The organism is Ornithinibacillus caprae (genome assembly GCF_009728145.1).
GTDB lineage: Bacteria > Bacillota > Bacilli > Bacillales > Amphibacillaceae > Ornithinibacillus > Ornithinibacillus caprae.
The window spans coordinates 115,343-230,685 of record NZ_WOCA01000001.1 but is presented as its reverse complement, the minus strand read 5'-3'; the positions used below and the strand labels follow the sequence as shown (position 1 = coordinate 230,685).

The 115,343-nt window shown below is 35.3% G+C and carries 111 protein-coding genes, 2 tRNA genes, 1 pseudogene and 4 other annotated features (2 of these 118 running past the window's edge); of the genes and pseudogenes, 18 read left to right on the top strand and 96 right to left on the bottom strand.

Features of this window, described 5'->3' with window-relative positions:
• The 6 genes from GMD78_RS01140 to GMD78_RS01115 all read right to left on the bottom strand — a co-directional run.
• Positions 1-735, bottom strand: the start of a protein-coding gene (locus tag GMD78_RS01140) for a RelA/SpoT family protein (RefSeq protein WP_155666917.1). Its footprint begins 1,464 nt before the window's first position; the window shows 735 of its 2,199 coding nt (coding positions 1-735); its start codon is at positions 733-735; the stop codon falls past the left edge of the window.
• Between the two features lie 139 nt (positions 736-874).
• Positions 875-1,387: an adenine phosphoribosyltransferase gene (locus GMD78_RS01135; protein ID WP_155666308.1), complete on the bottom strand. Its 513-nt coding sequence runs from the start codon at positions 1,385-1,387 to the stop codon at positions 875-877.
• Complete coding sequence (gene recJ, locus GMD78_RS01130; RefSeq protein ID WP_155666306.1) at positions 1,377-3,716, bottom strand: single-stranded-DNA-specific exonuclease RecJ; 2,340 nt, start codon at positions 3,714-3,716, stop codon at positions 1,377-1,379. Before recJ ends, GMD78_RS01135 begins: the two co-directional genes overlap by 11 nt.
• Before the next feature lie 66 nt (positions 3,717-3,782).
• Positions 3,783-4,109 (bottom strand): LapA family protein, encoded by a 327-nt coding sequence (locus GMD78_RS01125; RefSeq protein ID WP_155666304.1) that lies wholly within the window; start codon positions 4,107-4,109, stop codon positions 3,783-3,785.
• Between the two features lie 262 nt (positions 4,110-4,371).
• Positions 4,372-6,651 (bottom strand): protein translocase subunit SecDF, encoded by a 2,280-nt coding sequence (gene secDF / locus GMD78_RS01120; RefSeq protein ID WP_155666303.1) that lies wholly within the window; start codon positions 6,649-6,651, stop codon positions 4,372-4,374.
• Positions 6,652-6,699: 48 nt separating this feature from the next.
• The gene (locus tag GMD78_RS01115) at positions 6,700-6,996 is read right to left on the bottom strand and encodes a post-transcriptional regulator (protein ID WP_155666301.1); all 297 of its coding nucleotides are present in this window, start codon (positions 6,994-6,996) and stop codon (positions 6,700-6,702) included.
• Positions 6,997-7,116: 120 nt separating this feature from the next.
• Here GMD78_RS01115 and spoVB point away from each other — a divergent pair, with 120 nt between their 5' ends.
• Positions 7,117-8,667, top strand: coding sequence for a stage V sporulation protein B (gene spoVB, locus GMD78_RS01110; protein ID WP_155666299.1), 1,551 nt, complete (start codon positions 7,117-7,119; stop codon positions 8,665-8,667).
• A gap of 368 nt (positions 8,668-9,035) precedes the next feature.
• Positions 9,036-9,419: a TIGR04086 family membrane protein gene (locus tag GMD78_RS01105; protein ID WP_155666297.1), complete on the top strand. Its 384-nt coding sequence runs from the start codon at positions 9,036-9,038 to the stop codon at positions 9,417-9,419.
• A gap of 43 nt (positions 9,420-9,462) precedes the next feature.
• On the opposite strand, the gene yajC is transcribed toward GMD78_RS01105, so the two are convergent.
• The 28 genes and pseudogenes from yajC to GMD78_RS00965 all read right to left on the bottom strand — a co-directional run bounded on the left by yajC (position 9,463) and on the right by GMD78_RS00965 (position 33,061).
• Positions 9,463-9,723, bottom strand: coding sequence for a preprotein translocase subunit YajC (yajC, locus tag GMD78_RS01100; RefSeq protein WP_155666295.1), 261 nt, complete (start codon positions 9,721-9,723; stop codon positions 9,463-9,465).
• Between the two features lie 18 nt (positions 9,724-9,741).
• Positions 9,742-10,884: a tRNA guanosine(34) transglycosylase Tgt gene (gene tgt, locus GMD78_RS01095; protein WP_155666293.1), complete on the bottom strand. Its 1,143-nt coding sequence runs from the start codon at positions 10,882-10,884 to the stop codon at positions 9,742-9,744.
• Positions 10,885-10,901: 17 nt separating this feature from the next.
• Positions 10,902-11,930, bottom strand: a complete 1,029-nt coding sequence (gene queA / locus GMD78_RS01090; RefSeq protein ID WP_155666291.1) for a tRNA preQ1(34) S-adenosylmethionine ribosyltransferase-isomerase QueA — start codon at positions 11,928-11,930, stop codon at positions 10,902-10,904.
• A gap of 19 nt (positions 11,931-11,949) precedes the next feature.
• Positions 11,950-12,147 carry a DUF2905 domain-containing protein gene (locus GMD78_RS01085; RefSeq protein WP_343042049.1) on the bottom strand — a complete coding sequence of 66 codons (198 nt, stop codon included), beginning with the start codon at positions 12,145-12,147 and terminating at the stop codon, positions 11,950-11,952.
• Positions 12,144-13,148: a Holliday junction branch migration DNA helicase RuvB gene (gene ruvB, locus GMD78_RS01080; protein ID WP_155666289.1), complete on the bottom strand. Its 1,005-nt coding sequence runs from the start codon at positions 13,146-13,148 to the stop codon at positions 12,144-12,146. Before ruvB ends, GMD78_RS01085 begins: the two co-directional genes overlap by 4 nt.
• A gap of 15 nt (positions 13,149-13,163) precedes the next feature.
• Complete coding sequence (ruvA, locus tag GMD78_RS01075) at positions 13,164-13,766, bottom strand: Holliday junction branch migration protein RuvA (protein ID WP_155666287.1); 603 nt, start codon at positions 13,764-13,766, stop codon at positions 13,164-13,166.
• Positions 13,767-13,925: 159 nt separating this feature from the next.
• Complete coding sequence (locus GMD78_RS01070) at positions 13,926-14,657, bottom strand: YebC/PmpR family DNA-binding transcriptional regulator (protein WP_155666285.1); 732 nt, start codon at positions 14,655-14,657, stop codon at positions 13,926-13,928.
• Between the two features lie 82 nt (positions 14,658-14,739).
• The gene (locus GMD78_RS01065; protein ID WP_155666283.1) at positions 14,740-15,306 is read right to left on the bottom strand and encodes a YhcN/YlaJ family sporulation lipoprotein; all 567 of its coding nucleotides are present in this window, start codon (positions 15,304-15,306) and stop codon (positions 14,740-14,742) included.
• Positions 15,307-15,366: 60 nt separating this feature from the next.
• Complete coding sequence (gene nadE / locus GMD78_RS01060; protein WP_155666281.1) at positions 15,367-16,104, bottom strand: NAD(+) synthase; 738 nt, start codon at positions 16,102-16,104, stop codon at positions 15,367-15,369.
• A gap of 44 nt (positions 16,105-16,148) precedes the next feature.
• Positions 16,149-17,108 carry a protein kinase family protein gene (locus GMD78_RS01055; RefSeq protein ID WP_155666279.1) on the bottom strand — a complete coding sequence of 320 codons (960 nt, stop codon included), beginning with the start codon at positions 17,106-17,108 and terminating at the stop codon, positions 16,149-16,151.
• Between the two features lie 768 nt (positions 17,109-17,876).
• A pseudogene (gene safA / locus GMD78_RS21900) lies at positions 17,877-18,021 on the bottom strand (SafA/ExsA family spore coat assembly protein); the annotation flags it as partial.
• Between the two features lie 214 nt (positions 18,022-18,235).
• Positions 18,236-18,682: an ACT domain-containing protein gene (locus GMD78_RS01045; protein WP_155666275.1), complete on the bottom strand. Its 447-nt coding sequence runs from the start codon at positions 18,680-18,682 to the stop codon at positions 18,236-18,238.
• A gap of 24 nt (positions 18,683-18,706) precedes the next feature.
• Positions 18,707-19,987 carry a GTPase ObgE gene (gene obgE / locus GMD78_RS01040; protein ID WP_155666273.1) on the bottom strand — a complete coding sequence of 427 codons (1,281 nt, stop codon included), beginning with the start codon at positions 19,985-19,987 and terminating at the stop codon, positions 18,707-18,709.
• Positions 19,988-20,002: 15 nt separating this feature from the next.
• The gene (locus GMD78_RS01035) at positions 20,003-20,542 is read right to left on the bottom strand and encodes a Spo0B domain-containing protein (RefSeq protein ID WP_155666271.1); all 540 of its coding nucleotides are present in this window, start codon (positions 20,540-20,542) and stop codon (positions 20,003-20,005) included.
• A 134-nt stretch (positions 20,543-20,676) separates the two neighbouring features.
• The gene (gene rpmA, locus GMD78_RS01030; RefSeq protein WP_155666269.1) at positions 20,677-20,967 is read right to left on the bottom strand and encodes a 50S ribosomal protein L27; all 291 of its coding nucleotides are present in this window, start codon (positions 20,965-20,967) and stop codon (positions 20,677-20,679) included.
• A gap of 14 nt (positions 20,968-20,981) precedes the next feature.
• The gene (locus tag GMD78_RS01025) at positions 20,982-21,311 is read right to left on the bottom strand and encodes a ribosomal-processing cysteine protease Prp (RefSeq protein ID WP_155666267.1); all 330 of its coding nucleotides are present in this window, start codon (positions 21,309-21,311) and stop codon (positions 20,982-20,984) included.
• A gap of 12 nt (positions 21,312-21,323) precedes the next feature.
• Positions 21,324-21,632 carry a 50S ribosomal protein L21 gene (gene rplU / locus GMD78_RS01020; RefSeq protein ID WP_155666265.1) on the bottom strand — a complete coding sequence of 103 codons (309 nt, stop codon included), beginning with the start codon at positions 21,630-21,632 and terminating at the stop codon, positions 21,324-21,326.
• Positions 21,633-21,647: 15 nt separating this feature from the next.
• Positions 21,648-21,721 (bottom strand) — a sequence feature (ribosomal protein L21 leader region).
• Between the two features lie 68 nt (positions 21,722-21,789).
• Entirely contained in the window at positions 21,790-22,656 is an 867-nt protein-coding gene (locus GMD78_RS01015) for a M50 family metallopeptidase (RefSeq protein WP_246187533.1), read from the bottom strand.
• Complete coding sequence (locus GMD78_RS01010; RefSeq protein ID WP_155666264.1) at positions 22,640-23,410, bottom strand: M23 family metallopeptidase; 771 nt, start codon at positions 23,408-23,410, stop codon at positions 22,640-22,642. Before GMD78_RS01010 ends, GMD78_RS01015 begins: the two co-directional genes overlap by 17 nt.
• 215 nt (positions 23,411-23,625) lie before the next feature.
• Entirely contained in the window at positions 23,626-24,426 is an 801-nt protein-coding gene (gene minD / locus GMD78_RS01005; RefSeq protein ID WP_155666262.1) for a septum site-determining protein MinD, read from the bottom strand.
• Positions 24,419-25,105 (bottom strand): septum site-determining protein MinC, encoded by a 687-nt coding sequence (gene minC / locus GMD78_RS01000; RefSeq protein ID WP_155666260.1) that lies wholly within the window; start codon positions 25,103-25,105, stop codon positions 24,419-24,421. Before minC ends, minD begins: the two co-directional genes overlap by 8 nt.
• Before the next feature lie 83 nt (positions 25,106-25,188).
• Positions 25,189-25,719: a rod shape-determining protein MreD gene (gene mreD / locus GMD78_RS00995; protein ID WP_155666258.1), complete on the bottom strand. Its 531-nt coding sequence runs from the start codon at positions 25,717-25,719 to the stop codon at positions 25,189-25,191.
• A complete protein-coding gene (mreC, locus tag GMD78_RS00990) occupies positions 25,716-26,585 on the bottom strand; it encodes a rod shape-determining protein MreC (RefSeq protein WP_155666256.1) in 870 nt (289 codons plus the stop codon). Before mreC ends, mreD begins: the two co-directional genes overlap by 4 nt.
• A 12-nt stretch (positions 26,586-26,597) precedes the next feature.
• Complete coding sequence (locus tag GMD78_RS00985) at positions 26,598-27,638, bottom strand: rod shape-determining protein (protein ID WP_155666254.1); 1,041 nt, start codon at positions 27,636-27,638, stop codon at positions 26,598-26,600.
• A 279-nt stretch (positions 27,639-27,917) separates the two neighbouring features.
• The gene (radC, locus tag GMD78_RS00980; RefSeq protein ID WP_155666252.1) at positions 27,918-28,607 is read right to left on the bottom strand and encodes a RadC family protein; all 690 of its coding nucleotides are present in this window, start codon (positions 28,605-28,607) and stop codon (positions 27,918-27,920) included.
• Between the two features lie 201 nt (positions 28,608-28,808).
• On the bottom strand, positions 28,809-29,753 hold the full coding sequence (locus GMD78_RS00975; protein ID WP_155666250.1) for a hypothetical protein: 945 nt from the start codon (positions 29,751-29,753) through the stop codon (positions 28,809-28,811).
• Between the two features lie 114 nt (positions 29,754-29,867).
• Positions 29,868-31,595 carry a sensor domain-containing diguanylate cyclase gene (locus GMD78_RS00970; RefSeq protein ID WP_155666248.1) on the bottom strand — a complete coding sequence of 576 codons (1,728 nt, stop codon included), beginning with the start codon at positions 31,593-31,595 and terminating at the stop codon, positions 29,868-29,870.
• A gap of 179 nt (positions 31,596-31,774) precedes the next feature.
• Entirely contained in the window at positions 31,775-33,061 is a 1,287-nt protein-coding gene (locus GMD78_RS00965) for a bifunctional folylpolyglutamate synthase/dihydrofolate synthase (protein ID WP_155666246.1), read from the bottom strand.
• Positions 33,062-33,127: 66 nt separating this feature from the next.
• Between GMD78_RS00965 and GMD78_RS00960 the strand changes: the two genes are divergently transcribed.
• Complete coding sequence (locus tag GMD78_RS00960) at positions 33,128-34,042, top strand: ATP-grasp domain-containing protein (RefSeq protein ID WP_155666244.1); 915 nt, start codon at positions 33,128-33,130, stop codon at positions 34,040-34,042.
• Positions 34,035-34,901 carry an ATP-grasp domain-containing protein gene (locus GMD78_RS00955; protein WP_155666242.1) on the top strand — a complete coding sequence of 289 codons (867 nt, stop codon included), beginning with the start codon at positions 34,035-34,037 and terminating at the stop codon, positions 34,899-34,901. The genes GMD78_RS00960 and GMD78_RS00955 overlap by 8 nt, the downstream gene beginning before the upstream one ends.
• Before the next feature lie 21 nt (positions 34,902-34,922).
• Here GMD78_RS00955 and GMD78_RS00950 read toward each other — a convergent pair whose 3' ends face one another.
• Complete coding sequence (locus GMD78_RS00950; RefSeq protein WP_155666240.1) at positions 34,923-37,565, bottom strand: valine--tRNA ligase; 2,643 nt, start codon at positions 37,563-37,565, stop codon at positions 34,923-34,925.
• A 131-nt stretch (positions 37,566-37,696) separates the two neighbouring features.
• Positions 37,697-37,922, bottom strand: a binding site (T-box leader).
• 151 nt (positions 37,923-38,073) lie between these two features.
• Between GMD78_RS00950 and GMD78_RS00945 the strand changes: the two genes are divergently transcribed.
• Positions 38,074-38,262, top strand: a complete 189-nt coding sequence (locus tag GMD78_RS00945; protein ID WP_155666238.1) for a hypothetical protein — start codon at positions 38,074-38,076, stop codon at positions 38,260-38,262.
• On the opposite strand, the gene GMD78_RS00940 is transcribed toward GMD78_RS00945, so the two are convergent.
• The 8 genes from GMD78_RS00940 to hemA all read right to left on the bottom strand — a co-directional run bounded on the left by GMD78_RS00940 (position 38,259) and on the right by hemA (position 46,766).
• Positions 38,259-39,263, bottom strand: a complete 1,005-nt coding sequence (locus GMD78_RS00940; protein ID WP_155666236.1) for a protein kinase family protein — start codon at positions 39,261-39,263, stop codon at positions 38,259-38,261. The two genes, GMD78_RS00945 and GMD78_RS00940, sit on opposite strands and share 4 nt — an antisense overlap.
• 75 nt (positions 39,264-39,338) lie before the next feature.
• Complete coding sequence (gene spoVID / locus GMD78_RS00935; RefSeq protein ID WP_246187532.1) at positions 39,339-40,409, bottom strand: stage VI sporulation protein D; 1,071 nt, start codon at positions 40,407-40,409, stop codon at positions 39,339-39,341.
• Between the two features lie 125 nt (positions 40,410-40,534).
• Positions 40,535-41,824: a glutamate-1-semialdehyde 2,1-aminomutase gene (hemL, locus tag GMD78_RS00930; protein ID WP_155666232.1), complete on the bottom strand. Its 1,290-nt coding sequence runs from the start codon at positions 41,822-41,824 to the stop codon at positions 40,535-40,537.
• A gap of 18 nt (positions 41,825-41,842) precedes the next feature.
• Entirely contained in the window at positions 41,843-42,823 is a 981-nt protein-coding gene (gene hemB / locus GMD78_RS00925; protein WP_155666913.1) for a porphobilinogen synthase, read from the bottom strand.
• Between the two features lie 5 nt (positions 42,824-42,828).
• Positions 42,829-43,608 (bottom strand): uroporphyrinogen-III synthase, encoded by a 780-nt coding sequence (locus tag GMD78_RS00920; protein WP_155666230.1) that lies wholly within the window; start codon positions 43,606-43,608, stop codon positions 42,829-42,831.
• On the bottom strand, positions 43,608-44,537 hold the full coding sequence (gene hemC / locus GMD78_RS00915) for a hydroxymethylbilane synthase (protein ID WP_155666228.1): 930 nt from the start codon (positions 44,535-44,537) through the stop codon (positions 43,608-43,610). Before hemC ends, GMD78_RS00920 begins: the two co-directional genes overlap by 1 nt.
• Positions 44,538-44,558: 21 nt before the next feature.
• Entirely contained in the window at positions 44,559-45,377 is an 819-nt protein-coding gene (locus GMD78_RS00910) for a cytochrome c biogenesis protein (RefSeq protein WP_155666226.1), read from the bottom strand.
• 15 nt (positions 45,378-45,392) lie between these two features.
• On the bottom strand, positions 45,393-46,766 hold the full coding sequence (gene hemA / locus GMD78_RS00905) for a glutamyl-tRNA reductase (RefSeq protein ID WP_343042047.1): 1,374 nt from the start codon (positions 46,764-46,766) through the stop codon (positions 45,393-45,395).
• A gap of 153 nt (positions 46,767-46,919) precedes the next feature.
• Between hemA and GMD78_RS00900 the strand changes: the two genes are divergently transcribed.
• Positions 46,920-47,486 carry a LiaI-LiaF-like domain-containing protein gene (locus GMD78_RS00900; RefSeq protein WP_343042046.1) on the top strand — a complete coding sequence of 189 codons (567 nt, stop codon included), beginning with the start codon at positions 46,920-46,922 and terminating at the stop codon, positions 47,484-47,486.
• Between the two features lie 472 nt (positions 47,487-47,958).
• On the opposite strand, the gene GMD78_RS00895 is transcribed toward GMD78_RS00900, so the two are convergent.
• The 16 genes from GMD78_RS00895 to GMD78_RS00820 all read right to left on the bottom strand — a co-directional run bounded on the left by GMD78_RS00895 (position 47,959) and on the right by GMD78_RS00820 (position 63,506).
• Positions 47,959-48,699, bottom strand: a complete 741-nt coding sequence (locus tag GMD78_RS00895; protein ID WP_155666224.1) for an amino acid ABC transporter ATP-binding protein — start codon at positions 48,697-48,699, stop codon at positions 47,959-47,961.
• A gap of 14 nt (positions 48,700-48,713) precedes the next feature.
• Positions 48,714-49,367 carry an amino acid ABC transporter permease gene (locus GMD78_RS00890; RefSeq protein WP_155666223.1) on the bottom strand — a complete coding sequence of 218 codons (654 nt, stop codon included), beginning with the start codon at positions 49,365-49,367 and terminating at the stop codon, positions 48,714-48,716.
• Positions 49,368-49,431: 64 nt separating this feature from the next.
• A complete protein-coding gene (locus GMD78_RS00885; protein WP_155666221.1) occupies positions 49,432-50,235 on the bottom strand; it encodes a transporter substrate-binding domain-containing protein in 804 nt (267 codons plus the stop codon).
• A 327-nt stretch (positions 50,236-50,562) separates the two neighbouring features.
• A complete protein-coding gene (yihA, locus tag GMD78_RS00880; protein ID WP_155666219.1) occupies positions 50,563-51,144 on the bottom strand; it encodes a ribosome biogenesis GTP-binding protein YihA/YsxC in 582 nt (193 codons plus the stop codon).
• A complete protein-coding gene (gene lon / locus GMD78_RS00875; RefSeq protein WP_155666217.1) occupies positions 51,131-53,461 on the bottom strand; it encodes an endopeptidase La in 2,331 nt (776 codons plus the stop codon). The genes yihA and lon overlap by 14 nt, the downstream gene beginning before the upstream one ends.
• Positions 53,462-53,781: 320 nt before the next feature.
• Positions 53,782-55,059 (bottom strand): ATP-dependent protease ATP-binding subunit ClpX, encoded by a 1,278-nt coding sequence (gene clpX, locus GMD78_RS00870; protein ID WP_155666215.1) that lies wholly within the window; start codon positions 55,057-55,059, stop codon positions 53,782-53,784.
• Between the two features lie 624 nt (positions 55,060-55,683).
• The gene (gene tig / locus GMD78_RS00865; protein WP_155666213.1) at positions 55,684-56,970 is read right to left on the bottom strand and encodes a trigger factor; all 1,287 of its coding nucleotides are present in this window, start codon (positions 56,968-56,970) and stop codon (positions 55,684-55,686) included.
• A gap of 185 nt (positions 56,971-57,155) precedes the next feature.
• Positions 57,156-58,136: a tetratricopeptide repeat protein gene (locus GMD78_RS00860; protein WP_155666211.1), complete on the bottom strand. Its 981-nt coding sequence runs from the start codon at positions 58,134-58,136 to the stop codon at positions 57,156-57,158.
• A 250-nt stretch (positions 58,137-58,386) separates the two neighbouring features.
• Positions 58,387-58,460, bottom strand: a tRNA-Arg gene (locus GMD78_RS00855).
• 7 nt (positions 58,461-58,467) lie between these two features.
• A tRNA-Gly gene (locus GMD78_RS00850) sits at positions 58,468-58,541 on the bottom strand.
• 438 nt (positions 58,542-58,979) lie between these two features.
• Positions 58,980-59,495 carry a metallophosphoesterase family protein gene (locus GMD78_RS00845; RefSeq protein WP_155666209.1) on the bottom strand — a complete coding sequence of 172 codons (516 nt, stop codon included), beginning with the start codon at positions 59,493-59,495 and terminating at the stop codon, positions 58,980-58,982.
• 25 nt (positions 59,496-59,520) lie between these two features.
• Complete coding sequence (locus GMD78_RS00840; RefSeq protein WP_155666909.1) at positions 59,521-60,114, bottom strand: XTP/dITP diphosphatase; 594 nt, start codon at positions 60,112-60,114, stop codon at positions 59,521-59,523.
• Positions 60,114-60,875, bottom strand: coding sequence for a ribonuclease PH (rph, locus tag GMD78_RS00835; protein WP_155666207.1), 762 nt, complete (start codon positions 60,873-60,875; stop codon positions 60,114-60,116). The genes GMD78_RS00840 and rph overlap by 1 nt, the downstream gene beginning before the upstream one ends.
• Positions 60,876-60,998: 123 nt before the next feature.
• Complete coding sequence (locus GMD78_RS00830) at positions 60,999-62,087, bottom strand: GerMN domain-containing protein (RefSeq protein ID WP_155666205.1); 1,089 nt, start codon at positions 62,085-62,087, stop codon at positions 60,999-61,001.
• A 113-nt stretch (positions 62,088-62,200) separates the two neighbouring features.
• Positions 62,201-63,025, bottom strand: coding sequence for a glutamate racemase (gene racE / locus GMD78_RS00825; RefSeq protein ID WP_155666204.1), 825 nt, complete (start codon positions 63,023-63,025; stop codon positions 62,201-62,203).
• A 25-nt stretch (positions 63,026-63,050) separates the two neighbouring features.
• Positions 63,051-63,506 carry a MarR family winged helix-turn-helix transcriptional regulator gene (locus GMD78_RS00820; RefSeq protein WP_343042077.1) on the bottom strand — a complete coding sequence of 152 codons (456 nt, stop codon included), beginning with the start codon at positions 63,504-63,506 and terminating at the stop codon, positions 63,051-63,053.
• Positions 63,507-63,739: 233 nt separating this feature from the next.
• Here GMD78_RS00820 and GMD78_RS00815 point away from each other — a divergent pair, with 233 nt between their 5' ends.
• Entirely contained in the window at positions 63,740-63,964 is a 225-nt protein-coding gene (locus GMD78_RS00815; RefSeq protein WP_072892025.1) for a helix-turn-helix domain-containing protein, read from the top strand.
• A 43-nt stretch (positions 63,965-64,007) separates the two neighbouring features.
• Here GMD78_RS00815 and GMD78_RS00810 read toward each other — a convergent pair whose 3' ends face one another.
• The 4 genes from GMD78_RS00810 to GMD78_RS00795 all read right to left on the bottom strand — a co-directional run bounded on the left by GMD78_RS00810 (position 64,008) and on the right by GMD78_RS00795 (position 67,718).
• A complete protein-coding gene (locus GMD78_RS00810) occupies positions 64,008-64,451 on the bottom strand; it encodes an acyl-CoA thioesterase (RefSeq protein WP_155666200.1) in 444 nt (147 codons plus the stop codon).
• A 92-nt stretch (positions 64,452-64,543) separates the two neighbouring features.
• Entirely contained in the window at positions 64,544-65,308 is a 765-nt protein-coding gene (gene sdhB, locus GMD78_RS00805) for a succinate dehydrogenase iron-sulfur subunit (RefSeq protein ID WP_155666198.1), read from the bottom strand.
• The gene (gene sdhA / locus GMD78_RS00800) at positions 65,308-67,074 is read right to left on the bottom strand and encodes a succinate dehydrogenase flavoprotein subunit (RefSeq protein ID WP_155666196.1); all 1,767 of its coding nucleotides are present in this window, start codon (positions 67,072-67,074) and stop codon (positions 65,308-65,310) included. The genes sdhB and sdhA overlap by 1 nt, the downstream gene beginning before the upstream one ends.
• A 23-nt stretch (positions 67,075-67,097) precedes the next feature.
• Positions 67,098-67,718, bottom strand: a complete 621-nt coding sequence (locus GMD78_RS00795; RefSeq protein WP_155666194.1) for a succinate dehydrogenase cytochrome b558 subunit — start codon at positions 67,716-67,718, stop codon at positions 67,098-67,100.
• Between the two features lie 274 nt (positions 67,719-67,992).
• On the opposite strand from GMD78_RS00795, the gene GMD78_RS00790 reads away from it, so the two are divergent.
• Positions 67,993-68,430, top strand: coding sequence for a YslB family protein (locus tag GMD78_RS00790; RefSeq protein ID WP_155666192.1), 438 nt, complete (start codon positions 67,993-67,995; stop codon positions 68,428-68,430).
• Between the two features lie 119 nt (positions 68,431-68,549).
• Here GMD78_RS00790 and uvrC read toward each other — a convergent pair whose 3' ends face one another.
• The 12 genes from uvrC to zapA all read right to left on the bottom strand — a co-directional run bounded on the left by uvrC (position 68,550) and on the right by zapA (position 81,829).
• On the bottom strand, positions 68,550-70,334 hold the full coding sequence (uvrC, locus tag GMD78_RS00785) for an excinuclease ABC subunit UvrC (RefSeq protein WP_155666190.1): 1,785 nt from the start codon (positions 70,332-70,334) through the stop codon (positions 68,550-68,552).
• Positions 70,335-70,441: 107 nt separating this feature from the next.
• Complete coding sequence (gene trxA / locus GMD78_RS00780) at positions 70,442-70,756, bottom strand: thioredoxin (RefSeq protein ID WP_155666188.1); 315 nt, start codon at positions 70,754-70,756, stop codon at positions 70,442-70,444.
• A gap of 137 nt (positions 70,757-70,893) precedes the next feature.
• Positions 70,894-71,868 carry an electron transfer flavoprotein subunit alpha/FixB family protein gene (locus tag GMD78_RS00775; RefSeq protein WP_155666186.1) on the bottom strand — a complete coding sequence of 325 codons (975 nt, stop codon included), beginning with the start codon at positions 71,866-71,868 and terminating at the stop codon, positions 70,894-70,896.
• Positions 71,869-71,950: 82 nt separating this feature from the next.
• Positions 71,951-72,724, bottom strand: coding sequence for an electron transfer flavoprotein subunit beta/FixA family protein (locus tag GMD78_RS00770; RefSeq protein WP_155666184.1), 774 nt, complete (start codon positions 72,722-72,724; stop codon positions 71,951-71,953).
• A gap of 119 nt (positions 72,725-72,843) precedes the next feature.
• Positions 72,844-73,617 (bottom strand): enoyl-CoA hydratase, encoded by a 774-nt coding sequence (locus GMD78_RS00765; protein ID WP_155666182.1) that lies wholly within the window; start codon positions 73,615-73,617, stop codon positions 72,844-72,846.
• Positions 73,618-73,706: 89 nt separating this feature from the next.
• Entirely contained in the window at positions 73,707-74,291 is a 585-nt protein-coding gene (gene fadR, locus GMD78_RS00760; protein WP_155666179.1) for a fatty acid metabolism transcriptional regulator FadR, read from the bottom strand.
• A 134-nt stretch (positions 74,292-74,425) separates the two neighbouring features.
• Positions 74,426-76,132, bottom strand: a complete 1,707-nt coding sequence (locus GMD78_RS00755; protein WP_343042076.1) for a long-chain-fatty-acid--CoA ligase — start codon at positions 76,130-76,132, stop codon at positions 74,426-74,428.
• Positions 76,133-76,363: 231 nt separating this feature from the next.
• Positions 76,364-76,771: a DUF350 domain-containing protein gene (locus GMD78_RS00750; protein ID WP_155666177.1), complete on the bottom strand. Its 408-nt coding sequence runs from the start codon at positions 76,769-76,771 to the stop codon at positions 76,364-76,366.
• Positions 76,772-76,792: 21 nt separating this feature from the next.
• Entirely contained in the window at positions 76,793-79,135 is a 2,343-nt protein-coding gene (locus GMD78_RS00745; protein WP_155666175.1) for an endonuclease MutS2, read from the bottom strand.
• A 33-nt stretch (positions 79,136-79,168) separates the two neighbouring features.
• Positions 79,169-80,890 carry a DNA polymerase/3'-5' exonuclease PolX gene (gene polX / locus GMD78_RS00740; RefSeq protein ID WP_155666173.1) on the bottom strand — a complete coding sequence of 574 codons (1,722 nt, stop codon included), beginning with the start codon at positions 80,888-80,890 and terminating at the stop codon, positions 79,169-79,171.
• A gap of 129 nt (positions 80,891-81,019) precedes the next feature.
• Complete coding sequence (locus GMD78_RS00735) at positions 81,020-81,562, bottom strand: CvpA family protein (protein ID WP_155666171.1); 543 nt, start codon at positions 81,560-81,562, stop codon at positions 81,020-81,022.
• A 6-nt stretch (positions 81,563-81,568) separates the two neighbouring features.
• On the bottom strand, positions 81,569-81,829 hold the full coding sequence (gene zapA / locus GMD78_RS00730; protein WP_343042043.1) for a cell division protein ZapA: 261 nt from the start codon (positions 81,827-81,829) through the stop codon (positions 81,569-81,571).
• Between the two features lie 145 nt (positions 81,830-81,974).
• Here zapA and rnhC point away from each other — a divergent pair, with 145 nt between their 5' ends.
• The gene (rnhC, locus tag GMD78_RS00725) at positions 81,975-82,904 is read left to right on the top strand and encodes a ribonuclease HIII (protein ID WP_155666169.1); all 930 of its coding nucleotides are present in this window, start codon (positions 81,975-81,977) and stop codon (positions 82,902-82,904) included.
• A gap of 955 nt (positions 82,905-83,859) precedes the next feature.
• On the opposite strand, the gene GMD78_RS00720 is transcribed toward rnhC, so the two are convergent.
• The 3 genes from GMD78_RS00720 to GMD78_RS00710 form a co-directional block, all read right to left on the bottom strand.
• Entirely contained in the window at positions 83,860-84,963 is a 1,104-nt protein-coding gene (locus GMD78_RS00720; RefSeq protein WP_155666167.1) for a class II aldolase/adducin family protein, read from the bottom strand.
• Positions 84,964-84,998: 35 nt separating this feature from the next.
• Positions 84,999-86,222, bottom strand: a complete 1,224-nt coding sequence (locus GMD78_RS00715) for a zinc-dependent alcohol dehydrogenase (RefSeq protein WP_155666165.1) — start codon at positions 86,220-86,222, stop codon at positions 84,999-85,001.
• Positions 86,223-86,332: 110 nt separating this feature from the next.
• Positions 86,333-86,491 (bottom strand): hypothetical protein, encoded by a 159-nt coding sequence (locus tag GMD78_RS00710; protein ID WP_155666163.1) that lies wholly within the window; start codon positions 86,489-86,491, stop codon positions 86,333-86,335.
• Positions 86,492-86,770: 279 nt separating this feature from the next.
• On the opposite strand from GMD78_RS00710, the gene GMD78_RS00705 reads away from it, so the two are divergent.
• Together GMD78_RS00705 and GMD78_RS00700 are read left to right on the top strand one after the other, a co-directional pair.
• Entirely contained in the window at positions 86,771-87,661 is an 891-nt protein-coding gene (locus GMD78_RS00705) for a YegS/Rv2252/BmrU family lipid kinase (protein WP_155666161.1), read from the top strand.
• Between the two features lie 75 nt (positions 87,662-87,736).
• Positions 87,737-88,630 (top strand): diacylglycerol/lipid kinase family protein, encoded by an 894-nt coding sequence (locus GMD78_RS00700; RefSeq protein WP_343042042.1) that lies wholly within the window; start codon positions 87,737-87,739, stop codon positions 88,628-88,630.
• Between the two features lie 291 nt (positions 88,631-88,921).
• Here the strand turns inward: GMD78_RS00700 and GMD78_RS00695 are convergent, their stop codons facing one another.
• The 4 genes from GMD78_RS00695 to GMD78_RS00680 form a co-directional block, all read right to left on the bottom strand.
• Complete coding sequence (locus GMD78_RS00695) at positions 88,922-89,473, bottom strand: YkoP family protein (RefSeq protein ID WP_155666159.1); 552 nt, start codon at positions 89,471-89,473, stop codon at positions 88,922-88,924.
• A gap of 474 nt (positions 89,474-89,947) precedes the next feature.
• Complete coding sequence (gene pheT / locus GMD78_RS00690) at positions 89,948-92,374, bottom strand: phenylalanine--tRNA ligase subunit beta (protein ID WP_155666157.1); 2,427 nt, start codon at positions 92,372-92,374, stop codon at positions 89,948-89,950.
• A 12-nt stretch (positions 92,375-92,386) separates the two neighbouring features.
• Complete coding sequence (gene pheS, locus GMD78_RS00685) at positions 92,387-93,421, bottom strand: phenylalanine--tRNA ligase subunit alpha (protein WP_155666155.1); 1,035 nt, start codon at positions 93,419-93,421, stop codon at positions 92,387-92,389.
• Positions 93,422-93,486: 65 nt separating this feature from the next.
• Positions 93,487-93,718: a binding site (T-box leader), on the bottom strand.
• A 50-nt stretch (positions 93,719-93,768) separates the two neighbouring features.
• Complete coding sequence (locus GMD78_RS00680; protein ID WP_155666153.1) at positions 93,769-94,506, bottom strand: TrmH family RNA methyltransferase; 738 nt, start codon at positions 94,504-94,506, stop codon at positions 93,769-93,771.
• A gap of 101 nt (positions 94,507-94,607) precedes the next feature.
• Here GMD78_RS00680 and sspI point away from each other — a divergent pair, with 101 nt between their 5' ends.
• From sspI to GMD78_RS00650, 6 genes are all read left to right on the top strand, one after another.
• Positions 94,608-94,826 (top strand): small acid-soluble spore protein SspI, encoded by a 219-nt coding sequence (sspI, locus tag GMD78_RS00675; protein ID WP_155666151.1) that lies wholly within the window; start codon positions 94,608-94,610, stop codon positions 94,824-94,826.
• Positions 94,827-95,234: 408 nt separating this feature from the next.
• On the top strand, positions 95,235-96,809 hold the full coding sequence (locus GMD78_RS00670) for a DUF6583 family protein (RefSeq protein WP_155666149.1): 1,575 nt from the start codon (positions 95,235-95,237) through the stop codon (positions 96,807-96,809).
• 20 nt (positions 96,810-96,829) lie between these two features.
• The gene (locus GMD78_RS00665; RefSeq protein ID WP_155666147.1) at positions 96,830-98,056 is read left to right on the top strand and encodes an ABC transporter permease; all 1,227 of its coding nucleotides are present in this window, start codon (positions 96,830-96,832) and stop codon (positions 98,054-98,056) included.
• Positions 98,053-99,177, top strand: a complete 1,125-nt coding sequence (locus tag GMD78_RS00660) for an ABC transporter permease (protein WP_155666145.1) — start codon at positions 98,053-98,055, stop codon at positions 99,175-99,177. The genes GMD78_RS00665 and GMD78_RS00660 overlap by 4 nt, the downstream gene beginning before the upstream one ends.
• The gene (locus GMD78_RS00655) at positions 99,170-99,841 is read left to right on the top strand and encodes an ABC transporter ATP-binding protein (RefSeq protein WP_155666143.1); all 672 of its coding nucleotides are present in this window, start codon (positions 99,170-99,172) and stop codon (positions 99,839-99,841) included. The genes GMD78_RS00660 and GMD78_RS00655 overlap by 8 nt, the downstream gene beginning before the upstream one ends.
• 54 nt (positions 99,842-99,895) lie before the next feature.
• The gene (locus tag GMD78_RS00650) at positions 99,896-100,528 is read left to right on the top strand and encodes a lytic transglycosylase domain-containing protein (protein ID WP_343042041.1); all 633 of its coding nucleotides are present in this window, start codon (positions 99,896-99,898) and stop codon (positions 100,526-100,528) included.
• Positions 100,529-100,599: 71 nt separating this feature from the next.
• On the opposite strand, the gene GMD78_RS00645 is transcribed toward GMD78_RS00650, so the two are convergent.
• The 8 genes from GMD78_RS00645 to GMD78_RS00610 form a co-directional block, all read right to left on the bottom strand.
• Complete coding sequence (locus tag GMD78_RS00645) at positions 100,600-100,749, bottom strand: VOC family protein (RefSeq protein WP_155666141.1); 150 nt, start codon at positions 100,747-100,749, stop codon at positions 100,600-100,602.
• A gap of 11 nt (positions 100,750-100,760) precedes the next feature.
• On the bottom strand, positions 100,761-101,720 hold the full coding sequence (argF, locus tag GMD78_RS00640; RefSeq protein ID WP_155666139.1) for an ornithine carbamoyltransferase: 960 nt from the start codon (positions 101,718-101,720) through the stop codon (positions 100,761-100,763).
• Positions 101,717-104,959: a carbamoyl-phosphate synthase (glutamine-hydrolyzing) large subunit gene (gene carB / locus GMD78_RS00635; protein WP_155666137.1), complete on the bottom strand. Its 3,243-nt coding sequence runs from the start codon at positions 104,957-104,959 to the stop codon at positions 101,717-101,719. The genes argF and carB overlap by 4 nt, the downstream gene beginning before the upstream one ends.
• The gene (locus tag GMD78_RS00630; protein ID WP_155666135.1) at positions 104,952-106,046 is read right to left on the bottom strand and encodes a carbamoyl phosphate synthase small subunit; all 1,095 of its coding nucleotides are present in this window, start codon (positions 106,044-106,046) and stop codon (positions 104,952-104,954) included. Before GMD78_RS00630 ends, carB begins: the two co-directional genes overlap by 8 nt.
• Positions 106,047-106,190: 144 nt before the next feature.
• Positions 106,191-107,609, bottom strand: coding sequence for an argininosuccinate lyase (argH, locus tag GMD78_RS00625; RefSeq protein ID WP_155666133.1), 1,419 nt, complete (start codon positions 107,607-107,609; stop codon positions 106,191-106,193).
• Complete coding sequence (locus GMD78_RS00620) at positions 107,606-108,865, bottom strand: argininosuccinate synthase (RefSeq protein WP_155666131.1); 1,260 nt, start codon at positions 108,863-108,865, stop codon at positions 107,606-107,608. Before GMD78_RS00620 ends, argH begins: the two co-directional genes overlap by 4 nt.
• 155 nt (positions 108,866-109,020) lie before the next feature.
• Positions 109,021-110,106 (bottom strand): M42 family metallopeptidase, encoded by a 1,086-nt coding sequence (locus GMD78_RS00615; RefSeq protein ID WP_155666129.1) that lies wholly within the window; start codon positions 110,104-110,106, stop codon positions 109,021-109,023.
• A 67-nt stretch (positions 110,107-110,173) separates the two neighbouring features.
• On the bottom strand, positions 110,174-110,659 hold the full coding sequence (locus GMD78_RS00610; protein ID WP_155666127.1) for a dUTP diphosphatase: 486 nt from the start codon (positions 110,657-110,659) through the stop codon (positions 110,174-110,176).
• A 118-nt stretch (positions 110,660-110,777) separates the two neighbouring features.
• Here GMD78_RS00610 and GMD78_RS00605 point away from each other — a divergent pair, with 118 nt between their 5' ends.
• Positions 110,778-111,164, top strand: coding sequence for a sigma-w pathway protein ysdB (locus GMD78_RS00605; protein ID WP_155666125.1), 387 nt, complete (start codon positions 110,778-110,780; stop codon positions 111,162-111,164).
• An 88-nt stretch (positions 111,165-111,252) separates the two neighbouring features.
• On the opposite strand, the gene GMD78_RS00600 is transcribed toward GMD78_RS00605, so the two are convergent.
• The 6 genes from GMD78_RS00600 to thrS all read right to left on the bottom strand — a co-directional run.
• The gene (locus GMD78_RS00600) at positions 111,253-111,825 is read right to left on the bottom strand and encodes a TVP38/TMEM64 family protein (protein WP_155666123.1); all 573 of its coding nucleotides are present in this window, start codon (positions 111,823-111,825) and stop codon (positions 111,253-111,255) included.
• 72 nt (positions 111,826-111,897) lie between these two features.
• On the bottom strand, positions 111,898-112,176 hold the full coding sequence (locus GMD78_RS00595; protein ID WP_155666122.1) for a DUF1294 domain-containing protein: 279 nt from the start codon (positions 112,174-112,176) through the stop codon (positions 111,898-111,900).
• 228 nt (positions 112,177-112,404) lie between these two features.
• Entirely contained in the window at positions 112,405-112,761 is a 357-nt protein-coding gene (gene rplT / locus GMD78_RS00590; protein ID WP_155666120.1) for a 50S ribosomal protein L20, read from the bottom strand.
• Between the two features lie 77 nt (positions 112,762-112,838).
• Complete coding sequence (gene rpmI, locus GMD78_RS00585; RefSeq protein WP_155666118.1) at positions 112,839-113,033, bottom strand: 50S ribosomal protein L35; 195 nt, start codon at positions 113,031-113,033, stop codon at positions 112,839-112,841.
• 29 nt (positions 113,034-113,062) lie between these two features.
• On the bottom strand, positions 113,063-113,569 hold the full coding sequence (gene infC, locus GMD78_RS00580) for a translation initiation factor IF-3 (RefSeq protein ID WP_155666116.1): 507 nt from the start codon (positions 113,567-113,569) through the stop codon (positions 113,063-113,065).
• 159 nt (positions 113,570-113,728) lie between these two features.
• Positions 113,729-113,856, bottom strand: a sequence feature (ribosomal protein L20 leader region).
• Positions 113,857-114,025: 169 nt separating this feature from the next.
• Positions 114,026-115,343, bottom strand: partial view of a threonine--tRNA ligase gene (gene thrS / locus GMD78_RS00575; protein WP_155666114.1) — the 3' portion only. It continues 629 nt past the right edge of the window; only the last 1,318 of its 1,947 coding nucleotides appear in the window; its start codon lies off the right edge, out of view; it ends in the stop codon at positions 114,026-114,028.

The following is a 115,343-nucleotide window of genomic DNA, read 5'->3' as shown; positions in this document are numbered from 1 at the left end:
TAAGTGCTTTGGTCTGCCAGATAATTCTGCCTTTATATTTACATCTTCTAATTGTTTTGTTACCTCTTCTATTACTTCCTCAATATTCGTTTCACGTTCATTTCTCTTTTGCTTCATCAATTGAACGATCCTGTAATACTGTTGTGGGTTTAAATAACGTAAGGCAGTGTCTTCAAGTTCCCATTTAATCGTGGAAATACCCAATCGATGAGCTAGAGGAGCAAATATCTCCAACGTCTCATTGGCTTTAATCCGTTGCTTTTCAGGAGGTAGATGCTTTAACGTACGCATGTTATGCAGGCGATCGGCAAGCTTAATTAATATGACTCGAATATCCTTTGCCATAGCAACAAACATCTTCCGATGATTTTCAGCCTGTTGTGCTTCTTTTGACTTATACTTTATTTTCCCTAGCTTCGTAACACCATCTACGAGCATAGCCACTTCTTTACTAAATTCTTCTTCTAAATCTTCTAACGTTACTTCTGTATCTTCAACAACATCATGCAAAAAACCACTTGCAATGGTTACAGGGTCCATTTTTAATTCGACTAAAATACCAGCAACTTGTACAGGATGGATGATATAGGCTTCACCTGATTTACGATACTGGTCCTTATGTGCTTGCTTTGCAAACTCATATGCACGCTGAATAAAAGCAATGTCATCTGCTGAGAGATACTTACTAGCTTTTTCTATTAAATTTTCAATTGTCATCACGCCATCTTTTGCCATATAATCACCTTTATCCTGCATGTTACTTAATAGTATCGAAAAATTTTAATAAAATGTAAAGAGAAAAACATTAAAATACAGATTATATTATCTATTAGAATAGGTCTGGTGAATATTTTCCACCAGACCTTTAGGACATTTAGTATTTCATTAATGTTAGTACATCATATCCTTCAAGTTTATCTCGTCCATCTAAATAAGTAAGTTCAATCAAGAATGCACAACCCACAACGACTCCACCAAGTTCCTCTACTAGTTTAATGGTTGCTTCAATCGTACCTCCTGTTGCTAATAAATCATCTGTTATAAGCACGCGTTGCCCAGGCTTAATAGCATCTTTATGAATTGTTAAAACATTTTTACCATATTCTAAACCATAATCCACTTTTATTACCTCACGTGGAAGTTTACCTTCCTTACGTACTGGAGCAAAACCAACCTCTAATGCATACGAAACTGGACATCCAATAATAAAACCCCGCGCCTCAGGTCCTACTACAATATCAATATCCTTTTCTTTGGCATATTGTACAATTTCATCAACTGCTGATTTAAAGGCCTTACCATTATCCATTAAAGGGGTAATATCTTTAAATTGTATACCTTCTTTTGGCCAATCTTCAACAATTTTAATATATTTTTTATAATCCATACGTGAGTTCCTCCTTAAGACGTTCACTATCCATATAGGTAATCGTGCTTTGGAACCAATTATATAATTCCTGATAGGTTGAATAGTATAAAGTCTTTTCAATATGTGCTTTATTAATCCGTTCTTGATATAAGTTTGATTCCTGTAGATCTTTTTTTACAGGTGCTGAATTCAGTTGAATAACTCCATTCTCTATCTTAACAAATTCCAACTCAAAAAACACTTTCGAAATAAATACTACCTGATCTTTTTTCCAGCCCTTAGCATCCATGATTAATTGTAACTCTGTATTTAAATCGATTTGCTTTCGTTTATAAAGCAAAGCATAGAACCATTTAAAATCATCACGAGTTGGCATAGGAGATAAATAAGAGCTATTTTCCACATAGAAACAAACATGAATGTTTACTGGTTGAACCTGATTAATAATTTCTTTTAAGTGAGCAAGATTTGTTGGGAGATCATAAATATATAATACGTCTGCCCGTTCAATAGTTTCTAGTGGTGTATGATAAGTAATCTGTTTCATTGTTTCTGATACATTCTTTTCTTCTATTTCTTTGTTACTTAATAAAACATGACGCTCATGATTACTAAAATAAGGAGCAGCATCAAATTGTTTTTTTCCTCTGTGATCAAATAATTGCCACTCATTTATACTCATATCTTGTAATACTAGCTGTGGTTTTTTTATTCCATTCCATTCATTAATTCCTAATTCTCCAACTACAGATACTTCTGTTTGCGGAGAAATACGGTGGTATAAGTCTCCCATTCCAAATCCAATTCCTTCGATTACCTTATCATTCTCTTTAAAATGAATCTTCAGGTGGTTCTTCATGGAACCTAGTTGACGAATGTCACTCGGTGTATGTTTCAAATGGAAAATGGGTTTTGGATTAGCCATACCGAATGGTGCTAACTGATCTATTTCAGAAACTAATTCTTCATTTATTTCTGGTACACAAATAGTTTTACTAATAGCAATCTCTTGTTTAAAATCATCAGCAGTCAACTGATCTTTTATCAGTTGATTTAATTCTTGTTCTATCTTCCCTACATGATCTAATGGTAATGTCATACCAGCAGCCTGTGAATGACCTCCAAAATGTGTAAAGTATGATCTCATTTTCATACAGTTTTGAAATAGGTCAAAAGCTGGAATACTTCGGGCAGAACCTTTAGCAGTTTGTTTTTCCTCATTGATAGCTAATACAATTGCTGGACGATCGTATTTTTTTACTAGTCTAGAGGCAACAATGCCTAGTACGCCTTCATTCCATCCCGACTTAGCAACGACAATGACTGAATGGTGGTCTTGTAAATCTACCATGGCTTCTGCTTCTTTTACAATCGATGCTACGATTTGTTGGCGCTCCTGGTTCAATTCATTAACTACCTCTGCCAACTCCTCTGCTTCAGCCTGATCCTCAGTCAACAATAATTGAACAGCTAAATCTGCGTCCTGTAATCTCCCAACAGCATTTAGTCTTGGACCGATTAGAAAACCAATATCCTGCTCATTAATGGCTCCTTCAATTTTACATTGACTCATTAATGCTTTTAAGCCAAGCCGCTTCGTGTCTGATAATTTTCGCAATCCATAATACGTTAGAATTCGATTTTCATCAATTAATGGTACCAAATCCGCTACCGTCCCAATTGCTACTAAATCCAACAAGTGTTCAGGAAAATATCCTAACAGGTGTTGAGAGAATTTAAATGCAACACCTACCCCAGCAAGTTCTTTAAAGGGATATTCAGGTGATAACTTAGGATGTAAAATTGCGTATGCATCTGGCAATTCTTCCTGGGGCTCATGGTGGTCCGTAATAATAAGGTCAATCCCTAATTGTTTAGCCACTTCTGCTTCATATACAGAAGCTATCCCAGTATCTACCGTTATTATAACCGAATAACCATCTTCAAATGCTTGTTGAAAAGCAGCTTCATTTGGTCCATAGCCTTCCGTAAATCGATTCGGAATATAGTAATCACAATTTGCACCAAGCTCTCGTAGGGTCTTTAGTAAAACCGTAGTAGAGCTTACACCGTCAGCATCATAATCACCATAAACAAGTATTTTTTCTTGCTGTTCAATAGCTGTATGTACACGTGTACTAGCTTTTTCTATGGCTTGAAACGAACGTGGGTCAAATAAGTTTTCTAGTTTTGGAGATATAAAATCCTGAGCTTCCTGTATAGTAGAAATACCTCTTTGTATAAGTAATTCCTTCATCACGGGGGATAAATTACTAGAATCATCCATCCATTGTGTTGTCTCATTTGATATCGTCTTAAATTTCCAATTAGACTTACTTTGTAACATAAATTCACCCCTGACTAATCTATTATACCGAATAGAGTCAGGGGTAGCAATGTGAAAACAATTATTTTAATTATCTAATTCATCTAAGTCTATCGATGTTTCCTCATCTTTTTCAAAAGGAGATAATCCATTTTCCTTTAAAATATTGTTCATTTTTTCATTCTGTAGCTTTAACTTTTTCAATTCACGCTGCATCCGAAACATTTTCACCATACCAACAGCAGCAGTAATTACCCCTCCCATTAATACAGAAAATAAAATAACTAAAATTAGTGGGGATTCACCTGACCAAAATAAATAATTCACTTCAACAGGTGCAACATTCGTTACAGCAAAAACAGCAACAATAATAACAAATATTATAGCTAAAATGACATACGATTGTCCTCTCATTCTAAAACTCCTTTTCTCTTAAAAATAGCCTGTCTATAATCTACCCGTAATTAGATTTAAGTAATCATATTAGAAAAACTTGGCTTTTGCTGAAGGGATTCTTGAAAAGAGTTCATTGATTTTTTAGTAACCCTGATACTTTTTGAGTACAAACCTTTATAGCAAATGCCTTAGTCACACTTATGTAGCATCGGAAAGCTTATAATTGCACATCTGTAAAAAGAGGCTACCCAAAAAATCCTAGGGTAACCCTCTTTCCTATTTAAACCTGTGGTCCCTCAACTCTTTTCTTCTTCCTAAAATCAACAGGTTTGTCTTTTAGCATTTTTCCACGCCATACTAACCAAATTTGTGTAGCCAGGAATAATGATGAATAGGTTCCAGCCATAAGTCCAACTGCTAAAGCAATTGCAAATCCTGTGATTGGTTCTGCTCCTAAGAATAAGAAGGCTAGTACAGCAATCAATGTTGTTATCGTTGTATTAACCGTTCTAGTCATGGTTTGTACAATACTCTTATTCACAATAGAGGAGAGTTCCTTAAATGACTTAACCGCCTTTTTCCTACGTTGAATATTCTCACGGATTCGATCAAAGGTTACAATCGTTGCATTAATCGAGTATCCGATAATGGTAAGAATTGCAGCAACAATTGTTACATCAAACTCTATTCTAGTGATACTGAATACAGCTAGTGTAATAAACACATCATGCAATAATGCAATAATCGTTGTAATTGCAAAGAAAAACTCAAATCTTAGTGCAACATAAATGATCATCCCAATCGAGGCAATTCCAAGTGCATATAATGCATTTTTTACTAGTTCTTGTCCAACGATTGGTGAAACAACACTAACATTTGGATCATGTCCATACTTTTCATTGAAATAACGATTCAATTCATTAATTTTTTCGTCTTCAATCTCTACATCATAGCGAACTACTGCAAGCTCATTATTTTCACCAGACAAGACTACGGATCTTGGTTCAAGACCAATCTCTGTAAGCCCCTCTTCAATCTCTTCCGTAGTTAAGCTAGTGTCTGCCATGATTTCTACTCTTGAACCACTTGTGAAATCAATACCTGGGTTTAATTTCAACACGATAAATGAAAGTGTACCTAAAATAACAAGGATCGATGTTACTACAAAAAACTTTTTACGATACTGTACAATATTAAATTCTCGATTAAGAAATTTCGGCTCAATTTCTGTATCATCACTTATATCTTTAATATCTTCTTTCTTAACACCAAACCATGTTGGTCGTTCTTTTAAGAACTTCACTCTAATCCACAATTGTAGGAGTAATCTCGTACCATAAACTGCAGTTATGAAACTGATTACTATACTAAGAATTAACATCGTTGCAAACCCTTTTACAGAGCTTGTTCCAAATATAAATAGTACAGATGCAGCTAATAAGGTCGTAATATTTGCATCAACAATAGCACGTAAGGAATTACTTGTACCTGCCTTAAACGCAGCAAATAACGATTTGCCTTCTCGTAGTTCTTCCTTAATACGTTCAAACGTAATAACATTCGCGTCGACCGCCATACCTACACCCAATATTAAGGCAGCAATACCTGGCAATGTTAATACACCATTCATCAATTTAAACACTACTAAAACCAAGAATATATAGATACTTAAGTTAACAACTGAAATGGCACCTGGAAAACGGTAGACCACAATCATAAAGATAAAGATAAATCCAATTCCGACAAAAGCAGCAAATACCGTTTGGTTTAATGCTTGCTCACCAAACTGTGCACCAACTGAAGTCGAGAATATTTCATTCATATGTACTGGTAAGGAACCAGAATTAATTATATCTGCTAGATATTGAGCAGACTCAACGGTGAAATTCCCCGAAATTTGAACATTGGTAGTCATTAATGGTTCTTCTACACCTGGAGCTGACACAAATTTTGGATCTTCTTTTTGAACTTCTTCTGCAAAAGAATCTCCTTCTTGGTAATCCATCCAAATAACAAGAAGATCCTCTCTATCAGGATATGGTGCTAATGGATCAAATTTTTCAGCTAGATCCGTTGTTATCTCACCAAATTTAGATGCATCCTTTAATTGTAAGGTAACAATAGGACTATTGTTATTTGGATCGAAATCTTGCTTAGCACTACCTTCCTTTACATCTGAACCATCTAATAATTCATTATCATTTACATCACGAAATGAAAGTCTTGCAGATGTAGCTAACATTTCTCTTGCTTCTGATTGATTCTCTATACCAGCTAATTGAACTCGTATACGGTCTTCCCCTTCAATATCAATAGTTGCTTCACTAATTCCTAATCGATTCACTCGATCATTCAGGGTCTGTACGGTTGATTCTAATAAATCTCTCGTTACATCCTGTGATTCGTCAACAGGCTCTACCTCATATAACACTTCAAATCCGCCTTGAAGGTCCAAGCCTAAATTAATATCCTTTGCTATTCCTGTCACCGTTGATCCAATTGTAACAGCAAATGCTATTACAATTACAAAAAAGGCAACGATTCTGCCTCTATTCTTCATGTACTAGTTCCTCCTTTTTATCTCTATCTCTATCGAACCACTTTATTTTTAATTGTTGTTTTCACCTTTCGTCAGAGCAGCGATTGACGCCATTAAATCATCATCTTGATAGGCATTAACAGTTATGTAACTCATATAAATATTAGAGCCAAGGTGTAGAACATCTTGGACAACCTCGTGGATTCGTTTACTAGGATTCCCTTTCCATACCTTCTTTACTAAGCAATCCCATATATCTTCATTTGTTGCTTTTGAATAACCCATCATTTGAAATTCTAGTGCTTTACTCTCCAATACTGGATAAAGCAGCGACTTCCACTCTTCAACACTTTTTACAAGTTCCAAGATTATCCCCCCAATATACCTACAGCTTATTTTTGGTTAACTTGTCATGCTTGGCCCACTTCATTGCATATATATCATTGTATATGAAATTTTATTTTTTGAGAAGGCAGGTTGTCTATCTTGTCCAAACAAACTTTTTTACAAGGAACACTTATTTTAATTTTAGCAGGAATGATTACACGATTCCTCGGTTTTATTAATCGATTAGTAGTTGCGAGATTAATGGGTGAAGAGGGTGTTGGCCTATATATGATGGCTCTACCTACCCTTTTTTTAGTCATGACAATCACACAACTTGGACTACCTGTAGCGATTTCAAAGCGCGTTGCCGAAGCTGAAGCAAAAAATAATCCTGCAAAAGTGAAACAAATATTAATTGTATCTCTCATCATAACGGGTGTATCGAGTGTCTTCTTTACTTCAATTATGATATTTGCAGGGCCTTTTATTGCTACTACATTATTGACGGATGAGCGCACATTATACCCTCTTATAGCGATCAGTCCTATTATTCCAATTGTAGCAATTTCCTCGGTTTTGAGAGGATACTTTCAAGGCAAGCAAAATATGAAGCCACAGAGCTATGCACAAGTTCTAGAACAAATTATTAGAATTAGCTGTGTTGCATTGTTTGTGAATTGGCTACTTCCGTATGGTGTAGAATTTGCAGCTGCCGGGGCAATGTTTAGTGTGATTCTTGGTGAATTCGTTTCCCTTTGTTATATGATCTATCTCTTCAAACGAAAGAAAACGATTCGAATTAGATACCGGTTTTTTGCTTATTTGAAGTCTAGTAAAAATACTGTAAAGGAATTATTTTCTATAGCTCTACCAAGTACAGGAAGTCGAATGATTGGTTCCATATCTAATTTCTTGGAACCTATACTAGTTGCACAAAGTCTTGCTATTGCCGGAATATCTACCACTGTAGCTACAAAGCAGTACGGGGAGTTAACTGGTTATGTATTACCATTATTATTTTTACCAACATTCATTACAAATTCGTTATCGATTGCATTAGTCCCTTCTATCTCCGAAGCGGAGGCAAATTTAAATAAAAAATTAATCCATCACCGTATTCACCAATCGATACGAATTTCATTTGCATCTGGTGCAATCGCAACCATTGTTTTAACACTTTTTTCTGAACCAATTCTAACTTTCATGTATGGTTCAGCAAATGCTAGTAAATATTTAGTTCTTATGGCTCCATTATTTATATTACTTTATATACAAGCGCCTTTACAAGCGGCTTTACAGGCTTTAGATTTTGCTCGACCTGCTATGCGGAATAGTCTAATAGGAGCTGTTTGTAAACTAACTCTTCTATTCTTACTAGCTTCAAATGCGAATTTTGGAATGATGGGTGTTGCTATAGCAATGTCAGTTGGAGTTATTCTTGTAACGTTATTACATTTAGGTACCTTACAAAAATTAATTCAATTCTACATTCCAATAAAAGATATTACTAAAATGATTGTACTCTTATTTTTAACCTGGATTGTTGGAACCTTTCTCAAAAATATCTATCTATCAATGAATGCTAATATTTTAATGTTCCTTATCATTCTTATAATTTTACTGATTATTTATATTTTCTTCTTATTAATTTTAAAGTTTATTACGAAAGAAGAGTTAAAGCAAATCCCAATTATTCAAAAATGGGTCTAATATGTATATGTTCTTAGAAGAATAGTAGTATAAAATTCCCCACTCCTACACATAAGGTAATGGTTAAAAAGATTTGCAAATCCTAGTTTTTCGTCGCAATTTGTATAAACTCCGTAACAAATAATGGTTTTAGAATACATTTTATTGGCCAAGTAACTGCAAGGAGCTTGAACAGATGTCGCCCTTGTGCTGGAAGTGAAAGCGAAATGTGTTTACGAAGCGAGCAAAAGCTCTAATTCATCCATTTAAGTTACTTCACATTCCACATCAATTACTCACTAAGATTCATTATTTTCTAAAAAAACTCGTCTATTTTTATATGGACATGAATAAAATGACAGTAAATGGACAAACAGGAGGGAATACCTATGCAAAGCAAACAATTTGTTGCCTTAATGTATGGATGGATTGTCATATTTGGCTTAATCCTGGTCGCAAGCTTTTCGTTGGCATTATTGCTTCGCTTTTCTTCATTCAGCCAACCTGCACTTGATTGGGTTACATTAGTTGTTGGATTAATAACATTATTTCTTGGTGGACTCATCGCTGGTATGAAAGGAAAAGCTAAAGGTTGGATGATTGGAGCAATAACTGGAGCAGGGTTTACATTGTTTACATTTTTAGTTCAATACTTAGGTTATCAGCAGGCATTTTCTATAGAACAAATGATTCATCATATATTCTATATCTTAGCTGCTTTATTCGGCGGGGTTATCGGTGTAAATACCGTTACGGATGAAAATAATAATTAAAAGTAAAATGAGGCTTTCCATCGCTAATGGAAGCCTCATTTTGTTATTCAGATTTAACTTCTCTTACTGCTGAACGGTCATATGTAAGTTTTGTACCGTCGCCTGCTTGTAGAACGATCGTGCTTTCATCGATTGCATGAATGACACCGTGAAATCCACCGATAGTTACTACAGAATCACCTTTTTGAAGATTAGCTTGCATTTGGTTAACTTGCTTTTGACGTTTTTGCTGTGGACGTATTAGCAAGAAGTAAAAAATAACAAACATTAGTACAAGCATAATAATTGGGCTCATTGCTTCCATTTATTTTCACCTCTTTCATTAAAAGTTTTTGGCATTCGGTTGATTCAATCCATATTGTTCAAAGAATGCTTCTCGAAAGTCCCCAAGTCGATCTTCACGAATTGCATTTCGGACTTGCTCCATTAATTTTAACAGAAAATGCAGGTTATGATAAGTAGTAAGTCTAAATCCAAACGTTTCATTACATTTTATGAGGTGTCGGATATATGCGCGTGTATAATTTTTACAAACATGACAATCACAATTTTCGTCGATAGGTCGAAAATCTCTTGCATATTTTGCATTACGGACAACTAACCTTCCTTTTGATGTCATACATGTCCCGTTTCTCGCAATCCTAGTTGGTAAGACACAATCGAACATATCGATACCTCGTATTGCTCCGTCGATTAGAGAATCTGGAGAACCTACTCCCATTAAGTAGCGTGGCTTATCTGATGGCATTAATGGTGTCGTAAATTCTAGTACTCGATTCATTACATCCTTTGGTTCCCCTACGGATAGTCCACCAACCGCATAACCAGGAAAATCAAGAGAAGTTAAATCTTGCGCACTTTGCTTACGTAGATCTTGATATTCACCGCCTTGAATGATACCAAAAAGACCCTGAACATCCTTTCTTTCATGTGCAGCAAGACATCTTTCTGCCCACCGAGATGTTCGTTCGACAGATGCTTTCATATACTCCCTTGTTGCTGGATAAGGCGGGCATTCATCAAATGCCATCATAATGTCTGAACCAAGCGCATTTTGTATTTTCATTGCCTTTTCTGGTGATAAGAATAGTTTTTCTCCACTTAAATGATTTCGGAAATGAACTCCTTCTTCCTTTATTTCTCGCATGTCACTTAGACTAAAAACTTGGAAGCCCCCAGAGTCCGTTAATATTGCACCATCCCAATTCATAAACTTATGTAAGCCACCAGCTTCACGTATAATATCCTCCCCTGGACGAAGCCAAAGGTGATATGTATTCGATAAAATAATATTTGCGTTCATTTCCTTAAGTTCTTCAGGACTCATCGTCTTAACTGTTGCAAGCGTTCCTACAGGCATGAAAGTTGGTGTGTCAAAACTACCATGTGGTGTATGCACACGCCCAAGTCTTGCACCAGTTTGTTTACATGTTTTAATAAACTCATATCTTATTGGTGTTGTCATATAATCCCGTTCCTTTATTAAATTAGTAGCATTGCATCTCCAAAGCTGAAAAAGCGATACCTCTCTTTAACCGCTTCTTCATAAGCTGATAATATAGTTTCCTTATCTACAAAAGCACTAACAAGCATGATTAGAGTAGACTTTGGAAGGTGAAAATTGGTAATTAATCCATCAATTGCCTTAAATTGATAAGGTGGATAGATGAATATATCTGTCCAGCCACTTGCTTCGACAAATTTTCCATTATGATCTCTAGCAATGGTTTCTAATGTTCTTGTAGAGGTAGTCCCAACAGAAATAATTCGCCCTCCATCATTTTTTATCTTTGTTAGTGTGTTAGCTGTTTCCTGAGACATATGGTAAAATTCAGCATGCATTTCGTGTTCATTAATATCTTCTACACTGACCGGTCTAAAGGTACCTAATCCCACATGCAATGTAATAAAAGCAATTGTTACACCCATTGCTTTTATCTCTTCTAGTAATTCCTTTGTGAAATGGAGACCAGCTGTTGGAGCCGCAGCAGAACCTTCTTCCTTTGCATAAACTGTTTGATACCTCTCCTTTTCAGGAAGCTGCTCTTTAATATATGGTGGTAGAGGCATTTCCCCAAGCTGGTCTAGAACCTCATAAAATATTCCTTCATACGAAAACGTAAAAATCCGTCCACCATGATCCTTTTCTTCAATACAAGTAGCTTTAAGTTTCCCATTTCCAAACACAATAGTTGTACCAAGCTTAACTTTTTTGGCAGGCTTAGTCAGTACTTCCCAAGTATCCCCCTCTTGTTGATGCAGTAGAAGGACTTCTATTTTAGCACCTGTGTCTTCCTTTACCCCATACAGCCGAGCAGGTAATACACGAGTGTCATTTAGCACAAGGCAGTCGCCTTCTCTTAAGTAATTTTTTATATCTTTAAAACGTTTATGTTCGACAGCTTTTGTTTTGCGATTTAACACAAGTAATCGTGAAGCTGTACGATCTTTCAATGGTGTTTGTGCTATTAGTTCCTCTGGTAAATGAAAGTCAAAATCCTCTATTTTCATACTGTAACTCCTATTCTGTCTACTTTAATCTTCCTACGATGAATAATATTAGTGATAAGATAATACTTACAACGATGGATGTCATAATTGGAAAATGAAAAGAGAAATTACCTTTTTTAAAGCTAATATCTCCTGGAAGTCTTCCGACAAATGTCCAAAGAAGACCAATAATTAGAAACACTACACCTAATAAGATGAATAACTTTCCAACATTCACTCCGCATCATTCGCCTTCAACCCAAAATGTTCATAAGCCTTTTCTGTTACTAATCTTCCTCTAGGCGTACGTTGAATAAACCCAATTTGTAATAAATATGGTTCATATACATCCTCAATGGTCTGTGACTCTTCCCCAATTGTAGCTGCTATCGTTTCCAGTCCAACTGGACCACCTTGAAAACCATCAATAATTCCTATTAAAAGCTTATGATCGATATGGTCAAGACCTACATCGTCAACTTGTAACATTTTTAAGGCTTTTTCCGTCGTTTCTAAACTAATTTCCTTTTCCCCTTTTACTTGGGAAATATCACGTATTCTTCTTAATAAGCGATTAGCAATTCGTGGTGTTCCTCTTGATCTTCTTGCTACTTCAACAGCCGCTTCTTTAGAAATAAACGTTTCAAAAATATCTGCTGTTCGTTCCACAATTGAGCATAAATCCTTTGTTTCATAATATTCCAGCCTACTTAAGACACCAAAACGATCTCTAAGAGGGGCAGATAATAATCCTGCTCTCGTTGTAGCACCAACTAATGTAAAAGGCGGTAAGTCAATCCGTACTGACCTTGCACTAGGACCGGTTCCGATAACTATATCAATAAAAAAATCCTCCATTGCAGAATATAATACTTCCTCAACAGATCTCGGCAGGCGATGTACTTCGTCAATGAATAATACATCACCTACTTCTAGCGATGATAAAATAGCTGCCAAGTCACCTGCACGATCAATCGCTGGTCCAGAAGTCGATCGAAATTGAACACCCATTTCATTTGCTATAATGGCTGCTAAAGTGGTTTTGCCTAATCCTGGTGGTCCATACAGTAAAACATGATCAAGTGGTTCATTACGCATTTTAGCTGCTTGAATAAAGATACTTAAATTCTCTTTTACTTTTGCTTGACCAATATATTGATTCAAAGTTGTAGGGCGAAGACTTAGTTCAACAGTCGAATCTTCGGATTGTAATTCACCTGTTACCATTCGTTCTTCCATTATGTTTTCCCCCTATCAATTTTTCATTAGTAAAGCTAATGCTTTTCGAATAATTTCATCTGTACTTTCAAGGTTTTCTTTCTGAAGTTGTGGAATAATTGATTTAACTTCTCTATCGGTATAACCTAATGCTTTTAACGCTTCTTTAGCTTCGTTTAAATCTTGTACATTTTCTTGAGTAGAGTTTGATTCGATTTCTTTAGTAGTAATGGAAATCATCGATGTAAGTTTTCCTTTTAAATCTAGAATCATTTGTCTTGCTGTTTTCTTTCCTACTCCTGGAAAGCTAGTTAGAAACTTATCATCTTCTTGTTCTATTCCACGAATAAATTCTGGTATATCAACACTACCTAATATTGCTAAAGCACCCTTAGGACCAATTCCAGACACTGAAATTAATTTCGTAAATAAATACTTTTGATCTTCATTTTTAAATCCATATAATACTTGTGAATCTTCTCTAACATAATGGTACGTAAAAATGTGTACTTCATTATTTATGGATGGTTGAAAGATATACGGGTTTGGACATACTAACTCATATCCTACCCCATGAACATCAACAATTACAGACTCTTCATTTATGTATGCTAACTTTCCTTTTATATAAGCAATCATTTAATCTCCCCCAGTTACCCTTCCTATTTTAACATAAATATATCTTATACTTATATTAGAACAATTGTATTTTGCAAACCCTTTATGGCGATATTCGTTGATAGTCGATAATTTCTTATCTTCCATGAAAAACTTCCATCCCCAAGTCAGAATGGAAGTTTACTCATTAACTCTTAAATTATGGTAAATATCTTGTACGTCTTCGTTTTCTTCAAGCGTATCCATTAACAGGTGTAGCTTAGCTTCGTCATCTTCAGATACAGACTGGTAATTGTGAGGTATTAAAGCGAGTTCTTGTTCTTCCAGTTCATATCCAATTGTACGTAAATGGTTACAAACTGCCTCAAAATCATCTGGGGTTGTATAAATCTCAAAAGCACCATCTTGGGTAATAATATCTTCCGCTCCAGCTTCAATGGCTTCTAACGTCATATCGTCTTCAGAAATACTTTTGTCCTCATTTAGGATTAGGATATACCCTTTCCGATCGAACATAAAAGTAACACTACCATTTTCCCCTAAATTGCCACCATTTTTCTTAAACGCATGACGAATTTCTGCTGCTGTTCTATTTCGGTTGTCAGTCAAAACATGTACAATTACAGCGATACCACCTGGACCATAGCCTTCATAGGTGATTTCTTCATAGCTTGCGCCATCTAATGCTCCGGTAGCTTTTTTTATTGCTCGATCAATGTTATCATTTGGCATATTGTCTGCTTTGGCTTTATCTATAGCTGCCCGTAAAGCAGCATTTGTTGACGGATCTCCGCCACCTTGCTTTGCAGCTATATAAAGATCCTTAGCATGACGCATAAATATTTTTCCTTTTTTAGCATCCTGGGCATTTTTTCTTTTTTGAATATTTTTCCATTTAGAATGTCCAGCCATAAGAGATTCTCCTCTCCACCAAATCCTTTACTACTATAACAAAAATGAAGGTGTATATGAAGTGAAGCCTTTTGAAACATTACTATTCATTATCTGTGTTGAAGAAGTCTTCTAGGAATTGGTCGATATTTTCATCTATACTAATTTGATTAGAATTTAAATTCCTCATCCGATTCCAGTATATATTGTCTGTATAGACAACAATTTCTTTGTCACGCCCAAATTTTTTAACTTCTTGTTTAATTTGTTGCGCTCGATCATCAGCATCTCCTAATGAAGTTTGATCTGAATGGTTGTTTAAAATTGCTGCTACAACTATACGATCATTCGTCTCAGATACTTGAGCCTGTTTGATATATCTAAGTTCAGAAAGATATTGAGAAATTTCCATTGTCTTCTCATTTGTATATCGATCTCTATTCCGGTCATCCGTATCACCGGCATTTAACCCCTCTAATTCACTTTGTGGATACCCACCTCGTTCTCCAATTGATCGGGGTTGTCCTTCTCTTTCTCTTTGCTGCTCAGGCGTTTCGTAGTGTATAGGTTGTAGATTATTTTCCGAGTTATTTGCATGTCTTCCCTCTTCTTGGGTTGCACAACCAGTAATAACAAAAACACTCATCCCTAAAAGAATATATTTTTTCATAGTAAAACCTCCCTTACACCTATTTTGTATAAGAGAGGTTTATTTACACATGGTAATTTTTTAATTACTACGTGTAAATTGAGCTAATGGATTTCGTTTATGTGCAGAATTTTTATGCATTCTTTCAATGATTTCCTTATCCGCATCAGGGATCGATTCACCTTTTAAAAATGCATCTATTTTGTCATACGTAATACCCATTTCACTTTCATCCGTTTGACCTTCCCAAAGGTCAGCACTTGGTTGTTTATCAATAACTTCTTGTGGTACACCTAATTGTTTAGCTAGCTCACGAACTTCCCCTTTCGTGAAATCTACAAGTGGTAATATATCTACGCCACCATCACCATACTTTGTAAAGTATCCAGTATACCATTCAGCGGCATTATCTGTGCCCACAACTAAGTAATTATAATTCGTAGCTATCGTATATAATGTGCTCATACGAAGTCTAGCTCGAAGATTGGCATCAGCTAGTTTTCCATTTAATTCATTATACTCATCTTTTAACTGGTTTTTAATTTGGTTAAACATAACTTCATGTGTTTCAGCTAAATCTACTGTCATACCTTTAATTCCACAAGCTTCTATGACTTTTGACGCGTGTTCCATCCCTTTAGGATCACTATTTAACGGCATTATAACTCCTAATGAGTTCTCAGGGCATGCTCGTTTAATTAAATTTGCCACAACAGCGGAATCAATTCCACCACTTACCCCAACAACTAGGCCATCTACTCCTGCTTCTTTTACCTGGTTTTGTAGCCATTCAACAACTTGTTCAACTACCTTTTCCAACACAATCGCTCCTTTTTCTATATCTAAACATTATGTGTATTGTTTTATTTTAGCATTTTTTTGGTCATTTTCATAAAATTTTGTCGTTTGATCCAATTTTTTTCCATTTCTTCTAAGTATTCCTTGATAGCATAACCTGAGCGATGTTGATATAAATAATGTAACCATTCTCTTAATACATCACTAGGAATTGCAATTGATAATAGCCAGATTGGAATATAACGATCATCTATCATCTTATAAGATTCTAACTGATCTATATCCCATCGTATATATGGTAAAAAGCGTTGTCCCAATTGAATATAATCATATAATTGGGTGGTACAAGCTAATAAATCAAAGTCAATTAAATAAATACGATTATATCGAATAAAATTATGAGAGGCAACATCCCCATGAACCCATAATCCCTGTTCTTCAGCATAACGTTGTTCTCTTTTCCATGGAAATCTTGAAACTAATTGAATGTATTGTTCCGTTATTTTAACAATATCTTTATATAAATTCTCATAACCATATTTCACAAAAAAGTATTCTGTTTTTTGAAATGTTTTTAACCGATCATACCAACGTAAGTAAAATAACCCCTTTTGCACCTGGTTCTGAACATAGATAGAACTTGCTTTATCATGAAATTTCTTTAATGCTAGTACTGCTTCTTTCCGATCTGTCTGGCTACGATAGTTTAGTTTAATCCCTGGAATATATGGTGTCAACGTCCATATATTATGATTTCCATCAGTAATGATTTTTCTTCCATTTGGATACCTTACAAAAGGAGCAATGGATTTCATTTTTATTTGCGAAAAAAAATCCCATTGTTGTTTAACATTATTTATATTTTTATGTCGCTTAAATATGTAACCTTCTCCAGTGTTATCCTTAATAAGAAATACATTATCTTTAATACGATTTATATCCTTGGTTTCTAGACTGCCCTCCCAGTATAAAAAAGAAGAGAGACGATCGTAATTATTATCGTCTCTGTGCTTATTATTACTCATTAGATGACTCTTCCTGTTCCCTGAACGGTGGATAACCTGGAGGGGTTGGATATGCAGGTTGATTAAAGTCAGACATTGGTGGGTATTGTGTTGGATTAACAAATGGTTGTTGAATTGGTTGCATTGGTTGCATTTGGTATGGTTGGTGTGCTTGATCATAACCATATGGTGGTTGCATATATCCCATTTGTTGTGTCGGTGTTGCGCTTCCTTTACAACCACAATCTCCGCCAGCCACCGGTTGTACCGGCATTTCAAAACTAGATGATTCTACATCATTATATTCAGCTCCTAGCACACCAGGATAAGGCATCGGTTGAAATGGCATAGGTCCATGTGGATGACAAGGTACTGGTGGACATGGATAATGTATTACCGGATAACAAGGCACCATATGAACTGGGTGGTGTACTGGCTCCATCATTGGTTGGTGGATCGGTTTTTGCTCAACTGGTTCCTGTACTGGAATTTCCTTTTTTACTTCCTTCGGTTTTTCTTTCTTTATTTCTTTAGGCTTTTCAGGCATCTTAGGAAAGTTAATCGTAAAATCTTGTTGAAATTCTTGGCTCATAATTGGCATTTGCATCATAGGCTGCAATGGCATCTGCGGCATCTGTGGCATTGGCATTTCTGGAGTGACTTCTTTTACTGGTTTCTTATCATCTTCTTTGATTACTGGTAATGGTTTTGGAGAAATATCTTTGTAAGGTTTTTTAGTTACTGGTGCTTCTTTTTTAGGCATTTCCTTTTTCACAGTTTTTGCAGTAGTTGGTATTTTAATTTTCATACCAGGCATGATCATGTCTGGACTTGATAGCTGTGAGTTAAGCTGTTTAAGTTCTTCAAAATCAACACCATATTGCTTGGCGATTTCCCACAATGTGTCTCCTTTTTTTACAACGTGAATCTTCAAGTTAACTCGAACTCCTTTCGTTTCTGAAGCTGGGCTAATTACTCTATACCAACATATGCAAAGAAACGAAAAAAGTTGAACCATAAGAAGGAAATAATATTAGAAAACTTGACCTTTGCAGGAACACGATAGAATTTTAAATTCATTTATGCAGGTTGGGAAAGGTAATGCTAAGAAAAGCCGCATCTTTAAGATACGACTTTTGTCTTAAGCTTCAAACACCAGAGCTTAGGATGGAGACTTGTTCCACAAACTCCAACTGCTTTAAATTATGAATTAATTTATCAATATGTTCATCTATTTGAGATATATCCAGTGATAACGTAACGTTAGCCTTTCCCTGTATAGGTATCGTTTGATGAATTGTTAAAACGTTACAACCTGCAGTAGCAACTATATTTAATAATTTTGATAATGTTCCAGTACGATCTTCTAAATGAAAAAATAAGGTTATAATTTTCTCCTTAACCATTGCCTGGAAAGGAAATACTGCGTCCTTATATTTATAGTATGCACTCCTAGATAAATCTACTTGTTTGGTAGCTTCATTAATTGTTTTTACTTTACCTCGTTCAAGCATATTTTTTATTTCTATCGTTTTTTTGATCGATTCAGGTAAAACATCACTTCGGACAAGGTAAAATTGCTCCCGACCTTTCATACCGCATCCCCATTCATTTGTTGACTACTCTACAAACTCAAATTCAAAGTCCAATAACCGAATTGTATCTCCATCTTCGGCACCTCTTTCTCGAAGTTCCTCGTCGACTCCCATCGTACGTAATTGTCTTGCGAATCGTTGGACAGCTTCATCTCTATTAAAATCTGTCATCTTAAATAACTTCTCAATCTTTATGCCAGAAAGAACAAATGCCCCGTCATCATCCCGAGTTATTTTAAATCCTTTATCTTCTTTTTCGTAACGATAAACAACCTTCTCTTCAGTTTCCTCCAGTTTAGGTGCAAATTTTGGTATTGTATCTAATAGATCTGCCACAGCAAATAAAATATCCCTTAATCCCTCTTTTGTTAGTGCAGAGATTGGATAGACCGATACATCTTCACCTAACTGCTTTTTAAAATCGGCTAAATTTTCCTCAGCGCCTGGCATGTCCATTTTATTAGCAGCGATAACTTGTGGTCGATCCATTAGTTTTGCATCATATTCTTTCAATTCTTGATTTATTTTCACATAATCCTCGTAAGGATCTCTACCTTCAGTGCCTGCCATATCAATTACATGGATAATAACCCTTGTACGTTCAACATGACGTAAAAATTGATGGCCAAGCCCCACTCCTTCGTGTGCACCTTCTATTAGACCTGGTAAATCTGCTAATACGAAGCTACGTTGATCTCCTGTTTCAACCACCCCTAAATTTGGGGCTAATGTTGTAAAGTGATAGTCAGCGATTTTTGGTCGAGCTGCACTAACAACAGATAAAAAGGTTGATTTCCCCACACTTGGAAACCCAACAAGCCCTACATCGGCAATAAGCTTCAACTCAACTTTAATATTCCGTTCTTGTCCCGGTTCTCCATTTTCAGCAAAATCTGGAGCTGGGTTTCGAGGGGAAGCAAATCGTGTATTCCCACGTCCTCCTCTTCCACCTTTAACAATAATTGCTTCTTGATCGTGCGTAGTTAGATCAGCGATTACTTGATCGGTATCCTCATCTATCACGGTTGTACCAGGTGGGACTGGAACAATTAAAGGCTCGGCATTTTTACCATGCTGCCCTTTACTCATTCCATTTTCACCACGTTTCGCTTTAAAATGGCGATTATAGCGAAAATCCATTAATGTATTTAATCCTTCGTCAACTTTAAAGATGACGTCTCCACCATTACCGCCATCCCCACCAGCGGGTCCACCTTTAGGTACATATTTTTCACGACGATAAGCAACTAATCCATTACCACCGTCTCCAGCTTTCACATAAACACTAACTTGATCTACAAACATTAAAACTCACCTCATCTAGTCATATGGAATAGAAACTGTACAAGATATATAATCAGGTTCTAAATCCATTACATCTATCGTTATTCCTTCATCAATACATTTAATACTTTCTATAAACATATCCTTATCCAAAAACGTTCCCCAAATTGTATATTTTATATCAATGAAACCATTGTTATTATCAGTAGTAAGCTCTACTTTCATTTCATATAACTCCGTATCATCTCCAGATCGGAGTATAGCTTCACTGATTACTTCGCTAGTATTCTTTAACTGTTCATCGATAAGAGTCAAATCATTACATTCCGTATGTATTTCATATGATAAACGAATATTACTATAAACTGAATTAAATTGAATAACCCAAATGGTAAATTCCGGAGCATTTAAGTTCATTAGCTTACGCTCAGCATGAAATTCCTCTATCAATGCTTGAAGTTTCTCCCCAACTTTTTCCGTTTTCCCCATACTTAGATAACCTTGAAGTATTTGCATATGATTCATTAAATCGTGTCGTTGACGACGGAGTAATTCGATAACATCTATAGTCTCCACATTTCTCCCCCCATTATGACGAAAAATTACCGAAATCTTCAATTTCGCGTTTCTCTATTTCATTGTATACTTTTTTAGTGTTTAAAAAAACTCCAACCTTTGATGGCTGGAGTTTTAATCATAATTTATTAAAATTAAGCTTCTTGTGCAACTGGATATACACTTACTTTTTTACGATCACGACCATAGCGTTCAAATTTTACAACACCGTCGATTTTTGCAAAAAGTGTGTCATCTCCACCACGGCCTACGTTTTCACCTGGATAGATTTTTGTACCGCGTTGACGGTAAAGAATGGATCCACCAGATACCATTTGACCATCAGCACGTTTTGCACCTAAACGTTTAGCCTCAGAGTCACGACCGTTCTTAGTACTACCTTGACCTTTTTTCGTAGCGAAAAATTGTAAATCTAGACGTAGCATTATGCTGCACCTCCTTATTTACGATGAATTTTAACGAATTGACTATATTCACGTTCAATCGTTTCTAATGATACAATCATACCTTCAAGCAAAGTCTGTGTTTTTTCCATTATCTCTTCATTCAAAGAGTGTGGAAATTGAACACGAAGGTATCCACCTTCTTCTCCTTGCTCAATATCAAGATCAATGTTACATAATGCAATAACTGCATTTACAGCTCCAAATGTTACAGCCGAAACACCTGCACAAACTAAGTCATAGCCATATGGACCACTTTCCGCATGTCCAGAGAGTTCAAATTCTGTTATTTGGTTATTATCAGTTAATACAGTTACATTTATCATGATATAGATCCCTTATTGGTTAATCTTTTCAATTACTAATTTTGTATAAGGTTGACGATGACCTTGTTTACGATGGTAGTTTTTCTTAGGTTTGTATTTGAATACAGTAACCTTTTTCTGACGACCATGCTTTTCAACTTTAGCAGTCACTGTAGCACCTTCAACATATGGAGAACCAACTTTTACATCATCCCCACCTACGAAAAGTACTTTATCAAAAGTAACCGTTTCGTTCGCATCAGCTGTAACTTTTTCTACGTAAATTTCTTGGCCTTCTTCTACCTTAACTTGTTTACCACCAGTTTCGATAATTGCGTACATAACTATGCACCTCCTTAATAAACTCAGACTCGCCATACAGGTACTCAGGAAAGAGTTTAACAACCTGTTCTGTGCGGTTGTAGCACGGGTGCTACGATGAATAACATACTGATGTTATCATGTAATCTATCTACTTGTCAAGCATGCAAAAGAACATTTACAATATTTCCATTGCAACGTCACCAATTGTTTTAGCATATTGTTTCTCGTAAAAATATCGATACAAACAATCATTTTCATCTACAGCAACTCTTTGTTTACTAGGGAGTTTAATATAGATGGTGTGTTTTTTATCGCGCTGAAAAAGCGCGAACACCTCCATCAATGATAATTGATGTGGTACCACGATCGAACGAACTCCTTTATGATTAAAGTTACCCTCGTATCTTTGCAATAAAAATCGCATGAAAACATAGTATCGTTGTTTCCATTCTGATCGATTCTCCATAAAAAGAAAAATCATGATTAAAAATGTACTTAATGTAAATGGATAAAACACCAATTGTCCAATCAATAAGACAACACTTACAATCATCGAAAAGACAATAATCACATGATAGGATTTTTTATATGGAAAATATGAAGATAATAGCAAAAATAATAGCTTTCCTCCGTCTAGCGGCCAAATAGGCAGTAAATTAAAAAACAGGATGACCGTATTATAAAATAAAATTAATTCAATAAGTGAAGGTGGAACAACCTGATATACGGGCAATAACGAAACAATCAAATAAATGATGATATGTTGAAATGGACCTGCAATGGTAACGAGAGCTTCTTCATGTATCGGTCTGTTACCGTGTTCATCCGTATCCATTGTACCACCGAATACCCATAAAACAATACTCCGAATTCTCCACTTAAATAGTTTTGCCACTACATAATGCCCTAATTCATGAATAAATACAATAGATAGAATAATCATTAATTCAACAAATGTACCCGTTAAAAATGCAATAATAATAAAAATTAAAAGAATTGGATGTAAATGTATCGGAGGCAAGTTCTTACGGATTGTCGTCAACTTTTATCACCTGAACTGGATCAATATACTGATTATCTTTTTCAATAGAAAAATACACTGTTTGGTTTTCAGTTGTCGGAGAAAACTGTCCAATTCTTTGGTTGGTAGCAACATATTGATATAAATGAACATCAATATCACTTAAGTATCCATAAGTAGACTTACTTCCATCTGCATGTTGAACGACTACAGTTTTATTGGTTGTACGATCGTTACCCGAGAAAATCACGATTCCTTCGCTTAATGCAGAAACATTCGTTGTTTCTCCAGGTGCGATCATTATACCTTTTCCATTAGCTTGAAATGTTTCGGTTACATTTCCATTAACAGGATAAGCCAATGGCGCAACACCTTCAGATACAAGATTTTGTGAAGGTGAAAATGCTAGAGGATTTCCAAATGTATCTTGATACCATTTATATACATTTGCAAATGGAAATTCATCTGTTAATGCACTACTTGTCCATTCTTTAGGCTGAGAAAGCATTTCTAAATCTGATTCCCATAATAGAGCTACACCAAAAAATAACATAACTGAAAGAATACCTTTTAAGACGAATCCAGATATTAGCCTACTTTTTTGTGTGCTTTCACCTGAACTTTCGAAAAAGCTGGGGTAATAACCATGTTTTTCTTCATCCTGTGGCAATGGAATACCTTGCTTTGTTGTAACCCCCTTAGAATCTGTTGAAATCCCTCTCTTTTTCTTGCGTTCAATAATTGACTTCCTTACTTGTTTTACTCCCTTATTCATAATCTCTCATTCCTTCATCATCTTTTGTACAAGTGTATGAAAGAACCTTAGAAGTTATGATATATCAAGATTAAATTAAAAAAGATGAAATGAAAGAGAAAATCTTCCATCCCACCTTCTAAAATCTATTATTATTGCTTTCTCTAATTGAATGTCACATTAACATAGAAAATACGAGTAACTTAAATTTATGGATTTGCATGAAAATATTATTATTAATTACCTCTCATACCAAAAAAACGCTTCACTTTTTGGAACATACCAGATTCATCTTCTAATGATTGTAACGGAACCGTTTCACCCAAAATCCTTCTTGCTATATTACGGTATGCAATAGAAGCTTTTGGTTTTGACTGAAGTGCAATTGGTTCTCCATGGTTAGACGCTTTTATAACTTCATCATCATCCAATACAACACCAATTAGGTTTATAGAAAGGATTTGGACGATTTCATCAATATCTAACATATCCCCACTCTTCATCATATGATTTCGGATTCTATTAACTACCAAACTAGGAGGTTCGATATCCTCTTTTTCTAGTAAACCGATGATACGATCTGCATCCCTAACACTAGATTTTTCAGGAGTAGTTACAACAATTGCGCGATCCGCACCAGCAATAGCATTTTGAAATCCTTGTTCAATTCCTGCAGGACAATCAATAATAATATAGTCGTATTCCTGCTTTAATTCTTTTATAATCTTTTTCATCCCATCAGGAGTAACCGCGGTTTTATCACTCGTTTGGGCAGCAGGTAATAAGGATAAATAGTCAAATCGCTTATCTTTAATTAATGCTTGTTTCAGTTTACAACGCTCTTGGATAACATCGACAATATCATAGATGATACGATTTTCTAACCCCATAACAACATCAAGATTCCTTAGACCAATATCCGTATCTATCAAACAAACTTTTTTCTCCATTAACGCTAAAGCCGTACCGATATTGGCAGTTGTTGTAGTTTTACCAACTCCGCCTTTTCCAGAAGTAATTACTATTGCCTCACCCATTATTTATTCTCCTTTCGAATCTATTTATACTTTTTCGTCTATGTGCTAGAACTTGTAGTCGATCAATAATTATTTTATCTTGTTCTTCATCAATAAGACCACATTCCATGTAAACACCATCAGATTCATAATCTGGAGCACGGCTAATATATTCTGCTATTCTGAGTTGGCTAGGGTTCATATATGAAGCTGCAATAATCGCACTACGATCACCTTTTACTCCTGCATGTGCAACACCATGCAAGCTACCCATTATGTATATATTACCTGTAGAAATCACACTTCCCCCAGGATTAACATCACCAATTAATAGTAAGTCGCCAGTAACCTCTAGCACTTGACCAGACCGAACGATACGATTAATCGTCTTAACTTCACTATCCTCCATTAACGAAAGTGCTTCACTTTTTGCAATTACTTCCGATTCAATAGATTGGATTGTAAAGCGATTTTCTTCTTTAATTAAATTACTAAGAGAATCTTTTTCTTCCTCCCGTAAAAATCTATTTCCTAATTTGATCGTTACCGGTACACAGGGTTCTTTTTTTTGTGGTTGATTCGCTAGTAATTTTTCTCTAAGCTCTTTAAAAGCTTCGTCAAATGAACATGTATCATCAATAAATAATGTCAATCCATCTCGAGTACCTTTTATTGTTATTAATTGCTTCGTGTCATGCAATACGTTCACCTCGTTAGTATAACCTTATCATTATATATGTTTGATCCACAAGTTTATATGTTGGATCATACTGCATGAACATTCTATGTAGTTCCATTTAATTGTTCATGCTTCCAGTTAACAAGTCGCTTCGCTATAAACGGATATAACAGAAGCAGGAATACTATATTAGCAAGTACAGTTGGTATTAACCGACTTCCAACATATACACTCCATGCGAAATCTGTTATCCCTACAACCATATAGATAACAAATATAGCCAAATCCGCAAGAGCAACGCCTATAATTCCCGCTAACACTGTAACATAGAAATTACTATGTAGCACCTTCATTAAGCTATGGATGACATAAGTTACAATAGCATACGTAAACATATACACGCCCAATGTTCCTGTATACACAATATCAATTAATAACCCAAATATTAAAGCATATACAACCGAGTGATAGGTGTCTTCTAAATCATAAAAAATAGTAATGTATATGAGCAAAATTAATACCCAATGTGGAATAATTAAAAAATCTCCAACTAAATTATTTGGTAGTAATTCAATTGCTACACCTTCAAACACCAAAAAGATAAATAAGAGGAGAGGAAGGAATAAACGTTTCATTGTTCTCCCTCCTCCTCTTCTTCACCTGGTAGGATCCGGTCTACTACAATCACATTATCTATTTCATATAGGTCTGCTGCAGGTTCTACTAATGCGGTACGTGTTAAACCATATTGATCTGGTATAACTTCTTTTACCTTCCCAATTACTAACCCTGCCGGAAACACACCACCCATACCTGATGATACAACAAGTTCTCCTTCTTCCAAATCTTGCTCAGATTCTTCAATGATTTTAAATAAAAGTGAATCACTTTCTTTATCATATTCTTCAATCAAACCAAAAATATCATTTCCATCCTCACGAGAGACCGTAGCAGAAATTCGATTAAATTGATCAAAACCTGTCAGTAATTGGACCGTGGAAGTAAATTGTGAAGTGCTTTGTATTTTACCAACCATTCCATCAGCAGTAATAACAGCCATATTTACCTTAACTCCTGCTTGTGACCCTTTATTAATCGTTACTTGCTCCACCCATCTCTCAGGTGACCTTGCTGTAACTGTCGCATGAATTGGATTGTAGTCTCTAATTGAGTCCATTTTATCTACAATTTCTCTTAATTCCTCATTCTCTTCTTTAATTTCTTGCACTTCATATATAAGACTTTTATACTCTGCTAATTTTTCTCGTAATAGCTGATTTTCGCTATACGTATTTCTCATATCATCTATATTACTGAATATAGTTGAAATATAGTTTATTGGAGTATGAATGGCTCTTTGCGCCCACCCCACTGTATCATTGATGAATTGCTCTGCAGTACTCAATTCCTCTCGGTCTCTTAACGAGTATCCAATAAGAGCAACTAGTACAATAATTCCTATTAATAATAAAAATAATCTTTTTTTGCGAAAAAAAGCCATCTAAACACCTACTTATTCTACAGTTGGACGACTTGATACATTGGGATTAGAACGGAAATGCTGAATGTAATCTAAGGATTTCCCTGTACCAATTGCAACACTGTCTAATGGGTTATCTGTTACAAATACAGGCATTTTTGTTTCCTCACTAATTACATTATCTAGTTGTTTTAGTAATGCTCCTCCTCCTGAAAGGACAATGCCTCGGTCCATAATATCTGCAGAAAGCTCAGGTGGAGTCTTTTCCAATGTGTTCTTTACAGCATCAACAATTGCATCTACCGTATCTTGTAATGCTTCTGAAATCTCTTTTGCTGTAATCGTAATTGTTTTTGGTAAACCCGTCAATAAATCTCGCCCACGAATGTCCATTTCTATATTTTCAGTAACTTCTCCTGCTGTACCTATGTCTATTTTAATAGATTCTGCTGTTCTTTCTCCAATCATTAGATTATAATTTTTTCGTATAAAATTAATAATTGCTTCATCCATATCGTCTCCAGCAGTACGAATCGACATACTAGTAACAATACCACCTAACGAAATAACAGCTACTTCCGTTGTACCTCCACCAATATCAATGATCATACTTCCCGTTGGCTCCCATACAGGTAATCCGGCTCCAATTGCAGCTGCAAATGGTTCAGCAATTGGAAAGGCATCCTTTGCCCCAGCTTGTTTAGAGGCATCGATTACTGCACGTTCTTCAACCATTGTAATTCCTGAAGGAACACAAACCATTACATTTGGCTTTTTAGCAAAATAAGATCTACTTCGCATTGCTTTTTTTATATAATATTTCATCATAATTGCAGTTGTATCATAATCAGCAATTACACCATCTTTCATCGGGCGGATAACTGTAATGTTTCCAGGTGTTCTCCCAATCATATTTCTAGCGGAACTTCCTACCGCTTCAATCTCACCAGTTTCAATATTCTTTGCAACTACGGATGGTTCCCGTAATACCACACCTTTTCCTTTTACGAAAACAAGTGTATTTGCTGTTCCTAAATCAATTCCAAGATCTTGTGAAAAACTAAATCTTCCCAAAAAAATCTCCCTTTCCCAATAGCTTTATCTGTAGCTTTACTATATCGATTAATTTTATGTAGTGCAATCAAAGGTCTATTACAGAAAGTTAACCAGATACTTTATAAAATCATGAACTTTAAGAAGCGCCACCTTCAATAAATGAAAAATGGCGCCAATTTTTAGCTGTCTATACAATTATATTAGAAAACTTGACTTTCGCCAAGCTTTTCTGTGAAAGACTTAGTTGCTTCTGTAGGTTAAGAAAATTTTATCCTTTCCGTTTGCTAAAAAATCATGCTATAAATACCCTTTTTCTTTCAGAGATACAAATTTTCGATCACCAATTACTAAATGATCGAGCAATTCAATTCCGATCATTTTTCCAGATTCCACTAATCTTCTTGTTACATGGATATCTTCTTGTGATGGAGTTGGATCACCTGAAGGATGGTTGTGTGCAACGATAATGGAGGCCGCAGAGCGCTTGACCGCTTCACGAAATACTTCACGCGGATGAACAATAGAGGCATTTAAACTTCCGATAAATATAGTTTGTCTATGAATAATTTGATTTTTTGTATTTAGAAACAATACGACGAAATGCTCTTGCTTTAAACTTCTCAACTCTTCCATAATATAATCTGCACCGTCTTCAGGAGAACGAATAACATACCTTTCCAGTGGTTTATATTCATTCATACGTTTACCAATTTCAATAGCTGATAAAATTAGTACACCTTTAGCACTACCTATACCTTTTATTGCGGTTAGTTCTTCAATTGTGGCATCTTTTAATAACTTTAACCCTTCAAAATGCATTAACACACGATTGGCAAGGGCCATAACCGATTCTTCCTTCGTACCACTCCCTAATAATATAGCCAGTATCTCCTGGTTAGATAGATGACTTGCACCGAGTTTTAACAAACGCTCCCTTGGCCGATCCTCTTTTGGTACATCTTTAATCATTATGGTTGATGTACTCATGCTAATACCTCCTTAACGTAAAGATATATTGAGGATAGCCTAATCCATTTTTTTACACAACTAAAGAAAAGTACATAATCATACTTAAAAACAATGGAAAATCAAAAAATTACTATATAAAAAAATAGAATTTATACTATATTTTGTAGGGAAAAATACAAAAACAGGCATTATTGTAAATACCTGTTCGAAAAAAATATATTAGTGAGCCAGCGCTTCTAATTCGTACCACATACCTAATAGAATATATTGCAATTCCTGATTGCTTGCATCCTGTAATTTACTTGTATATGGTTCAATTGAAGCTAAAAATTGATCAACCGTATTGGAATTTGGTGGTGAATTCTCGAATATAGAATTCCAATCTGTTAAAACAATACTGTCTTGTGTGCTAATGGAAGCTAACGATTGATCCCATTGACTTTGGAATGATTGAAACCACTTATATTCTTCCTCTGATAACTCCATTTCCAATTCTCCGCTATTCCAATCCTTTACAAAAACCTCCAAATCTAAATCCATCAGTGATTCAGCATTACTTTTTGCATGTTCTTGGGTATTACTTAATCCGACTAATAAATAATACTGATTATCCCTATTCCAAATTACTGGTTGGAATCCTTCTTCCTCAAAATCTCTTCCCACTTCAGTAGCATTCGTTTCCTCGGAAAACACTCCACCCTGTAGTACAAACCCATCCATAGTACCTAGTGTTTTCGTAGACATATTTTCTCCATCATTTCCAGTATTGTTATTTGTTTGTTCTTCTCGTTCATCGGTGTCTATAGATGTAACTGGCGTTGGGTTCATAGGGTTGGTTATATCATCAATATTTACAAACATATTTAATAAAATTATTCCTAAAATACTTCCAATTACGACCGCAGAAATACTAGCAAAGACAAGAGGTCTTATTTTACGGAAGTTGGATGGATTAACTTTTCGTTTGGAATGCACAAATTGATCACTATATTGTCTAGCAAAAGGTTGAACTTCCTCATTCCTTGCTTCGTCAGTAGTAGCTGCTTGCTCAACATTACCTTTATGAAAGGAAAATGTCTCTGGATTCGGAAAATCCTTTTTCTTTTTTTGTAATTCCACCTTTTTTTGATCTATCTTTACAGAGATTGTTTTCTTTTCGCCCATAAATAGAATCGCCCTCACTTAGCTAGAATCCTTTTTTCAACTCTAGCATACTAAATGTAAAAAGTAAGGCGAATATTGTCATTCTATTAATTTTTCTTTCTACAAATTAAACATTTAAACAATTTCATGTGATTTTTGATCGTTGTATATGGCTACCTTATTCCTTCCTTTGCGTTTTGCCCCTATATACATTGCTCGATCTGCATAACGTATCAATTCAATTGGAGTTTCACAGTGTGTTGGATAAGATGCTACTCCAACACTAGCTGTTACAGAAACTTCGACAAAGTTATCATTATTTAGTATATGATTAGTTAATGTAAAAGCATTGCTTGCAATGTTCTTTCGCACAATTTCAGCGATTTCCATCGCTTCAGTTAGTTCGATGTCAGGAAGAAAAATGGTAAACTCTTCTCCTCCATATCTAGCTATCAATCCCTTTTCCCCAATTAATCTTTTTAGCCTACTAGCAAGTATACGAAGAATTTCATTTCCTGCCTCATGACCATATGTATCATTAATCATTTTAAAGTGATCTAAATCCAATATAATCATGGAACAATGAGCTTTTCTACTTCCATGATTTTCAAAGAAATTGTTTAACGTATTCTCTAAATAACGATAATTATATAGCTTTGTTAACCCATCTTTTTCGCTATCAGCTTTCGTCAGTTCATAATGTTTAGCATTTTTTATTGCTACACCTAAATAACTTGTTAATATATTTAATATTCGGTGATGTATTTTTTCAAACATTCTTTTCTCTGAGGATATAACGGTTACTACTCCTATAACCTGATCGCCATATTCGATTGGTAATGATAGTACACTCTCAATAGATAATGGAGTCTCTATATGATGGAAGGATGACCAATCTTTTTTACTTTTGTAAAATAGCGGTAATTTAGAAGTCAAAACACTTTCGCTAAAAGGTTCGCGCCATTTAATTTTTTTCCTTGTTGTACTATTTTCCACATCCTCCGAGCGAACTAATGTTAATTTTCCATCTTCAGTAGTTTGATAGACATAAGCATAATCAACTGGCAATAAATTTACCAATTCACGCATAAATACATTGTACACTTCTTTAACCTCTAGATTCTGCGCTAATTGATGCCCAACTTCTCCAGTACGCTTTAGAAAACGATTAATTTCTTGATAGGAATATAGAAGTTTTAAAATAACAGATATACTAATGAAAGGAACACTTAAATAGAAGATCGCTGCTCTACCAATCTCAGAAAATAGTAAATACAATACAAAACCTACAGGGATAATTAATAGTGAGGAGGTCAATTCCCAGCGCAAACCTTTATCAAAGAATTTACTTTTTTGTCCCATTAACAACCGTTGGACCATTTTTATTGTCAATTGATTTACAATAAAAATAGATATGGCATACCCAAATATAGCTACAATTTCGATAGTATTACCATATATATTTTCACTGTGTGTACCACCAATCCACTTGTAAATCTCCGCGCTAATAACGGAAACAATGGAAAACATAAGCATATTAAGGGGAATACGATATAATTCCTTTCTCTTCAATCCAGATCTAAATAATACAATTCCAACAGCTAGCAACGTAAGGATAATTTCTACAAACAAACCAAACGATAAAAATACAGCTATACTAATTCCATTTACGAAAAAAATTGGCGCATCCTGGATGGTTAAAGGGAAAAATGCGACGATTCCCATAAAAATACCGAAAAGAAAAATATCAACCCAATTTCCATCTATATTTATATAGTAATAATGGTATGATAGCCAGAGGATCATTGGCCAAGCAACAACTGTTATTAACCACAGTATATTCATTTTCCATTTAGGTATCATAGATAAAATCCGTCCCTCTAATTAATTTCCACATATAACAAAACATGACTATTTTCTCATTTTTTAAAAACTTTCTGATAAATCGATTATAGCATAAGAATTGTTGTAATTAAAACTCGAATTAAGAAAGATAACCCTGTTAACCATAGATAAGGACTGATTTATATTTGCTTTCTATTTCAAATCTTCTTTTTTGTGAAGAACTTTCTCACCATAGTAATAAAATGTAAAGAGCCGGTTACATAATAGTCCACCTCATCTAATTCTGTTACCTTATGCATGAAACTTTTCCAATGTGGTTCTACTGTAACCTTTCGTGAATTTACAAATGACAACATTTCTGAGACAGAAGCAGCTCTAGGATGTTGAAATGATGTTAATGTAATCGAATCAAAATATGGTAAGCATTGATTGACCATAGTCTGTAAATCTTTATCTTTGAAACCAGCAAAAATTAAATGCTTTTGCTTGCCAGTTTCTTGTACAGAGACAGTTTGTAAAAATGTTTGAATTCCTGCAGTATTATGTGCTCCATCAATTATAACCATTGGATGATTATAAACTACTTCGAACCTTCCAGGAACAGTGGAAGTTTTTATTGCCTCTATAGCATGTGATACATCTAATCTAAACCCTTTTTCTTTCATTAAAGTTAATGCCATAATGGCCAATGAGGAATTCTTTACTTGATGTTCTCCCTGCATTTTTAGATTTATGAATAGATTATTACCGGTCTTATCATTCCAATAAAATTGTTGCAAATTACCCTTAATTGATAAATTATTATAATAAAAATCTTTATTGATACAATAGATCGGAACTTTTTTGAGTCGTGCTTCCGCTTCAATAATTTTAAAACTACTATCCTTTACTTCTCCAACTACCACAGGAGCACCTTCTTTGATAATTCCAGCTTTATGATAGGTTATTTGTTCGATCGTATCTCCTAAAAAAGCAGTATGATCTTTATCTACATTTGTTATAATGGACAAAATAGGAATAAAACAATTTGTTGTATCTTCTCTCCCACCCATCCCCGCTTCAATTATGGCAATATCTACATTGGAAGAGAAATACATAATTGCTAATACTGTGATGATTTCAAATTCAGATGGTTGCATACCTTCCTTGTCTAATTGGTTGATAGACGGATATAAGGCATTAATCAACTCAAGAAACACTTCTTTACTTATCGGATGATTATTATCTAAAATATGACCTTCTAGTCCATCCATACTTGGGGAAGTAAATACACCAACCCGATAATCATTCGCCATTAAGGCATTGTTTATATATTGAATCGTTGAGCCTTTACCATTGGTACCAGCAACATGAATTGCTTTTAATTTGTTCTCTGGATTGCCTTGTAAGTATAATAATTTTTGGATTCGCTCTAAACCTGGTTTAATGCCTAGTTTATTCCTACTTTGAAAAAAAGCGTTAACCTGTACCATATTCTTAAACATAAATTACAACACCAACTTCTTAGTAAGTTAAAAAAAGTATAGCATATAAGAGAGGACATACGGTATATGAATAAAACTGGATGGATTATTTATAACGGAAATTTGCAGAGTGAAAAATTCATAGATTTTGCTCAAATGCTACAAGAAGCAGCAACAAGAAAAAGTAGTAAAACAACTATTTACCGGAACAATGATTTATTAACATTCTTAAGTTCTGACCAACTGACAATTAAGAATAACAAAGACAAGGAATTACCTGATTATGTACTATTTACAGATAAAGATCTATATTTAGCGAAGCAATTTGAATTATTAGGTATTCCTGTTTTTAATAGTTCATCCGCTATTGAAATTAGTGATGATAAAATTGCAACTTATCAACAGCTAGCAAAACATCAGCTACCAATACCAAGGACAATTATTGCCCCAAAGATTTTTGTTCGTAACGATCAAAATCCAGCTTATCCTAAGCTAGATTCTATAATAGAAACCTTAGATTTTCCAATGATTATTAAAGAGGCATTTGGTTCTTTCGGTGAACAAGTCTATTTAATTCATAACGAAGGTCAATTGAAGCAAAAAATAGACGAATTACAAGGTAAAGCTTATATCTTTCAAGAATTTATAAGCTCTAGTTTTGGGAAGGATTTGCGGTTACAGGTAGTTGGAGACAAAGTTGTTGCTGCAATGAAACGATTTTCATCTAATGATTTTCGAGCAAATGTTACTGCAGGAGGAACGATGGAAGCGTATGAACCTACTGATATAGAAAAAAAACTAGCTATACAAGCAACCAAGGCAATTGGAGCAGATTTTGCTGGTGTTGATTTATTGTTGGATCCACACGATAAACCACTAATTTGTGAAGTGAATTCAAATGCACATATTAGAAATCTATTAGAATGCACTAGTATTAATGCAGCAGACGACATCATTGAATATATCCTATTGCAATTAAACGAGGTAGATCCAAATGAATAAAGGTTGGATAATTTATAGTGAGCAAGATGCATATGAAAATAAAGCATATATTAACTGGTTTATTCACGAAACAAAAGAGCAAAACTTAGACCTTACGTTAATATTACGTGAGCAGTTACAAGTAGGACTTCTTCAAAATCAACCAACAATCCTAGTGGATCATTCAATGGTAGAACTACCTGTATTTGCTGTTGTCCGAACTCCTGAGCCACTATTAAATCTCCTCCTTGAGGAGATGGGAATAGCTGTATTTAACTCATCTCATGTTGCAAGAATATGTAATCACAAAGCTTTAACTCATTTTGAAGTAAGTAAACTCCAAATCCCTATGGTTGATACTCTATTTATGAAAAAGATAAACCTCCGTACAACTCCCCCAATGTCCTTTCCCTTTGTTGTAAAGGAAGCTACTGGTAGAGGGGGAAAACAAGTATTTTTTATCAATAACCAGATCCAATGGGAAGATTGTATGAACCAGATACAATCAAATGATGTTATTATCCAAACAACCAATGTACAAATAGGTAAGGATATCAGGATTTTCGTAGTAGGTAAAGAAATAGTTGGGGCTGTATTACGGGAAAGTAATTCAGATTTCAGAGCAAACTATAAGCTTGGTGGAACTGCTACATGGTTTGAGCTAAGTAGCAATCAAATTAACATGGTTCATAAAATTATGAATCACTTTGATTTTGGGATGGTTGGAATTGATTTTCTAATCGATCATGATGGTAACTTACTGTTTAATGAAATTGAAGACGTTGTTGGTTCTAGAACATTAAGTGCTGTTAGTGATTTGAATATTCTTCAAAAATACACATCGTATATAAAAAGCAAAATAAGCGGGATGCACAGTTAATCTGCACATCCCGCTATTTTCTTATCCTTTTAATTCGGTTAATCTTGTTTTTACTTTTGCTTGCTTTTCTAGATAGTCTTGTTCTTTACGTTTCTCCTCATCAACTACAGCTTGAGGTGCCTTATTAACAAACCCTTGATTTGCTAATTTTTTCTGAACGCGCTCTACTTCATTTGTCCACTTATCCAATTCTTTTTCTAAGCGTTCAATCTCTTTATCAAAATCAATCAGACCTTCAAGTGGAAGAAATAACTCAGCACCCGTTATTACTGCTGACATCGCTTTTTCGGGTACATCAACCTCAGTGCTTATGATAAGTTCACTTGGATTACAGAACCGTTCTACATACGCTCTATTGTTCTCTAGTTCATCTGCTATATCTTGATTTTCTGTCTGAATATATAAACTAACCTGTTTAGACATTGGTGTATCTACTTCAGAACGTATATTTCTAACCGACTTAATAATTGAAACTAATCGTTTCATTTCATTTGATGCTTTTTCATCATGGAATTCACTACGAACCTCCGGCCATCTAGCTACTGTAATTGACTCTCCTTGATGTGGAAGCTTCTGCCAAATTTCCTCTGTAATAAATGGCATAAACGGATGTAGTAAACGCATCGTCTGATCTAATACATACGCTAAAACAGATTGTGTCATGGTTTTCTCATTTTCATTATCACCATATAGTGGTAGTTTCGCCATCTCGATATACCAATCACATAACTCATCCCAAATGAAATTATAAAGATGACGTCCTGCTTCACCAAATTCATACTTATTGGTATTTTTCGTAACTTGCTCAATGGTTTCATTTAAGCGAGTTAGAATCCATTTATCAGCAAGTGATTTTTCTCCTGACAGGTCAATATCATCATATGTGAAACCTTCTAAATTCATTAAGGAGAATCGAGAAGCATTCCATACCTTATTGGCAAAATTCCAAGTTGATTCGACTTTTTCCCAATAGAAACGAAGATCTTGACCAGGAGTTGAACCTGTTAATAAGAAATAGCGCAATGAGTCCGCACCATATTTTTCAATAACATCCATCGGATCTACACCATTACCAAGTGACTTACTCATTTTACGACCCTCTGAATCACGAATTAATCCGTGCATTAATACATCTTTAAATGGTTTTTTCCCGGTAAATTCTTTAGATTGGAAAATCATTCGTGCAACCCAGAAGAATATAATGTCATAACCAGTTACTAATACGTCTGTTGGGAAGAAACGTTTAAAATCCTCCGCTTCTTCATCTGGCCATCCCATTGTAGAAAATGGCCATAGCGCACTAGAGAACCATGTATCAAGTACATCCTCATCCTGCACCCAATTTGCAATATCAGCTGGAGCTTCCTTGCCTACATAAACTTCTTTCGTTTCCTTATGGTACCAAGCTGGAATTCTATGACCCCACCATAATTGACGAGAAATACACCAGTCCCGAATATTATCCATCCAATTCAAATACGTTCTTTCAAAGCGCGGTGGATAAAAATTCACCTTATCATCTGTATCTTGCATTTCTACTACTGCATCGGCAAGTGGCTGCATTTTAACAAACCATTGTGTTGATAAATAAGGTTCTACAACTGCTCCACTTCGTTCTGAATGCCCTACTTGGTGTGTATGTTCTTCAATTTTAAATAGTACACCTTGATCCTGTAGGTCTTTTACAATTTGTTTTCGACAATCAAAGCGGTCTAGACCTTCATATTTACCTGCATTTTCATTCATTGTTCCATCTTCATTCATCACAAGAACTCGTTCTAAATTGTGACGATTTCCAATTTCAAAATCATTCGGATCATGTGCAGGTGTAATTTTAACCGCTCCTGAACCAAACTCCATATCGACATAATCATCAGCTACAATTTGAATTTCGCGACCGACAATTGGTAATACAACTGTTTTGCCAACTAGATGCTTATATCGTTCATCTTCAGGATGTACTGCTATTGCCGTATCACCTAACATTGTTTCTGGCCTAGTTGTAGCAATTTCAATCGTTTCATCACTATCCTTTATTGGATATTTCATATGATAAAACTTACCTTGTACTTCCTCATAAATTACTTCAATATCAGATAATGCTGTTTTGGTTTGTGGATCCCAGTTAATTATATACTCCCCACGATAAATTAATCCTTTTTCATATAACGTAACAAACACTTCTTTTACTGCATTAGATAAGCCTTCATCTAATGTGAAACGCTCACGGGAATAATCTACACCTAACCCTAATTTTTCCCATTGAGCACGGATAAATTGAGCATATTCTTCCTTCCACTCCCAGGCCGTATCTAAAAACTTTTCGCGGCCTAATTCATAACGGCTTTTACCTTGTTCTTTTAATTTAGCTTCTACTTTCGCTTGAGTAGCAATACCTGCATGATCCATTCCTGGTAACCATAAAACATCATATCCTTGCATCCGCTTCATGCGAGAGATTGTATCCTGCATAGTAGTATCCCAGGCATGACCTAAATGTAGCTTTCCAGTTACATTTGGTGGTGGAATAACAATTGAAAAAGGTTCCTTTTCTGGATCTCCTGTTGCCTCAAAAAATTTACCATCAATCCAAAACTTATACCGATTCTTTTCTACCGATTGTCGATCATACTTAGACGGTAGTGATGTTTCCTTTTCACTCATACTCTTGACCTCCTAAAGTTAATAAATCGACTTTATTCAAAAAATTATTGCTTTTTCAAGTAATGAAACATAACGTGTATTAGCAACAATCTAAGCGAAAAAAGCCTATTAAAAAACCCTTTCCATCCTAATAAAAGGACGAAAAGGGTATATTTCCGTGGTACCACCTTTGTTTACAAGTAATGATTTCTTGTACACTCGAATTGATAACGGTCAATAACCGGCTTCTCCTACTTATCGTTCAAAGAAGCAGCATCAAGGGCGACCTTCCAAAACATCATCCTAGGAAACTTCCAGCTCATGGTTTCCCTCTCTGAAGGCGATAAATTTTGTACTCTTCCCTCTCAAAGCCTTTATTACAATTTCTGCAACATAATTATTTATATATTGTAGCCAAATTCTTTTATAAAATCAACTATTATAATAAGAATTGCACAAATTTACTACATTTATACATATAGTATATCAGAATGACTGATTAGGTGAGTACTTAAAAAGGAGTGATCGTATGGCAAGGTATTATCGCTACCGTCTACCACCATGGGCCAGAAAGTGTATTATCGTTGCTGAAAACGTTACATTACCGTTGTTAATCTTTCAATTAATTCGTACCATTTTAATACCAACAACCTTTGACGTATTATTATTATTAATCTTAGCTGGGATATTTATTTGCTTTTATATGAAGTGGATCTAACTTTCGAGATCATCTAGTGAAATACTTTCATATTCAGACTCCACATAATCAGAAAATTTTAATGCGAATACCATTTGTCTAAAGACGTGCTGTATTCGCTTTATTTGTTGTACCATAGATAGGTTAGATGAGTCTTGATAGGAACGAATATAATCCATATAAGTTGTTGGATCTAATAGGTAAATAGACAATAAATATAATTCACTGTTTTGCAGTTTATTTTCATCGGTATATTGTCCAAAGTGTTCGATAAAAGATTCAATTGGTGCATCATAATGGATTACTTCTTCTTTAAAAAAGGTTGCTAAATCTAAAATTGGATTATCAAAAAACGTTTTTTCCCAATTGATCAGATAGGTTTGATTATCATTAACAACGTGATCATAGCTTAAGTTACCGTGACATAAACTTATACTCCATGTCTCTTCATCCTCCAATTCACTTATGAGCTGTTCAATACGACGTTGAATGGTTACAAATACACGTTCAAGTACATGATAATGTGTACAAACTAATAATTCGAACGGTGACATGTATTTTTTTTGCTCGAATTGTTCCACACATGTTAATAGAGAATTCCGATTGGTTTCACAGTATTTTTGATAACGATTAAATGATGAAATAAAAGACCTACTGGAAATAGTCTGTTTCTTTTTCGTACTCCCATGGATATAACCAATGGACCTATAAAGCTTTTCGATTGTTATAGCTTCTTTCCTATTTTCAAGCCAAGGTGTCACATAAAACACTTCTTCATTAACGGTTTCATAAAGACTACCTTGTCTCGTAAGATAAACCGGAATTACATTTAATAACTTATTGGAATTAGCAATATGGAAAACACTTTCCCATTTTCTAATACTTTCTTTAGAAAGTGAACTTTTCTTTAAGGCATAACATTGGTTACTGTGGTCTGTAATTCGATACAAGCGACTAGTAATTGGTTCAATCTCTACCGGCGTAATTCCATAACTACGTAAAATAGTTCGGATTTTTTCCAACAAATTCACCACCAGTTTCAAAACTCCTAAAATAATTATACCCCTTAGCTAATTCTAGCAAGGGGTATTAATGTATTAATCTTTCTTCTTTGAAGGGATATACAATAACTGACCTTCTGTGACATGATCATCAGTCAGACGGTTTTGATTAACGATTTGAATCGACGTAGTGTCATAACGTTCTGCGATCGATTCAAGTGTATCTTTTTCTTGTACAATACATAGTCGCATTTTCGTATAGGATTCTTCTTCATTTCTAAACATATCAGATAGATACCGTAAGTCTGCTTTTTCTTTAGAGCTACTTTCTCCACTTTCCCTGCTTAAATCACTGCTTTCAAATGGACTAGGAGATTCCTCAAAATCCAAATAACCCGATGAAACATCTGGAGATTCAGCTACTAGTTCTACAGACTCTGGTGAATCACTAGAGTCTGGATCCTCTTTGTTAAAAAATTCTGCAAAAGACTGAGTCTGTTTTTTATATTTCCACCTCCCACCTTCTGGGTCCTCATCATCTCCTTGAATAGATGTGGATAATGTTGGTGTATTCGTTAAATCTTCACTCTCAACTACATCTGGAGATTCCTCTTTCTCTTTTTTAATTTCAAATTCAAAGGCATCCTCCGCTTCTCTTTCCTCAGGTTCTATCTCATTATCATCAGTAACTTCGACAGAGTAATCCTCATTACGGGATTCTTCTACTTGATCATTAATTCCATGAATCTCTATAGTAGATTTTAATTGTAATTGATTAGGTTCTGGTAATTCATAGTCGAATGAGGTAATCATAACCGTAACATCATCAAGATCCTCTACTCGATAGGTTGGAACAGAAATCTCAACTGGAAAACGGTGCAAAAACTCTGCACTTCCTTGGTCAGTATCGACTACTCTTTCCATATAGCGTTTCGAATGGTAACCTTCTGTGAAATAATCTTCTTCATTTTCTCCCTGCTCATGATCTGCTTTTAAATATGATCCTTGTAACTCTACTACCCCGCGTATTGAAATATACTCATTGAATGGTTGAATTGAAATTTCAGGTTCTAAGGATATCCCCATAATTTCTCCAACTTCCTGTCCTCTTTCAAAATAAAGAGACTCGTTCAACTCAAAACTAAACACGGATTGATCGTTTGACAAGTGACTTCCTCCCTTCAGCATAAATCCATATACTTACATGTCTTAATTATCTATATGAAAGCTCATATAAGGATATGCTTCACAAAGGGAAAAAAGCTACCCATGGAGAGTAGCTTTTTTACGATTTACTTATTAATTTTAGAAAAAGCATTTCTTACTGCTTGAATAGTCTTTTCTATATCTTCGTCCGAATGTGCTGTTGATAAAAATAATCCTTCAAATTGAGAAGGAGGTAAAAATACACCTTCCTCAATCATTGCTCGATAGTATTGAGCAAAATAATCAAGATTAGACTTCTGTGCAGTTTCATAGTTTATAACTGGTTCATCCGTGAAGAAAACCCCAACCATTGATCCTGCTCGATTAATTTGTAGTGGGATATCAAATTCTTCAGAAGCTTTTCTAAAGCCTTCCATTAAACTTTCAACTTTTTGATTAATATCTTCATAGGAAGACTCTGATAAAGCATTTAAAGTTTCATATCCTGCTGTCATAGCTAACGGATTACCTGACAGTGTACCCGCTTGATAAATCGAGCCAACCGGAGCAACTTTTTCCATTATTTCTCGTTTTCCACCGTATGCTCCAACTGGTAGTCCCCCACCAATTACTTTTCCTAGGCAAGTTAAATCCGGTGTAACGTCAAAATGACCTTGTGCACAATTGTAACCTACTCGGAAACCAGTCATTACCTCATCAAAAATAAGTACGGTTCCGTTTTCTTCCGTAATGTTTCGCAACTCTTGTAGGAAGTTATCTTTAGGAGGAACTACTCCCATATTACCTGATACTGGTTCAACAATAACTGCAGCTAAATCATCACCAAAGTTATCAAACGCGTACCTTACACTTTCTAAATCATTATAGGGTACTGTTATCGTATTTTGGGCAATAGATTCAGGCACTCCTGGGCTATCTGGTAACCCTAAAGTAGCGACACCGGATCCTGCTTTAATTAGTAAAGAATCTCCATGCCCATGATAATTTCCTTCAAATTTCAAGATTTTATCTCGCCCGGTGTAACCTCTTGCAAGACGTAAGGCACTCATGGTTGCCTCAGTTCCTGAATTAACCATCCGTACCATTTCAATAGACGGTACACGATCAATAACTAGTTGAGCTAATTTATTCTCTAACGTAGTAGGGGCACCAAAGCTTGTTCCTCTAGCCACCACATCTTGTAATTTCTCTACTACTCGGTCATCTGCATGCCCAAGAATAAGTGGCCCCCAACTTAAAACATAGTCAATGTACTCATTTCCGTCTATATCATAAATTTTAGAACCCTTTCCATGCTCCATGAAAATGGGTGACATTCCAACTGATTTAAATGCTCGTACAGGTGAATTAACACCTCCTGGCATTAAATCAACCGCCTCTTTGTAGGCATCCACTGAATTTTGAAAGTTTTTCATACTACCACCTCACAATTTTTATTCACTTAGCCATTTAGCAACATCTTTAGCAAAGTAAGTAATGATTAAATCTGCTCCCGCTCTCTTCATCGCAGTGAGCTTCTCTAGAACCAATTCTTTTTCATTAACCCAACCGTTAAGCGCTGCAGCTTTAACCATTGAATATTCCCCGCTTACATTATAAGCTACGACAGGTAAATTAAAGTTATCTTTAACTTCCCTAACTATATCTAGATAAGACATAGCTGGTTTGACGATTAAGAAATCTGCACCTTCTTGTACATCAGATTCCGCTTCACGTAAAGCTTCGATTCGATTAGCAGGATCCATTTGATAGGTTTTTCTATCGCCGAATTGTGGAGTACTATCTGCTGCATCTCGGAACGGACCGTAAAATGCTGACGCATATTTAACGGCATATGACATAATAGGTATATTGTGATATCCTGCATCATCCAATGCTTTACGAATGACTGCTACAAAACCATCCATCATATTAGATGGTGCAATAATATCTGCCCCTGCCTCTGCTTGAGAAACAGCTGTTTTTGCTAATAGCTTTAATGATTCGTCATTATCTACATCATGATTATGAATCACACCGCAATGACCATGTGAAGTGTATTCACATAAGCATGTATCAGCGACTACCAGCATATCAGGAAATTCTTTCTTAACAAGTCGGGTTGCTTCCTGGATCATCCCATCTTCTACATAAGCACCTGTACCAACTTCATCTTTCTCATTTGGTACACCGAACAAGATGATAGACTTAATCCCTAACTGATAAACTTCCTCTACTTCACCTTTTAATAAATCTAAGGAAACTTGGAAAACACCTGGCATGGAAGGAACTTCATTCTTTATATTTTCTCCTTCAATAACAAACATTGGATAAATGAAATCTTCCGTTCGCAAATGATTCTCCCTTACCATTGCCCGCATTGCATGTGAAGAACGTAGACGGCGATGTCTTTTAAATTCTGGAGTTTGTCCCATTTTCATTATCCTCTCTCTTTAAAATTACTCATACATTCAATCATTCCATCAATTGTGTATTCAGTAGGAACAACCGTATTTATAAAGCCGAGTTTTCGAGCACGCTGTTCCGTAGTTGTACCAATACATACACATATCGTGTTGAAAGCTTTGGTTTTAAGCTCACCCGCTTGGATCATTTGAACAAAAGCTTCAACAGTGGATGGGCTCGTAAAGGTAATAAAGTTAAACGTATTTTCCTCTAAAACCCTATTTAAACGATCTTGAATTCCTTCATCAAAGATGGTTTCATAAACTTCTATTGTATCAAATTTTATTTCTAGTTGATTAAACTTTTCAGGTAAAACTTCTCTTGAAAGATTCCCGCGAATAAGTAGAATTGGTTCACGTTCTGGCACAGATGACAGAAATTCTTTTGCCATTCTTTCAGCATTATAAATAGTCGGCTTAAAACTCGGAGTTAACCCATATTCTTTTACAGCATTGCCTGTTTTGTTCCCAACAACAGCTATATTAATTGTTTGTATTTGGTTTACGTTAATATGATATCTTTTCAATAGCTGAAAAAAACAATGAACACCATTTGAGCTTGTAAAAAATAGCCACTTATAACGAAATAATCTACTTAGTATTTCTTCGGTGTTACGATCTTTCTTACATGAAATTTTTAATAGAGGTACCTCGATTGGAATACCACCATATTCTAATATTTTCTCGGAAAATTGTTTGGCTTGCATTTTTTCCCGAGTCACCAGTATTTTCTTTTCATGTAATGACCTGGACATTAGTTGTCCAGCTCCTCTTTTACTCTTTCAACAATTTCCTTTGCACCTTGGTCAATTAGTTTATTCGCAGCTATTTGACCTACCTCTTTAGGGTCTGTGCCTCGTACAACTTCTTTGATAATCGTTTTCCCATCAGGTGTTCCTACTAAAGCCGTTAATACAACCTCATCTCCATCTAAATATGCGTAACCACCAATTGGAACTTGACAGCCGCCTTCTAATAAATGTAAGAACGTTCTTTCAGCAGTAACTGTACGTGTTGTATGCTCGTCATTAATCTTAGCTAATAAATCTCTTACTTCCGTATCATCTTCCCTACATTCAATCGCTAAAGCACCTTGTCCAACAGCAGGAACACAAACTTCTGGATCTAAGTATTCCGTGATAAGGTCCTCACTTAAGCCAACACGTTTCAAGCCTGATACGGCTAATATAATAGCATCATAATCTTCCTCTTGTAATTTACGAATTCGAGTTTCAATATTTCCACGAATCCATTTTATAGAGACATCTGGCCTTTCGGCTAATATTTGTGCAGCACGACGCAAACTACTTGTTCCAACTATAGCACCTTTTGGAAGTTCTTGTAGTGAAACGTTATTTTTAGAAATAAATGCGTCACGGTGATCTTCACGAACAGGGATGGTTGAGATAGTTAACCCTTCCGGCAGTGAAGCAGGCATGTCCTTCATACTATGTACAGCAAAATCAATCTCTTTATCGTACATCGCCTGTTCAATTTCCTTAACAAACAATCCTTTTCCTCCAACTTTTGAGAGGGTGACATCGAGGATTCGATCACCTTTAGTTACGATTTTTTTAATTTCAAACTCATTTGGAATACCCGCTTCCTTCAATTGATTAATTACCCATTCTGTTTGTGTTAAAGCTAAATTACTTTTTCGTGAACCAACTACTATCTTACGCATATTTCTTCCTCCTTAAGGTCATTAAAAATGAAAATTTGACAGTATACTAAACAAAAAGAAGTTAATAAGTAATATTAAAAATGCAGCTATATTGTATGTTGCGATCGTTTTACCTGTATACCCTGAAACGATTCGTAAAAGTAAATAACAACTATAGACGATTAACACTAGTATCGACCCAATTGTTTTCAAATCAAACCAATAAAATTCAGCTTGTGATACAAATGCCCAAACAAACCCCAAAATAATTCCAATTAATAAGACCGGAACACCGATTGTTACAGATCTAAAGGAGTATGTATCGAGCAATTCCAAGTCTCCAAATCTCCACATCCATTTTAACCCTTTTTTCTTTTTTAAAAAAAGATATTGCATAATGTACATGACCGAAAATAGAAACGATAAGGTAAAAAATCCATAGGAAACGATCGCAAACGTAATATGTGTAATCAAAATCTCATGAACCAATCGTATCCCACTGTCTTGCATACTCTCCTGAGCACGAGTTAGAATAAATAATAATAAAATAAAAAACCCAAATAGATTTGTGAAAAACACTATAAAATGCACATTAAACAACCGGTTTATAATGAGTGAAAATGTAACTAAAATCCAGCTATAAAAAAATAGACTATCGGTTAATGTTGCGATCGGAAAGCTTTGTGCAATAAATATCTGAATAAATAAAAAAACGGTTTGTAATATCCAAACCATACTAAGTAACCAGAAGGCTAGTCGATTCGCCTTCCGGTTTTGTTGTATAAAATCAATAAAGTATCCAATTAGACTTAATACATATACGAATAATATAATTTCATATAGCCATTTTGCCTCAACCATCCAAGAAATCCTTTCTTATCGACTAGCCAATTTTTCAATTAAAGGAAAGGATACTTTATGATCCATTGTTGCTTTCATTACCGTGTCATTTTTTTTTGCTTGGTTTGCAATTTCTTCTTTTACTTCTTTTTCAATTCCAAAAATATCGATAAACAATTCTAGTGCATCTTCTGCCTGGTCACTAGCTGCTAATTCTTTTGCTTGTGTGATCGGTTCTTTTAATAACTGATTAATAATGCTCTTCGTATGTTTGTTTAGAACTTTTCTTTCTCGCTCAGTTAAATCAGGCATCTTTCTTTCAATGCTCTTCATCGTCTCAGCTTGAATTGCTAAAGCTTTTTCCCTTAATGCAGAGATTACCGGAACTACGCCTAATGTTTTTAACCACTCATTAAAGGATACAATTTCTTCTTCTAACATTAGCTCAATTTTCTCAGCAGCTTTTTTTCTTGCCTCTAGATTCTGATCGACAATATGCTGTAAATCATCGATATCATATAGGAATACATTATCTAGACTGCTTAGGGCTGGATCAAGATCCCTTGGAACAGCAATATCAACTAAGAATAATGCTCTACCTTTTCGCTGTTTTTGAATTGGAGCTAATGACTCTTTTGTTAAAACAATATCATTAGATCCAGTTGAGCTAATTAAAATATCAGCAGTTAATAAAACATCATGTAAGCGATCAAGTTGTTCTGCTTTTGCTTGGAATTTTTCAGCAAGCTGTTCTGCTTTAGAATAGGTACGATTCACAACCGTGATACGAGACGCTCCAGACCCTTGTAAATTTTTAGCAGCAAGCTCACCCATTTTTCCTGCACCTAATATCACTACATGCTTATCATTCAAATGGCCAAAGATTTTCTTAGCCAATTCCACCGCAGCATAACTAACAGAAACTGCATGTTCTCCAATAGCAGTTTCTTTTTGAGTACGCTTAGCAAATGTAATTGCCTGCTTAAATAATTCATTAAATATAGTGCCTGTTGCTTGTATTTTTTGAGAGGTTAAAAAAGACTGCTTAACTTGTCCAAGAATTTGCGTCTCACCTAACACCATCGAATCCAGACCTGTTGACACTCGAAATAAATGCTCTAAGGCTCCATCATCTTCAGTAATACGTAAGTATGAAGTAAATTCCTCTTTATCGATGTTAAACCAATCTGCTAAAAATTGTTTAATATAATATCGGCCAGTGTGTAGCTGGTCTACCACTGCATAAATCTCTGTACGATTACAAGTAGAGACAATAACATTTTCTAGAATGCTCTTCTGTTTTTTCAATTCATTCATTGCTTCATGAAGTGACTCTTCAGAAAATGTAAGTTTTTCTCTTATTTCTACAGGAGCACTTTTGTAATTAAATCCAACTTTAAGTATATGCACCTTATCTCTCCTCCATTAAAACAAGAGGTTCAAAAGATTAAATTTGAACTCACGCTTATAGTATGCTTATTTTATTATAGCATAGGTAAATGTACACATTTTTTTATTTTGTGAACATAATTTGAAACAATATGATAGGATATTACGTATATTATGTTAGACTCGATTGTACTCTATCACAACAACATAGAAGAAGCAAGAATTCAAACTGTATTCAACAATAAAGAGGTGATCGACCTGAAAAAATCAAACAGTTTTTTTGCCTATATTTTAATCGGAATAGGCGTCTATTTTCTTTTAAGGCAATTAAAAGTCCCAATTATAACAGATTTTTATTCATGGCCAACGTTATTCATTATAGTTGGTGGTGCCTTATTAATTCATAGTTACAGAGCGAGAGACTACCATCATTTATTTACAGGAACTTTAATCTTAGGGTTAGGGATACATTTTCACGGAAAAGAGCATTATACCTTTTGGATTGATCATTGGGCTATGTACCCTTTAATTGTTGGGATTGCTTTTTTAATTCGCTACTTAAAAACAAAAAATGGATTACTTTATAGTGTTATTTTGATCGGATTTTCATTAATTATGATTTTTTCTGTTTCCTTACCGGAGACTTTTCATTGGATTTATCCTATCATTAGCTTTTTTGAAAGTTATTGGCCAATTGCACTTATTATTATTGGAATCTATTTATTAAGAAAAAAGAAGTAATCTAGCCAATTGATGGCTAAATTACTTCTTTTTCATTAATGGGCACTTTCGTATTTATTGTTGGTTTATATCTAAATTAGTTGATTTGGAATCCGTAGTAGCCTATTGTCCAGAAAACACTCGGGAGAAGGCCAAGTAACAGCAACGTGATCGCCACTGCGGGCAGTTACTTTCACTTCTAGCTCGACGACAGCTATTCACGCACCTTTTAGTCGCTATCACAGTGTCTACTTTGCCACTGGCACGGTTTCAGCCAGGGAGTATCTGGAATATGCTTCATTGCCTTTGCGAAGTACACTCTATTCCGCATGTAACGGGACTAGACTCCAAACAACCATCTCTAGAGTAACTTTTTAAACATTTAACGGAACGAGGATTCATTCATATTATTTTGACGGATCCTCATTCCGTTATTAACTTTTTCTACTATCACTTTTTTTATAAACAACAGCTAAAATACCGTCTTTTTTAATTATAGGATTGAACTTAAAAACGCCTTGGTTCTTTCTTCTTTTGGATTATCAAACAATTCATTTGGATGTCCATATTCTACGATTTTACCATCATGCATATAGAAAACCCAATCACCTACTTCACGAGCAAAGCCCATCTCATGGGTCACAACTACCATCGTCATTCCTTCATCAGCAAGTTCTTTCATCGTTGCTAATACTTCTCCAACTAATTCGGGATCTAATGCTGAGGTTGGTTCATCAAACAACATTACGTCTGGTTTCATAGCAAGGGCTCTAGCAATCGCCACACGCTGTTTTTGCCCACCTGATAATGTTGAAGGGTAAACATCGTACTTGTCTCCTAACCCTACTTTATCTAGAAGCTCTTTCCCTTCTTTAATTGCTTGAGATTTTTTAATACCTTTCACCTGTGTTGGGGCTTCAATTACGTTTTCAATCACGGTTTTATGAGGGAATAAATTGAAGTGTTGAAAAACCATCCCTACTTTTTCACGAATCTTATTTAGGTCATGGGTTTTCGTCTCGATTTGTTCACCATCTATAATTATTTTGCCGTCATTTTTTATTTCTAAGAAATTTAAACAACGAAGTAACGTACTTTTTCCTGATCCACTAGCACCAACAAGTACTACAACATCACTTTCTTTTACAGTTAGATCGATATCCTTTAGTACATGTAGATCCCCGAAAGACTTATTCAACTTTTCTACTCGAATCATTTCATTATTTCCACTCATACGAAACCTCCTTCCTAATCACTTTTAGCCATTCTTTTTTCAATATGATTTACAATTAATGTTAAAGCAAGAACAATAATTAAATAATAAATCGCTGCAATAAAGTAATAGGTGAAGTAATCGAAGTTGTTCGAACCTCCAGAACTTGCAACTCCAAATATTTCTTGCAGCCCGATAAATGAAACTAGTGAAGAATCTTTAATACCAATAATAAATTGGTTACCTAACGAAGGAACAGCTCTTCGGAATGCCTGTGGCAAGATAATTCGTTTCATAGTTTGTCCTTTAGTCATTCCTAGCGATCTTCCAGCTTCTGTTTGACCTTTATCAATGGATTGAATTGCTCCACGAATAATTTCCGCAATATACGCTCCACTATGAAATGCTAGACCAATTGCTCCAGCCCAAAACATCGGAATAAGAACAATTTCTACTAGACCATAATAAAGAACAAATATTTGAACGATTAACGGAGTTCCTCGCACAAGCCAAATATAAGCATCAGCAATCCATTCTAAAACTTTAAAATTAGATATTTTTAAGATAGCAAAAAATAAACCAATAAAAAATGCAATTAATAACGAAGCTGCTGATAATTGTAATGTAATCCATAGACCATGTAAAAATAGGTCATATGTGTCAATAAAAACTTCAATTAAATGAGACAACTAATTCAACTCCTTTAATGAGGACAAATGTGCGCATGTTAACTGCGCACATTTGAAATAACCTTTATTCTAACTCTTCTGGTTCCTGGGTAATGTCAACACCAATCCATTCTTCAGCTAGTGCTGCAAGCTCCCCACTTTCTTTCAATTCTTGTAATGCTTCGTTAATTGCTTCCAATAAGGCTTCATTTTCTTTTGCTACTGCTACAGCTTGTTCACTTACGCCTAATTGACCACGATTTTCAATTTCTAAGCCATTTTCAATCGCAGTTTGACCAGTAATATCGTCTGTAATTACTGCATCGTGATGTCCAGAAGCAAGTGATTGTAATGCTACAACATCACTATCTACTTTCGGAATATTATCTGTATATTCCTCTGCCATCTCTACATAAGTGGAACCTCTTGATACAGAAATTTCTTTCCCCTGTAAATCATCAACTGATTCTATATCACTATCTGGCCTCGTATAAATAACTGGTCCTGAATAGTAATACGGTTCAGAGAAGTCAACTTCCTCTAATCGTTCTTCTGTTACCGTATGACTTGCAACTGCAATATCATAACGCCCTTGCTTTACACCAGTTACTATACCGTCAAATTTCGCTTTCTGTTGCACAACTTCCAGACCTAGTTTTTCAGCAATAGCTTCTGCGACAGCAATATCATATCCTACCATTTCATTACCTTCCATATAGCTAAACGGTTTAAACTCACCTGAAGCAGCGAATGTAAGTTTACCATCTTCAACCAAATCAAAATCGGATCCAGCATCCACATTATTTCCCTCTGATGAACTATCTGAACCACAAGCAGCTAGAACAAAAATAATCATAGCGAAAAATAATGAAATTTTCAGTTTTCTCATCTCGTGTAAACATCCCTCTCCTTGATTTTTTGTGCGTATGTATCAATAAGAATACGGAATATTATTAACACTCGCACTGTTTCATTAAAATTATATCAATAATAAATTGAAACAACCAATTGCATATTCATCTATATATGTATATTTGTATAGATTTCAAATTATTATTATTAAATAACTGCCTATACCTTATTTATACTTTATGATTCTGTTAATAACTCTAGAATGCTAAGAGTTTTCTGAATTCACTAATGAAAACATTGCATTTAACAAGCCTTATTACAATAAAAAAACTCCTTTCATAAATAGAAAGGAGCCTCTTGCACATTATAAATATTTTTTTAATATCCCCCAAGCCTCATCTTTACCTTCACCTGTTTCAGCTGAAAATGGAAGCACAATATCATCTTGTTCTACCTGCAAAGTCTGAATAGTTCGCTTCAAATGCTTTGTTCGTTTTCCTTTAGGGATTTTATCTAGTTTCGTAGCAACTACTACTACAGGTAAATCAAAATGTTTAAGAAATTCGTACATTTGAATATCATCTCTAGTAGGTTCATGACGAATATCCGTTATTAAGAAAACAGCTTTAAGGGTTTCTCGAGTCTGAAAATATTCTTCCATCATGACGCCCCATTTTTCTCTTTCTTTTTTGGAGACCTTCGCATAACCATATCCAGGCACATCAACAAAATAGAACGCATCGTTAATACGGTAAAAATTCAATGTTTGTGTTTTCCCAGGTTTTGATGAAGTCCTAGCTAAATTTTTTCTATTAATTAGTTTATTAATAAAGGATGATTTTCCCACATTAGAACGGCCTGCTAACGCAATCTCTGGTAGCTGGTCATTTGGATATTGCTTTTGACTAACAGCACTGATAACAATTTCTGCATTAGTTACTTTCATGTTTCTCCTCCACAAGAGCATGTTTTAACACTTGATCTAAATGATTTACCGGAATAAAGGTTAATTCCTCCCGAACACTTTTAGGAATGTCATCTAAATCCTTTTTATTATCCTCTGGCATAATAATCGTTGTGATTCCAGCACGATGAGCACTCAATGATTTTTCTTTTAAGCCACCGATTGGCAAAACTCTTCCTCTTAAAGTAATTTCCCCTGTCATTCCAACTTCTTTTTTAACCGAGCGACCTGACAATGCTGATACAAGAGCTGTTGCCATCGTAATACCTGCAGATGGTCCATCTTTAGGTGTAGCACCTTCTGGAACATGAATATGAATATCATATTTCTCGTGAAAATCAGGATCGATTTGTAATTCATGTGCCCGTGAACGAATATAGCTAAATGCCGCCTGTGCAGATTCTCGCATTACTTCCCCTAATTTACCAGTTAAGGTAAGCTTTCCTTTACCAGGATAGTGCGATACCTCAATAGAGAGTGTATCTCCACCTGCAGCAGTATATGCTAACCCTGTAGCTGCACCTATCTGGTCTTCCTGCTCCATTTGGCCATAACGGAACATTGGTTTACCTAATAGTTCTTCTAGGCTTTTTTCCGTAATGACTACACGTTTTTTCTCTTCAGAGATAATAATTTTAGCTGCCTTTCTGCACAATTTGGCAATTTGACGTTCTAATCCACGTACTCCTGCTTCTCTCGTATACATACGGATTAATTTTAAAAGTGCATCTTCACGTATTTGTAAGTTGCTTTTGTTTAAGCCATTTTCTTTTAATTGTTTATTAATTAGATGTTCTTTCGCTATATGCAGTTTCTCTACCTCTGTGTAGCCTGAAATAGGTATAAGTTCCATCCGATCTAATAATGGACCTGGAATATTATTTACATAGTTTGCGGTTGCAATAAATAGCACGTTAGATAAATCATACGTCTCTTCAATAAAATGATCACTAAATGTACTATTTTGCTCGGGGTCTAACACTTCCAGCATTGCTGAAGATGGATCACCACGGAAATCGTTAGACATTTTGTCAATTTCATCTAATAAAAAGACAGGATTAATCGTTTTTGCTTTTTTCATACCTTGAATAATCCTTCCGGGCATTGCACCAATATACGTACGTCGATGCCCTCGAATCTCCGCCTCATCACGTACCCCACCTAATGAAACACGTACAAAATTGCGATTAATGGACTGAGCAATTGATTTTGCTAACGAAGTTTTTCCAACTCCAGGAGGTCCTACCAAACATAGGATTGGTCCTTTGATAGATTGAGTTAGCTTTTGTACAGCTAAATATTCAAGTACACGTTCTTTTACCTTTTCTAACCCATAATGGTCTTTGTCTAGTATTTCTTTCGCATGGTTTATTTCGATTGTATCTTGTGTTTTTTCTGTCCATGGTAGAGAAAGTAACCATTCTAAATAATTGCGAATTACTGAGCTTTCTGCTGAACTCTGTGGTACTGTTTCATAACGATTTAGTTCCTTCATTGCCACTTCTCTAATACGGTCAGGCATATCAGATTGTTCAAGCTTCTCTCTTAGCTGACCAACTTCTCCCGTTTTTCCATCTTTATCTCCAAGCTCTTTTTGAATCGCCTTTAGTTGCTCACGAAGATAATATTCCTTTTGGGTTTTTTCCATGGAATTTTTTACACGTTGACCGATTTTCTTTTCTAAATCTAATACCTTTTGTTCATTAGAAATCAATTTTATTAAATACTGTAATCTCTTTTGAACATTAACAATTTCAAGCAACTGTTGCTTGTCTCGGATTTTTAATGATAAATGAGATGTGATAATATCTGCTAACCTTCCTGGTTCATCAATATCAGTTACCGTTGCCAATGTTTCCTGGGTAATTTTTTTAGATATTTTAATATATTGTTCAAATTGCCCTAATAAAGAGCGCTTGAGAGCTTCTTCCTCCGTTTTATCCCCAGTGACTTCTTCAAGTTTGTTAACTTCTACGATAAATTCTTCATCTTCTTCAACATAACGGATGATTTCAGCTCTATATAGACCTTCTACAAGTACTCGAACCGTTCCGTTTGGAAGTTTTAACATTTGATTTACCCTTGCCACAGTACCAATATGATAAATTTCATTTGTTTTCGGATCGTCCAAACTTACTTTTTTCTGTGCTGCTAAACAAATCGTTTGATCGTCCATCATAGCTTTTTCTAAAGCAGCTACAGATTTATCTCTACCAACATCCAGATGAAGTACCATTGTTGGAAATACTAATAAACCTCGTAAAGGTAGGAGGGGTAGTTGTTTATAATCATTTGTCATTATTATGTACCTCCATTGTTGTTTAAATAATAACTAGCTTTTCTTATGTATACATGTTTCTTTAAAGTTTATATAAATTTATTCCTCTTGTAAAATTATTGCTACCTAATATTAATTCATTTCATTATAGTTATTCCCTTTATAACAAATCATCATCCACATAAAAAGTGAATCTTGAAGTGGATGTCTTCCTCCAATAGTTACGGGATAATCCTACACAAAAAGTAAGAGACTGACAAAGCAGTTAGTTTGCCCTTTTAGAATAATCAAAGGACCTAATAGCTAAGTCAGTCTCCACTTGAAAACAGGTTGCCTAATTATTACGCACTTTCTCTTGGTAGAGTTTCGCTACCTTCTTTAATTGTTCCATCTGTAAAGATTAGTTTAGGACTTCCATTTTCATTAACAACTGTATCTTTTGTAATCACACATTTTTCAATATCCTCACGTGAAGGTAATTCAAACATTACATCTAACATAATGCTTTCTATTATGGATCGAAGACCACGAGCTCCTGTTTTACGTTCAATTGCTTTCTTAGCAATTTCAACAAGTGCTTCTTCTTCAAATTCTAATTCCACATTATCCATATCAAATAGTTTTACATATTGCTTTACTAGAGCATTTTTAGGCTTAGTTAGGATCTCCACCAATGCTTCTTCATCCAGTGGTTCTAAGCTTCCGATGACTGGGAGTCTTCCGATGAATTCAGGAATTAGTCCATAACGTAAGAGATCTTCAGGTAATACTTTTGATAGTAGTTGCCCCTTATCCAAGTCTTCTTGTTTTTCGTTGGAACCAAATCCAATTACCTTTTTACCAAGACGACGTTTGATTACTTGGTCTATTCCATCAAATGCTCCACCACAAATAAATAAAATATTTGTTGTATCAATTTGTATAAACTCTTGATGAGGATGTTTACGCCCTCCTTGAGGCGGTACACTTGCTACTGTTCCTTCAAGAATTTTTAATAACGCTTGCTGAACTCCCTCACCAGATACATCACGAGTAATGGAAGGATTTTCAGATTTACGAGCTACTTTATCAATTTCATCGATATAGATAATCCCTTTCTCGGCTTTCTCTACATCGTAATCAGCTGATTGGATCAGCTTTAAAAGAATATTTTCTACATCCTCTCCAACATACCCTGCTTCTGTTAAAGAAGTAGCATCAGCCATTGCAAATGGTACATTTAAGATTCTAGCTAATGTTTGGGCAAGTAATGTTTTACCACTACCTGTTGGACCGATCATTGCGATGTTACTTTTAGACAGTTCTACATCGTCAGTACTTTTCGTTGAATTAATTCTTTTATAATGATTATATACCGCAACAGAAAGATTTTTCTTTGCTTTCTCTTGTCCAATTACATAATCATCAAGAATGTCACAGATCTCTTTCGGTTTTGGAATTTCCTTATATTCTGTTTCTTCTTCCGTACCAAGCTCTTCTTCTACAATTTCGGTACATAGGTCAATACATTCGTCACATATATAAACGCCTGGGCCAGCAACTAGCTTACGGACTTGTTCTTGACTTTTTCCACAAAAGGAACACTTTAATTGCCCTTTTTCTTCATTAAATTTAAACATTAAATTTCACCCCTAAAAGTTTGGATCTACTTCTAAGCTATACGATTTTTTGTTTCAACTGTCATAGTAATCATATCAGAAGAAAATTAGAAAACAAAACAATATACTCTTTTATGTTTATTCCGCTGATCTACAAAGGGTATTCTGAGAAAGCAATATCGCATTAAATTAGGCTTGCAGCGTTTATCGGCAGTTCAAAAAGTATGGTTCTTGCTATCCTGCATACGTGCAACTAAGGATTTTCCATAAAGATTGTACTAAAGAGTATAAGGGCTTCTAAAAAAGCTAAGAACTCATTTCAAGAATCCCTTTAACAAAAGCCAAGTTCTCTAATAGTATATGATACAACCTATGAATTACATGATCTTTTTGTTGATAATTTATTTAGCAGCTAAGAAAGTATATGCTTTCCTATGCTGTATAAGTGCAACGAAGGCTTTTGCCATAAAGACTTGTACTTAACAATATCTGCTAAAAAAGCTGAGAACCCTTGTTCAGGAGTCTCTTTAACAAAACCAAGTTTTTTGACTTATCCTTGAAAAGATACGTATATAGTGTAAAACAAGGTGCGAAGATCCGCACCTTGTTTTATTCTGTATGTTTAATTCTGGTAAAGCAATTATATTAAACTGCTTTACTATTCTCAACTAAAAAGTCAATTGCTTTTCTAAATTTCAAATCTTCTTTAATGGCATCTGCGTTACCACCAAGCATTTGCTTAAGTTGCTCAACATCTGTACCATACATCGTTGCCATATTTTCAAGTTCTGCTTGAACATCTTCATCAGATGCTTCAAGTTCCTCAGCATTAGCAATTGCTTCAAGTGTTAGATTTGTTTTTACTCGTTTACCTGCATCTTCTTTCATTTGCTCTTTCAATGCAGATTCATCTTGACCAGAGAATTGGAAATACATTTCCATTGTCATACCTTGCATTTGTAAACGTTGTTCAAACTCTTTCACCATACGATCTAACTCTGTATCAACCATTGCTTCTGGAATATCTACCTCAGCATTTTCTGAAGCTTTTTCAATTAACGTTTCACGTTTTTGATTATCTGCATCCTGTTTCTTTTGAGATTCGAGCTCTTCTTTTTTCTTATTCTTTAATTCTTCTAGCGTTTCAACTTCTTCATCAACATCTTTGGCAAATTCGTCGTCAAGCTCTGGTAATTCTTTTGTTTTAATTTCATGGACTTTCACTTTAAATTGTGCTTTTTTACCAGCTAGCTCTTCTGCATGATAATCCTCTGGGAAAGTAACTTCAATTTCAGTTTCTTCTCCAGCTTCCTTACCTACTAATTGCTCTTCAAAACCAGGAATAAATTGTCCAGAACCGATTTCTAAGGAATGGTTTTCACCTTTTCCTCCATCAAAAGCTTCTCCATCAAGGAAACCTTCAAAGTCCATAACAACTGTGTCACCATTCTCAACTTTACCGTCTTCTTTTACGATAAGCTCTGCATGACGCTCTCTTAATTGTTCTAATTCATTGTCAACGTCTTCGTCTGTAACAGTAGTATCTTGCTCTTCCACTTCTAGACCTTTATAGTCACCTAATTTCACCTCTGGTTTCACAGTAACCTGCGCTGTAAAAACAAGATCTTTTCCTTTTTCAATTTCTTCAATATCAATTGAAGGTTGATCAATTGGCTCAATTCCTGCTTCTTCGATCGCTTTCATGTATGCATCAGGTAATACGATATCTACAGCGTCTTGATATAAAGATTCTACACCAAATCGTTTTTCAAAAATACCACGTGGAACTTTACCTTTACGGAAACCTGGAATTTGAACAGTTTTTACTACTTTTTTAAAAGCTTTATCTAAAGCAGTATCAAATTCCTCAGCAGTTACTCCGAAGGTTAATACCCCTTCGTTACCTTCTTGTTTTTCCCATTTTGTTGACATATAATTCCCTCCAAAATCTATTATTTCCATTGATTATTTCTATCAATTTTAAAATGTCAAATGCGTCCCATCATAATTACAAACGAGATAATATGTATGGAAGCTATGTTGAATCTCAAATTTACAACCACCTAATTATACCATAATTATTATGCCTTTCAAGCAATTAAGGCAATGAGTTTTCCTTAGTCTTCTATAATACTTAAATACAACTGTTCACACACTTGTATTTCATTGATATAATATTTTTGTTTATCTGTCAGTTCTTCCCTATTTCCATTATGTATATTCAACATTTCTTCCCCGATATAGAGTAAAGCTTCAGCAAGATCCGTTACATCCTCACTAGTTGGTAATAAAGGATACCTTACGTAGGCATAACGGTTTAATAATTGGGTCAGTAATTGGTATAGTGATGGGTTCTTTTGCTCTAATTCATTTATTAGTACCATGGTTTGTTTAATGGTTGTATGTGATTGTAAATCCACCATATCTGAAGGATTCACATGTAGTTGAAAGCCAAGCTTTTGGACATCAACTATTTCCGATATTTCGTTATCCTGTAACCAAAGAAATATTGCTGTCTTTATAACAGGATGTACATGTTCATTTTTCAATAACTGAATAACTTTCCTATCTGGGTTGGATTTAAATTTTCGTAAACTCTCAATAAGACGCCATTGTTTTAAATGGTCTTGTTGTTCAACCGCTTCTTGTAATTCCAGTAGATATTCTGTTGTTTCCTCATTTTTTGCATCTTTAATCATCTTTGAGCTTACATCATAAAGTTGTTTAAACTGTTCACGTATCATATATGGTATATCCTGAGTCTCAAGTTCATAATCAACCTGATCCATCAACAGACTGTATTGATTCGTTTGAAACAGGATGGTTAGATAAATATGTACATAGTGATAATAATCTTCATCCTTTACACTCATTACCTCTTCACAAAGCTCTTGAGCTTCTTGGTGTCTACCTAATTCCATCAAGCAAATCAATTTTCCTATGATAATTTCATGATTATGTATCTGAAAACTTATAAGTTGATTTAACTTTGATAATGCTTCTTCATATCTTTTCGCTTTCAAAGCTTCTAAGCTTTCTTCCTCCAATGCCTTTCTCCATTTAGGAAAAAGTATGATCTTCTCATTTTCACTTTCCATATATTCCCTCCTTTTATGCAAATTTGGATTTACTTAATAGTATATATAAATTTTCCTAAAAAATTAAATCTAACGTAAACAAGTTAACCCTATTTAAGAATAAACTATCTCCTGATCACCCTTATTTACAATAGTCTCGCCTTATTGATACCCAAACGTCATTTTTTTATTGATAATACAGTGGTCAATCAAAGAAATAAACAAAACCTAATCCCTTATATAACAAAGGATTAGGTTTTATTTTAGGTTACGTCCCAGGCAGGATTCGAACCTGCGACCCACAGCTTAGAAGGCTGTTGCTCTATCCAGCTGAGCTACTGGGACATATGTATGGAGCGGGTGAAGGGAATTGAACCCTCGACATCAGCTTGGAAGGCTGAGGTTTTACCACTAAACTACACCCGCATAAAGGTTTATAAATAATTCATTGGTTTCACGCACATCATTTGGGCAAGCTATGCCTCTACATCTGCAAGTTTATTCAATGATGATTGGTGCTTCAAGGCAACTCGAAGCTTTTTCGATGGATGTTATGCTCGTAACTACATCCGCGTAAAGCCATATAAATATGTGTTTCATTTTTGGTCACAAGATTTATTATATGGATTATACCTGTCATTGTCAACACTTTTTTTTTAAAAAATAACATGCTTTTCAAAGGTTAATGAAACCCTTTGAAAAGCATGTTAGAAAACTTGGCTATTGTTAAAGAGATTCTTGAAAAGAGTTCTTTACTTTTTTGAAGCCCTTATACTCCCTGAGTACAAGCATTTATGGCAAAAGCCTTCGATGCACTTATGCAGGATAGGGAAGTTTATGCTTTCCTATCTGCTAAAAACAAATTTATTCAGTAAGACTTGTTTTGTATGACATATCTGGAACTAATTCACCCTCTACGGTGTAAAAATCAACTTTAATATCACTTATCGTTTCCCACTCCACAATGGCATACGTTCTTTCCACCCTATTTCTAGGGAGTCGAATGCTTCCTGGATTAATGAATAATTGTTTTCCAATTTTTTCAGCACCAGCTATATGAGTATGACCGAAACAAACAACATTTGTCCCTAGTTCTTCTGCTCTATACGAAATTGTCATCATATTCATTTTAACTTGATGTAGATGACCATGCGTCACAAAAAACCTAAGATTTCCTATGTCGGTAACCTGTTCTTCAGGATAACGGGGATCAAAATCACAATTGCCTGCAACTTTTATAAAGCCTTCCAACTCTGGTTTATCTATTTCTAGCTCTGAATCTCCACAATGAAACATGTATGTACAATCATGTCGACTTTTTATTTTTTCTAATTCGTTTGTTAGTCCATGGCTATCACTTACTAATAACACGCGATTCATAAGCTCACCTCTTCTGATAAAGTAGTTACATGGTTTTTAGCCAATCCTCTAATTGAATAATTGCATTTTTGCGGTGACTTATGCTATTTTTCTCTTCAGGTTCTAGCTCGGCCATAGTCAATTCATATCCATTTGGAATAAAAATAGGATCATAACCGAAGCCATTATCTCCTTTTTGTTCTGTATTTATTTCTCCTTCACAGTAACCAGTGCGAAAAATGGTTTCTTCTCCTGGAATTGCAATTGCTAATACACATACAAAACGCGCGGACCGACCTTTTTCAGGAACTTCTTTTAGTTCTTTCAAGACTTTGTCTATATTTGCCTGATCATCTTTTTGTTCGCCTGCATATCTAGCAGAAAATATCCCTGGTCTACCATCCAATGCATCGATTTCTAACCCCGAATCATCAGCTAATACTGGTGTATTTAACAGATTAGCTATTTCTTCCGCCTTTAATGCAGCATTTTCTTGAAATGTAGTTCCTGTTTCCTCAACATCTGGTACTTCTTTTTCTAACTCTAACAAAGAGATTGCTTCAATATTATATTTTTTAAATAATGATTTAAACTCCAAAGCTTTTCCTTTATTTTTTGTAGCAATAACTACTTTTTTCATCATTTATCACCATCTTTAATTGTCTCGCCAATACGAACTGCTAAATCACCTAACGTCTCTTTCTGGATATCAATGATTTGCTTCAAACCTTCATTTGCCAAATTAAGCATCATTTGCAACTGAGTAAATGAAAAGGTAGCCTCTTCTCCTGTACCTTGTATTTCTACAAACTCCTCAGCACCTGTCATAACTATATTCATATCCACTGCAGCCTTTGAATCTTCCTCATAATTCAAATCCAGTATCTCCGTTCCATCTGCTAACACGCCAACCGATGTAGCAGCTAAAAAATCTGTAACTGGCATTTTATTCATTTTTTTCTGTTCTAGCATTTTTCCAAAGGCTAATACAACAGCAACAAAAGCTCCCGTTATGGAAGCAGTCCTTGTTCCACCATCTGCTTGAATAACATCACAATCCACCCAAACCGTTCTTTCTCCAATTACGTTTAGATCGACTACGGAACGAAGCGCCCGTCCGATCAACCGTTGAATTTCCATCGTTCTCCCGCTAACTTTCCCTTTAGATGATTCTCGTATGTTTCGCTCTTGTGTTGCTCTTGGGAGCATTGAATATTCGGCGGTAATCCATCCCTTTCCTTGACCGCGCATAAAAGGAGGAACTCTATCTTCAATGCTTGCATTACATATTACTTTTGTTTCTCCTACTTGAATTAGCACAGAGCCTTCTGGATGTTTTACAAAATTAGGTATCATAGTAATTGGTCTTAATTGGTTCGTATTTCTTAGATCTTCTCTCATGAAAAAACTCCTCCTCTTTCCAACATTAGCTTAACATATTTTGTACAAAAGCATGTATTAAAAAACAAAAAACACACTAACATTTGTTAGCATGTTTTAACAATAGACTAGCAGCTTTTCTAACTAGAATTTTTCCGATGGTAAAAACGTTTCTTTCGTCACTGGCTCCGAATATGCTTCACCATTTTCATTAACAAGCTGTTCGACATTTTCAACCCTTACATTAACAGCTTCAACGTCTTGTTGTTCCGTTAATGTTCTAACTAATGTCTCCATAACTTCATCAGAAATCACAGAATTATCCATATCCTGTAATACATTTTCATTAAATACCAAATCTAAAACACCGTTTTGTAGATTTGGAGTTTCTACCAATTGTGCACCTGCATTAAATACATGCATTAGATTTGTCACATACCCAGGTCCATCAACCAATGAATCTACGATCGCTTGAAGCGCATCTCCATTTTCCGCTTTTACATGTTGTGTCACAGGAACAAAATATTGATTATCATCATGTTCTGCAGGAAAATACATCGTTACAGCCTTGCTATTAATAAGGTCAATATTATCTGATTCCGTTACATTAATACCATTAGCTCTAGAATAGCCGTCACCAATTGGAGTTCCATTAACAGGCATTACTTCTTGTTCATGTCCATTAACCCACAATTTTACTTGTTCTACATTTTCAAATTGTGTTAGTGTATATGTCATTGCTTCAAGAATTTTAATTTCTTCTTTTGCATCATATTCGGTAAACTCCTCTGATAAATCAACAATAAGTGTACCATCTTCTTCTAATTCAAGGCCTAAAACTTCTGTATCAGCTGGCAGTACTGCTTGAAAGCCATTTGGTAGCATTTGCGTTACTGGACCATCTTTCACTAAATACTCTAATACTTGTGTTGCAACCTCTTTCGATTCTGGAATTGGTAATTCTAATGTTTGCGATGCAACCATTCCATTTGAATCAATTAAATACAGTTCTCTTTCTACGGTTTTTTCTTCAGCTGTCTCTTCACTCTCAGTTACCTCTTCATTTTCCCCTTCACTATCTTCTGATTGAATGCTAGAAGTTAAATCATTATCTACTGCTTCTGCATCCTGAGGTGGATCCATTTCTTCAAGTGATTGTTCTCCTTGGAAACAGCCTGTCAATATAATCGAGATACTGATAGCCATTATTAATAATAATCGGTGCTTTCGCATGTGATTCCCTCCTACGATGGTTTGTACTATTATATATACGAGCCTATTCAAAAATTAGACCAACGTTTATTATTTCTAGCACAAAAAAATTAGGGTCCTTTATATAAAGAACCCTAATTTCTCGCAATCACAGCTTTTTCAATCGTAACAGCTTGTAAATTATCAATGGAACTATTAAAAATACTCTTCGTGATTTCCGTAAAAATTTCCAATTCACCAGTCGTATAAAATTGATGATTTGTTTGCTCGTTTCCTGTATTTAATAATTGATGAAACTCTAATATTGCGCTTGTTTCTCTTGCTGTTTCTTCACTAGATGAAATTAATGTAACTTGGGGACCAAGTACTTTTTGGATAACTTCTCTTATTAAAGGATAGTGAGTACACCCTAATATTAACGAATCCATATCATCTTTATATCTCATAAGAGGTTGAAGTGACTCTTTTACAATTTCTTCAGCCTGTAGACCGCTTAATATCCCTTGTTCAACCATAGGTACAAAAAGTGGACAAGCTAAAGCATTTATGTCTAAATCAGACTTAATATATTGTAGAGCTTCTATATAGGCATTACTTCGAATTGTTCCCTCCGTACCTATAATACCTACATGGTTATTTTTCGTATTCTTTATTGCTGCACGTGCACCAGGTTGGATAACTCCAACAACAGGAATACTCAAATGATCTTGTAATTCCTTTAATGTATATGCAGTTGCTGTATTACAAGCGACAACAATCATTTTCACGTCTTTTTCCAACAAGAACTCTACCATATCCCATGTAAACTGAACTACTTCATGTTCTGGTCTCGGTCCATAGGGACATCTAAGTGTATCACCTAAATAAATCAGTTTTTCTTTTGGTAGCTGTCTCATAAGCTCATGTACTACCGTTAGGCCACCGACACCAGAGTCAATGACACCAATTGGTTTATTCAAACATATCGCCTCTACTTCTTTGCTGTTATTTTTCATTTACGCTTTTCATTTTATCATGTAATTGATCCAATAACTCTATAAGAGTTGCAGTTTGCTCTTCTGAAAAATTTTCCAGTACTTCTCCTAAAAAGTCTTGTCGTTTTAAAATAACTTCCTTAATTATTCGTTTCCCTTTATCTAACACATGTATACGGACTACTCGGCGATCACTTTGATCACGAACTCGTTCAACTAATTCATTTTTCTCCATTCGATCCACAAGGTCGGTAGTTGTGCTAAAAGCCAATCCGTTTTTTGTAGATAATTCACCAATGGTTAAATCTCCTTCTTCCAGTAACCATTGTAATGCGATAAATTGAGGTGAGGTGATGGGATAATTATTTAATATTTTCCGACCGTTCTGCTTAATAGCACCTGATATATGGCGTAGTCGTTTTTCTAATTTTTCTATTGCATCTCTTTGTAATTCGTTTTCCAAGATGTAACCTCCCGTGAAATTCCCATTATATAGTCATATTTTATCATAAAAACACTAAAAATCTTATATTTATCTGTAAAACCTTAACGAAAATAAATCTGTAACATTTTTTTAATAGTAATATATTCTTCGCACAGGAAATGTGCGCACCGTTTATGTATCTCTTCATAAGCTAATAGTGACTAAATAATTGCCCTTCGTACCGCAGCTCTATGACAGCAAGGAGGGGTTAACATTTGAAGGACAACGACTACAAACCGAAGCAATTATTGACTAAACGTGAAAAAGAAGTTTTCGAACTTTTAGTACAGGACAAAACAACTAAAGAAATTGCCCAGGAATTGTTTATATCTGAGAAAACTGTCCGTAACCACATTTCAAATGCTATGCAAAAATTAGGAGTCAAGGGGCGTTCTCAAGCTGTAGTAGAGCTTATTCGCATGGGTGAATTAAAGCTCTAAGTAAAACCGACTTTCCTCTTTCGGAAGTCGGTTTTATTTCAAGTTATCTAGACAATAATTTTTCTTTCATACCATCACTTAGTGAAACAGGTTTTCCTGTTACTGGGTTAATGTATACCATTCGACCTCGACCTGTTATGCATAGCTCCTCTTCTGTGTTTAAAGCCATATAATGTACATCAAAAGAACTATTGCCTACGTCGTTTACTTTAACATAAAGTCTAATACTTTCTCCAAAAAACATTTGTCTGTGATAATCACATTGAAGGTCTGCTACTATTGGTATCCCTTCTTCTCCTTCAGTCTCTCCAAATAGACCAAGAGACTTCAAGAATTCAATACGGGCTTCTTCAAAATATATGAATGGTGAAACATTATTAACATGTCCAAACATATCTGTTTCAGAAAAACGAATATTGATCGGAATAGAAAATGAAAACTCTGATCTCCATTCTTTCATGTCTTCTATATAACTAATATTTTTCATGTCTAATTTCTCCTCTTTCTGTCTTCTGCATTAGAAAAATAACCCCTACCATAATAAGGTAAGGGTTCATGTTGATAAAAGAAAAATTATTATTAATGTGCGTTATCGCTACCAAAGAAATTCTTAAATGATTGAATAGTTGTTGCACGATTCATTGCTGCAATTGAAGTCGTCAAAGGGATACCTTTAGGACATACCTGTACACAGTTTTGTGCATTTCCACACCCTTCAATTCCACCATCTTCCATTAAACCTTCTAATCTCTCACTCTTATTCATCTCTCCAGTTGGATGTGAATTGAATAAACGAGCCTGAGAAATTGCAGCAGGTCCAATAAAGTCAGATTTATCATTAACATTTGGACAAGCCTCTAAACATACACCACAAGTCATACATTTGGATAACTCATATGCCCATTGACGTTTCTTCTCAGGCATACGCGGTCCAGGACCTAAATCATGTGTACCGTCAATCGGAATCCAAGCTTTTACTTGTTTAAGTGCGTCAAACATACGTTCACGATCAATAATTAAGTCACGTACAACTGGGAATGTTGACATTGGTTCCAATCTAATTGGCTGTTCTAATTCGTCGACTAGTGCTGCACAAGATTGTCTTGCAGTACCATTAATTACCATAGAACAAGCACCACAAACTTCCTCTAAACAGTTCATATCCCACTGTACAGGAGTTGTCTTTTCCCCATTTGCAGTTACCGGATTTTTACGGATTTCCATTAACCCAGAGATAACATTCATGTTTTTACGATATGGAACATCAAATGCTTCTTCATAAGGAGCAGATTCTGGGCTGTCTTGTCTAGTTATAATAAATCTAACTGTCTGTTGTTCAGCCATTATGATTTACTCCCTTCGCTTTTTTTGGTGTAATCACGTTTACGAGGCTTGATTAAAGATACATCCACTTCCTCATAAGAGAAAACAGGTGAATTTGTTTCTTTATCAAATTCAGCAATCGTAGTCTTTAACCACTCTTCATCATTACGCTCAGGGAATTCAGGTTTATAATGAGCACCACGACTCTCGTTACGATTATATGCACCAATAGTAATTACACGTGCAAGATGTAACATATTTTTTAATTGACGTGTAAACATAACACCATGGTTACTCCATCTTGCTGTATCATTTACGTTAATATTTTCCCAACGTTCGAGCAACTCTTGAATTTTTTCATCAGTCTTAAGTAATTTTTCATTGTCACGAACAACGGTAACATTATCTGTCATCCATTCACCAAGCTCTTGGTGTAACTGATAAGCATTTTCGTTACCATCCATCTTCATCATTGCTTCAAATTTTTCTTCTTCTTCTTTAACTCTATTATCAAATATACTTGATGGTAGATCGTCAACATGCTTTTCAAGACCATCAATGTATTCAATTGCTTTCGGTCCAGCAACCATTCCACCATATATCGCAGAAAGTAATGAGTTAGCACCTAAGCGATTTCCTCCATGCTGAGAATAATCACATTCACCAGCTGCGAAGATACCAGGAATATTTGTCATTTGATTATAGTCAACCCAAAGTCCGCCCATAGAATAGTGAACAGCTGGGAAGATTTTCATCGGAACCTTACGTGGATCTTCTCCAACAAATTTTTCGTAAATCTCAATAATACCACCAAGTTTTACATCTAATTCTTTTGGATCCTTATGAGAAAGGTCAAGGTAAACCATATTCTCTCCATTTATTCCTAGTTTTTGGTTTACGCAAACATCAAATATCTCGCGCGTTGCTATATCGCGAGGTACAAGATTACCATATGCAGGATATTTCTCTTCTAGGAAATACCAAGGTTCACCATCTTTATAGGTCCAAACTCGACCACCTTCACCACGTGCAGATTCACTCATTAAACGAAGTTTATCGTCTCCTGGAATTGCTGTTGGGTGAATTTGAATGAATTCACCGTTTGCATACTTCGCGCCATGCTGATATAAAGCACTAGCTGCAGAACCTGTATTAATCATAGAGTTGGTTGACTTACCAAAGATAATACCAGGACCTCCAGTAGCCATTATTGTCGCATCAGATGGGAAAGACTTGATCTCATGTGTTTTAATATCCTGAGCTACTATACCTCTACCGACTCCTTCATCATCGGTGACGATACCTACAAATTCCCAGCTTTCAAATTTAGTTACTAATCCTTCTACTTCATAACGACGAACTTGTTCATCTAAAGCATATAATAATTGTTGACCTGTAGTTGCTCCAGCATATGCTGTGCGGTGATGTTGAGTACCACCAAAACGTCTAAAGTCCAAAAGTCCTTCAGGAGTGCGGTTAAACATAACTCCCATACGGTCCAACATATGAATGATACTTGGCGCTGCTTCACACATTGCCTTTACTGGTGGTTGGTTTGCCAAGAAATCCCCACCATAGACCGTATCATCAAAGTGAATCATTGGAGAATCGCCTTCTCCTTTTGTATTAACAGCCCCATTTATTCCGCCTTGGGCACATACAGAGTGAGAGCGTTTTACAGGTACTACAGAAAATAAGTCAACGCTTACACCAGCTTCAGCAGCTTTTATAGTTGCCATAAGTCCAGCTAAACCTCCGCCAACTACAGCGACTTTACGATTACTCATATTGATTACTCACTCCCTTTTTCTTATACTCCATAAGCAAATCTAATTAGTGAACGAACACCAATGTAACTAACAGCTAAGAACACAACTAGTGTTCCATATGTAACAATTTTTTGAGATCTTGGTGATTGAGCAAAGCCCCAAGAAACTAAGAATCCCCATAAACCATTCGAGAAATGGAATACAGTTGAAATTACACCAATAATATAGAACCAAAACATTACAGGATTAGCTAATATCCCTTCCATTAAGCTGTAATCCAAATCAGCATTACCTAGTCCAATTTGTACTCGCGTTTCCCAAACATGCCATGAAATGAATATTAATGTAACGATTCCAGTAAAACGTTGTAAGTAGAACAACCAATTACGGAAGAACCCATACCTTTTTACATTGTTTTTTGCAGTAAACACAATGTAAACCCCTAAAATAGCATGGAATAAAATCGGTAGGAAAATAATGAAAGTCTCAAGCAAGATTCTAAAAGGAAGATCATGCATAAATGCAGCAGCCTTATTGAAACTTTCTTCCCCATACACAGCAAAATGATTCACCACTAAATGCTGAATCAAGAAAATCCCGATTGGAACTACGCCTAATAGTGAGTGTAATCTTCTGTAAAAAAACTCGCGATGTTCTGCCATGTGTTACCCCCCTTAGTTCATCTATGATTTTTTATAAAAGTTGACATTTCAGACAATAAAAGTAAATTCTTTATTGTTCTTAAAATGTACATATTTGCAACATATTTATTGTACTTCTATCTACAATAAGCGTCAAGGAAAGGAATCTTTATTTTTCCTAAATTATAAATTTCAATAGTAATCACTCTTCCCTTGCACAATAATAAGAATGCATAGATAATATTACTAGTTATCGTTTATTATCGCTAATTTATACAAAGAAAGGGATACATATATGGCTAAAAAACACGAACAATTGTCGTTATCTGTTCTTGAGCAATTGGATAATTCTGGAGCAGGTTATGATATCATTCGGTACATAAGTTTACCTGACTTATTAGGGTCAGAAACAGACACGTTACTTTATTTTATGGGGAAGAATTTAGCTCGAAAATTTGAAATCAGTTCATTAGGGGACATCATCTACTTTTTCGAAAAATCCGGATGGGGTAAATTAGAACTTATTAAGGAAAAGAAACATGAACTTATTTTTCATTTACTATCAGATGCGGTAGTACAGCGACTTCAAGCACCTATTGATGCTACTTTTCGTCTTGAAGCAGGTTTTCTCGCTGAAGCAATATATTCATTAAAAGGAATGGAATGTGAATGTATCGAAGAAATACACAAGAAAATTCATCAAATAGAATTTAAAATTTTATTTACAAATTAATTTTAGAAGAGTATTGAAGTACAGAAAATAATACAAAATCAAATGAGGAATTTATAGTAAATAACGGAATGAGATTCACTAAATCAGTGAATGCTCATTCCGTGAATAAGGTGCTTCTTTTATTCTTCTTTTTTTTCATTTAAATGGGTTAATATTTCCTCGGCTATATTCGTTGGTATACCTAGCTTTGTTAGATCTTGTATAGAAGCACTCTTTATTTCGGATACAGATTTAAAATGAGTTAAAAGTAGTTTGCGCCTTTTTTCACCAACACCTGGAACCTTATCCAACTCTGATTGAAATAGACTTTTCCCTCGCAATTGTCGATGAAAGGAAATAGCAAAACGATGGACTTCATCTTGAATGCGTTGCACTAAATAAAATTCCTGTGATTTTCTCGACAGCGGAATAACCATAGGAGGATCTCCATAGAGTAATTCACTTGTCTTATGTTTATCGTCTTTAGCTAGACCGCACAATGGAATATATACACCTAGTTCATTTTCTAATACATCTAATGCAGCTCCCATTTGACCTTTCCCACCATCAATAACAATTAAATCGGGTAATGGTAATGACTCCTTTAATACCCTTGTGTAACGCCTACGAATAACTTCACGCATTGTTTCATAATCATCTGGACCTTCCACATCTCTAATTTTATATTTTCGATATTCCTTTTTATTTGGTTTTCCATCTGTAAATACTACCATTGCTGATACAGGGTCTGTACCTTGGATATTAGAATTATCAAAAGCTTCTATTCGATGTGGGGTTTCGATATTCAACGCTTCACCTAGCTTTTCAACTGCCACAATTGTCCGTTCTTCATCCCGTTCAATAATAGAGAATTTCTCTTTTAAGGATGCTTTTGCATTTTCCATAGCAAGTTCAACTAATTCTTTCTTCCGCCCACGATACGGAGTATGAACATCTATCTCCAATAGTTCTTTTAATAGTTCTGTATCCATTCCAATTGGTACAAATATTTGCTTTGGCTTTGGATGATGCTGATGTAGGTAAAATCGACCTATGTAGCTAGTGAAAGTGTCTTCCGGATCATCGAAAAATGGGAAAACAGCTACATCTCTTTCAATTAATTTTCCCTGACGAATAAAGAACACTTGCACACACATCCAGCCTTTATCATAGCTATACCCAAATACATCCCGATCCACATTGTCATTAAGAGTCATTTTTTGCTGTTCCATGACAACTTCAATATGTTGGATTTGGTCTCTTAATTCCTGTGCTCGTTCAAAATTAAGCTGTTCACTTGCTTCATACATTTTTGCTTGCAAGTCTTTTTTGATCTCTTTAAATCCGCCGTGCAGAAATGACGTAATACTCTGAACGATTCGGTCATATTCCATTTTAGAAGCTGGTTCCTCACTACACGCTAAACATTGACCCATATGATAGTATAAGCAGTATCTACCTGGAGGGTTGTTACATTTTCTTAAAGGATATAAACGATCTAATAACTTTTTAGTCTCTCTAGCTGCAGACACATTAGGGTATGGTCCAAAGTATTTTCCTTTATCCCTTTTTACTTTTCGAGTGATCAATAAACGAGGGTGTCGCTCCGAAGTGATTTTTAAGTATGGATAGGATTTATCATCTTTCAACATTACGTTATACTTAGGATCATATTTTTTGATTAAATTCATCTCTAATATAAGTGCTTCAATTTCCGAAGTAGTTATAATATATTCAAAATCATTAATCTCTTGAACTAAACGTTGCGTTTTCTGATCGTTAGCCCCAGTAAAATATGACCGGACTCTGTTTTTTAGCATCTTCGATTTTCCTACATAAATAACCGTGTTATTTTTATCTTTCATAAGATAACAACCAGGTTGTGCAGGGAGTACTGCTAACTTTTCTTTTATTGTTTGGTTCATTACCAACTACATCCCTTAACTAAAAACTTTTCAACTAAAGATAATCCCTTGTCACAGTTGGCAACAAGGGATTTCTCTTTATTACTTCGTGTATTATTCGCATTTACTTATGCGTGCTTGTTTATTAATTCAACAAGTGCTTCTTTTGGTTGGAAACCAATAACTTGATCTACAACATTTCCGTCTTTGAATAATAATAGTGTCGGAATACTCATTACTCCAAATTTACCTGCTGTTTCTTGATTCTCATCAACATCAAGTTTAACAATTTGCACTTTATCTGACATTTCGCCATCGATTTCTTCAAGAACCGGAGCAATCATTTTACATGGACCACACCAAGGTGCCCAAAAATCAGCTAGCACTAATCCTTCAGCTGTTTCACTAGCGAAGGTTTGATCAGTTACATTCACAATTGCCATATTTAATCCTCCTCAAACTTTACTCGTTATCGAGTATATCATCAATAATATTTGCTTACTAATAGTTTGCTTAAACCGTTAATAATTATCAACAAAATATAAAAGACCTAACCATGTGGTTAGATCTTTCGGATATCCTATGCTTTAATCTTTTTAATCTCTTCAATCAGCATAGGAACAACTTCAAATAGATCACCAACAATTCCATAGTCAGCAACATTAAAGATATTTGCTTCGGGATCTTTGTTGATAGCCACGATAACTTTTGAGTTTGACATACCAGCTAAATGCTGAATAGCACCAGAAATACCAACTGCAATGTATAAATCAGGTGTAACTACCTTACCGGTTTGACCGATTTGTAAGGAGTAATCACAATAATCCGCATCACAAGCACCCCTTGAAGCACCAACAGCTCCACCTAATACATCCGCTAATTCGTATAAAGGCTTAAACCCATCTGCACTTTTTACCCCACGACCACCAGCTACGATGACGTTGGCTTCAGATAAATCTACTCCTTCTGATGCTTTGCGAATAACATCTTTAATCACCATTCTTAAATCTGTAACGTCAACGTCTTTTGCTTGGATATCACCAGATCGAGAACCATCACGATCAAGTGCAGGTATATTATTTGGGCGAATCGTAACGAATACTAATCCACTAGTAATTGTCTTCTTCTCAAATGCTTTTCCTGAATAGATTGGTCTAGTAAATACAACTTCATCACCATCAACTTCAATATCTGTAGCATCCGAAATTAATCCCGACTCTAATTTAGCAGCAATTTTAGGTGTTAAGTCTTTTCCAACAGCAGTATGCCCCATTACTATACCATATGGCGATTCTTCATCAATAACAGACATTACCGCCTGACCAAAACCGTCTGAAGTATACGTTTTCAAAGTGGAGTTTTTTAACGTTACTACACGATCTGCACCATAATATATCATTTCTTGACCTTGTTTTTCTAATTCATCTTCCCCACATAAAACTCCAACAATCTCACCATCGGGTTTTATTTTTTTAGCCGCGGCGATTGCTTCAAATGTTACGTTTCGTAAAACACCATCTCTTGTTTCTCCAATAACTAATAATTTATCGCTCATGAGAACTTCTCCCTTCTGTATAGAAAACTTTGCTTATCTTCATGCCATCGTTGCACAATGTGAGACCGAAAAAGTAAAAAGATTATAATACCTTAGATTCGTTTTTAAGTAATGAAACTAGCTCTTGCACTTGCTCGTTAATCTCTCCCTCTAATACTCTACCAGCTTCTTTTTCAGGAGGTAAGAAGATATCAACTGTCTTCGTTTTAGGTTCAAGCTCATCTTCATCTAAATCAAGGTCATCAATTTCCAGTTCTTCTAATGGTTTCTTTTTCGCTTTCATGATCCCTGGTAACGATGGGTATCTTGGTTCATTTAAACCCTGTTGACATGTAACAAGAACAGGTAAACTTGTTTCTACTTTTTCTACGTCACCTTCAACATCCTTATCAATTTTTACTGTATCTCCATCAATCTCAAGATTAGTTATTGTCGTAACATAAGGGATTCCCAATCGCTCTGCCAATCTTGGCCCAACTTGACCACTAGCTTCATCAATAGCGACATTACCTGCTAAAATTAAATCAACTTCTTTATCTTCAAAAAATGCTTCTAATATTTTAGCAGTTGTGAATTGATCACCATCCTCTAAATCTTCCTCTGTATTAATTAAGACAGCTTTATCTGCACCCATTGCCAATGCTGTTCGCAATTGTTTTTCAGAATCTTCATCACCAATAGTAACAACGGTAACTTCTCCACCATGTTCATCACGTTGTTTAATTGCTTCCTCAACCGCATATTCGTCATAAGGGTTAATGATAAATTCTACACCTTCATCTTCAATACGACCATCTGTCACAGCAATTTTTTCCTCTGTATCAAATGTCTTTTTCAATAAAACATAAATATTCATATGTTATCCTCCTTTTTATTCGCAAATAATTATAGCGAATACCCTAGTTGTACTTATCCGATCATGGAAAGGCTTTCACTTTCCATGCTACAAAAATATGATAATAGATGAAGATAGATCTATTTATCCTGGAAGTTTGGTTTTCGCTTTTCAATAAAGGCTTTCACACCTTCTTTTGCATCTTCAGAGCCAAAGACCTCGCCAAAAGCTTTTGCTTCTGCTCTAACTCCCTCAGCAAACTGAGAAGTATTTGCAAAAGGGATTAATTGCATGACTTGGTTAATTGTAGGCTTACTTTTCGCAGTTATTTTTGATGCTAGTTTCATAGCTTCATCAAAGACTTCATTATCTGCAACAGCCTGATTTGCTAACCCTAAATCCTTCGCTTCTACACCACTAATTGGTTCACCGCTTAAAATTAACTCATATGCTTTCGATGTACCTACATATCTTGGTAACCGCTGTGTGCCAGCAAATCCTGGTATGATTCCTAGATTTAATTCTGGTAGTCCTAGTTTGGCATTTTCTGCAACGATACGAATATGGCAAGCCATCGCTAATTCTAAACCGCCACCTAATGCTGCACCATGTATAGCAGCTATAATTGGTACAGAAAAATTCTCCATACGATCAAATAATCGTTGACCTTCTTCTGATAATGATTGGTAATCAGAGGAATGTTGAAATGAAGTAAATTCTTTGATGTCTGCCCCTGCTGAGAAAAATTTACCTTCTCCCTTCATAACAATTGCTTTTACGGATGGTTCTGATTCAATTAAATCTAATTTTTCAGAAAGATCGCGTAATAGATTACTAGATAATGCATTAGCTGGTGGACTTTGAATCGTTAATACAGCTACATGTTTCTGTAAATCATATGCTAATGTCCCCATTTTTCCCCTCCTCTATTCTATCTTAACAAAATCTAATTACTTTATCATGCCTTACTTAGGTCTCCTTGAACAAAAGAGACCTAATTATTCTACTTTACTGTGAGACCATTTGTAATCAAAGCATGAACGGATGGTGCAAGACCCACCAAATCGTACTTTTCTTCTTTCATTACCCAGTTTGTTACGGTTTCATCTAATGTACCAAATATCATTTGCCGTACAAGTTTACGATTTAAATCGTCTCGAAACAGCTTTTGTTCTATCCCCTCTTGGATAATGGAATCAATAAGGGATAAGTAAGGTTTTAGTACTTTATTAATCTGAAGACGCAAATCAATATTCGACTGTCTTAATTCTAACTGTGTAACAATTGCAAGATGGTGATCTTCGGCAAGCTGACTAAAATGCATTTGTATAAGCGTTAATAACTTCTCATTCGCATTTTCTTTTTGATTGATTGCTGTAATAATTTGGTCGATAAATTGCCCCATCTTTTCGTCAAATACCGAGACAAGTATATCTTCTTTATTCTTAAAATATAAGTATATGGTTCCATCTGCTACGCCTGCTTTTTTAGCGATTTTCGACACTTGTGAAGCATGGTATCCATTTTCTGCAATAACTTCAACAGCTGCGTCAATGATCAATTTGTACTTTGGTTTGTTTTTCTTCATAAAATTCTCCTTCAAACTACCTTCATGCTGAAAATGAATGAATACTCATTCATAAAATATTATACGTTTACTAAATGGAGATGTCAATGATATTTATTAGCTTGTACAAAAAAGGGTAAAAAAGAGCATATAGCTCAATTTGAGTTACTTTCTTCTAATTCCTTACTTTCTATCTTTTCACTTTCTACCAACTGTCTTCTTAATATTTTCCCAACTGCTGTTTTAGGTAATTCATCACGAAATTCATATAATCTTGGAACTTTGTAAGCAGCAAGATGTTTTCTACAATACGTATTTAATTCATCTTCCGTAAGTATATATCCATTTTTGGCTACAACATAGGCTTTGACCGTTTCACCACGGTATGGATCCGGAATACCCGCTACCGCTACTTCTAAAACACCTTCATGCTCATATAATACTTCCTCTATTTCTCTTGGATATATATTATATCCCCCTGCAATAATCATATCTTTTTTACGATCAACAATATAGAAATATCCATTTTCGTCCATGTACCCCATATCACCAGTGAATAACCAACCATCCTTTAACACGTTATCGGTTTCTTCTTGGTTATTCCAATAGCCCTTCATGACTTGAGGTCCTTTGACAGCAACTTCTCCAACTTCCCCAATTTCAGCCTCTTCTAATGTTTCCATATCTAGAATTTTGGCATCTGTATCTGGCCAAGGTATACCAATACTACCATTAATTCGTTTTTCCCACACAAAATTTGCATGTGTAACTGGAGAAGACTCTGTTAGACCATATCCTTCTACTAACCGTCCACCAGTTACTTTTTCAAATTGCTCTTGTACTTCTATAGGTAGTGGCGCTGATCCGCTTATACAAGCCTCTATCGAGGATAAGTCGTACTTTTCCAAATCTGGATGATTTAGTAAACCTACATAAATAGTAGGAGCACCTGGAAATAATGTAGGTCTCTGTTTATGAATTGTCTTAAGTACATCCCCAGCATCAAACTTAGGCATTAATATCATTTTTTGCCCTGCCATGATCGACATGTTCATTACGGTTGTCATACCATAAACATGGAAAAATGGTAAAACACCTAGAACAACTTCTTCTCCCTGTTTCGTTTTATAAAGCCAAGCATCACACATTTGGACATTAGAAACGAGGTTAAAATGAGTTAACATAACTCCTTTAGGAAACCCTGTCGTTCCTCCAGTGTACTGTAATAATGCCAAATCTTCCTTCGGATTGACGTCTACCGTTTGATAATTAGGTGTTGTTTGTTCAAGTATTTTCATCCATACATGCGTGTCTCCACGATGTTCAACTTTTACTACAAGATTATATTGCTTTTTTTGAATAAACGGGTAGATCAAATTTTTAGGGAATGGCAAATAATCTTTAATACCCGTTACAATCATATGCTTTAATGACGTGTTTTCTTTTACATTTTTAACACGTGGTACCAATATATCCAAGCATATAATAAATGTTGCTGCAGAATCGTTTAGTTGGTATTCTAACTCTCTTTCCGTATAAAGAGGGTTGGTTTGAACAACAATAGCTCCAGCCATTAGTGCCCCATAGTAACTGACGACAGCTTGAGGACAGTTTGGTAACATGATGGCAACTCGATCGCCTTTCGTTAATCCTAATTGCTGAAAGTAGTTTGCCATTCGCTTTGCTTGCGAATAGAGTTCAGAAAATGACATCTCCTTCCCCATAAAATGAAGCGCTTTCTTTTCTCCGTAACGTTTAGAAGCCTCTTCCAAAAAGACATGTAATGGCTTCTCGTCGTAGTCAATCGTAGTTGGAATTTCCCCTGGATATTTTGCATGCCATAACTTTTCTTCCACATCAATTCCTCCTTTATAACTATATTTATATTACATTATACCGACTAATTGATATTTTTTGAAATTTTATTTAACTTTTTTTTATGAAATATATAAATAGTTCAATGAGCCGGCATAATTAATTGGAATTAATGGATGAATTAGATCAAATAAAATACCCCTATAATTACAAAAATGATCGCTACTACAATTAAGATTCTTGCTAAAACTTGCAATGTATCCAATTATTTTCTCTCCCTAAACAATATTTGCCCCTATTACAAAAGCTAAGCTAATCGAAATAGTCATGGATATAAAACCAACTGCAATATTTCCTTTTCCAATCTCTTCATCAACTTTAATCGTTGGTGTTAGAAACTCAAATATAAAATAAGCAATAATTAATAGAAAAAACCCAATGGCTCCCCATCCAATACTCGTTAATAACGTATCATTATGCTCTATGGAATACCTAAAAATCGTAGCAATACCAAAAATTTTACCTCCAGTTGCCATTGCTACTGAAATATTCCCCTTTTTTATTTCTTCCCAATTTTTATAAGATGTTACCAGCTCAAATACTGCCAGAAAAACAATTGTACATAAGATTACAACACTATATCTTGCAGCAGTTTCAACAATTATGTTCTCCCAAAAAGTGTCCATATACTCTCCTCCCCATATTTACTATTTAAATTCTATTACTGTAACTCCACTACCGCCTTCACCGGCTGATCCAGGGCGACCTGACGATATTTGTGGGTGTTTTTTAACAAATTCCTGAACCCCTTTTCTCAATGCGCCTGTACCCTTTCCATGTATGATATATACTTTCGGGTAACCAGCTAACAGTGCGTCATCTACATATTTTTCTAGTTGAAGCAACGCATCCTCAAAGCGTTCTCCCCGTATATCTAATTCTGTTTTAACATGGTAATTAGATCCTTTAATTGTAGCTAATGGTTTTACCATCGCCTCTTTTTTCTTGCCAGCCTTTTGTAGATCATTTCGTTTTGCCTTCACCTTCATAATACCTACTTGTACTAGATATTCTTTATCACTAATTTTTTCTAATACGGTACCATTTTGATTAGCCGTTAAGAGTTTAATTTCATCTCCAGGCTGCAATTCTACTTGTGCTCTATTAGAAGTCTGTTCTTCTACTTTTTCATTCTTTCGAAGGGTTGGTTGAGCTTCCTCTAGCATTTTTTTCGCTTCAATCCATTCATGTTCTTTTAATTCAGTATTTGTTTTCATTTTACGAATTTGTTCTACGATAGCTTCTGCTTCTTCTTTAGCCTTTTGTAAAGCTTTTTCAGCTTTTTCCTCAGCCTTTTTGAATATAGCATCCCTTTTCTGTTCTAATTGGGACCATTCCTTCTCTATATCCTTACGTAGCTGTTCACTCTCTAAAAGGATGTGGTGCGCCTCTTCATACTCTTTTTCCGCTTGTATCTGGGAGTTCTCTAAAGAAGCTATCATATTTTCTACATTTTTCGAATCAACACCAATATGACTTTTGGCATGATCGATAATATCCTCACTTAGTCCTAATCGCCTTGAAATATCAAATGCATTACTTCTTCCTGGAACACCAATTAATAACCGGTACGTAGGTTGCAACGTTTCCACATCAAATTCTACAGAAGCATTAATAACATCTTTACGATTATAACCATATGCCTTTAACTCGGGGTAATGAGTTGTCGCAATAACACGCGCATTCCTGGAAACAACCTCGTCTAAAATAGACATTGCTAATGCAGCACCTTCCTGTGGATCAGTGCCAGCACCAAGTTCGTCAAATAATACTAAAGTCTTATCATTCACATGCTGTAAAATATCCACAATGTTTGTCATATGAGAAGAAAATGTACTAAGGTTTTGCTCAATGGATTGTTCGTCTCCAATATCAGCAAACACTTCTTCAAACACTGCTAACTCACAACCATCAAATGCTGGAATTTGTAAACCAGATTGAGCCATTAATGTACATAGTCCAATCATTTTTAAGGTTACTGTTTTACCACCAGTATTCGGTCCAGTAATGACAATAGCTGTAAAATCCTCGCCAATTTCTACATCATTAGCAACTACTTCATCTATTGGAATTAACGGATGTCGAGCTTGCTGCATCTTTATAATTCCTTGATCGTTCATTTTAGGCATTGCAGCTTTCATTTCTTGTGCTAATCTTGCTCTTGAGAAGATAAAGTCAATCTTTGCTAATATGGAAACATTTTCTGCTAAAAAACCTTCTTGATTAGCAATTTCTAGACTCAATTCCTTTAAAATACGTTCCATTTCTTGCTTTTCTTTTATGGTAGCTTCTTGTAGTTGATTATTTAATTCTACAACTGCTTTTGGTTCCATAAATAATGTTTGGCCCGAAGCAGACTGATCATGAACAATACCACCGATTGCTCCTCGATATTCCTGTTTAACAGGTAATACATAACGATCATTTCTAATTGTAATAATGGCATCTGAAAGCATATTACTTTGAGTTTTCATATAGTTATCCAGCTTATCACGTACCCTGCTTTCATACGTGCGAATGGATGATCGAATACTACGAAGTTTATCAGAAGCACTATCCATCATATGACCATGGTCATCAATACAGCTTTTTATTTGTCGTTCTAGTTCTCGTAGAGGTGTTATTCCTTCTACTAAACCTTTCAAGATAGGTATTTCCTCTTCAAGCTTTTCTATGAAATCTTTTACTTGACGGCCTCCATATATTGTATTGGCTACATCAAGACACTCATTTGTACTTAGCACTCCACCAATAACGCTTCGCTTTATGCTTTCACGAATATCAAATATTCCTCCTAGTGGAACAGAGGCATTTAATCGTAAAATTTGTACCGCTTCATCTGTCTCCTTTTGAATTTCGATCACATCATCTAGATTCGTTGAAGGCATCAATTTGGACGCTAAGTCTTTACCAAGCGATGTCGCAGCATGGTTTGTTAAACGTTCAATGACTTTATTAAATTCCAATACGCGGAGAATTCGTTCGTTCATTTGCTTACTCCTTTTCTAGTTGATCATCCCTACTTATTTCTTATTACGGTTAAAATAAGCCAAAAGTTTCTCCATTGGCCAAGTATTTATTACAGTATCCTTCTCAATCCAACCTTTTCTTGCCACACTAACACCATATTTCATATGGTCTAGCATTGGATAGCTGTGGGCATCTGTATTAATGGCAATATTCACACCAGCTTCTTGAGCAACACGAACCCATTCAGCAGATAAATCAAACCGATTTGGATTCGCATTAATCTCTAATGCAGTGTTCGTCTTTTTTGCCCTCTCAATTAACTTTTCCAAGTTAACTTTATACCCATCACGTCTCCCAATTAGCCGACCAGTTGGATGGGCAATCATTGAAATATAAGGGTTGTCCAGTGCAGCATATAACCGATCCATAATTTGTTCCTCCGACTGATTAAAGCTTGAGTGAATAGCCCCAATCACAAAATCCATTTCCATAAGGAATTCATTAGAGAAATCTAATGTTCCATCTGGAAGGATATCCATTTCGACTCCAGCAAAAATATGAATATCATCATATTTATCATTTAATTGTTGAATTTCTTCACGTTGTTTTAATAACCTTGTTTCATCAAGTCCATTTGCTACCCGCAGATATTTTGAATGGTCTGTAATGGCCATGTACGTATATCCTTTACTTCGTGCCTGCAGAACCATCTCTTCTAAAGATTGTGCACCGTCACTCCACGTTGTGTGCATGTGTAAATCTCCACGAATATCCGTGAGTTTAATTAATGGTACTTGTTCGCGAAAAGCGTCTATCTCACCACTATCTTCTCTAATTTCAGGCGGTATATAAGTTAATCCAAAGTGATTAAAGAATTCTTCTTCTGACTTAAATGTTAACAATTCGTTTGTTTCTTCTTTTTCAATTCCATATTCACTAATCTTTTCCCCACGGGATTTGGCTAACTGCCTCAGAGCAACATTATGATCTTTGGATCCCGTGAAATGATGCAGTGTTGTTACAAACTCATCTTCGGTTACTAATCTAAAATCAATATTAATATCGTACACATCATCGAGTGTAATAGAAACCTTGGTATCACCTTTTGCAATGACCTCTTTTAAGTTTTCTATCGTTAGTAAAGTCTCACGAACCTTTTCTGGCTGATCAGTGGCAATAATAAAATCAATATCTTTAATGGTTTCTTTCATTCTCCGAATACTACCTGCCCTGGAAAACCGCTTGATTTCAGAGATATTTGACAGAAAAGCTTCGATTTTTTCTGTTATTGGAAGCATTAGGGCAATAGGTAATCGTTCTGGCCGTGAACCAGCTTCCTCAAGCGAAGCTAATATTTTCTCGGCAGATTTTTTACCAAAACCCGCCAAGCTTTCAACCTTGCCGTTTTTTAATGCATCCTTTAGTGAATCGGCATCCACAACTTCCAGTTCCTGATATAATTTGGCCAATTTTTTACCTCCAAGACCTGGTACGTCTAGAAGTGGGATTAAACCACCAGGTACTTCTTTCTCTAACTGTGATAGTGTTACAGAAGTTTCGTTATCTATATATTCCTCGATTACTTGACTAGTTCCCTTTCCGATTCCTTTTATCTTTGTAAAGTCATCGATATCCGCTAACGATCGATCATCTCGTTCTAGTGCTTGAGCAGCTTTACGGTATGCTGATATTTTAAAAGGATTCTCTCCTTTTAGCTCCAAATATATGGAAATCTTTTCTAATAGTTTAATCACATCTTTTTTATTCAATGACAATTCTAATCACCTGCTTTTTTAAATCTCTCAACATAAAGAGAGACTAATTCATTATAGGATTATACTTATTGTACATGACCATACAACATAAGCCCTAATACTTTGAATTAGTCTCCATATTTATGTCTATTAAATATATTGGTCAATGGACCATAACGTCTTTATTTTCTCTGAAAAATATGGTGTGTTTTCAACAATAAACATTGCAACCGAAGAGTCATTAATCCACTCTTGTATCCCAGTTAACGGAGTTAATGCCAAAATGTATAATATAATAAATATAATGAGGTAAATCTCTAAAAATCCTAATATAGCACCTAAAATTTTATTAATAGAATTCAATATAGGTAAAGAAGCTACAAAATCTAGCATAGACGCTATTATTTGAAGTAGTATTTTAACTGCAAAAAATATTATTGCAAATGAAATGGCATTATAAAAAGCATTTTCTAATGGCAAAGCCTGAATAAAATCCGCCCATAAACTTTCATCTGGTAATTCTGGATAAGGAATCCATAAAGATAGCTTTGATGCTAGATCATCATAATATGTGGCAGCAACAATAAACGAAACGATGTAACCAATTAAATGAACTGCTTGTAAGATTAATCCTCGCTTTAACCCTATTAAAAAGCCAAAAACCAAAAGTAATAGTAGTATTAAATCTATCATGCCTATTTATTCCTCTTTCTTTTTTAATGACCCTAGCAATGTTGCATAGTCTTCTTTTAACTTTAAGTAATCATTCATGGAATTAACAGCAGTTAAAACAGCAAGACTTGCTGTGTCCAGCTGAGGGTTATTCTCTTGTATTTCTCGCATCTTTTGATCGACTAAACTTGCAACCATCCGAACATGGCTTGCAGATTCAGTTCCAACAATGGTATAAGATCTATTATGTATATCAACGGTTAATCGTGTTTTATCATCCTGGGTCACGCAGATAGCCTCCCATAAAAATTCTTCACTTCATCTTAACACGAAGATACGCATTAAGGAAACTGTTCTTATTTAAAATTATAACATTTCATTTATTTTGACTAGTTTGCTATAGTCTATATATACAAATGATTGGAGAGATAAGATGCCACAAACTGTTTACAAATTATCCACCGAAACAATAGAAGCTATGAAACAATATTATCATAAATCATTAACGAACGTACCACAAGGTGCAATATTCCGGGCAAAAACTACAAATGCAGTTATAACTGCTTATAAATCCGGAAAAGTACTATTTCAAGGAAGTTCACCAGAAGTAGAAGCGATAAAATGGGTAGAAGATCAGGTTAAAAGTAACAAATCTATAGCACCAGTGAAAACTAATTCGGCCTACTCCCCACCTCAATCATTGTTTACAAACTCTCACATTGGTTCTGATGAAGCTGGAACTGGGGATTATTTCGGACCAATTACAGTAGCTTGTGCATATGTAAAAGCTGAGGATATACCATTGCTTAAACAATTAGGTGTTAAAGACTCTAAAAACTTAACAGATGATACAATTACTGAGTTATCGAAGGAAATCGTGAAACGAAAAATTCCATATTCCCTGCTTGTCCTTCATAATGAAAAATATAATACACTTCAAAAAAAAGGCTGGTCTCAAGGGAAAATGAAAGCAATGTTACATCACCATGCCATTTCTAACCTCTTAAAAAAGATTGGCAACGAACAGTTGGACGGGATCCTAATTGATCAATTTTGTGATCCAAGTGTATATAAAAAACATATTGCAACCGAACGACAATCCTTACACGATCAAACCTATTTCATGACAAAGGCAGAAAGCTATTCTATCGCAGTTGCTACAGGATCCATTATAGCTAGAGCAAGTTTTGTTAATGAAATGGATAAACTATCTGAAAAGATTGGTATACCTTTGAAAAAGGGTGCTTCAAAGCTTGTAGACAAAACCATTGCAAAAATTATTAAAGAACAAGGAGAATCGGTACTGCAGCATTGTGCGAAAATACACTTTGCCAATACCAATAAAGCAAAAGCCTATTTATAAGAGCAATTACGAAAAAAGCATTTAAAATTACTAAAGGTAAATTTAAATGCTTTTTTATAATCGATTAAGATTAACAAAGCTATTATGTAGATTACGTCCTGCTTCTTTTCTCGATTTGGCTTTATGTCTAATATAGCCAAATCTTCCATTCGAATCAAACCGACACCGTTCGTTTGAGCGACACTTACAATTTGACGATGCACTTTCTCATCAACGTCGTCGTAGATTCTACTTTTAGTTCTTTCACATCAAAAGAGATAGAACCCTTTATCCCGTTTTTTATATACATTGGTTGTCCTTGTTTGATTTTTCTCTCTAATACTTTTTCGATGGGCTTTTGTGGAGCTCATAACTCTGTTGAGTTACCATTTTGGGTTTCTTGATGAGCTTTTGGGCACTCATAACGACTATGAGTTACCGTTTTGGGTTTTCCGATGAGCTTTTGGGCACTCATAACGACTATGAGTTACCGTTTTGGGTTTTCCGATGAGCTTTTGGGCACTCATAACGACTATGAGTTACCGTTTTGGGTTTTCCGATGAGCTTTTGGGCACTCATAACGACTATGAGTTACCGTTTTGGGTTTTTCGATTTTTGGTCATTTTCATTAATTCTAACCGTTAACATATGTCCCGATCCCCTTTTTTGACTTTAAATACCAAAAAAGGGCGATTCATCTCACATCTAAAGAAATGGGCTTTCTCGCTCTTAAAATCTATAATAAGAAGCATGAAGAAACTCGCTATATCCTAAAACCTTTTTCATAGTGGCTAATTAAAAGAGAGGAAATAGCGAGTGAATCTTATACTAATTTCTACTAAGATTTAGTTGTTGTATTCGTCTGTAAGATAACTCCAGTACGTTTAATGGCTTCATTACGAGTATTAATTTTTATTCGATTCGTTCTGTGCACTTTATATTAATACATGATGCAAACGCTCTTTAAATTAATAGTTTAAGACATCGGAACTTGCGGTACAACTTTTCCTTCTATTCGTTCAAAGATATCATCCAAATCATGTCCTGTAATTGTTAAACCATGATTTTTCAACCCAATGACTGCTCTTGAAGGATCAGGTGAATTTCGAACTAAATCTGACACGTTCTCGGCTAGTTGAATGGTACCACAGGGATAATTAATCTCTGTTGCCTCAATGCCGTCCATCCAAGCATGTATATGAACAATCGCCCCTACGTCTGGATGTTCCTTATAAATCATCCAATGTTCAATAGCGTCCACTGATGCTCTTTTAGGTGTTATTTCAGGTGGTACACTGATCTTCATCGCATTGCTTCCCTCATTAAACCCAGTTATATAAAGGATATCTTGTCCAATTTTCCGCATATTTGCTTTGTTGACACCACTTGCGCTCATCCAGAAATTTTTCTCATCTTCTCTGCTACTCATATTTCCGTAACTCAAACCACCAATACCATATAACTTTTTCAACTGCCTCATATCACGGGAAGTCAAATAATTTTCCAATGGAAATGGTGCAGGAAGTAAATTCATTTCATCCAGCCTCTTGCCGGATAAGTACATTTTTTCTGTTAGATGATTTCCACTCCATAATTTTTTAGGTAAATCATCGGTAAATTCATTATTGATAATTAGCTGAGAAGAAGCAACCGGCTCTAATCTATTGAATACTTTTTCGAAGAAAGAATCCGTTTCCCCTTCTTCATACTCTAGTTTATAAAAACCTTGTTCCGGTGTAACAAAATATAGATAGGTTTGATCTCGATTATGTAAAATATAAATTAAATGATTGGACAAGGATCTTATTAAATAAGGATAAGCGGATTCAAAGGTATTGGCAGGATTCTTCACCCCTTTCTCCAAATTTCTCTCAATTATCGATACAACAAAGGTTGCTTGTGCTTTTCGGCGAAATGGACGTGGTTTCTCCTGATCAAGAATGTTAAATACCACTCTAATATTATCAACAGGCTCCTCGCAATATTCATATCCTTCATCCGAGAATTTTCCCTTTAAACCTTCGGTAAACCATGATAGAAAAGAAGTTTTTATGTCTCCTGTTACTGTGAAATTTTGCAAAATTCATTCCTCCTTTGCTTTAAGTGTTCACTAAGTTATGGTTGAAAAACTACTTTCATTGCTGCTCGCGATCCCTTATTTGCTGCTGTTTGTAATGCTGTTTTAAAATCCTCCAATGCGTACCTGTGTGTAATCAATGGGGATAGGTCAACTTTTCCAAGACGCATTAGCTCGATTGCAATATCAAACGTTCTTACCCTTTTTCCTTGATAATCCTCGGTGCTGTAAGCAAAGCTTCCCTTAATGTCTAATTCATTAAGCCATACCATCGACCAGTCAATTCCATCAATGATTCCAGCAAGTCCTACCAGTACAACCCTCCCGCCAGTCCGGGAAAAACGTATTCCATCATTTATGCTTTGTTTTCTTCCTACACATTCGTAAACAATATTTGCCCCACCTTGTATTACTTCCGGACCAAATATTGGCTTTAGAACTTTTCCTCCCAGGGACTTGGCCAATTCCTGTGTATACGCTTCATTCCTCAAAAAAATAATCTCATCCGCACCAAAATCTGATGCAAAACGGCCCTGAACTTCATGTTTAACTAAGGCAACAATCTTACAATCTAAATCAAGCGCACGCATAGCTGCTATAACACAAATCCCGATAACCCCTCCGCCAATTACTAAAACCGTATCATCCCTAGAAGGTGGATTCTGCAAAACACTATGCAAAGCACAGCTAAATGGTTCGACCATTGCTCCATTTAAATCTTCTACTTTATCTGGAAGTTTTAACACCTGACTTTTATGGGCAACCACATAGGAACTCCATCCACCGCCAGTATCACGGCATGATCCGATTAATAAACCTGGTGCAATCGACCCTTCAGTCTTATGTAGACACAAGCTAAAGTTTCCTTGACGACAAGCAGGACATAGCTCGGAAAATCCTCTTGGTTCACAAGAAAGAATCGGATCAATTACTACACGTTCACCTGTATAAAACCCATTCACTTTTTTTCCCGTTTCCGAAATTTCACCTACAATTTCATGTCCGATTGTAAAAGGAAATGAAGCATAGGTAGAAATGGCTGGGCTATCATGGAGGAATATTAGATTTAAGTCGCTTCCGCAAATACCTCCATATTTAACTTTTACCTTTATCCAGTCCTCATTGGGGAGTTCTGGTTCAGGACCTTCTCTAAACCTCAGGCAAGACAGGTTAGAATTCCAATATTGTGAACGCATAAATCTTCCTGCAGCTTTACTAAAGACATAGCGTGGCAGCTTATAATCGAATTGTAATTCTTTCAATCTATAACACCTATCCCTTTATATTATTTAGAAACCATCCTATCCAAATGAGCTTCTAATTATTCATCATGTATTTGTAAATATGCAGAAAAGAGAAAACGCCTTCATAATTAATCATTGATGTATGGGTGTTCTTCATTATAAAAAGCGGAATCACCTTGTTCTGTTTCTTTAGCTTCTTCTTTTAGGGCCTCTTCATAATCAAATTCAACTAACGCTTCAATCAATTGAACCATACTGCTTACAATACCCTTAAATAATGGAATCATATGTATAAAATTCTCCTTTCTGAACACTCAGTAATTAAAATTCACAAAAATGGTTAATAATATACCAGTGAGATTTCAATTCTTTTACAATTTGTGGAATCTCCTCCAATGGAAGAAGGTCTAGAAATGGAGAAATCATTAAACCTTTAATTATAGGACCAGAAATCAATGTAAGTCATTTACATACATCCTCTACCTACTCCTCCCTAATCACATGAGTCGAATCAGGGACTCGGAACAAAAATAGAGGCATAATAGATACAATGAAGAGGTATTAATATGGGAAAACTAGCTTTAATGATTTACAATCCCGTTTCAGGAAAAAAGAGAAATCATAAATATACTGAAATTCTATTAGTAAAACTGAAAGAAATCGGTTATAAAGTTACCGTTAACTCTTCCAACGAATGGAAGGAAAATGAAGAAGCCATTCAAGAAGCATGTAAAGACCATTGGGATGCCATCTTTATTGCTGGCGGAGATGGTACTATAAAAAGTACACTTCAGTGTTTGGCAGAACAGAATTATAGACCAACTTTAGGAATTTTCCCATTTGGTACAAGTAATGAATTCGCTAAATTTATCGGAATGCCATCTAACCTGATGGAAGTATTATCCATTATTAAAAAAGGAAAAACGAAGAAAGTAGATATCGGAAAATTTGGCAATCGTTATTTTGCAAATATTGCTGCCGGGGGCTGGTTAACGGATATAACCTATAAAACTCCTACCGTTTTAAAAACTTATTTTGGTGAATTTGCTTATTGCCTTTACTTTATAAAAGCTATATTACATGGAAAACAATCCAACAAGATATCCATTCGTGTTACACCCAAGAAGGAACTATCGGATCTTTCTAATTTTATTATTATGAATGGGAATTCTGTTGGACCATTAGAAAGCCTAATTACTAATACAACACCTTTGGATAACGGCTATTTCCACCTTCTAACGTGCAAAAAAACGAATCGAATACGTTTGTTTTTTGCTTTATTTGCTAAAATGCTTCACCTTACGGAAACGGTTGCACCATTAAACTATTACAAGATTAAATCAGGGTCTTTTTCCACTTCTGAAAACGTAATTGTAAATCTAGATGGTGATCAAGTTGATGTAGACAATATGGAATTTGTAGTTCTACCGCATCACATTCAAGTTTTTGTGCCTTAAAAATATAGATTAAAAAATATTGTATATTTATACGAATAGAAGGTTATATTTGTTATAAATTTATCAAAATGGGTGATGAAATTGTATTATTTTATTGTCAATAAATATTCAGGCAGTGGCAGGGCTTTGAAAATCTGGCGCCGCGTTGCAAAACTCCTTCAGGAAAAACATATTGATTATGATGTAAGTATAACGGAACACCCACATCATGCATCGGAATTAGTAAAGGATATCATGAAAAAAAATAATGTAAAAGCAATTATAGCGGTTGGCGGGGATGGTACAGTACACGAAATCATAAATGGACTAATCGGTTCTAAGATCCCACTAGGAATTATTCCTGCGGGTTCAGGAAATGATTTCTGTCGTGGCATGAGAATCCCCCTTAAATATGATCAAGCATTGGAACGTATCTTAAAAGGAGACAAAAAAACCATTGACGTTGGCCATATTAATAATAAGTTCTTTGCAACCATTGTGGGAATTGGATTCGATGGCCAGGTCGCTCAAAAAACCAATCAATCTCAAAACAAGAAAATCTTAAATTTAGCAGGAATGGGAAGCCTCTCCTACATTATTAATGTACTGAAAGTTTTATTTTACTATAAGCCAACAAATGTTGACTTACACATTGATCAGGAACCTATTAAACATCAAAATGTATGGTTAATCGCCATTGCAAATTCACCATTTTATGCCGGTGGAATGATGATATGCCCAAACGCCAAAAACGATGATCAACTTTTTGACGTCTGTATTGTGAAGGAAATATCAAGGTGGCAGCTTTTACGAATATTTCCATCCGTTTTCAAAGGAAAACATGTAAACCACTCAGCAGTTACGATATTTAAAGCAAAAGAATTAGAGATTCTTTCCAAAAGACCGATGACAGCACATGGAGATGGAGAAATCATAGGAGAAACCCCGTTAAAAATTATGATCTCTCCATCTACTCTATCTGTTCTTTAGCATACCAGAGACTGTTTTTCTACTTTTTGAAGACCTTTTACATCCGTTCTACTGCTTTTATGTACACGCTGATCAAAATCCAGCAGATATACAAGGATAAGTTTGTTCTTATTATGGAATTCTTGGAAGAAAATATTTAGAACGTGGAAAATTGCTCGTAACGGCAAATGTTAGGATCATTGTAGGATATAGTTAATCATCCTATGGTGTATGAGATACTAAACATCTTTATGTATGATGCATTTTCTTCCACCATAATGATCCGATTCTGGTTAACAAATTAATGAAACGCTAATGGTACTTTTTAAAAAGCTCATTCTTTGACATCATGAGATACATCGGAGTTGGAATTTCTCTTTTAACATTTAAGGTAGCGATAAGGTGAATCGGTAATAAGGCAAATTGCTTAAACCATTTATAATATTTGTTTCGGAAGGGATATACTTCAAATCCTAGCTTTTTACACCCTTTGTGTAATGTCGTAATACCAATAAGTCCTTTAATTTTATTATTGTATCCATGTGATTCAATGTAATTGACCAGCGTCGGTAGAGATTCCTCCACAATTTTATAAATCATTAATGCTCTCCTAATGTCACTATCATAGGTTTGAACTTCTTTCATTAACTTGACATTATGCAAATGAATTTTTAATAGGATATCATTTTTATGAATAACCGTCCCATCCATTAACTTTATACTTCTACCCTTGTACTTAGTTAGACGTACACGGATAATGGTACGGTTCCCCCATTCATTTTCTACATATTCTAGCCTTGTCAAAGAATAATAAATTGGGTCCCATACACTCCATACTCGTAGACAGGTTTTCCTAATATCCATTCGCATCTGTACCCCTTACAATTAAAGTGAAAATTATTCAGTGAGGGCTCTTATCCTCACTAATGTTAGTTGAACGAATCAGGTTTTTAATGGCAATTATACCTTTTTACATCTTTGATTTCGAAGTCTTGAGCTCGATTTTAATGCCTGTTAGAAAATAATAAAATATACTTTTATTTTGTATTAGTTTGCGGATACTATTACAGAAATTTTAAAAGACAGCAGTTATCCAATTACAATATGACCTCGTAGGTTTGAAGTGGGGGCTTACTGCACATTATATGCAGGATAAAAAAAATTACTCTGCCTTTTGAAAGGGACGGGGTAAGTGGTTTAAAAGCCTTAGAAAAAAACATCTGGTATGCAGTCATACCAGATGTTTTTACTAGGCAGATAGGAAAGTTTAAACTTTCCCATCCTGTATAAGTGTAACGAAGGTATTCACCATAAAGGCTTAGCGAATGCCAATTTTTACTAAGATCGTACGTAAGCGTTAAAGATGTCGTTAACCGTATTAATTATTTTTTGGAAGGATTCTTCTACTTCATCATCCTTCAATGTTTTTTCTGGGTCCTGATACAATAAATTATACGCTACTGATTTTTTACCCTCTGGTAAATTCTCACCTTTATACAGATCAAAGATATTTACCTGTTTAACGAGTGGAGCACCAGTTGATTCAATTATCTCTTTAACGTCTCCCGCTTTTACTTCTTCATCTAAAATAAAAGCGATATCTCTCGCAATCGATGGATACTTAGGAATCTGATAATACGTTGGAATATTTTCGTATGCACCAAGAACAGAATCCATATTAATATCAAATACATACGTTTCTTTTAAACTCATTTTCTTTTCTAAGCTTGGATGTAACTGACCAACAAAACCAATAACCTCACCATGAATAGAAAGTGTAGCGCATCTACCAGGATGCATATTAGGAATAATTGCTTGATCAAAATCTAACGCAACATGTAATTTATTAAATAACTCCTCAACAATTCCTTTTACGACATAGAAGTCAACATTTTTTACTTCTTGCTGCCATGGATGTTCAAGCCATCTCCCCGTTAAAGCACCTGAAAGACGTAACTGTTCATTGGGCTGTTCCGTTAATTGTTTTTCTTTTGATAAGAATACAGAACCCATTTCATAATAGGCTATACTAGACTGATTACGAGCACGATTATATGCCACAGTTTGAAGTAATTCAGGTAATATACTTAAACGTAAATATTTATGATCTTCACTCATTGGCATAGCTAGTTTAATTGGTTCAGGATTAATTTCTTTCACTTCTGGACTAATTAACGTTCCGATAAGATTATCATTTGTTAGAGAATAAGTTGTAGTTTCCATTAACCCTGCACCTTGAAGAAAGGATTTTACTTTACGCTTTAATTGTTGGCGCTCCGTTAGCCCACCTGCTTGAGATGCTCCAATTGGTAATGTATACGGAAGGTTATCGTAACCATAAATTCTGGCAACCTCTTCTAGCATATCTTCAAAAATTGTAATATCTCCACGTCTTGTTGGCACATTTATTGTAAAGTTATCTTGATCAACTTCAAAATCAAAATGTAATTTATTTAAAATTTTCCCCATGTCATCCGAAGATATATTGGTTCCTAAACGTTTATTTATCTCATTAGCATCCATTGAAACAACTTTTTCTTCCTTATCAAGTTGATCAAACTCAACGACACCATGTAATACGTTTCCACCGGCATATTGTTGAAGTAATTTAGCAGCTCGCATCCCAGCTCTTTTAACTCTATTTGGGTCAATTCCTTTTTCGAATCTTGTGCTTGATTCACTTCGTAACCCAGTTTGTTTCACTGTTCCCCTGACAGACTTAGAATTAAAGTAAGCCGCTTCAAGTAGTACAGTAGTTGTTTCGTCAGTTACTTCTGAATTAGCACCACCCATAACACCAGCAATTGCAACAGGGTTAGTTCCATTCGTTATGACAAGGTTATCCTCTGTTAAGGTTCTCTCCACATCGTCTAACGTAACAATTTTTTCCTCATTTTTTGCACGTCGAACCACAATCTTGTCTGAATTTAAGCGATTATAATCAAAAGCATGAAGTGGTTGGCCATACTCTAACAATACATAATTGGTAATATCAACCACGTTATTGATTGGGCGAATACCGGCAGCCATTAAATAATTTCGCATCCATAACGGGGATGGCTTTACCTCTATATCTTTAATAACCAAAGCACCATAATACGGACTAAGTTCAGCGTCTTCTACATCCACTGAAATATAGTCAGTAGCTGGCTCTTCACCTGTCTCAAGTGTTTCATCAGGAAGTGTAATTGGCTTATCTAAAATTGCTGCAACTTCATAAGCAACACCTAACATACTTAAACAATCGGCACGGTTAGGAGTTAAATCAAATTCCAACACAGCATCATTTAAATTTAATAATGGTTCTACATTTTCCCCTACTGTTACATCATTTGGAAAGACAAAAATTCCTTCTGCTATATCCTTCGGAACATATTTTTCTTCAATACCTAGCTCTTGTGGGGAACAGATCATTCCGTTAGATTCTACACCACGTAGTTTTACTTTTTTTATTTTGAAATTCCCTGGTAAAACGGCTCCTGGTTTTGCCACAGCAACCTTCTGACCTTGAGCAACATTTGGAGCACCGCAAATAATTTGCAGTTTCTCGTCTCCAACATTCACTTGGCATAAGTTTAACTTGTCTGCATTTGGGTGTTTTTCACAAGATTCAACATAACCTACAACAACATTACTGCTCTTTTCAGCAATGTACTCAATACCATCGACTTCAATACCTGTTTTGGTTATTTTCTCTGCAAGTTCTTCAGGACTAATATCATCTATATCAACATAATTTTTCAACCAATTTAATGAAACTAACATGATTCAACCTCCTTAAGCATTATGAAATTGTTTTAAGAAACGAACATCATTTGTATAGAATTGACGAATATCATTAATTCCGTATTTTAGCATCGCAATTCGCTCAGGTCCCATTCCAAAAGCAAATCCTGAATATACCTTAGGGTCGTAGCCTGCCATTGATAATACATTTGGATGTACCATACCAGCACCTAGTATTTCAATCCATCCAGTTCTTTTACAAACAGAACATCCTTCTCCATGACATACCTTACAAGAAATATCCATTTCTACAGACGGTTCCGTAAATGGGAAAAAGCTAGGACGTAAGCGTATTTCACGGTCCTCCCCAAAAAGGCGTTTTGCAAAGGTATCTAGAACTCCTTTTAAATCACTCATTTTTACGTCTTTATCAACATATAACCCTTCAATTTGCGTGAATTGATGGGAATGTGTCGCATCGTCTGTATCGCGTCGATAGACTTTTCCTGGACAGATCATTTTAACGCTTTTTGAATCTTCATATGCTTGCATTGTCCGCGCCTGTACAGGTGATGTATGCGTTCTAAGTAATAATTCATTTGTAATATAAAATGTATCCTGCATATCTCTTGCAGGGTGATCCTTTGGTAAGTTTAATGCCTCAAAATTAAAGTAATCTGTTTCTACTTCAGGACCTTCACGAACCTCGAACCCCATGCTTATGAAAAGATCTTCAATTTCCTCAACAATTTTAGTTAAAAGATGTGGTCCACCTGTTTGAACAGGTCTGCCTGGCAATGTAACATCAATAGCCTCTGATTTTAGTTTTTCTTCTAATGCTACATGCTCAAGATTTTCATTCTTTTCATCTATAGCTGTTGCTATTGCCTCTCGTACACGGTTCGCAAGCTCACCAATAACAGGACGTTCTTCTTTCGAAAGCTTCCCCATTCCTCTTAGAACTCCAGTTAGTGAACCTTTCTTTCCTAAATAATCCACTTTTATAGATTGAAGCTCTTTCATATCTGTCGACTTTTCAATTTTTTCAATTGCTTCTTTTTCAAGCAACTCCAATTGTTCCTTCATAAAATGACCTCCTATTTCTGTATATTTTCATTAAATTCCATAATAAAAAGCCTACATCCCTTCAATAAAGGGACGAGGCTTTCGTCGCGGTACCACCCTTGTTGACACTAATTATGTGCCCAACTTAATTTAATAACGGATAGATCCGGAACACCTTTACTTAAAAAAATCAAGGTCCAAGTGTCAGCTCCAGAGTGAACTATTAACAATAGTTACGGTAGAAATGCTCACAGTCTAAGACATTTCCTCCCTTAACCGTCACATATCATCGCTAATATGCTCTTTCACAGCTTTTCAATATTAAAATCTAAGTTTGATTATAGATAAAATATAAAGATTTTGCAAGATTAACCTTTTACATGATACATTAATATGCCTGCAGCTACACTAACATTTAACGATTCAGCATTTCCATAAATCGGGATAGTTACAATCGTATCAGCTAATTGAAGGATATCTTCCTTAATACCTGCTCCTTCATTCCCAAGTAATAAAGCAATTTTTTCTTGTTTCACTACCTTATGATACGGTACAGCATTTGTTAATGCTGTTGCCCATATAGAAAAACCATTTTCTTTCAGGTTTGGGATCTGTTCTAATAAATTTTGTTGTATGATTGGAACATGAAAAATCGAACCTTGGGTTGCGCGAATAACTTTATCATTGTATACATCTACTGTTCCATCACCTAATATAATCGTATCAAAACCTGCTGCATCAGCGGTTCGAATAATTGTACCTAAATTACCTGGGTCTTGGACCGCATCAATCAGCAAAACATGGTTTCCTAGCTTTGCCGGTTGATTTTGAAAAGAAACTACTGCAGCAATGCCTTGTGGAGTTTGCGTTTCGGATAAATATTGAAACACATTTTCTCCCACTTCAGTAACTTGGTATGATTCACACCAATTTGGGACATCAATATCTTCTTGCACGATAATTTCATTGATATCCCAATTACTTTTCTTGGCCTCTTCTACCAAGTGAAAGCCTTCAATTAAAAAGCTCCCTGTCTTTTTTCGCTCTTTTCTTTTATGTAGTTTTTTCCAATTCTTCACTTTATCATTTTGTACAGATGTAATCATTCATGATCATTCCCATTCATTAATTCTTTCACTATCATACATATTTAAAGATGGAGTGGTCAAACTATCTATAGCTTTATTTTACAAAAGGAGTGATAAATTTGGATTTAAACTTACGAAAAGCGATTTTATCAAACATCTCCGATAATGATCAAACACAATTGCAGGCAACAATCGTTGATGCTGTTAATGGTGAAGAAAAAATGCTTCCTGGGCTAGGTGTATTGTTTGAGTTAATATGGACTCAATCCAGTGAAGAAGAAAAACAAGAGATGCTTGATGCATTAGAACAAGGTGTTAAGCAGGCAACAAGCTCGTAATATAAGACAGAAGGTACCGATTATGGTATCTTCTTTTTTCTCTTTCAAAAACCTAGTTGTTGCCAATCATTATACATATTTACCTTATACCCATTAGAAAAATGAAAAATTTCTTATCTTTTAAAAATAATCCCTTAGACCTAATTCTAAATAGGTATTATAATATAACCATAAGTCGTATTTAGAATACATTTTCATAACCTAAGGTCAAAGTCCTACTATGATATATAATATCAAAAGAATAAAATAGGTAAAAAGAACCGATTTATGATTAAAATATTTATTAGAACTATTTGACTATATTCAAATGGAATGATATACCAATATAGGAATATAACTTAATGTTATGTGGAGAAGGTTAGCCTAATACATATAACAAGGGAGTGTAATTTAGAGAGGGGAATATGGATGGAAGATGTAAAAAAGCAAACTGGAGTTAAACGTATTGTGTTAATTACGCTAGTTGCCCTATTAGTTGTTGGAGGTTCGGTTGCAGCATTCGTTTTAACCGATAAATCAACCAAAGAAACGTACTTCTTAGCTGAAAAGAACACCATTGATGTATTAACAGAAGAGTTGGAGCAGCGTTTCGAACCAGAATTAAGCTGGAGTGAACAAGTGGAAGAAAATCCTACAGAATCAGTTGTCGAGCTATCAGCGGAATATAACGATCCTATGGGGGAGTCATATGGACTATTTAGTCCAGAACAAATCATAAATAACTCCACTATTACAATCACAACAGGTACAGATAAAAATGAAAAATTGCTTACGTCTAAGGTTGAAGGTAGCTTAGGTGGATTTGAATTAGGAAGCATTGACCTACACGTAACATCAGATGACGTAATGGTAGGGTTACCCTTCTTAGAAGAAACGCTACAGCTTAAAGGTGATGACTTTGGAAGCTTACTTAGTCAATTTGATCCCTACACATTTTCAGGGGAAGAAACTTTAGATTTTAATATGGTATTTGAAGATAACTCCATTTTATCAGAGGAAGATTTGGATTATCTAAAAGAAGCATATGCGACGTATTTGTATGATGAGCTTCCAGAAAGTGCATTTGAATCAGCCAATGAGGATGTAAAAGTAGAAAGTGAAACCGTTAAGACAGAAAAAATCACCCTACACCTTACAGAAGAAGAAGTAAGAAATATCTTATCTGATCTATTTTCTAAAATGGCAGAAGATGATAGATTAAAAGAAATGATCAAGGAGCAATATCAGTTACAAACATTTGGTGCATTTACAGTACCGCAAGCTTCTATGTTAATGGATGAAGCCAATCAAATTGTAGAAGATTTTACTACTGCTATGGAAGAAGCTAGTGAAGAAGTATTAGAGTTTTCGATTCCAAATGGATTAACTTCAACTATTTGGATTAATGATAATCTAGTAGTAAAACGTGACTTCGAAGTAGAATTAGGTCCTAATGAAAATGAAATGGTATCCTTCTATTTAAATGGAACACATTTATTTAATAATTCTAATCAGTCATTCGACTATGAAATTGGATTCAAAGATGCATATGATGAGGGTGAATTTGCTTTATCTGGTGAGTTGTCCTTTGAAGATGGTGATATCAATGATTCCATCTCATTAACTGCAGAAGAAATGGTTTTAACCTATGAATCTACTGAAACGTTAAATGATACTGAAAGAAAGTTTGATCGGAATATTTCATTTGATGAAGGTTACGGAGTAGTCGGAACACTTATATGGTCTGGAAGTGCATCCTATGACAATGATCAAATGAACTCTCAACATGAACTATCAATTGAAAGCCCAGAAATTAGCCAAGATCTATTCACATTACATGTTTCCAAGGAAGCTAAAACGATTAGTTCAGTAGAAATCCCTAGTAGTGATCAAGTAAAAGATTTAGGGAGTATGGATATCAATGAACTAATGATGTACTTTGAAACAGAAGTAACACCTCAATTTGAACAATGGATGTACGGCATTATGGGGCCAGGATTTTAAGTCTAAAGTAGGTGTACACCATGCATTTTTTAAAACATGTACGATTGTTTTTAAAGACAAATGTTTTGCAGCTTAAGAGGAAGTGGAAATCACTTCCTCTTCTTTTACTATTCCCAATCATTATTATTGGATTATTGGGAGCAATTATTATTTCTCTTCTCTCGTTAACAGAAGACGAGCCAATCTCAGTGGGGTTAATTGACCTCGATCAATCAACTGAAACGGAACTAGTTATTAATTTAATGGAGGAATCCTCTGAATTAAGTTCCTTTATTCAAATGTATTCTATGAATGAAGAGGATGCTGTTAATGCCTTAGAGCAAGATGAGATAAGTACATACATTATATTTCCAGATGAATTCACACAGAAATTATACACTGGTCAGTCTGTTGAATTAACGATGATTGGAAATCCTGAACGTGCACTAGAAAGTCAGCTTGTAAGGGAAATCGTCGAAAGTGTAACACGACATATCAATGTTTCACAAGCGAATATACTCACGATTAACCATTATGCAAAGGAATTAGGTATGGACACAGAGACCAGAAGTGATTTGGTGTTCGATCAGTTCAAAGAATTTCTTTTTTTTACATTGGGTAAAGACAGTGTGTTAAATCAAGAGGAAATAACGAATAATGTTACTGCATCTCCATTATATTATTATTCTTTGGGCACCTGGTTTATTTTAATTACAGTGTGGTTATTTATTTTCTATAGTTTTTTATATAAAGATGACTCATTAAAAATGAGACAACGGATGCAACTCTATGGGGTTACAGAACTTGCGAAAATAGTTGCAAAAATAATGGTTACCATTACAGTTGTATCTGTAATAGGTACCTTTACTTTCGGCATATTTATACAAGTGCTTCATAACTTTGAAGTCTTAACCGATAATTATGTTCGTATTGCTATGATTACTTTTTTATACAGTATTATATATCTAGTGTTATTAGCATTATTGGAGTTAGCGATTCGAACATCAAAATTTCGTTTACTTATTCAATCTATAGTTACCGTATTCATACTTTTATGTAGTGGAGCTATATTACCTAGTATCTATCTACCAACCTATATGCAAGGTTTTCTAACCTATTTATTTTCAAATCAAGCTTTTCAATGGCTTGAGGAGTTAATACTTAATGGAAGATTTTACGTTGATTATATTCCACTTCTTCTAATGAGTCTCACAAGTGTATTTGTTCTGATTGGATACTCATTGTGGAAGGAGCGTGGGGTGAAATGAAAGACATCCTAGTAACACGAGTGATTAGGTGGAAAAAACAAGTACTGAGTGTCCTATTTTGGTTGTTATTCCCATTAATTGCTACAAGCTTATTTATTTCTTTTACAGAAAAAATTCAGCAAGACACTCAAGTTCCAATTGGCATTGTTTTAGGGGAGGAGACCCCCCTAGCATTAGGAGTATTGGACGCTATTGAACAATCCCCTCTTGTAGAAGTAACGCAATTAACCGAAGACGAAGCGTTAATCCAGTTAGAAAAACATGCGCTTGATAGTGTATTTATCATTCATCAAGGGTACGAGGAACAAATTCGAAAAGGCAACCGTACAAATCTTATAACTAGTTATCGATCTGATCGTTCTCTAGCCTACTCTCCAGTAAAAGAAATGGTTGTATCCTTTGTCCAACAGGAAACCATAAGATCTAAAGCGGCGTATGTTGTCATGGACCTAGAAACGAAATATAAAAGAGAGATCCAAAGAGATTGGGAAGAGATTATTCAAAAAAGTAAAGAAGTACAAGCTGAACAAGACTTATTACACACGACCTTCCAATTCCAAGGTGCTACACAACCTAAGAATGAGAACCCTTTATTTACATGGAATGTATGGGGAATATGGGCAGTTTTTACTTTGCTTAGTACGCTATTATTACTAGACTGGGTGATCAAAGAAAACTCATCCAACATACGTTCACGATTTACTTTTACTAAAATAAGATACCATCACTATGTCGTAAAAAATTTATTGTTTTACTTAGGGCTGTTCATCATCGTAGATGGATTTACCCTCTTGTTTTTTTACCATTACTTCAGCACCCAAATAAACATGTTCGTACTATTTACTTTTCGAGTAATGATTACATTATTAGCATTTATAATAGCTCTGTTAAGCAAAAATGTATATTTATTCTATTGTGGTGCATTTGCTTTTACGTTGTTTATTACGGTTATTAGTGGAGTGTTTTTACCAGTAAATGGGTTTATCCAGGAGATAACTTGGTTACAATACGTAAATCCACTACATCAATTTCTCTCTGAGGAAGTTACCTTTATTTGGCTAGTAGGTTCCATTATTCTTCTATGTCTTTGGTATTTCAGAAAGGAGAAGGTCGATGCTTAACATAGAATCATTACATAAGAGTTTTCGTGAGAATGTAATCCTTCATAATCTAACATTCACGGTCAATCCAGGAGAAATTATTGGTCTTGTCGGTGAAAATGGCGCAGGTAAGTCTACGTTACTTCATATCCTGGCGACTATCTCCAAACCTAGCGAAGGTTCCATATCCCTAAATGACTTATCCTATACAACTGAACGAAAAAAGATTCGCAAATTGATTGGATATGTACCACAAGATATCGCAGTATGGGAAGATCTAACAGTTGAGGAGAATATGGTGTTTTTTGAAAAACTCTCTTGGGTTAATCAAACAAAAGAGGAATTAAGAAACCTATGTCAAGAGATGAAACTATACAAATGGAAGGAACCTGTTAATACCCTTTCAGGAGGTATGAAGCGAAAATTAAATTTAGCAATTAGTCTCATTCATCATCCAAAGGTATTGTTATTAGATGAACCTACAGTTGGAATTGATTTAAAATCGCGCAAAGAAATTGGTACTTACTTACAAAAGCAGGCAGTAGAAAACGAGTTAATGATCATCTATACGTCGCATGATATGGATGAAATCAATGAACTCTGTAATCGTGTAATTTGTATTGGAAAAGATCCTTTCTATAAAGATATGCTACTAAATTCCGGAAAGGAAATAATTTCATTCTAGTATTTCTGAGAATTTAATGTACAATAGAGATAGGCTATTATGGGAGAGATATAAGTGGAAATAAGATACTTACAACAACTGATACAAAATCAGGCAATGTCTATTCTTTATTCCAATAAGGATGGAATGTCTAGTCAGTCGCCAATGATAGATCTAGCTTTCAAGCAAATATTACAGAATCAACTGAATGATTCTGCCATGTTAAGTAGTAAAATGTATACTGGAACTACTGGCAATAATAATTCTTTTCTATCATCTCCAGTAAATCCTTTATCATTAGGAAGCATTCAAAGCACATTTACTGCTACGAATTCTACCTTTAATGAACAAGTTTCAAAGATTGCTACAAAGTATGGCATAGATGAGAAATTAGTTCATTCTGTTATAAAGGCAGAATCTAATTATAATCCAAATGCAGTTAGTCATGCTGGTGCTCAAGGTTTGATGCAGTTAATGCCTAGTACAGCAAGAGGACTAGGCGTATCAAATTCCTTTGATCCAGCTCAAAATATTGAAGGTGGAACCAAATATTTAACTCAGATGCTAGATCGTTATAATGGTAATATTGAGCTTGCTTTAGCAGCTTACAATGCTGGACCAGGTAACGTCGATAAATACAACGGTATTCCACCATTTAAAGAAACACAGAATTACGTAAAAAAAGTGATGCAGTCTTATTTAGCATGAAAATGCGGTTGGATTTGATAAGTCCAACCGCATTTTTTTGTTCTGTCATACAAATCATTAAAAGTAAACCTCTACTTATTTTGAATTAGCCCAAAGCCTAAACCAGTAGGATCAACTAAATAAGCGAGAAAAAAGTCATCAAACTCCATCTTTTCTCTAACAACCAATGCTAAATTATTTTTAGCCTTTAAGATTGCTACATCTATTGAATCTATAATCAAGAGGTCCTTTTTTATAGTTCCCCCATTAACGCTGTCATTAACGCCTTTTGAGCGTGTAAGCGATTTTCTGATTCTTGAAACACAACAGAGTGCTTCCCATCCATAATCTCTGCCGTTACTTCTTCCTCTCGATGAGCCGGTAAACAATGCATAAAAATAAAATCTTCCTTTGCGTAGTTTACAAGCTCTTGATTTACTTGAAAGTTAGCGAAGACTTTTTGACGTATCGCTTGCTCCTTCTCTTGCCCCATACTTGCCCAAACATCCGTATATATAATGTCTGCTTCTTTAACAGCTTTAATTGGATCCTCGGTAATCAGAATATCTGAATCACACGCGAACGCATTAGCTTTCTCTATCGCGTCTTGATTAGGAAGATAACCTTTTGGAGCAGCTATGCTAATATCAATGCCCATTTTTGCTGCAGCAATCATTAATGAATTTGCCATATTATTTCCATCACCAATATATGCCAACTTTAAGCCAGCTAGCTTCCCCTTTACTTCTTTAATCGTTTGCAAATCAGCAAGAAGCTGACATGGATGATACAAGTCTGTTAGACCGTTAATTACAGGAATGGTAGCATGTTCTGCCAACTCCTCCACCCTTTCTTGCGAGAACGTACGGATCATTATCCCATCTAAATAACCCGATAACACTTTAGCAGTATCTGCTATTGACTCTCCTCTTTCCATTTGTATATCCTTCGTGCTTAAAAAAATACCCATACCACCTAATTGATACATTCCTGCTTCAAAGGATACACGTGTACGTGTTGATGGTTTTTCAAAAATCATTCCGAGTGTTTTCCCTTTTAACGGTTCATAAACTATTCCTTTTTCACATTGTTCTTTCAAGTAACTTGCCAAATCTATTAGATAGTCAATTTCTTCTGTGGAAAAATCCACAAGTGTTAAAAAATCTCTCCCTTTTAATTGGCTAATTATATTTGTAGATGTTCCTACATTCATCGTAATACACGCCCCTTTATATTCAATTTTCCTATTTCTTTTCTATGCTCACCAATAGATCGAACCTCATTATTTACACTATTTTTAGCCTGCAAGAATGCCTGTAATGTTTCCAATGAAGTGAAACAGGTGGTATTGGATTTGAGAGCATTTTTTCTTAAAACAACTTGTTCCTTTTCATATTTTTTTGTACTACAGATTATAGTAAATCCACCTTTCAAACAAATGGATTGAGCTTTTTGAATTGATATCAACTGCCCTGCTTTAATACCATATGGTTGAAGGATATGCAGAGTTAATTCATCCATGGCAATGTTTGCCTTACAGTCTGATAATAACCGTATTAATCCATCTTTTTTAGCTACTTCTAAATTCTCTAATGCTAGGAAAATAGTATCTTCATTAGTTAGTGAACATATGTTATTTTCAGACCAATTAAATGCTTTTGTCATTGCAACATCTACAGTTTTACCTAAACCTATTACCTCTCCTGTAGATTTCATCTCAGGTCCAAGTATTGGATCGATACCAGGAAGTTTATTAGTGGAATAAACCGGTAATTTCACAGCGTAAAATGGTATTTCTTGATGAAGCCCTAACTTCCATTCCTGTTCCTTCAGCGTTTCTCCCATTTGTATCCGTGTTGCCAAATCAACCATAGGAACTCCTGTCACTTTACTTACGATAGGAACTGTTCTTGATGCTCGTGGATTTACTTCTAGTATATATATAGTTTTCTGATCGTTGCTAAGTACAAATTGAATATTCATAATTCCTTTCACGTTTAAACTCGAAGAAATCATTTGTGTATACTGCTCAATTAATACTTTCTGTTCTTTTGTCAGGTTAGGAGCAGGAAAAATTGCCATACTATCACCAGAATGAATTCCCGCACGTTCCACATGCTGAAAAACACCCGGAATTAAAATGTCTTCCCCATCACATACGGCATCGATTTCTAGCTCAAAGCCTGAAATAAACTGATCTATTAATAAAGGAAAAATACGTGTACCGTTTGAAGTTCGTTGTAGTTCAGATAGAAAGTCCAGTAGTTGCAACTCATTGTGAATGATGGCCATACCTCTTCCACCAATTACATATGAAGGGCGAATTAATACTGGGTAACCAATCTTGGCAGCAACATGTGTAGCAGATAAAAAATCAGAAACGGTCTCCCCTGGAATATGAGGTATAGTAAGTTCTTGAAGTAAATGATAAAATTGGTCCCGATCTTCTACAGATTCAATTGCCTGTAATGAGGTACCTAAAATCTTTACTCCTGCTTTTTCTAATCCCTCTGCCAAATTAATAGCTGTTTGACCACCAAATTGTACTAACACTCCATCTGCGTTTTCTTTATGAATGACATGAAGTACATCTTCTACGGTTAATGGTTCAAAATATAAATGATCAGCTATATTAAAATCCGTACTTACTGTTTCTGGATTATTATTGACAACAATTGCATGTATCCCCTGCTCTTGAAGTGACTTTGCTGCATGGACCGAACAATAATCAAATTCCACTCCCTGGCCAATTCGAATGGGACCAGAACCTAATACGACCACTTTCCTAAGTTTAGTTAAAGCGTTCACCTCATCCCATTCATTCCATACACTATAAAAATATGGTGTAGCAGCTGAAAACTCCCCTGCACACGTATCTACCATTTTATACGCTGGTTTAATTCCTTCTTGTTTTAATTTAGCTCGAACCTCTTGAACTTTTACACCCCAAAAATCTGCCAATGTATGATCTGTAAATCCCATTTGTTTAGCAGTTACAAAATCAAACTTGGTAATGTTCTTCCATTCCTTTTTCTTTAATATATTTTCAGTCTCAATTAAAGAATAAATTCCATTTAAAAAATATTTATTAATTGCAGTCACTTCATGTATTTGTTCAACCGTATAGCCCCGTCTAAATGCTTCAGCTATAACAAACAATCTTGCATCTGTAGCTACTTTTAAAGCATGATTTATTTCTTCATTCGTAAGCTGATGTATAATTGGTAGATGTAATTTCTCCACACCAATTTCTAACGAACGAATTGCTTTATTGATACCTGCTGGAAGATTACGTGCTAACGCCATTACCTCTCCAGTAGCTTTCATTTGCGTTCCTAATATACGGTCTGCGTTAGCAAACTTATCAAATGGCCAACGTGGTATTTTTATTGCTATATAATCAATAGCTGGTTCAAAACTTGCGTAGGTATTACCAGTGATTGGATTAATCACCTCATCTAAGTTATAGCCAAGTGCTAGCTTAGCAGCGATACGCGCAATCGGGTACCCTGTGGCTTTGGATGCTAGTGCACTAGACCGACTAACCCTTGGATTTACTTCGATAATAATGTATTCATTACTATCTGGATTCAAAGCAAACTGAATATTACATCCTCCAACCACACCTAATTCACGTATTACTTTGCACGAGGAGGTTCGTAACATTTGATATTGTCGATCCGTTAGAGTTTGAGATGGTGCTACAACGATACTATCACCAGTATGTATTCCGACAGGGTCAATGTTTTCCATGTTACAGACAATAATACATGTATCATTAGCATCTCTGATTACCTCATATTCAATTTCTTTCCAGCCTTGAACACTCTGTTCAATTAAAACTTGGCGAATCGGGCTTGCATCCAATCCATTAGAAACAATTTTCCGTAGTTCCCGTTCATCATTCGCAATACCTCCACCTGCTCCTCCTAATGTATACGCTGGACGAACAATTAATGGATAACCAACAGATCTTGCAAAGTCAACTGCCTCCATAATCGTATTCGTTGACTTACTTTCTGCAACTGGCTCCTTTAAATCCTTCATCAGGGATTTGAATAGTTCACGATCTTCCCCTTTTTTAATCGTGTCTATTTGTGTTCCTAGTAATTGAACGCCGTATTTTTCTAGAGTTCCCTGTTCTGCTAGAAGTATTGCTAAATTCAAACCAGTTTGCCCACCAAGTGTTGGTAGCAGTCCATCCGGTTTTTCTTCTCTTATGATATTTTCTAAAGACTTGCTAGTTAATGGTTCTAGAAAAATTTTGTCGGCGATATGTTCATCCGTCATAATTGTAGCGGGATTATTATTAACTAATATAACTTCAATTCCTTCTTCTTTTAGTGCTATGCATGCTTGAGTCCCTGCATAATCAAATTCTGCTGCTTGCCCAATTACTATCGGACCAGAGCCAATGACAAGAACTTTATGTATATGTTCAAGTTTAGGCATGAAGTTTCATTCCTTTATTTACTATTTCGTTAACAAAGTCTGAGAAAATGTTCTGTGTATCAATTGGACCAGGGTGTGCTTCTGGATGAAATTGAACTGTTATAATTTGTTTGGAACGATGGCAAAGACCTTCAATGGATCCATCATTTACATTACGGAACGTTATGATCCAATTCTTTTCTTCAATGGTATCCGGATCCACAATATAACCGTGATTTTGTGATGTTATAGACACTTTACCAGTTAGCAAATTTTTAACTGGATGATTACTCCCACGATGACCGTAAGAAAGTCGTGTTATTTTTGCACCATGAGCTAGAGCTATCAATTGATGTCCAAAACAAATCCCTAAAACCTTATAATTCTCACAAATAACCTTTATATTATCTATTAGATAGCTCAAATCATTAGGATCTCCTGGTCCATTGGATAACAATATACCATGTGGACGTAATTCTAGAATTTGGTTTGGATTGGTATCGTATGGAACAACAGTTACGTCACATCCTAAATCAAGTAAAGACTGGACAATTGACTGCTTATAGCCAAAATCCATTAAGACAATATGAGGGCGAACATCTAACTCGTTTTCTGTTATTGTATATTTTCTTATCTTAGATACGGAGACACTTGGTACAATGTCTTGATCAACTGCGTTTTTAGTAGGATGATCATTTTTATTCGTTGAGATTCTCCCATATACTTCTCCGTTATCTCGAATAATACGTGTAAGCTCCCTTGTATCAATTCCATATAACGTCGGTATCTTATATTCCGTTATCATTTCTCGAATGGACTTAGTAGATTGATAATGTTCTGGCGTAACACACGGATAAGAAATAATTAATCCGGAAAGGGAAGGCATTATACTTTCTGAGTCCACTTCATTGACCCCATAATTTCCGATAAGTGGGTATGTCATGGTCACTATTTGTCCGGCATAGGATGGGTCAGTCATAACTTCTTGATATCCTGTCATAGCAGTATTAAATACCACTTCTCCTTCGGTAGGTAGTATGTCTCCAAGCCATTTTCCTTCTAGTACATCTCCAGTACTTAATACAAGATAACCAGTTTGTTCATTCATTACTTCTCCTCCCAACTGAAGTTTTATACTCATAAATTAATAAATATTCATTAGTATGTATATTTAATACTATTTTAGATCGTGAAATTACCTTTTGTAAGGAAACGAAGCACTATTGCTGAATTACTTCGTTTCCCCCTATTTTTACCATAATTCAATCTGTTTCATGCGTTCGGTAATCCAAGTCTTATTCTCTTCCAATATGATTTCTGCTTTAGTAAGTTGTGCTTCTACTTGTGTTTTTGCTGTACCTCCTACTACATCTCGAGCATTAACAACTGCTTTAGGTGAAAGGACAGTATATATGTCCTTTTCTATTAATGTAGAAAACACCTTAAGTTCCTCTATTGACATATTTAATAAATACTTATTTTGATGAATACAATGCAATACAACCTGGCCAACCACCGCATGCGCCTCTCGAAATGGTAAGCCCTTATCTACTAAGTAATCAGCTAAATCAGTTGCATTTGAATAATCGTTAGCTACAGCTTGATACATAACTCCTTTTTTCACAACCATAGTCTCAATCATTGGTGCAAAAAGTTCTAGCGCTCCCTTTAGAGTGTCAACCGTATCAAACATACCTTCTTTATCTTCTTGCATATCTTTATTGTAGGCGAGAGGTAATCCCTTCAAGGTAGTTAACATACCCATCAAGTTTCCATACACACGTCCTGTTTTCCCCCGTACTAATTCCGCTACATCTGGATTTTTCTTCTGTGGCATCATACTACTTCCAGTACAAAAGGCATCATCTAATTCTACAAAATTAAATTCAATACTAGACCATTGGACTAATTCTTCACATAATCGAGATAGATGTGTCGATAGTAAAGATGCGTTCGATAAAAATTCTACTACAAAATCTCGATCACTAACTGCATCTAAACTATTATCACAAATACCTTCAAAATTCAGTTTCCTAGCAACATAATGACGATCAATAGGATAAGTGGTTCCAGCAAGCGCACCTGCTCCTAAAGGAGATTGATTCACACGCTTCCAGCTATCGATTAATCGTTCCATATCACGCTGAAACATAAACACATATGCCATCATATGATGTGCGAATAAGACTGGCTGCGCTCGTTGTAAATGCGTATATCCTGGGAATACTGTATCTAGATTCGATGCTGCTTGTTGATGTAGTGATTGCTGCAGACTAACTAGCTTTTGGGCAATACCCACAATAGCTTCACGCAAATATAAACGCATATCTAAGGCAACTTGATCATTACGACTTCTTCCAGTGTGTAGTTTTCCACCAACAGAACCCACTTCATCTATTAGTAATTTTTCTATATTCATATGAATGTCTTCATGATCCTTTGTAAGCTCCGCTTGTTTAGACTCTATTTTTTCGGCAACTACCTTTAATCCTTCTGCAATTTTAGCTGCATCTTGCTCTGATATAATCTTACATGCTGCTAACATTTCCACATGAGCTAAGCTTCCTTGGATGTCATATTTAGCTAATTTTTGATCAAATTGAATAGAAGCAGTATATTCATCTACTAATTCATTTGTTGGTTTTATAAATCTCCCTCCCCATAGCTTCATTGTTTCACAGCTTCCTTTACTTCAACGATTGTTTTACTTAAAAATCCACCCTTTTGTTCATGTACCTTCGTTACAGAAGAGTGCACCTCAGTAGGTAATCCCCAAAGCTTGATAAATCCAAGTGCTGACTCATGGTCAAATGCATCTTCCTTGTTATATGTAGCTAGATCAAAATCATAAAGTGAATGAGAAGATTTACGGCCAATTACTGCAAGGTTTCCTTTATATAATTTAACTTTCACAATACCAGACACAAATGTTTGGGTCTCTTTAATAAAAGCTTTCAGAGCTTCGGTTAGTGGTGAATACCAAAGACCGTTATAAACTGTTTCGGCTAATTTTTGTTCAATAATAGGTTTGAATGAAGCTACCTCTCTTGGCAAGGTTAAAGCCTCTAGCTCCTGATGCGCTGCAATCAATGTTACTCCAGCAGGACTCTCATAAATTTCGCGTGATTTTATACCAATTAGACGGTTTTCTACATGGTCTATTCTTCCAATACCATGTTTTCCAGCAACCTCATTCAGCTCTAGGATCAGCTCTTCTAAAGGTAATGAACTTCCATCTATTGCTACTGGTTTCCCTTTCTCAAACGTTATTTCAATGGTTTGTGCTTGGCCTGGTGCGTCTATAGGATCCACCGTTAATTCATATGCATCTTTTGGCGGCTCAGCCCATGGATCTTCTAATACACCACATTCATTGCTTCTCCCCCAAAGATTTTGATCTATACTATACGGGTTATCAAAATCAATCGGAATTGGAATATTGTTCTCTTTAGCATAGTTAATTTCTTCATCCCTTGTCATTTTCCATTCACGAACTGGAGCAACAATTTTCAAGTTTGGATTTAATGCAGTAAATGCAACGTCAAAACGTACCTGATCATTCCCCTTACCTGTACACCCATGCGCTACTGCCACTGCCCCTTCTTGCTCTGCTATTTCTGTTAATACTTTTGCGATAAGTGGTCTTGAAAGTGCAGAAATTAATGGGTATTTTCCTTCATATAGAAGATTCGCTTGTAGGGACGGTAAAACATATTCATTTGCAAACAATGCTTTTGCATCTATTGTATATGATTTAATTGCTCCCACATCCAATGCCTTCTGTTTAACAAATGCCAAGTCTTTCCCTTCACCAACGTCTAAACCAACCGCAATAACATCATAATCATATTGATCCTGCAACCATTTAATAGCGACAGACGTGTCCAGTCCACCTGAATAAGCTAAAACAATTTTCTCTTTACTCATCTATCTCTCCCCTTACCTTTTAAAGTAAATCTAATGTTTACTTTTATATTTATGGATCATTATGCATTATTATGAATAAAAATGCAATAGAGTTCAAGAAAAAAGACCATTTCGTTTGAAATGGTCTTTAATCAAAACTTAAAAATATTGGGTTTCTATGCTAAAATAATCTCTTTTACTTTATCACTATCTAGTTTCTTGATGGTCTCTACAATTAGTTTAACAGCATTTTCAAAATCATCACGATGAATAATTGCTGCATGTGTATGGATATAACGGGATGCCACGGTAATTGACAATGATGGTACTCCATTTGCTGTTAAGTGGATCGAACCTGAATCTGTACCACCAGCAGCAATGGAAGCATACTGATAAGGGATATTATTCTCATCAGCTGTTTGAACAACTAAATCACGTACACCTTTATGTGAGATCATCGATGCATCATAAATGATAATTTGTGGTCCCTTACCTAATTTACTATCTGCTTCATGATCTTTTATTCCTGGTGTATCCCCTGCAATACCAACATCTACACCAAAACCAATATCAGGCTGTATTAAATGCGCAGAAGTTTTTGCACCGCGAAGTCCAGTCTCCTCTTGAATCGTTCCAACCCCATAAACGATATTTGGGTGGTTTTCATCCTTTAGTTGTTTTAATACTTCTATTGCAATGGCACATCCAATACGATTATCCCATGCTTTTGCAAGTAACATTTTTTCATTTTTTAAAGGTGTGAATTCAAAATATGGTACAACGGAATCTCCAGGCTTGACTCCAAACTCTTGAGCCTCTTTCTTACTAGATGCTCCAATATCAATAAACATATCTTTTATGTCTATCGGTTTTTTACGAGCTTCCGCTGGTAGAATATGAGGTGGTTTAGAACCAATAACACCTGTCACATCTCCATTAGCTGTAACAATTGTAACTCGTTGAGCAAGCATTACTTGACTCCACCAGCCACCAATCGTTTGGAAATAAACAAATCCATTATCATCAATACGAGTTACCATAAACCCAATTTCATCTAAATGACCAGCTACCATAATTTTAGGTCCGTTTTCATCCCCTGTTTTTTTAGCAACCAGACTACCTAAATTATCAGTATATACTTCATCTGCGTAAGGTGTAATGTATCGTTCCATTACTTCTCTTGATTCTTTTTCGTTACCCGAAATTCCTTTGGCATCTGTTAAGTCTTTCAACATGGTTAATGTTTCATCTAATTTTGCCATATGTATTATTTTCCTCCTTTATCTTCCACTTCTTCAGTATAACTGTTTTTTGAAAATAATAAAATAATTAATAACCTTGGTTTTGACGCTCATAATTAATTTCATTTTTCTTGAAGTAAGCATCCTGAATATCTACTTCTGTAAAACCTAGTATTTGACCTAATAGCAGATAATTATAAAACAAACGATCATAGTTTTCCTGTACAGGATTATTGTTAAACTTAACACATAATTCAAATATTGAATTAAATTGCTCGGTTTCAGAAACAGATGTGTTTTCTAGCTCTATCGAATGATAGTATAACCCCTTTTCGATTCCTAACGATAAAATAAAATGAATTCCATCCACATATTCCTCTAAAACTACGCTATCACTACTTCTCGGTTTATTACTCCAAAACTTAAAACATCTTGTTTCATTCGCAAGCTCACCAAGTTCTACTAGCAATGCTAAATATTTATCATGAAAAACATCTTTATTTTCTAATTGATGGTTAGACTCTATATATGAGTCTAATTTTTTTTGCATGGAAAAAAGAGATGACCAGTCCAAATTCTCAACCTCATTTCGTACGTTTTATATGATTGTATCATGTTTTTTTACAAATAGTGAAACTATGTGGCTATGTAAGACGTATGGGATACTAACAATAACTAGGGAGACGATCTGAATGATAGTTTATTTATTTCGCATTCTAATTATAATCGCAATTGCACTTGTTATATATACCGTGATTCAATATTTTCTTAATCCACAAAGGAAATTATACAAGGCTAAGGAATCAAACGAATTTTATTTTCTTGATGAACCTAGTAACAGTAAAAAGAATTTGCAATTTGTATATAAAGGATGCCTATTTGAAGGAGAAAAGTATTTAGGAGCCACGGAACAATCATTCGAGGTTGTAGATATTCATGTTGTTGTTCATAACCCTTTAGAGTTACGGGGATTAACACGAGATGACTTATATTTTTTAGAAAAAGAATTATTAATACACTATCCTTACGCAACAATAAAATGGAAACACCCGATAAACCAACTAATGATCACTGATTAGGAAAATAGCAATTCGCTGAACGTGATCGTTTCTGTAGTAAAATTGAAAAAAATAATGCTCATCTGTCCATGTAGATGAGCATTATTTTTTATGTGCTAACTTGGAAAAAGTCTTGCCATTTTATGATCACTTCTTTACGCCTTAATGCATAAATAAGAGGTAGTAAAATAATTAAAAATGCGGAGATATAAAGAGGAGACAGGTTCGCGATCCACTGACCGATAGAAGTATAAATAAAAGCTAATGGTATATTTGAGATAATGGATGCTTTCGTATAATCTCTAAAACTGGTAGATATCTCGATTAAGCATAGTGACAATAAATGAAAATGGATAAATGGTACAAGCCGAAGTACAGTCACTTGAGACGTTGTTAGCTCAGAGTGTTTTCCAATGATCTTCGATTTAAGACGTACAAGCCTATCAAATGTCCCTGGCATCCAACGAATAACCCCATAAAAAACTATACTAGAAAGTGTAATTCCAATAATGGAGTATAACGTACCAGCTACTGCACCGAACATAATTCCTCCAGTAATACATATAAAAACAACCGGAAGAAAGAAAAGCGGTCTTAGTAAATGAAAGCTAATAAATAATAATGGTGCTAATAAACCGCCCGTTTCAATAACAGCTAAAATATAAGTGCTAAAAACTTCCATCATCTACCTCCCTTAGAGCTTGATCATGAAAATCCAAAAGCCTAGAACAAGTATATGACAATAGACGAGCCATTATGACAGAAAAACATTTATGTAAACAATTAAGACGAGATGCACTACAATTAATAGTGGCATACCAATAACAAAGGAACGATGCTTGGTCTTATGACGAAATACTTTCATACCAACTAATGATCCGATAGCTCCACCAAGAATGGCAATTCCCCACAATGTTCGTTCTGGCAATCTATACTGATTATTTTTAGCTTTGCGTTTATCAACTCCCATGAAAAGAAATCCAATTAAATTAACAGCCAAAATATAAGGTAACCACACATCGATTTGATACATTATACTAATCTCCTTTTTAAAATTGAGTAAGGTATTGTCAATTAAAGCACTTAGTAAAGATTTTTTTCGCTTATGTTTTGCCTATTTTCGTTTGTGAGAATTTTTCTGGGCCTTCATGACCCAATTCCTACTCTCTTTTGTCCGTGAGAACCCTTTTCTTGAAAAACACTTATCTCACATAAAAAAGCCAAACCAGCAAATTAAAATGCGGTTTGGCCATTCATTATATTACTTAAGCGCTGCTTTTGCTTTTTCAGCTAATTGAGCAAATGCTTTTTCATCATGGATTGCAAGATCTGACAACATTTTACGATTGATTTCGATACCTGCTAATTTTAAACCATGCATTAATTTATTGTAAGAAAGGTCGTTCATACGTGCAGCAGCATTAATACGTGCGATCCAAAGCTTACGGAATTCACGTTTTTTCTGCTTACGGTCACGATATGCATATTGACCTGATTTCATTACTTGTTGCTTCGCTGTTTTAAATAACGTTCTCTTCGAACCATAATAACCTTTAGCTAATTTTAATACGCGTTTACGACGTCTGCGCGTAACTGTTCCACCTTTTACACGTGGCATATTAATTCCCTCCTAATACAATTCCATTGTATATCAAGTTAGTATTTTAGTTGTGTCGATTTCTAAATAAGCTTCTATTACTTAGGAAGCATTGTTTTGATGCGTTTGTAGTCTCCAGAAGATACAAGAGCACCTTTACGTAATTTACGTTTTTGTTTTTGTGATTTATTCGCAAACATATGGCTTGTGTAAGCATGAGCGCGTTTTAATTTTCCAGTTCCAGTTCTTTTGAAACGTTTTTGAGAACCTTTATGGGTTTTCATTTTTGGCATGTTGATTTCCTCCTTGTAAGCATCAAAAATTATTGTTTTTCATTAATTGGAGCAAGCATCATAAACATATTACGACCTTCCATTTTAGGTTTAGATTCGATCGTAGCAATATCTTTCACTTCTTCAGCGAATCTATCTAAAACTTCCTGACCAAGCTCCTTGTGCGTAATCGCACGTCCACGGAAACGAACAGTTGCTTTTACTTTGTCACCTTTTTCAAGGAATTTTCTAGCGTTTTTTAATTTTGTATTAAAATCATGATCGCCAATTCCCGGTGTAAAGCGAACTTCTTTAATGTTAATAACCTTTTGGTTTTTACGAGCTTCTTTTTCTTTCTTCTGTTGCTCATAACGGTATTTACCGTAATTCATGATTCTGCAAACTGGTGGTTTTGCATTTGGTGCAACTAATACTAAGTCTAAGTTTCTAGTTTGTGCAATGTCCAATGCTTCTTGACGTGATTTCACCCCAAGTTGATCACCATTTGAATCAATAAGACGTACCTCTTTCGCACGAATCTTCTCATTAACATTCATATCTTTGCTAATAGCCAGCCACCTCCAAATTATTTTAATCCAGTTTCAGCTCCCAGCGACTAGTTGACTTCCTTCATCTCCTGTGATTCAGTCCAGTCTATACGTCTCTTCCCGGTCGCTTCCACCTTTTCATTACCGATCATTATTGACAAGTCTTTATTTCAAATTAAAAAGTGGGCACATAAATGCACCCACACGTCTTAAATCGTTAAATTTAAAGATGTTTTAACCAGTCAACTGCGTACTAGCGTTGATCAGGTGAGAAGCGGGTGCTTCTACTTGTCTCAGATCATTAAGTTTTAATCAACTTTTATACAATAGCATGTATTGTATAATCTGTCAACTTAAAAACTCTTTTTCCATTGGCTAATCTTAGTATAACATAAACGTTTACTAATGAATAGCCCAAGCACCATACATTATATGAAAGGAGCTTGGGCATTGTTATATTCTAACTTATTTTTTTCGTAATATTTTCTCGTCAATTTCCTGTTTGATTAGCTTTTCGAAATCAGCATAAGTCAGTGTCTCTGATTTCTGCTCTCCATACCTTCTAACATTTACTCCATTTTCACTGATTTCGTTATCACCTACTACTAGAGCAAAAGGTATTTTTTCAGTTTGAGCTTCACGAATCTTATATCCAATTTTTTCGTCTCGTTCATCTACTTGTACGCGTACCCCTTGTAATTTCAATTTATCAGCTACATCTTTCGCGTAATCTAAATGAACTTGTGGTGAAACTGGGATTACTTTTACTTGAACTGGTGCTAACCAAGTAGGGAAGGCACCTTTATATTCTTCCAATAGGAAAGCCACAAAACGTTCCATTGTTGATACTACTCCACGATGGATTACAACTGGACGATGTTCTTTACCATCTTCTCCAATATATGATAAATCAAAACGCTCAGGCAATAGCACATCGATTTGTACAGTTGATAATGTCTCATCTTTTCCAAGTGCTGTTTTCACCTGTACATCAAGTTTAGGACCATAGAATGCAGCTTCTCCTTCTGCTTCCACATATTCCAATTCCATATCTTCCATTGTTTCTTTGAGGATGCTTTGCGTTTTCTCCCACATTTCATCATTATCGATATATTTCTCTGTATCTTCAGGATCACGGTATGACAAACGGAAATAATAGTCGTCAATTCCAAAATCTTTATATACGCGTTGAACTAGCTCAACTACTCGGATAAACTCATCTTTTAACTGATCTGGGCGAGCAAAAATGTGCGCATCATTCAAAGTCATTGCACGAACACGCTGTAATCCCGCCAATGCACCCGACATTTCATAACGATGCATGGTTCCAAGTTCAGCTATACGAACTGGTAAATTACGATAACTCCATAGTTGATTTTTAAATACCATCATATGATGTGGACAGTTCATTGGACGAAGCACTAACTCTTCATTATCCATCTCCATAACCGGAAACATATCATCTTGATAGTGATCCCAGTGACCACTTGTTTTATATAAATCAACATTTGCTAAGACTGGAGTATAAACGTGATCATACCCTAAACGTTCTTCAATATCAACTATATACCGTTCAATTTGGCGACGAATCGTTGCACCTTTAGGTAACCAAAGAGGTAAGCCTTGACCAACTTTTTGATTGACCGTGAATATATCAAGTTCTTTTCCAAGCTTACGATGATCTCTTTCTTTTCTTTCTTCTAATATTTGCAAGTATTCTTCTACTTGACTTTGCTTTTCGAAAGCTGTTCCATAAATACGTTGTAACTGTTGATTATTACTA

Excerpts from the sequence above, each read along its gene's own strand:
- GMD78_RS01135 (WP_155666308.1), bottom strand. The coding sequence starts at position 1,387 with ATGGATTATAAAAAATATATTAAAATTGTTGAAGATTGGCCAAAAGAA.
- recJ (WP_155666306.1), bottom strand. The coding sequence starts at position 3,716 with ATGTTACAAAGTAAGTCTAATTGGAAATTTAAGACGATATCAAATGAG.
- GMD78_RS01125 (WP_155666304.1), bottom strand. The coding sequence starts at position 4,109 with ATGAGAGGACAATCGTATGTCATTTTAGCTATAATATTTGTTATTATT.
- secDF (WP_155666303.1), bottom strand. The coding sequence starts at position 6,651 with ATGAAGAATAGAGGCAGAATCGTTGCCTTTTTTGTAATTGTAATAGCA.
- GMD78_RS01105 (WP_155666297.1), top strand. The coding sequence starts at position 9,036 with ATGCAAAGCAAACAATTTGTTGCCTTAATGTATGGATGGATTGTCATA.
- yajC (WP_155666295.1), bottom strand. The coding sequence starts at position 9,723 with ATGGAAGCAATGAGCCCAATTATTATGCTTGTACTAATGTTTGTTATT.
- tgt (WP_155666293.1), bottom strand. The coding sequence starts at position 10,884 with ATGACAACACCAATAAGATATGAGTTTATTAAAACATGTAAACAAACT.
- queA (WP_155666291.1), bottom strand. The coding sequence starts at position 11,930 with ATGAAAATAGAGGATTTTGACTTTCATTTACCAGAGGAACTAATAGCA.
- ruvB (WP_155666289.1), bottom strand. The coding sequence starts at position 13,148 with ATGGAAGAACGAATGGTAACAGGTGAATTACAATCCGAAGATTCGACT.
- ruvA (WP_155666287.1), bottom strand. The coding sequence starts at position 13,766 with ATGATTGCTTATATAAAAGGAAAGTTAGCATACATAAATGAAGAGTCT.
- GMD78_RS01070 (WP_155666285.1), bottom strand. The coding sequence starts at position 14,657 with ATGGCTGGACATTCTAAATGGAAAAATATTCAAAAAAGAAAAAATGCC.
- GMD78_RS01065 (WP_155666283.1), bottom strand. The coding sequence starts at position 15,306 with ATGAAAAAATATATTCTTTTAGGGATGAGTGTTTTTGTTATTACTGGT.
- GMD78_RS01055 (WP_155666279.1), bottom strand. The coding sequence starts at position 17,108 with ATGAGTAATAATAAGCACAGAGACGATAATAATTACGATCGTCTCTCT.
- GMD78_RS01045 (WP_155666275.1), bottom strand. The coding sequence starts at position 18,682 with ATGAAAGGTCGGGAGCAATTTTACCTTGTCCGAAGTGATGTTTTACCT.
- obgE (WP_155666273.1), bottom strand. The coding sequence starts at position 19,987 with ATGTTTGTAGATCAAGTTAGTGTTTATGTGAAAGCTGGAGACGGTGGT.
- rpmA (WP_155666269.1), bottom strand. The coding sequence starts at position 20,967 with ATGCTACGTCTAGATTTACAATTTTTCGCTACGAAAAAAGGTCAAGGT.
- GMD78_RS01025 (WP_155666267.1), bottom strand. The coding sequence starts at position 21,311 with ATGATAAATGTAACTGTATTAACTGATAATAACCAAATAACAGAATTT.
- rplU (WP_155666265.1), bottom strand. The coding sequence starts at position 21,632 with ATGTACGCAATTATCGAAACTGGTGGTAAACAAGTTAAGGTAGAAGAA.
- GMD78_RS01010 (WP_155666264.1), bottom strand. The coding sequence starts at position 23,410 with ATGAATAAGGGAGTAAAACAAGTAAGGAAGTCAATTATTGAACGCAAG.
- minD (WP_155666262.1), bottom strand. The coding sequence starts at position 24,426 with ATGGGTGAGGCAATAGTAATTACTTCTGGAAAAGGCGGAGTTGGTAAA.
- mreD (WP_155666258.1), bottom strand. The coding sequence starts at position 25,719 with ATGAAACGTTTATTCCTTCCTCTCCTCTTATTTATCTTTTTGGTGTTT.
- mreC (WP_155666256.1), bottom strand. The coding sequence starts at position 26,585 with ATGGCTTTTTTTCGCAAAAAAAGATTATTTTTATTATTAATAGGAATT.
- radC (WP_155666252.1), bottom strand. The coding sequence starts at position 28,607 with ATGAGTACATCAACCATAATGATTAAAGATGTACCAAAAGAGGATCGG.
- GMD78_RS00975 (WP_155666250.1), bottom strand. The coding sequence starts at position 29,753 with ATGGGCGAAAAGAAAACAATCTCTGTAAAGATAGATCAAAAAAAGGTG.
- GMD78_RS00970 (WP_155666248.1), bottom strand. The coding sequence starts at position 31,595 with ATGATACCTAAATGGAAAATGAATATACTGTGGTTAATAACAGTTGTT.
- GMD78_RS00965 (WP_155666246.1), bottom strand. The coding sequence starts at position 33,061 with ATGTTTAAGAATATGGTACAGGTTAACGCTTTTTTTCAAAGTAGGAAT.
- GMD78_RS00960 (WP_155666244.1), top strand. The coding sequence starts at position 33,128 with ATGAATAAAACTGGATGGATTATTTATAACGGAAATTTGCAGAGTGAA.
- GMD78_RS00955 (WP_155666242.1), top strand. The coding sequence starts at position 34,035 with ATGAATAAAGGTTGGATAATTTATAGTGAGCAAGATGCATATGAAAAT.
- GMD78_RS00950 (WP_155666240.1), bottom strand. The coding sequence starts at position 37,565 with ATGAGTGAAAAGGAAACATCACTACCGTCTAAGTATGATCGACAATCG.
- GMD78_RS00945 (WP_155666238.1), top strand. The coding sequence starts at position 38,074 with ATGGCAAGGTATTATCGCTACCGTCTACCACCATGGGCCAGAAAGTGT.
- hemL (WP_155666232.1), bottom strand. The coding sequence starts at position 41,824 with ATGAAAAACTTTCAAAATTCAGTGGATGCCTACAAAGAGGCGGTTGAT.
- hemB (WP_155666913.1), bottom strand. The coding sequence starts at position 42,823 with ATGGGACAAACTCCAGAATTTAAAAGACATCGCCGTCTACGTTCTTCA.
- GMD78_RS00920 (WP_155666230.1), bottom strand. The coding sequence starts at position 43,608 with ATGTCCAGGTCATTACATGAAAAGAAAATACTGGTGACTCGGGAAAAA.
- hemC (WP_155666228.1), bottom strand. The coding sequence starts at position 44,537 with ATGCGTAAGATAGTAGTTGGTTCACGAAAAAGTAATTTAGCTTTAACA.
- GMD78_RS00910 (WP_155666226.1), bottom strand. The coding sequence starts at position 45,377 with ATGGTTGAGGCAAAATGGCTATATGAAATTATATTATTCGTATATGTA.
- GMD78_RS00900 (WP_343042046.1), top strand. The coding sequence starts at position 46,920 with ATGTTAGACTCGATTGTACTCTATCACAACAACATAGAAGAAGCAAGA.
- GMD78_RS00895 (WP_155666224.1), bottom strand. The coding sequence starts at position 48,699 with ATGAGTGGAAATAATGAAATGATTCGAGTAGAAAAGTTGAATAAGTCT.
- GMD78_RS00885 (WP_155666221.1), bottom strand. The coding sequence starts at position 50,235 with ATGAGAAAACTGAAAATTTCATTATTTTTCGCTATGATTATTTTTGTT.
- yihA (WP_155666219.1), bottom strand. The coding sequence starts at position 51,144 with ATGAAAGTAACTAATGCAGAAATTGTTATCAGTGCTGTTAGTCAAAAG.
- lon (WP_155666217.1), bottom strand. The coding sequence starts at position 53,461 with ATGACAAATGATTATAAACAACTACCCCTCCTACCTTTACGAGGTTTA.
- clpX (WP_155666215.1), bottom strand. The coding sequence starts at position 55,059 with ATGTTTAAATTTAATGAAGAAAAAGGGCAATTAAAGTGTTCCTTTTGT.
- tig (WP_155666213.1), bottom strand. The coding sequence starts at position 56,970 with ATGTCAACAAAATGGGAAAAACAAGAAGGTAACGAAGGGGTATTAACC.
- GMD78_RS00860 (WP_155666211.1), bottom strand. The coding sequence starts at position 58,136 with ATGGAAAGTGAAAATGAGAAGATCATACTTTTTCCTAAATGGAGAAAG.
- GMD78_RS00845 (WP_155666209.1), bottom strand. The coding sequence starts at position 59,495 with ATGAATCGCGTGTTATTAGTAAGTGATAGCCATGGACTAACAAACGAA.
- GMD78_RS00840 (WP_155666909.1), bottom strand. The coding sequence starts at position 60,114 with ATGAAAAAAGTAGTTATTGCTACAAAAAATAAAGGAAAAGCTTTGGAG.
- rph (WP_155666207.1), bottom strand. The coding sequence starts at position 60,875 with ATGAGAGAAGATCTAAGAAATACGAACCAATTAAGACCAATTACTATG.
- GMD78_RS00830 (WP_155666205.1), bottom strand. The coding sequence starts at position 62,087 with ATGCGAAAGCACCGATTATTATTAATAATGGCTATCAGTATCTCGATT.
- GMD78_RS00810 (WP_155666200.1), bottom strand. The coding sequence starts at position 64,451 with ATGAAAAATATTAGTTATATAGAAGACATGAAAGAATGGAGATCAGAG.
- sdhB (WP_155666198.1), bottom strand. The coding sequence starts at position 65,308 with ATGGCTGAACAACAGACAGTTAGATTTATTATAACTAGACAAGACAGC.
- sdhA (WP_155666196.1), bottom strand. The coding sequence starts at position 67,074 with ATGAGTAATCGTAAAGTCGCTGTAGTTGGCGGAGGTTTAGCTGGACTT.
- GMD78_RS00795 (WP_155666194.1), bottom strand. The coding sequence starts at position 67,718 with ATGGCAGAACATCGCGAGTTTTTTTACAGAAGATTACACTCACTATTA.
- GMD78_RS00790 (WP_155666192.1), top strand. The coding sequence starts at position 67,993 with ATGGCTAAAAAACACGAACAATTGTCGTTATCTGTTCTTGAGCAATTG.
- uvrC (WP_155666190.1), bottom strand. The coding sequence starts at position 70,334 with ATGAACCAAACAATAAAAGAAAAGTTAGCAGTACTCCCTGCACAACCT.
- trxA (WP_155666188.1), bottom strand. The coding sequence starts at position 70,756 with ATGGCAATTGTGAATGTAACTGATCAAACCTTCGCTAGTGAAACAGCT.
- GMD78_RS00775 (WP_155666186.1), bottom strand. The coding sequence starts at position 71,868 with ATGAGCGATAAATTATTAGTTATTGGAGAAACAAGAGATGGTGTTTTA.
- GMD78_RS00770 (WP_155666184.1), bottom strand. The coding sequence starts at position 72,724 with ATGAATATTTATGTTTTATTGAAAAAGACATTTGATACAGAGGAAAAA.
- GMD78_RS00765 (WP_155666182.1), bottom strand. The coding sequence starts at position 73,617 with ATGGGGACATTAGCATATGATTTACAGAAACATGTAGCTGTATTAACG.
- fadR (WP_155666179.1), bottom strand. The coding sequence starts at position 74,291 with ATGAAGAAAAACAAACCAAAGTACAAATTGATCATTGACGCAGCTGTT.
- GMD78_RS00750 (WP_155666177.1), bottom strand. The coding sequence starts at position 76,771 with ATGGACACTTTTTGGGAGAACATAATTGTTGAAACTGCTGCAAGATAT.
- GMD78_RS00745 (WP_155666175.1), bottom strand. The coding sequence starts at position 79,135 with ATGAACGAACGAATTCTCCGCGTATTGGAATTTAATAAAGTCATTGAA.
- GMD78_RS00735 (WP_155666171.1), bottom strand. The coding sequence starts at position 81,562 with ATGATAGATTTAATACTACTATTACTTTTGGTTTTTGGCTTTTTAATA.
- rnhC (WP_155666169.1), top strand. The coding sequence starts at position 81,975 with ATGCCACAAACTGTTTACAAATTATCCACCGAAACAATAGAAGCTATG.
- GMD78_RS00710 (WP_155666163.1), bottom strand. The coding sequence starts at position 86,491 with ATGATTCCATTATTTAAGGGTATTGTAAGCAGTATGGTTCAATTGATT.
- GMD78_RS00705 (WP_155666161.1), top strand. The coding sequence starts at position 86,771 with ATGGGAAAACTAGCTTTAATGATTTACAATCCCGTTTCAGGAAAAAAG.
- GMD78_RS00700 (WP_343042042.1), top strand. The coding sequence starts at position 87,737 with ATGAAATTGTATTATTTTATTGTCAATAAATATTCAGGCAGTGGCAGG.
- GMD78_RS00695 (WP_155666159.1), bottom strand. The coding sequence starts at position 89,473 with ATGGATATTAGGAAAACCTGTCTACGAGTATGGAGTGTATGGGACCCA.
- pheT (WP_155666157.1), bottom strand. The coding sequence starts at position 92,374 with ATGTTAGTTTCATTAAATTGGTTGAAAAATTATGTTGATATAGATGAT.
- pheS (WP_155666155.1), bottom strand. The coding sequence starts at position 93,421 with ATGAAGGAACAATTGGAGTTGCTTGAAAAAGAAGCAATTGAAAAAATT.
- GMD78_RS00680 (WP_155666153.1), bottom strand. The coding sequence starts at position 94,506 with ATGATTACATCTGTACAAAATGATAAAGTGAAGAATTGGAAAAAACTA.
- GMD78_RS00670 (WP_155666149.1), top strand. The coding sequence starts at position 95,235 with ATGGAAGATGTAAAAAAGCAAACTGGAGTTAAACGTATTGTGTTAATT.
- GMD78_RS00665 (WP_155666147.1), top strand. The coding sequence starts at position 96,830 with ATGCATTTTTTAAAACATGTACGATTGTTTTTAAAGACAAATGTTTTG.
- GMD78_RS00660 (WP_155666145.1), top strand. The coding sequence starts at position 98,053 with ATGAAAGACATCCTAGTAACACGAGTGATTAGGTGGAAAAAACAAGTA.
- GMD78_RS00655 (WP_155666143.1), top strand. The coding sequence starts at position 99,170 with ATGCTTAACATAGAATCATTACATAAGAGTTTTCGTGAGAATGTAATC.
- argF (WP_155666139.1), bottom strand. The coding sequence starts at position 101,720 with ATGAATGTAGGAACATCTACAAATATAATTAGCCAATTAAAAGGGAGA.
- carB (WP_155666137.1), bottom strand. The coding sequence starts at position 104,959 with ATGCCTAAACTTGAACATATACATAAAGTTCTTGTCATTGGCTCTGGT.
- GMD78_RS00630 (WP_155666135.1), bottom strand. The coding sequence starts at position 106,046 with ATGAATGAACAAACTGGTTATCTTGTATTAAGTACTGGAGATGTACTA.
- argH (WP_155666133.1), bottom strand. The coding sequence starts at position 107,609 with ATGAAGCTATGGGGAGGGAGATTTATAAAACCAACAAATGAATTAGTA.
- GMD78_RS00620 (WP_155666131.1), bottom strand. The coding sequence starts at position 108,865 with ATGAGTAAAGAGAAAATTGTTTTAGCTTATTCAGGTGGACTGGACACG.
- GMD78_RS00615 (WP_155666129.1), bottom strand. The coding sequence starts at position 110,106 with ATGGCAAAATTAGATGAAACATTAACCATGTTGAAAGACTTAACAGAT.
- GMD78_RS00605 (WP_155666125.1), top strand. The coding sequence starts at position 110,778 with ATGATAGTTTATTTATTTCGCATTCTAATTATAATCGCAATTGCACTT.
- GMD78_RS00600 (WP_155666123.1), bottom strand. The coding sequence starts at position 111,825 with ATGGAAGTTTTTAGCACTTATATTTTAGCTGTTATTGAAACGGGCGGT.
- GMD78_RS00595 (WP_155666122.1), bottom strand. The coding sequence starts at position 112,176 with ATGTATCAAATCGATGTGTGGTTACCTTATATTTTGGCTGTTAATTTA.
- rplT (WP_155666120.1), bottom strand. The coding sequence starts at position 112,761 with ATGCCACGTGTAAAAGGTGGAACAGTTACGCGCAGACGTCGTAAACGC.
- rpmI (WP_155666118.1), bottom strand. The coding sequence starts at position 113,033 with ATGCCAAAAATGAAAACCCATAAAGGTTCTCAAAAACGTTTCAAAAGA.
- infC (WP_155666116.1), bottom strand. The coding sequence starts at position 113,569 with ATGAATGTTAATGAGAAGATTCGTGCGAAAGAGGTACGTCTTATTGAT.